A 115,343-nucleotide genomic window follows, 5' to 3' on the forward strand; every position below is an offset into this window, starting at 1 on the left:
GCTGCGGATAGAACTTGGTGTATAACTGGTATGCCGATTTTGATGTTGTGATGAATGCTTTTATGGTTTTAAACATCTCTGATACCTCATCACGCCACCAGTGCACTATGCTTCTTGCCTGTGGTATGTTCAGCTGGCCTATTATGTTACATTGTCCTCCGAGGGTGTTGAACTCATATAACGGCGGACATATTCCTCCACAGTAGTTTTTGTTGTCATCTACCAGGTTGTGTGATGGACATATGTAGTAGTAGTCATGGAATGAGAGTATTACGGGTATTGCCAGCTTTGCCGCTACTTTCGGCAGGTCAAAGGTTGACATTATCAAGTGTCTTATGTGTATTATGTCGACGTTGAGGTATACGAGTATGTTGAAGTATATCTGTTTGAGCTGTTTGTCGGTTGTATTAAGTAGTGTGTAGCTGCCCTTTAGCTTCCATGTTCTTAAATGGTCAAGGTTATTTTTGAATTCCATGTCAGGGTTTGTGTCAATGCTTGTTGACTGCGGGTTATATCTGTAGAGTTCCACCTTGCTTGTTGATGTTACCAGCAGATATGCGTCCATGTGTGGATTTATGTTTTTCATCAGCTCAAGGTTTGTATGCAGTGTTCCACCCACTCCCTCATGCAGTACATATAATATTCGTTTTTTAGTATTTTTATTGGCTAATCTATATTTCAGGTTTCTTTTTAGATTATTTAATTCTATTGACTTATTAAATTCACTGATTGAATCCTTATATTCATAGTATCTTGTAAGAAGTATCTTTTTATCGTGTGCGTATGGATTTATATCCTCATTTGTATGGGCACCGGCAGTTTCAAGGTATTCATATAGATTTTTTGTGTTTGCATCGTTGTATACATATGATGATGAGGCCATCGTATTGTGCCAGCCCTTCTTGTCAAGGCGTAATGAATAGTCAATAAGGCAGTACTCCCAAGTATCATATTCCACGTCAAAGAATCCCACGGCATATATGGCATCCTTTTTGATGTATACACAATCTCTATTGACGACAGGTACAATAAGCATTCCGTCCCTGGCGGATTGTTCAATACATCCGGAGTCAACTATAACAGTATCTTCGCTAAAGTCATGTCCTTCAACATAATGTAATGTGTTATTGGATACTGGACTTACAGTTGCAATCATCTTGTCGGTGTATGCCTTGATTATTAGCTTCTGCAGGTATTTTGGTGATACGAGAGTTTTTTCATCCAGTATCAGTACGTCATTTACGGAGTTGTTGATTGCCATATTTATCTTGGAAGTTGTAGCAGAATCCGGAAGATTTAAGATTTTTACAGCCCCGTTTGATGAGTATTTGTCGTTTAGAATGTGGTAATCCTCATCGTCATCACATACCAAGATTAACTTATAGTCAAGTGTCGTGTATTTAATCACGCTGTCAATGGCTTTTATTGAGCCTTCATCAAAGTCCTCTATCGGCATGATAATGGATACTTCATTAAAGTTGTCCAGTATATCTTCAACATCATCCGTCGTGTATTTAAGGTCATAGTCCATATCATATTCTATGTCAACGTTTCTTAGTACGAATCCCTTGGATAGGTGATCATGAAGCTGCATGTATGAGTTTTTGATGATGAAGAGATTTGCACAGTCATATTCAAAGTCATTCTTGTAGCAAACGTAGTTGAAGCTTAGCTGATCACGGTAGCTTCCCGTAAGCAGTTGGCTAAACCAGTCCTCCATCAGCTTGATTACGTCGGGGTCGTTATGATTTCTAAATAGCACTCCTGAGCTTATCAGTCCATGGTGTTCCGGGTAGGAGTCATTTCTGTAGGCATCAATCTGCTTGTTTATTACTTCAATGTCAGTATCCTTGGCCGATGCTATGCATGTATCTGCCTCATCGTAGATGCAGTCTCGTTCTATATGTCTTATGGCAAGCAGCTTGTTGTTTTTTGAGTACTTGTGGATGTAGTCTATTATGTTGTCTGTTAACTCTATGTTTGTATCTATCCACAGAGAATAATCGTAGTCTGAGAGGTACTTGTGGGCAAGTATCTTATAGCTTCGTACCTTACGTATGTCATCCAGGTCGGATTCGTCCATCAATCGTATTTCCCAGAAGTCTGACTTCAGGTTGTGATTGTCAGTAAAGCATATGTAGTCGAAGTCCTCGTTTACATAGCCCGGTATTACAGGTTCGTCATAGCTGCCTGTTACGGCCGTGTATATGACCATTCTCTTGTCGTTGAAGTTTATCTGATTTAGTTTGTGATTTATGACGTCTTCGTAATCTGCATGTGTATTCAGGAGTTTTTCTGCCTCCAGCATGAATGACTTGTCATAGCAGACTGTTTCATGCAGTTCCTCCACTTCAAAGTGATGCTTGAATTCTAGTATTGAGGTGAACTTCCTATTTGTAGGGTGGAATAGTCTCTTATGCGTCTTGGTGTAGATTAAATCCACATTAAGGTTGAGGAGTATGTTTATATATACACTGTAGAAGAAGTTCGTATCGTATGAGTAGTCGGTTTTTATGTTATCAATCAATGAGAAGTGACCGTTTTTATAGCTAAAGAGGTAGATCTTGTCGTCATCTATTGCAAGTATGTATGTCTGATACCTGTTTGACAATCGTCTGATGTCATCGTCCACATTTGGCCGGTTGTCTTCCATTTGTGTAAAGCAGAGTACCCTTTCATATCTTTTATTGTCAAATGAAATGTCGGATATGATTTTATTTATATCATCAACAGTGATATCATTGTATTTGTTTGTTTCAAATTCGTTTTCATCATTATCCCCTGTGTATATGAATGTTGATGAATCCGTAATTGAAATGTAACCTTTTTCATATAAGTTTCTTGTCAGACTATCGATGTTTTCTGCCTTTTTAATGTCTACAGAACTTAATGCTTCTTTTTTAATGTATATGCAGTGTTTTTCGGGAGTTTGTCTTTCAACATATATTGATTCCAGCTTTTGGCCAAGATGTCTTGACTTATCGTTAAGGTTGTTGATGTTATTTTTTTCCTTGTCATATAGTGAGGTTAGCTTGTCCTTATTGGATTGTGTTAGCAGGTCACTGTTATTTGTAATGGCAGATACCGTTGCCGCTTGTCTGTTTGCATATGCACCCTTAATCAGTTTTACCAGCCAGTGTGGCGTGAGTATCACGTTTTCATCCAAAAGTACAACGTCTGTACTCAAAGAGGATATGCATTCCATTAGGACATTGTCATTATCGCTCAAAGCATCGATTATTTTTATATTTTCTATTTTATCCAATCTTTCCAATTCACTTAACAATCGGCTGGTGTTATTGTCTTGTTCTGATTCGTCAACAGCGTTGAGTATTATGAGTTCATAGTGGTTGTTTGTATTTTCCAGTATGCTTTGTAGTGTTATCTTGAATTCATCATAGTGACCCGTTACCGGCAGTATGATTGTTGTCTTTTCCTTTAGCTTATCAAGTATTGTAATTGATGTGGAAAAGTCATTCTTTTCGAGTATGTTGTTTACATAGTACTCTTCCGGCAGGAACATGAAGCGGTTTTCCTTTTCTCCACGACTTAAGTAGTGGTATAATGGATTGAATCCCGTTCTTTTGATGTCCGGATTGTATTTCAGGTATCGTTGTGTTGAAAAGATTGCTGATGGATTCAAGTTTAAATCCACCCCATATTTCAGGTAGTGAATTATGGAGTCTTCACCAGTGGTCAATAGGCTGGGATTGTGCTTCATGTAATATGATTCGTCAAATAGGTCTGATTCATATATCATGTCATATAATTCATACATCTGTGGATAATCTTTAAATTCATCCACTGAGAGTTTCGGCCTTTTATATCGTCTTGACTCGTTTATTCCACTTTTGATGAAGTGTATAAGGGGATCCACACCTGCTTTTTTCAAGTCCTGGTTGAAGTTGATGTAGCTTTCTATGTCAAAGTACTTGCTTGTCGGTACGGATGTCTTATCCTCATGTGTGAGATAGTATTCTATTGCATCCTGATATTCTTTTATGTCTGGGTTATGCTTTCTGTAGTAGTCCTCGTCAAAGTATATGCTTTTGTTTAAAAGATTGTAGTCATCCGGGTATTGTTTTGAATTCTTATAATCATATTCATCGTCTTTGATTTGTGATTTGATTATGTAATCGACGTAATCGTTGATTGATTCAACACCAGGTAATCTTTCGATGTCCACGTCAACCGTCGGGTTTCTTTTCTGATTGAATCCGTTGGTCATGTATTCCTCGAGCAAATCATCGGCTTCCACTTCGTAGCTATTGGAGTAGTAGCATGCATCAAAGTATTCCGTGTTATCAAGCAATGCATATTCAATAGTATCCTTCATGCTTGTCTTTTCGGCTTCGGTGGCTAACTCCGGCTTATTGTTATATATGTAGTCAACCAGTGGGTTTATCCTGTTTTTTATTTGCGGGTTGATTTTGTAGTAATTGTCGGTATTGAAGTTTTCGCTAGGATTTCTTCCCTCGTTTATTCCAAACTGGAGGTAGTGACTGATTGGATCTGATGCGTTTTTCCATACGTCACCATATTTCTTGAGATAGTATCTCTTATCGAAGAGTTCATCATCCGATAGTATGGTGTATTCTACGCTGTCCTTGATATCCAAGTCCAACTCCCTCGAATAATCATAGCTTGAATCATATTCCCTGGATAGCTTTTCATAGACGTATTGGTATACGTCACTTGTAGGATTGTCCTGGATGTAATCCTTATGAAGTTGTGATATGTAGCGGTTGTTTGATTCGTTCAGAATGTAGTCTTCCATCAAGTCATCCCGGTAGGAGTTGTACTGGGTAAAGTACCATGACAGGTCAAATAAATTGCTTTCATCCAGTATGTGATATAGCTGTGAATCGCTGAGGTCATATTCCTCTTCTTGAGCATAGTTGTTTACGGCCTCTTTTGTTAATCTTGTATTGCTGTTTAACACGTAGTTTAATAGTGGACTTGGCTCGTAGTAGGAGTAGGTTTTTGTATACCATTGGACGTCGAAGTCTTCTCTTGGCTTGTATTTTCTTTGATATCCGACTGTCATGTAATGGGCTAACGGATCCATCCCCTCATCCACATCATATGTATCCATGTAGTAATCGGCGTCAAAGAATCCTGATTCGTCTATTAGATGATATTCCTGCGTATCGGCTATTGACGTGTCGGGACATTGAGAGTAATTTGTTGGCAGGTTATTGTTTTTAATGCCGCAAGTCAGGTATTCAACCAATGGATTGACTTTCATATCATCATTCAGGTATTTTTTTCTGTACCACTTGGTATTAAAGTCTTCACTTGGATTATAATCCAGTGAAGCTCCCGTTTTAATATAGTGAGCTACCTCATCAATACTTTCATCGTTTAGATACCGGTTGTTGTAGTAGTTTCTGTCGAAAAGAGGACAGTTGTCAATGAGCCTGTAGAATGGGCTTGATTCTATCCGGTCTATATTCAATGCATCGGATATGGTGTAGGTATCGTCTTCAAGGGAGTTTATTATCAAGGTTAGTTTTTCCAGTACTCTTTCATAGTATCCTATGTCTTTTTTAAGGTCTGATATCGTATCGTGATAATCAATGTTATCTTCCCTTATCGTGCTTATCTTTTCATCAAGGTCGTTGTTGGAGTCGTTTAATGAGTTATTTATCCTGGTTAACCTCTTGTTATCATCCAGGATTTGATTGTATTTTTCAAGTAGCCTCTGATTTTTATTTAATTTATTGTTTAGGTTGGATTTGAATTCTTTGATGAATAATTCCAGCTTATCATTATCCTGTTTCAGTCCTTTTAATGTTCTTGTGCTATTGTTATTCTTATCATATAATGACAATATGATTTTTGAAAATTCTTCAGCGTTTTCATCATTTGTTAAATCTTTAAAATCATTTAAATATGAAATAAGAATGTTACGTTCTATATTACTAATAAAAATCACCTTGACAACCGTATTGATATATTGAATACCCTATGAAAGTATTATGCATAATCCATTTTAAGTTAGTGGATTATTATTAATGAGATTTATGTTTTTTAAAAGATTTAAAACTAATGAAAAAATAGTATTTTAAAAGAATGTATGACAATTATGATTGGTGAAAATATTGGTGATGACTCGGGTTTTAAGGTCTGTTAAATTAGATTTTCAATATGACTTTCACATCATTATATGCAAGTTATCCCCTAAAAAGAGTACCGAAATAGAGTTCAAATCGTAAAATTAGAAAGAATAAATGATAATGGATGTATTGTTATTTCAAATCCTTTGCATCATATATTCCCTCTTCACTTTCAATCTGAATTATAACATCCTTGACCTCATCATATTCATCAATAAGATTTTTTTTGACAAGACATGCCTTTTGATATGCTTCCTTTACCGTTAAATCTGAACTTACCACCATGTGCATGTCGATATAGACGTTAGATGTTGTGCCTCTTGTCCGAACGTTATGAATATTGTCTATACCATCAATTTTATAGACGATATTGTATATATTGGCCGTTGGCATGACATTGGCATCCAGCAATATGTTGAAATTATTCTTCAATATTTCTATTCCCGTTTTTATTATTATCAATGCTATTATTATCGATATTATCGGATCCATTATTGATAGATTGAAACGAACCAGTATTAATCCAAAGATAACTATGCTTGTAACCAATACATCACTTTTGGTATGGTCACTATCAGCTATCAGCAAATCACTTTTTAGCTGTTTTCCTTTTTTCAGTTCATACCTTGACAATGCTATGTTTATCAGCAGTGTTGTTATCATGATTATAAATCCAACTGTTGATATTTCAAGCGTTTGTGGGTGTAGGAATTTATCAAATGCCTGGCTTATAATTTCATAGCTTACGATTATTAATGAAATTCCAATCAGGATTGATGCAAATGCCTCTATCTTAGCATAGCCGTAGGGATGATTTTTATCTTCGGGCCTACTTGATAGGCTTACGGCAATATATGCTACGATATTTGCCAGAGAATCAAGAAGGGAGTCATAACCATCAGCGGATATGCTTAATATTCCCGAGTAGACCCCATAACCAATCTTTAATGTTGCCATTATTATATTTAAGATTAATACTATCATTATAACTTTCTTTACTTCACCATGATAATCATTCATCTTATCGCCAGCCCATCATAAAAAATCATAACTTTTTTATTATAATTATTATTTTAATATTGAAAAGTTATATAAATAACTATTTTTAAGTATAACTAAATTTAAATCAACCAAAACAAATAACAGTAATTTATGCCTACCTAAACTTAAAAACAATAAAGTATTACAAATTTTTTTAGGTAAACATAAATATATAGTGGCTGTTGAAAATGTAGTTGAAAGTTCAATAATTTAACAATACATATCGGTATTATTAACTGATTATCAATCGATAATGGATATTACTCATGAAAAAATTCCTAGAAAACAAAAACATGGACATATTACCAAACCACACTACCACGAAAACACGAAAAAAACACAGAACACTCAAAAAACCAAAAAAATCAAACCAAAACAAGCAAGATTAACACCCAATAGTAGCAAACATCAACAAAATACACAATACTAAACAAAAATCAATAAAAAACATGAAAACAATTCAATCCATTAAATTTTTTTACGAAAAATAAATCAATCTTCTTTTTAACACGAAATGAATACAATACAGTTATATTTATGGTGTAAATCAATAAATTCAGAATTTTCTCAGAAAAAAAACATAACACTTAAACCATGTTTTCAATAGCCACCTTTTTGCGTTGTTTGTATGTTTTCATGTCCTATGAATTCTTTTACATAGTTTATTTCATTGTTTTTTTAGTGCATGTATTGCAAAGCGGTGTCGTAGGTTGTGTGATTTTAGGTTTTCTGAGTAAATCAGGTTATGTTCTTCCAGATCTATTTTTTTGGCTAGTTTCTGGAATCCATATTGTATGCTTCTTATGAATTTTGTCTTTCGATTATCTCATTCTGACTCAATATATATATTTGATTGTTTTTTGAGTATCTTTGTAGTTGTTTTGAAAGTTTGCCAGATATTACTATTGTTCTTCTTTTACTGTTTTTTCCAATGATTATTATTATGACATTACCGTTTTCATATGTGTTTTATAGTGGAGTTTTTATTTGTTCAATTGTCAAATATTTGGGTTTTCTTATCTCAGTTTTAACTAGTTTAAATTTTTGTATTCAATCGGGTATAATCATTGATAAATGTTTTAAGTATTATTAAGTGTTGGTTTATTGTTGCTGGCTTGCAGTCTTTGTTGTTTAGATATGATTTGTAATTGTGAATTATCGTGCAAATGTTTTCTTGTTTTACATCATTTATTTTATTTATTTCTATATACTGTATGAATTTATTAAGCGATAACTTGTATGCCTTACTAGTATTGGGATTGTTTATTCCCTTACATTTTTTTAATAGTATCCTGATTAATTAACATAAACAATACCCCAATTACATCTTTTGTTTCTAACTAAGAGAAATATTTGTTTAAAAACCATATAAAATACATCGCATAATAATATAATATGCGACAAAACACAAGAAAAGAAGAAGAACAAAATAAACAGATACCTACAAAAAATACTCCTATTTAAACAAACGATTAATAAAAAAAGAAAAATAATAAAAAATATAAAATATATTAATTGGACTTACAAAATGAACAAAAATACAAATAATTATACGCCAGGAAAATTGTATAAAAAAAAGATAATATTCATCCCCTAATTATCATGATTAATCATGCCTATCCATTAAATAATCATAGAAAAAAGATACATCGGATACAATCATTACAGCCCCAAGAAAAATCAGTAATTTCAGAATATAAACTCTTTAATAAGTATATTACTATTTAATTTAACTTCTTTTTTTATAAAAAACTCTAAAAAATATTAAATACCACCACTTCACAAATAGAGTATCATAATAAACTATAACTAATGGAGGATAGTTCAATATGAAAAAAATAAAAGAAGTACTGTTATTTGTCATAGTATTAGTACTCTTAGTGGGAGTTGCAACGGCAAATGAAGTATCCACCGAAGCAGACACACCCACTAGCGATACACCCCTAATACTTGAAAAAGCAGTACAAGAAAAATCAACAGTATCACCAAGTGATACAAATACAGTAGAAAATATAAAACAAAAAACGAATACAAATCAGACAAAAACCAAAAAAAACATACAAAAAAACACAAATAACCTAAAAAAAGATACAACAGTAGACTCATGGACTACACTTAACAGTACAATAACTGATGCAACAGAAGATACAACAATAACACTAACAGGAGAAACATATACAGCTAACGGTACAATTACTTTTAATCAGGCGATAACAATTACCATTGACGGTAACGGACAAACCATAGACGGAAACCAAACACAAATATTTTATATTAATAGTGGCTCTTCAGTAATTCTTAAAAACATCACAATAATAAATGCCAAAAACACTGATGGATATGGTGGAGCAATAGACAACGGTGGAAACTTAACCATAATAAACAGCACACTCAAAAACAACACAGCAAAGTATGGAGGTGCAATAAACAACAACAACGGTAACATAACAATAATAGACTCCAACCTCAACAACAACACAGCAACAGGACAATATGGATATGGAGGTGCAATATACAACAGGGGTAATCTTAACATAACCGACTCCAACTTCACACAAAACAACGCAACAGGACAAGAAAATGGATATGGAGGAGCAATATACAACAATGGTAATCTTAACATAACACAATCCAACCTCACACAAAACAAGGCAACAGGACAAAACTATGGAGTTGGAGGAGCAATATACAACGCATATGGTAATCTTAACATAACACAATCCAACCTCAAACAAAACAACGCAACAGGACAAAACAATGGATATGGAGGAGCAATATACAACAGGGGTAATCTTAACATAACACAATCCAACCTCACACAAAACAACGCAACAGGACAAAACTATGGAGTTGGAGGAGCAATATACAACGCATATGGTAATCTTAACATAACACAATCCAACCTCAACAATAACACTGCAACAGGACAAACAGATGGATATGGAGGTGCAATATATAACGCATATGGTAATTTAAACATTGACAATTCAATACTTGAATACAACAACGCAACACATGGAGGAGCAATAAACAACTATAATGGTAACATAACCATAAACAACACCAATCTAACATATAACAACGCAACACATGGAGGAGCAATAGTTAACAATGGTACAGGTAGTAATTTAACAATAATAAATTCCAACCTCACACAAAACACAGCAACAGGACAAGGACAATATGGATATGGAGGTGCAATATACAACAATGGTACTCTTAACATAACACAATCCAACCTCACACAAAACAACGCAACCGGACAAAAATATGGATATGGAGGTGCAATATACAACAATGGTACTCTTAACATAACACAATCCAACCTCACACAAAACACAGCAACAGGACAAAACAATGGACATGGAGGTGCAATATACAACGGTGGTAGTGGTACTCTTAACATAACACAATCCAACCTCACACACAACAACGCAACAGGACAAAACAATGGACATGGAGGTGCAATATACAACAACGGTGGTAATCTTACCATAACACAATCCAACCTCACACAAAACACAGCAACAGGACAAAACTATGGACATGGAGGTGCAATACACAACTATGCGGGAACTATTAATATAACCAATGCCAATATCACCAATAACACCGCAACAGCACAATATAGTGAGGGAGCTGGAGGTGCAATATACAACAACGGTGGTAATCTTACCATAACAGACTCCAACCTCACACAAAACACTGCAACAGGACAAACATATGGACTTGGAGGTGCAATACTCAACACTGGTCGTGGTAATCTTACCATAACACAATCCAACCTCACACAAAACAAGGCAACAGGACAATATGGAGTTGGAGGTGCAATATACAACAACGCTGGTACTCTTAACATAACACAATCCAACCTCACACAAAACAAGGCAACAGGACAATATGGAGTTGGAGGTGCAATATACAACAGCAGGGGTACTATTAACATAACACAATCCAACCTCAACAACAACACAGCAAGCACTAATGGAGGTGCAATAGAAAACTATGGTTTGCTAACAATCATACACTCCATACTGGAAAACAACAAAGCAGGAAATCCTAACGATGGAACTGGTCGTGGAGGAGCAATATACAACGATTATAGGTCATTAAATATTTCTAACTCCACATTAACAAACAACACTGCAAACAAAGATGGAGCAGCAATATACAACAATCATGGTGATGTGGTTATTGAGGAGAATAATTTCATAGCCAACAACGCACCCAAAAACGGTGCACCAATTAAAGTAGCAGATGATAGTCAAAACGTTAAAATAGATTATAATATAGGTGATGATACCACGCTATACAATAATACAATATACACAAATACAACCGATGATGGTAGTGCTCGTGTTGTGGGTAATGTGTTCTATGATGAGAAGGTTAACACAACACTTAACATATCATCCAATAACACTAATCCATATGTATATAATGTTATTAATTTAACATTCCACTTAACAGACGTGAATAATAAAAACCTATCAAATCAGCAAATAATCATAAAAATTAACAATCAGGAACAGACACTTCAAACAAACCAATATGGAATTGCGTACCTGGAATACATACCAGTAAACAATCAAACAATCACAGTAAACGCGTCACATCCTGAAACAACAAGTTATAATTACTCAACCAGGAGTATATTAATACCTGTTGAAAAAATAAACACAACACTCAATATAAGCAAAAGTGATGAGACGGTATATGTTAATAAAACATTTAACATAACTGTAGAATTACTTGATGTGGATAAAAATGGAGTAAAAGATGCCAACATAACACTAACAATAAAAAACACAACAGATACCCTACTAACATATAATAACCTAACAGGTGAAAACAGTAAGTTAATATATCCTGTAACTGTAAATAGCAATGACACGATAACAGTTGAAGCAAAATATGCAAATGAATCCACAGTATATAAAGATGCTAGTGCTACTCTTGAATTTAATGTAGAATATGAACAGTTAAACACGACAATAGAAGCTACAATAAACAATACACAGCCATACGTAAATGATACAATAAACATAACATACACACTAAAAGACCAACTAGGATACACACTACCCGGACAAAAATACTCGTAACAATAAAAGACCAGACAAATACAATAACAACAAACAACGGAGGGTATTGCCAAGTATCGAATACACGCCAACAAACAACCAAACAACAACCATAACCGCAACATACACTGGCAAACAAGCCATACCAAGAAAACACCACAACAATACAAATCACCGCAAACAAAATAGACACACAACTAACACTAAACGTATCCAACACCACACCAATAAACAACACACCAATCAACATAACCATAACACTAAAAGACAAAAACAATAAAACACTAAACAACCAATCAATAACAATCACAATAGGCGAGGAAACATTCACCCTAAACACAAACGAAAAAGGAACAATAACACAAACATACACTCCTAAAAAAGTTGAAACGCAAACAATCACTGCACATACCAATGGAAACAATATGTACAATGCCAACTCCACAACAACAGACATAAACGTGTATAAAATAGACACAAAACTAACACTAAACATATCCAACACCACACCAATAAACAACACACCATCAACATAACCGTAACACTAACAGATACCGATGGTAACAAACTAGCAAACCAAAACATTATAATAAAGTAAGTGGATAAAACATTCAATGTAAAAACAAACAGCAATGGTGTAGCAACCCAAACATACACACCAACCAACAGTAGGAAAACAAACAATTAACTGCAACCTATAATGGAAATAGCCAATACATACAACAGTACTGCAACAACCTAGCATAACCAGTTAAGAAAATTAACACCAAAACTATCAGTAACAAGTATCCAACAGTACACCAGTAAACAGTACAGCATTACAATTACAGCAACACTAACAGATGCGAATAACAAAGCAATTGCAAAGCAAAATATTACAATTAAATGTCGCAGGTAAAACATTCAACATAAAAACCAATAGCAATGGTATAGCAACACAAAACATACACGCCAACCAACGCTAGGAAAACAGACAATAAGTGCAACCTATAAAGGAGATAGCCAATACATTAACAGTACCAGTACAACCAACATCACAGTCAAAAAATAAACACTAAAGTGGATCTTAAAGTATCCAATACCACGCCAATAAACAACACACCCGATAACAATAACCTGTAACACTAAATGATGCTAGATAACAATAAACTGGCAAATCAGCAAGCTAACATTAAATATCAATGGAAAAACAGTAACGGCAAAAACAAACAATAATGGACAAGTAACACAAACCTACACACCGACTAAAAGTTGAAACACAAAACATAACCGCAACATACACTGGAGACAGCCGATACAACAACAGCACAAAAACCATCAAAATAACAGTCAAAAACAAGATAAAAACACAAACCACAGTTAACCCGAGCTACTGGAGTAATAGGAGAAAAACTCATCATCAAAGCAACAGTAACCGATACAAACGGCAACAATGTAAACGAAGGAAACCTCATATTCAAAGTAAACGGAGTAACAATAAAAGACAACGGAAAACTAACCGGTTCAAATAACCCACTCAAAATAAAAAGTAGTAAACGGAGTAGCAACCAGCCACCATCATACCAGACATCAATATGACCAACGCTAAAAACATCACAGCATACTACGTTGGTACAACAATATACAATGCATCAACCAGCAGTCCCTGGCAAATATAAACATATCCAAACGTAACGCTACAATAGAAGTAACAACAAACAAGAAGATAATCAAACAAGGACAAGTACTCACGATAACCGCTAAAATCTATGACACCACAAACGGCAAAAAAACAAACAACATAACACGATACCAGGACGAATACGTATACTTCAAAGTAAATGGCATAACACTCAAAGGACGCCAACGGAGAAATGCTTAAAGTCAAGATAGTAAACGGCACAGCAACAGTAAACTACACCAATACCACTAGGAATATCCTGTCGTAACGGATATGCAGACACTAACACCAAAAAATCACACCATACAAGTGGGACTCTACAACAAGAACTATCAGAACATCATGACAAAAACACCAACATTCCAGGTGGAAAGATCAAACATCACCAATCAACCTAGCCAAACGCTACAATAAACAACAAGACACACACACTATCCATGAAAATCACAATCAAAGACTACCTCAAAACACATGTAGCAGGACCTAACAAGTGTATTATAAAAGTAAATGGTGTAACTCTCAAAAACGGTACAATGTACAGTACTATTACACAACTGATGGAGTGTTAAATCTTAAAAATATACCTGGTACCTCAATCTAAAAACTACACCAGCATAGAAGTTATTACACAGGATAGACTGGCATACAACTCACAGAGAAACACGACAAAAGTGATAAAAATCACAAACTAAACTCCCTTTTTTTACTCTATTTTTTTATAACACTATCGTTAAATCCATGATATTTAAATTAATCTTCAGAAAACGTTTTAAATTCGTTTTTTAGTTCGTTATAGCCCGTATAATGCGACAAGCAATTTTCTTCTTCTTCAAATCAGTGTAATACAACTTAGTTGTATTATTGACCTAGTTATGTGAGTCATTCTCACCCGAAACTGCATCAACTGGTAACGAATGATGTGGGTTGCATGAAGGATAATGTCTATTCATATTCCTAATATCCAATTACAATTTTTTTATCCTACCTCACCAAAGTGTATGATTTTAATCCTATTTCTCTGAATGTTGCTATGATATAATTATGCATCTATAATAATAATCAATGAAAAAAAATTCCCACAATTTTGACACTACCGAAGTAGTTTTGGAAAAGATATATATATTATTAATAATATATATACTAAATGGCTTAATTATTTGTGTTTGTAATTAAGTCTTTTTAGTTATATGAAATATAACTGAAAACATTTTACATAAAATAATTTATTGTTTTTTGTTTGTGAGGGCAATATGATTATTGTTGTGAGGGCAATATGAGTATTGTTTTGTGTTGGACAATAAATTAGTATCTGTAAAAAAAGATGGGATATTATTATTTGATTTACACTTACGACTGCTAATATATGCCATCAATTATTTTCATTATATTTTTTGATCGTTTTTATTTTCATAATGATTTATCATAAAACGGGAAAAAAAGAGACCTATTTTATTAAAAATAGGATCACTTCACTTTTTTATTTTTTTTTGCTTATTTTTGAGAGCTTATTTTTAATAGTGTGTGACAATTATGGGAGTTACCTGAATAATTGTCTGTTAATCCTGATTTAATTTTAAACTGTTATTCTATTTTTAAGTTAAATTTATCACCGTTAATATTTGTTTGTTGTTTTTGTTCCATGTTGTGTATTTTTGTTATGTTTTGGGCTATGCCCCTGATTGTTTGTTATGTTTTTAGTTTTTCAAGGCTTATTATATGATATTAACGGTAATCTAATGTGTATTTGTTGTATGCAAATCGTGGTTCGACAATTAACATTCTTTGTATATAGGGTTCTTGTCCTTTTGGTGTTTCAAATTGTTTTACCCGTAGTTCTTTGGCATCACTTGCATAATCAGTTATCATTTTTATTGTCATTCTAGATGTTAAGTATATGTCTTTTGATGAACAATTAGAACAATACTGTTATATTATTTATTTGTTTAAATTTTATATTCCTTATAAAATAGGATTTTTATGATTAAAAAAAAAGTAAATGAAGAAAAATGTTATTTGATTGTTATATTTTCAGTATAAGTTTTAGTATCATTATTAACAGTACATTCTGGCAGTGCCCAAAATACAGTCTGACTTCCTATAAATTTAATATTTTTTCAGTGGGTTGTATTACAAAGACTGGTAGGATAAAATCTTTTTTCCTAAACATACCCTATAATTCCATCTGGATCTATTAGCCCTCATTTTTCTATTAACACCCTTATCAGTCTTATAATGTTTTTTTAATTTATTACCACATGTAACATTGAAAAATAATTCGACTAAATTATTTGTACTAGGTATATCATCATTTCCAATATGTTTAGTTAATTAATCAAATTTTTTATCTATTTTGTCAATGGCATCCACTATAGAATCAGGTAGTTTATTTTTATCTTCTTTTAATCTGTTTAATCTATTCTTGGATGTTTTGAGAGTTTTTGATTTGAATATTAATGAGATTCTATCCATATATTTATCTAGTTCTTTATCCTCATTATTTAACGTTCGGATTTCTTGATTTAATGTGGATATCTGTCTGTTTTTGGATTGTATTTTATCATATAATTTACGGCGTTTAGTCTCGTTTTTTCCAAATCTACCACATTTAGGAATATATTTATTATTCAATTCTGTTAAATCTTCATTAATAGTCTTAATCTTCTTTGATTTATTTTTTCTTTTTGTATTATTTCTATTTATTATCTTGTATGGTTTATCACGTACATTATGGATGGCATGAAAAGTACATAATGCTTGTTCTATTTCAAATTCTTTACAAATTGATGGATACATTGTATGACCATCAGTAATCATGCATTCTTTTGGTAAATTTGATAAAGTTGCATTCCAGTATTTTAAAATTGTATCAGAATCAAATTTATCTTGATTAATAATCATAGCAGGATAAGCATATTTTGTGTTAGCATCAAGCAATTGTAATTTTGCTTTTTTATTTTTAGATACTTTCATAAATTGTTCATCATAATTATAGTTTCCAGATGCTTCTATTTCTTGTTTTTCAACTTCTGCATCAATTTCTTTTTCAACGGCAGTTAATATTTCATCACTAGTTTGATCTTGATGATTATACAAGGTAGACTTAGGTATTCTTATTCCAAAAATAGCTTCAAAAATTTCACTCATTTTACGATAGACTATATTTTCAATAAATTGAAGTCTAGAACCCAATTGTTTCATATTACTAGTATAATTAGAGCCATCATCAATAAATTTATCTAATTTAACCCTGTGTTTCTTACCACATTCCTTATCAGGACACCTATAAACAATTCTATAAACATTTTCTAATTTATTGGGATAAAATTCTTCAACTGTACTCTCAACCAATTCCAATCCACAATCAGGACAAATTGGATTTGATTTAAAATACAAAACACCATCAATATCCGGATTTAAGAATCCTAAAAACGGTATAACATCAGGTGAAACAGTATCTGGTAACATGACCAATAGTTTTTCTTCTTCACCGAAAAATTTAACTACTTCAAAATTAATAAATATACTTGTAGGGGTTATTTTCTTAGACATAACATTATATAACTCCCTACACCTATATAAACTTATTTTATAACCCTAAACTCATTATAACAAATTAAATAAACCACTATAAATAAACAACAACATATATATCAACCGTATATTAAAATACTAATACGGATAATTTTATTAATTAAATAACATTTTATGTATAATTTAATTGAATATTAAATAATTGTGTAGTGTTATATAGTATTTTGACACCCGTTTAATCAATGAAAAAATAAAATGATTTATTAAATAATGTTATATGGTTAATAGACATCAAAACTCAGACTGTATTTTGGACACTGCCTAATCTAATCATAATCAACTCCATTGTTTAGTTATTATATAATACTTTTCTAAATGAGTGGATAAAAACTTTTCATCAAAAAATTATACTAAAAAAAAATAGTTGGGGTAGAATTACAGTTCAATGGCATCACTTAATCCCTCCTCACTTTCAAGGTGAATAAGCACTTCCTTAACCTCTTCTATTGAATCTGTTATCCTATCTTCACAGTATTCTGCAATTTTATGGGCTTGCTTCATTGACAAATCAGAATCCACCACCATATGCATATCCACATATACACATGAGGATGTGCCCCGAGTTCTTATGTTGTGAACATCAATTACCCCATCAACGTCACAGATTAAATCTTTGATTCTGTCGGCATCAAGGATATTTGCATCAAGCAATATCCTGAAGTTTGTCCGGAATATGTCGATTGCCGTTTTGAGTATTATCAAGGTTATGATTATGGATATGACCGGATCTATTATGGATAAATCGAAGTACATCAACACCAATGCTATTATCACGATACTTGTTACCATCACGTCACTTTTTGTATGGTTGCTGTCGGCTATTAACAGATCGCTTTTTAGTTGTTCTCCTTTATGTTTTTCATAACGTGAGACGGCTATGTTAACTATCAGGGTGAAAATCATCACAACAAATGCTATGCTTGATATCTCTACAGGCTGTGGATTAAGGATTTTATCGATTGCCTGAGTTACTACCTCATAACCTACAAACAGTAGCAGACCAGCAACAAACAATGATGCGAAGTTTTCTATCTTGTTGTATCCATATGGATGATTCTTGTCTATTGGTCGAGATGACAGGTATACGGCCGCTAGGGCTATGACATTGGCTATTGAATCCAGGAATGAATCATAACCGTCTGCACTTATACTCAGTATTCCGGAGTAATATCCAAATGCTATCTTTACCGAAGCCATCAGGATATTAAATAGCAATACAACCACCAATACCCTTTTTACTTCATCATGATAATTATTCATAATATCACCTGAGCCCTCTATGATGACTATTCATCAATAGATAATTAGTTACTAATTATTATGATATTATAGGATATATATGTAACTGTTTTTAAGTATGACTAAAGAATATTCTTAGTTGAGCCTAATTATTATTTAGGAATGCTTAAAATATTGAAAAAAAATATACTATTTAATTATTGAAAAAAAATCTTATTAAATGAATAAATATCCAATAGACATCGGACAACCAGCACGTCTAACTGCTCAAAACACAATATTTATTATAATAAATTATCCCCATATTCTTATCTACAGTAATCCAATGACTTTCAATGAAAAATTATTCAAATCATCAATCCCCATATCACTACATCATATCCATAATTAAATCGAAGAAAATGAATGACTGAAAATAGAATGAACAAAAATTAATTAACAAAGTCCGACTAAAATAATAATATTACAAAGAATAAAATATTTTAGAGGGTGTTATTATGAAATCAATGTCAAATGTAGATATTCACAGGATTGTTAAAGAGTTAAATGATGAAATATTAAACGTTAAAGTGGAAAAAGCATATCAACCATCATATGACACCATACTAATAAAGCTTAGAAAAGCTGGTGAGGGAAGAAAGGACCTGGTTATCCAGGCGGGTGCCAGGATACACCTGACAGAATATCCGCTGCCAAATCCTACAATACCGCCCCATTTTCCAATGCTGCTTAGAAAACACTTGAGCGGTGGATTCATTACATCAATCAGGCAATATCAGTTCGACAGGATTGTTGAAATTACGGTAGAAAAGCAGGAAAAGTTCACGCTAGTAGTTGAGCTGTTCAATAAGGGAAACGTAATCCTGCTTGATGAGAACATGAACATCATCTCGCCCCTCAAGCATGAAAAATGGCAGGATCGTAAAATAACAAGTCATGAGCAATACAAGTATCCTCCATCCAAGATAGACATCAAAAACACCACGGCAGATGAAATCCGGGAAATCACGTCTGAAAGTGACAGGGACGTAGTAAGAACCCTTGCAACCAATGGTCTCGGTGGATTATACGCCGAGGAAATACTATCATACACAGACATTGATAAAGAGAAGATGGCAAATGACCTATCCGATGATGAAATAACAGAAATAGACAATGCACTAAAGGAATTATTTGACAAGGTGGAAAACAATCCGCAACCTCAGATAATTATCGAAGAGAAGGATGACGAGAAAACAAATAAGGACCTGGTGCCTATAAGCCTAAACAAGTATTCATCCTTCAAATCCCAAACATTTGAATCATTCAACAAGGCGGCGGATGAATTCTACTCCAAGAAGATTGTCAGTGACATAAAACAAAAGGAAGAAAACGTCTGGACTAAGAAGATTAACAAGTACAGAAAACGACTGGATATGCAGGAGGAAAGTCTTGAAGGATTCTATAAGACAATAGAGGACACCCAGCTTAAGGGCAATACAGTCTATGCCCATTATGGTGAAATTCAGGAAATACTTGACGTCATAGCCAAGGCCCGGCAAAACTACTCCTGGAAGGAAATAGGCAAAATCATCAAGAAATCCAAGAAAGAATCGGACATTCCTGCATTGGAGTTGATAGAATCCATTGACAACATGGGTGTTATCACATTGAAGCTTGATGGCCAGATTGTACGTGTCGACAGTAATCTGGGAATAGCAGAAAGCTGTGAGAAGTTCTACTATAATAAGGGCAAGAAGGCAAAACGTAAAATAGAGGGAGTTAAGATTGCAATTGAAAACTCCAAGTCACAAATAAAGAAACTTGAAGACAAGAAGGAAGTTGCCATGAGCGAACTTAAAACCCATACTAAAAGGGAGAAAAAGGAACTTAAATGGTATGAAAAACTCAGATGGTTTATCAGCAGCGATGGATATATGGTTATCGGTGGTCGTGATGCCAACAGTAATGAACAGGTAGTTAAAAGATACTCCAAAAACAATGACGTTTATTTCCACTGTGACATCCATGGTGCACCATCCACAATCGTACAGAACGAGAATAAAGATGAAGCCATACCGGAGTCCACGTTATATGAGGCCGCCTGCTTTGCTTCAAGCTACAGCAGTGCATGGGGTGAGGGTTTCAGCAGTTATGATTCATACTGGGTTAACCTTGACCAGGTATCAAAGACCCCCGAAACAGGTGAATATCTGAAGAAGGGATCATTTGTCATAAGGGGTAGAAAAAACTTCATAAGAAATGTGCCCGTACTTATAGCTGTGGGTGTGGTTGACTATGATAATAACAAACGTATCATGGCGGGCCCCGTTGATGCCGTTAGAAATATGTCCGGCAATTATGTTATCATAAAGCCGGGTTTTACCAAGAAGGAGCGTATGGCCAAAGAGATACTTCATAGAATAGATAATGATAAGCTGTTTGGCGTTGACGATATTGTACGTAATCTTCCTAGCGGTAAGTGTGACTTCATGGACGAGCGTGAATACAACCAGAAATATAGCCGAAAGTACAGGTAAACGTGAAAAGTATAATGTTAAAAATGTTTAATAGCTAAAAATAGTCAAAAAAGAAACTTTAAGTATGAAAAGATAATTAAATTTTTTATTTTAAAGTTTATAGGATATAATGTGTTAAACCTTTCATACTTAATATAGATTATATTTTTATTAATATATATAATTATTCAAATTTTTCTTTTCATATTTCTCAGCGATGATGTAAGCTTCCATGAATTTGATGAATAAATGCTTTCTATGGTATCATTTAGCTTCTGGTTACGTTGTTTCAAGTCTTCATTGTTTTTTACCAATTTATCACGCAAATTCAACAATTTAACCTTTTCTTCTTTTAGACTGTTTAATTCATTTTGCTGTTTTTGATTTTCCACTTTTAGTTCTACCGGATTAAATTCCTTATCCATGAGGTTATCTATTGATTTTTGACTTACGCGTATGTCTTCTTCCAATACCTGTATCCTGTCATTGGCTTCGGACAGCTTATTTTCAAGTTCATCCCTCTGGGATTCGGCTTGTTTTTTTGATTCTAGTTGAGTGTTCAAATCATCTTTTATTATATCCTGTTGTTTTTTTATTTCATTGACGTATTTGTCCTTTTCAACCAATTCAAGTTCATATTCGGTCATCAGAACATGACTATTTAATTTGTCCTTTCGGATTGACTCGTTTAGGTTGGCGTATTCGCTATCTGACAGCAGTCGGTTACGTTCGTCTATTTCGCAGATTTGTCTTGTGTAGTTGGTGTAGTAGTCTTCGACGTAGTGTTTTGGTCCCAGTCCCCATTGGTGATTTTCATCAAGAAGTACGTTTTTATCATATTCCAGTATTTCCACGTCAAATTTCTTTGCTATGTATGAGTCAACCAGTGGCAGGTAATGGTTGTCTGTCCTGTTTTTGAATTCCAGGTTTTCTTCTATGCTGCCGTCGGCCTTCTGTATGCGGTATGCTTCCCTTACCGGATTTAGTATGACAGTTATATCAGGGTATTCATCGGACATCACGTCAAAGAATTGCCTGTAGCTTTTCTTGAATAGCTTCATGTATTCATTGGTGTTATCCTGTATCGTGATGAATCGCTTTTCTGAGAGGTTATTGAAAAACTCGGTCCTGTCATATCGTGGATAGTTGAAGAATATGTAATCATCAAATGATACCAATCCCCATTTGACCTCAAGACCGGCATCAATCAGCAGGTAATCTATATCGGCTCGTGATAATCTGTCAAAGAATAGTTTATCCAAATCTTTTTCTATAAATGATGAGTATGACTCGTTTTCCTTATTTTCCGGGAGTATTTTTATGGATTCTTTATCGTATGGCACTGGAGTTTGCATATTGCTTATGATTGAATTATTTACATAGCTTAAATTTATTGTAAAGTAATCCTTATAGTTTTTATTTATTGAACTGTTAAAGATATCCCTTGTTGGACAACTTCCAAATACTCCGATTTTAATTGTAGACATATATAAATATATTAAATTGTTTAAATAAATAGATTTTGAATTTGGTGGCCTTTCATAGATTAGCAGTCCGTTGAAAAAAAGTGCTGAAAATAATAATATTTTTAAAAGTTTAAAAAAAAGAAATTTGAGAAAAATCTATTCGATTTCTTCTGTGTATTCTTCACCGGGTTTTAGTGGGACTGTGATTGTACCTATGCTTTCATCCTCGACGAGTTTTGCAAATAGGTCAACGTCCTGTTCTATTGCCTCGAAGGTGTTGTAGTGCATTGGTATTACTATTCTTGACTGTAACCATCCTGCTGCTATTGCGGCATCTTCTATTCCCATGGTGAACTTGTCTCCTATAGGAAGTAGTGCAATATCCGGCTTGTAGATGTCTCCTATGACCATTTTCATGTCGCCGAATAGTCCCGTGTCACCTGCGTGGTAGATTTTCTTTCCGCTTTCCAGGGTTATGATAAATCCTGTTGCCACTCCACCAACTTCAAGGTTTTCCATGAAGTCTATTGCGGATGTATGTCTTGCATCAGTCATTGTCACGTTAATCAGGTTGTTAACTGATATTGATCCGCCGATGTTCATTCCTATTGCGTTGAAGCCCTGTTTTTGTACGAATGTTGCAAGTTCATGTGTTGCTATTATTGTTGCCCCTGATTGGTTTGCAATTTCAAGGGCATCTCCGAAGTGGTCGGAGTGTGCGTGGGTAATGAGTATTATGTCAGGGTTTAAAAGTTCCACAGGGGTAGTGCATGAGGGGTTGTTGCTGATGAATGGGTCTATTAATATTTTAAGTCCTTCCTCGGAGGTTATGTTGAATGCTGAATGTCCTAGATATTCTATTTTCATTTTATATCAATTCCTATGTTTTATTATATTTATATTTGTGTTTCTATTTATATAGACTTTCTATTTGTTTTAATGCATTTGTTTTTCCATCATATTTAACAAATTCATTATATTGGTCTTCGTTGATTTTGATTGAGTCGAGCCTACCTAGTGTATCGTTTATTGTTTCAAGCAGTTTTTTGCTGTCGTTTATATCTGTTGTAGAGGTAATCTCGTATTTTTCCATGTTTTCTATGTTTTTTTGTTGTTCTATATGATTTTTTAGGGGTATTAGTATGTTCGGCTTTTTGATGGATATTAATTCCATGCTTGTTGTGTGGCCTGCAAGTGCTATGGTTAAATCAGATATTTGCATCCAGTCAACAAGATATGGTGTGAAGTCCTTGATTATTATCTTGTCGGTGTCATTGATGTTGAAGTCTTCGGTTTTTATCTCCAGTCCTGTGAAGATTATTATCCTGTCGCAGTTTATATCCTTTGATATGTCGCATATGTTTTTTATCAGGACTTCGCCGAATTCGCTTCCGCCAACCGTTAAAAGTATTATCACGTCATCATCATTGAAATTGTATCTTTTTCTCAAAGTGGTTTTCGATTCTATTTCGTCGGGATTTTTATGAAGCAATGGTCCGATGTATTCTGTTTTACCTTCTAGTTTTGACGGTAACTCCACCGTACCTTCTATATCCGGTATCAGTATCTTTTTGCATCCGCGTGTTATCTCTTTTATGAATTTTCTGATGCTTTTTTCGAAGTATTTTATGCTCATTGACTCCGTACTGTCGGAGAAGCCGAATGTCAGGTCATTTGTTATTATGAAGCAGGGGATGTTTAGAAACTTTGCCGTTATCGGGGAGGTGTATGTGGAGTCTGCTATGATTACGTCCGGTTTTATTTGTCTTATTATTCTTGCTTCCTTGTACATTGTCTTAATGAAGACATAGGGTATGTCCTTTGATTCCTTTACCGTGTCCTTTATGTTTATTTCACCTTCATCTGCCTGGAAGTTCATGGTTGGCATGTCATATGTTTCCTGTCTGTTCATTTTCAGGTAGTTGTATCCTGATCCGAAGCTTGCGAATATCACTTCGTGGCCGGCCTGCCGTAATTTTCTTGCCAGTGCCAGATCCCGTGATGCATGACCTATTCCTACGCCGAATGACGTGATTAATATCCTCATAGTAATTCCCCGTTTATTAATTATATTATATAGGTTTTAATTATTAAATTTAAAATATGTAATACATATGATTAAAAATAGTAATACTTATAAGGTATGTAATACTAATATGTTATTATAGTAATACGGGAGGTGATTGCATAAACATCATAAAAGACACCCATGGCCAAGGTGCAGCTGAATACATCCTGCTGTTTGGAGGAGTAATAGTAATAGCACTAATAGCCCTGCAGATATACCAGGGATACTTCAACCAGTCAAGCTCATTCAGTGCAAAAGATGATGCCGAACAGATAAGAAACAACCTTACAAACAAAACATAAAAAAGAGAGTATGATTTAAATGATAAATGACAATAAAGCACAGACAAGCGTAGAACTGATACTTATACTTGCCTGCATGATGGTAATAGTACTGATATGCGGAAATTTCATAACCGATACCTTGAATGACATAGTCCTGCATTTAAAAATAGTTATAAGAAACCTCAGAAATTCTATGATAAATAATATATGAAAATAAAAGTTTTCATAATATATTACCTTTCTTATCTATTTCACCCTTTCTTATGCGAGTGGATGAAATAGGTACACCATCGGCTGCAAGAACCCATTCAATTACAATAATATCAAGAGGATTCAAGCCATTGTTCACCCGGATATTGTTGATATCCAATGCAGTAGTTTCGGTTTCATGACTGACTACAATTGCATCCAAATCAGGATCGGTATCTGCAGAACCGTAAACATCGTTTATTTCTTTGATTTCATAATTAGTATCATATTTTTCAACAAGTTTTTTTAGTCGCTTGATTCTTATATTACATGGCTCTATGTCATGCTTTTTACTCTTTACAAAATCATCAGAAGTTATGCCGATAAGTACATTATCCGCTACTTCAAAGGCAGTACTTATCAATGTTTCATGACCCTTGTGAAACTTGTCAAAGGTTCCGCCAACTGCTACTTTATTATACTTCTTCATTTTAAATCAATCTTTTATTTTTTTTAAAAAAAAAAGGGTAACCCTATAAAAAAATTTTATCTACTATTAACATATTTGTTTCACATCATATTTATTTTTAATAAGAAAAGCACCCTACTCTTTTTACAGATACATTACCAATTCAGATACAATATCATTAAATAATTCAAAAAAACATTTGAACATTAAAGGAACAATAAAATGTTCCATTTATATTTATAGATTTTTGAATATTCATTGACAAAAAATAGAAAAACATGACCTAATAGCCCATAACTTTGGAAATTAATTTAAATCAAACCACTTACGTAGAGATTAAAGAATTATAAGAATTTAACTAATCAAATGTATTATAATAAATTTTATAAATCAATTATAAACCGAAATTTATATTATTTTTTAATATTAAAGATATATACAATAATGAAATAAATTTTAATAAATTTAAATAATTAAAAACAGTAATCAAGAGTGCAAATTAAATATTTTTTTATAAATCAATTAAAAAAATTATAAAAATTTAGTATGATGATGATTACATCATAAAATTTATTCCATTATTAATTTTCTTTAAAATAAAAAAAAAGCTATAGTTGATAATAATGAATAGAAAACTGAAATATTCTTCGATATTTCTACTGTTTACACTATTGTTAATACTAGCAGGCGGTATAGCAGCCGCCACAGATGTTGATAATAATGACAACACGGACTTATCGGACAATATACAAACCCAGACAGTTGGTGATGATGCCTCCAGCATACCACAACCAACTGATAATAATATGGAAACTAAGACAATAAAAGAAGTAGACGATACTTATACCTATACAACAACTGCTTCAGAGGCTAAAGAATTAGCAAAAGATGAGAAAAACTTGAAAGGAAGAGATTATGCGGGTACACTTACATTAAACCCTACTTCAGCACGTGTAGGAGACAATATAACCGCCAGTCTTAATTCACGTTACATTATGTCCCGTATTAGTAGTTCTTATGGAATTACAATAGATGGAAGTACTATTGTTAGTGGTAGCATTACCCCTTCCTCTCAAACTGTAACTATGACCTTTACATTGCCAGAATGTAGTCCAGGTGATCACACAATTAAAATGAATGTGGCATATTCCTCTATTAATGCTGTAGGTTCAGCTACATTAACTGTTCTAAGCAGTGCAGTAGATACAAAAATCACCGAAGTTACAGGAGTAACTGATGAAATCGGCAATACTGTAATTCCAGTTACAGTTACCGATACGAATGGTAATTCCATTAATGGTTCATCTACACTTACAATTAAGGATGCTGACACGGTTCTTTTAGAAAGCTATCCAATAGAAGACGGTGTGGCAAATGTATCCGTACCAACAACAAGAGTTGGTGATTATGACTTAACAATACTGTTTAATGGAAATGTATTTTTTAATCCATCCAACACCACTATCCCAGTTAGTGTATCTAAAGCAGCAACTACATTAACAGTAGATCAATATGATGAAGGCATCTACGAAGTAATAAATGCCCTAAACAATACTGTTCTTACAGGTACATTAATACAAACAAGTAACAGCAAAGTTTTAGGTAACAAAGAAATAATTGTTAGCGTTGATGGAACTGATTACACTGTTACTACTGATAATGAAGGTAAATTTGTATATAAATATGATGTAGTGCAAATAGAGGAGAATATACCGATTTCCATTAAATTTGCGGGTGATGAATTATACCAAGCTAGTCAGGAATATAGCGGTACATTTGACATAGAAGCACTTGAAACGAATATCATATTGGATGAAGACCCATTATCAGAGGTCAATGAAACCACTACCATCTCAGGTAAATTAACCGATAACTACAACAATCCAATACCAAATACTGATGTAAACCTTGAAATAACAGGTGTCAATGATATTGTTACTGTTACAACAGACTCAGAAGGTAAATTCAGTTATGATGTAATCTACAATGACGTCTTGGAAGTAACTGTTGAAGCATCCCTAGCCAATGCAGTATTATATGAAGCAGAACCTGCTACCATGACATTCAATGTAGTAGTCGGCCCAAAAAGAACCAACCTTACAATCGAAACAGGAAGTGGAAGTGGAAACAACATCAATATAGTTGATGTAACCCCATACTTCAATGAAGTAATCACAAACGGTACACTCATAGACATATTCAACGAACCAGTAGCCGGTGCAACAATAAAAATACTAATCAACAATGAAGACTACTCACAAACAACAGACTCAGAAGGTAAATTCACACTGGTATACAACGCAACACAAGGACTAACCACATACAACATAAGCGTAGAATTTGAAGGTAACGATGCATACAAACCAGCAGGCGAAGTATACACCGGAACATTCAAAACCGAAGCATTCGACATAACAGTAACGGTCGATGAAAACTTCCCAGAAGAAATACTCATAGGAGATGAAGTAACAATAACCGGTACTGCCACCCTTCAAAATCAGACCTTGAAAAACAATCCGATTGTACTTACAATAGACGGTACGAAATACACGACAAGTACCGACGAAGAAGGTAAATACTCATACACCTACACTGTTGCAAGAAACGGTACTATACCTATAACAGCAAATGCAACATTTGCCAATGCAGATGTAAAACTTGGTCAGACAAGCTTCTTTGTAGCAAAACCTGCGGTAAACATTGACTTGGATGAAGTTGCCGATACAAAAGTATACTCAGATATTACCTTAAACGGTAGAATCTACATAGCTCAAAATGATACGGCAATCGAAGATAGCTTAATACTTAAAATCAATGGAAATGACATGAACCTGGCAAGTGATGAAGAAGGATTATTCACATATACCTTCACACCAACACAGGCAGGCATATACGACATCTTAATCTCTTATGGCAATATAAAATATGCCGTCAATAATGCTACAGCACAGGTAACTGCAATACAAAGACAAGCACAACTAGTAAATGATAAACAGCCAATATCAGTGAAAGTAAATGACTTCTACACAATATCCGGTTCATTAGTGGATGAAGACAATAATCCAATAGCCAATGCAGAGGTAATCTTCATAATAAATGATGAAACATCCACAAATAACACCGATGCAGATGGTCGTTATGTATACAATTACCAGACAAGCAATGTTGCAGATAACAACTTATATGAGGTAAGCTACTCCGGTGATGACAATTACGCTTCTGCTAAAAACTATGTTGGATCATTCTTTGATGTGGAAGCTACAACAGCCGATATTTCAATATATGCCATGGACACTTCAATAGCCATTCCTATAAGCATAACAGGTACTGTCTCTGACAAAAACAACAACCTATTGAGCAATGTTAATGTAGTAATTATTATAAAAAATAATGAAATCCAAACTACAACAAATGATGTGGGAATGTATGGGGTAGAATACACTCCGACAAAAGTTGGACAAACTACTGTGACGGCAACAATCAAGGACAAAAACTACCTAGAACAGTCAATTTCAACAACAATTAATGTTGAGAAGGTTACAACCACAACTACAATCGAAACCGTCAGAGCAAATGGAGACTATGAATCTAACCTGACAGCTACCGTTATGGACTCGAACAATAACGTAGTGCCAAGCGGTAAAGTAGTCTTCAAAATCAATGGAAAAACAGTAAAAGATGAGAATGGAAAAGTAATTTATACAAAAATATCAAACGGTCAAGCGATACTCCCATATACATTCACACAGGATGACATCGACAACAACGTATCAATATCAGCAGCATTCAGCGGTTCAAGCAACTATGACTCATCATCAAGTCAAAAGGCAAATATCCTTCTTGATAACCAACATGAATCCACGGTAACAACAAGTGATATAACTGCAAAAGCAGGAGATTTGGTTACATTCACCGCTAAAGTCACAGATTATGGTGAAAACATAAACACTGGTAAAGTAGTATTTAAAATTAACGGTAAGACAATAAAGGATGAAAACAACAAAGTAATCTACTCACCGGTTGAAAACGGAATAGCATCATGCGAATACACAATACCAGAAACAATGAAGGCAAAAACATACAACATAACAGCAGTATTTACTGCAAGCCAGTACAACAGAACAGAAGCAAACGCTCAATTAACTGTTGAAGCTACAGAAAATAACGGTACAAACCCTACCGGTACGGTACATATCATTACAAATGACAATGTTGACAGTTATATGACTAAAAATGGATTAAGCGATTTGGTATCCGCCGGTGATACACTTGATATACAAGGAACAATTGATAAAACACATTCACTTGTAATCAACAAGCCGATTAATGTAATCTCATCTACACGGGATGCCGTGATAAACCTTCACACCAAGGCCGGTAGTCTGATGGGTGAAGATCCAGGAAACTGCTTTACAGTAAACAAGGCAGGTGCTGGTTCAAACATCAGCAGTCTATATCTAACCAATACCGAATGCTGGATATTTAACACGCATGATGTTACCTTACACAACATGACCATGCATGTTAAAGATGCACAGGTAGGAAGTGGAGTAGGACAAACAGCCGTAAGATATTCTGAAAGAATAATCATCGATTCATGTTTCATATACACAGAAAACAATGGTGGAAGTACTTCCATGGCATTAACGGCATGTAAGGATATTCTAATCAAAAATACAACCATTCAAGGTGTTTACGGATCAGGCCAAGTAGGAAACATTCTATACATAGGAAACAGATATAATATGGGTGATAAACCATCAGATTTCACCGTTGGTGTTGATACCAACATTACCCTTATGGATTCTACAATAATGGGTGAATGTATAGGAGCAATAACAGTTGCAGTATACAATAACCTTACAGCATCAAGCAACTGTAACTTCATTAACAATACATTTGACACTACCGGTAGCTATGGAACCCTTATAAGCGGACCAAATGCATATATTGAAGGAAACAAAATGTATGGTACTTCCGGAATATCCGTTGGAGCAAATTCCATCGCATGTGGTAACGTATTCTATGGATCAGGTAAAATTACACTAGCCGGTAATACTACTATCTATGATAACACATTAGGTACATTGAATCTTTCTGCAAAAGCAAATCTTTACAATAACACTATTGCTTCTGTAATCATGAATTCAAATATGGAACTGTCAAATAACATCGTTACTGGAGATGTAACTCTCACCAGAGCAGCCATATCAAACGTAATAATATCCAACAACACCATATATGGTAATATAGTAAGTACCGGAACCAATACTGTCAGAAAAAATACGAATAACCTCATAGCAAACAACACCATAGGCGGAGGCATATCATTATCAGTGACAGACACGCATAGAATTGAAGGTAACACGATTAACGGTACTGTAACCATTGCAAATACGGCAACAAATACCGTGGTCAACAACAATACAATCATAACCGCTAATCAATATGCGGTAACAACTGCAATTGCCTCAACAACAATAACAAATAATTTCCTAACATCAAACAATAACCAGTTATTCGGAAATGCCGCAGTATCAGATTCAAGTAGAAAAGCAACCATCGCCAATAACACCCCAAATGATGCTTACTACACACACGTCACATTTGATGAAGCAGGTGGTATGATTGGAGAGACTGCAAATATCGTAATTAGTGTAACTAACAATCAAGGTGCAAATACTGATGGACAGATATACTTGAAAGTTAATGACGAGGTATTGACAGATGAAAATGGAAATACCCTAATTTACGAAGTTACCAATAATCAAGCCGTGATTACTGATATTATAATACCTGTTGAATGGTTGAAGTCTGATACGATACTTACAGCCGTCTATACAAACAACAATAATTATATTGTTACAGAAAGTACCACTATGAATATCGATAAATATGAAGCAACTGTAGAGATAACCACTGAAGAGTTGACTGTAAACACTGGTAGTTCAATCACATTAACAGCAAAAGTAACAGACAATAATGGTGAACTAATAAACGGTCAACTGGCATTCAAACTTGACGGCAACACACTCGAAAATAATGATGAAACACTCATATTCGTAGATGTAATCGATGGAATCGCAACACTAGATTACACAATCCCAAGTGACATGACAGCAGGTTCATACACCTTAACGGCAGTATTTGAAAATACATACTATCAACGCTGCGATGACGTTAAAACATTGATAATAGAATAGAAATATTCTATTTAACCTTTTTTCTTTTTTTATTGAGTATATGACAAAACTTTTTATTCTTTTATTTTCTGCTTAATCGTTTTATATTTTCTTGTTTTCTTGTTTTAACCTATTTTTGAATATTATTATTTTATCAATGTTGATATTTTATTGGAGTTTTTTCATCATTTTTTCCTTATTTTTTGTGTTTATTTAGATTTTTTATTAAAATAATTAACATTGTTATATTTTTATTTGTTTTATTAGGTGTTTGTAAAAAAAGAGGGTGTGTTTTTTGAGGAGGTTAGTAAATGTTCTATTTTTTTTATAATTGATATTCTTTTATTTTTTCTTTTTTAAATGTTTGATATTCTTTATTTACATCTAATTCTAGTTCTATCATGTTTATTATTCGTTTTATATTGTATGTTATGCTGTATAGGTTTATGTTGTTTTCTATGTTTTGTGTTTTGATAAATGGTAGTTTGTTGATGTGGTATTGTTGTTTGAATGTTCCGAATGGTGCTTCTACTGTTTTGGATCTTTTTTTGTATTCTTCTTTTCCTTCGATGGTTTCGAGTTTGTATTTCATCTGTTGTGTGTATTCTGATCCATATTCTGTTACTTGTCTGTGTGTATGTGAGTCAGTGAAGCATAATTTTTTGTATGGGCAGATGTAACATGCTTCGGGATTGTTGAATATTCTTTTTATTTCATATGGGTCTTCTTGTTTCTTTTTATTTTTGTTATTAACTACGTATTGGTATTTGAATGTTAGTAGTTCATTATTAAAGCATAAAAATGCATTAGTTCCTTCAATTTCTATCATATTATCTTTATGGAATGGGTTGGAATTGTATTGTTTTTTGTGGTCTTTGGTTTGTTTTCTGTTAACTATATATCCATCTAGTTCGTATTTTTGTAGTATGCTGCTGCTTACTTCGTTATGGTATCCTGTATCGGCACTTATTTTATTTAATGGTACTGGACTATTTTGTATGGCTTTGGTTAGTGTTGGTGGTAGTTGATAATGGTCAGTAGGGTGATTGGAAACATGAATAGCTAATATTAGTTTGCTTGTGTAGTCTACTGCTGTTTGAAGATTGTATGATATTTCTTTTTTTCCTTTTTTGTTTAACATCCAACGAGCTTCACTATCATACAATGCCACAGTTTTTTGCCCACTACTTTTTAATTCTTCTTTCAAATGATATAAAAAGTCAAGTTTTTCTTTTAACTTCATATCACTATTTAACAAATTATAAGCAGGTTTTCTTAACTTATTTATAATCTCTTCATCATGATTATCATTTTCTAGTATTTTAATTAAACGATTAACATCTACTTTACGAATAACATTAAAACTACTGTTATATGCTTTAATAATTGTACCATCAATTGCTACATGATCAAAATCTGTTAAACCCAAATCAACAGCCAACTGCAATGTTCTAGAAAGAATAGACTTATAATAACAACCTAAAACAAAACGATAACGACTAATACTACGACTAGATGGTGTTAACCCATCCATCAACACCATATAAGGAATATTAGTACGTGAATTGCTCTCTATGTCCTTCGGAGAAAATACTTTATTACAATAAGCATATAAAAGCAATCCAAGCATGTTTTCAATTGGATAACGAGGACGTCCAGTTCCTTTTTGCTCAAAATAACCACAAATTTCCTGACAATAATTCTCAACAAAAAACTTGATAAAAAACAACAAATCATCATCCAAAACAAAACTAATCAAACCACGCTCACGTAACAAACGTTTCTTTTCATCAAAAACTTCAGAATACATAACATAAACACCCAACCATATAATATTTAATAAATCTAACAAAATATAATCAAAATATAAAAATACAATTAAATAAACATTAATACTTAGTTTAAAGACTAACTAACTACTTATATTAAATATTAAATAATTATAATTATTTATATAAAAAATAATATATAAAACTAACTGTAACTATCAAAAACAAGCAAAATACACGCAGAAAAAAATTAATAAAAAAATAAAAATAATTAAAAAAATAATAAAACTAAAATAAAAAAAGAACAATACACCATTAAAAAACTAAAATAAGAATAAATATGGAAAATTAAGATAAAATAAGTAATTTAAGAGTTTTGTCCAATACTCTTATTTATCCCCATCAGAAGATAACCTTAAAATCATAATTCCAAAAGATTTATTCTTTTAAGATTTGTTTAATAATTCTCCTAATCACTTAGTTATAAACTCCTGATGAATAAATTACTACTATCATACCAGTTGCTTTCTATAACTTATTCCATTTAATCATGAAGGATAATTTAATCAGTAATTATAGAATCCAATCCATTATAATAAACTTTGGAAATGTCCCCATGGGAAAAAAAATTAATACTATTTTGTCACATAACTATATATCATAATGAATTAAATTTTAACATGATTCAATAAAAATAAATGATAATCATCAAAGCTAAGAAAATATTTTTTTATACATCCATTAAAAAAATTATAAAAAATTAGTTATGTAGTGATTGAATGTTAAAATCTTATTTTTCATTATTAATTTGATTTAAATCAAAAGAAAAACTATGGTTGATATAAATGAATAAGAAACTAAAATATTCTTCGATATTACTAGTGTTTGCACTATTGTTAATACTTGCAAGCGGTTTAACTGCCGCAGCCGATATCGACAATGACAACACAGACATATCTGATAATAGCATAACAGACACGGTTGGTGAGAGTGTTTCAAGCACGCCACAACCAACTGATAATAGCATGGAGACGAAAAGCATAAAAGAAGCAGATAATGACGATACATATACTACAACTGCTTCAGAGGCTAAAGAATTAGCAAAAGATGAGAAAAACTTGAAAACAAAGATGAACACCGGAACATTAACCGCAACACCAGATAACGGTTATGTTGGTGATAATGTTACTTTATATTTAAAAGCTGGAACTAGTGATTTGATTCAAAGCCTATCATATAGTATCACAGTTAAATTTAATGATAAGCAAGTCTATTCCGGCAGCGGAAAACCTTCTTCAAGGGGTAATGCATACCTGACTATCCCAGTACCAAACCTTGAACCGGGTGAATATACCGTTACCATGAAATGGGGTTATTCAAACGATTTCATCGGAGCAACAGGAAGTACTCCATTCACAATTCTAAACGGTGCTGTTGACACAAAAATAACCGCAGTTGGAACCATAAATGGAGAAATAGATAATACAATACTTCCTATTAACATTACAGACAGCAACGGCAATGCACTTGAGGGTTCACCTATGATAAATATTAAAGACGGAGATACAGCACTAGTAGAAAATTACACCGTCACAAATGGTGTGGCAAACGTATCCGTCCCAACAACAAGAACAGGTGACTATGACCTTACAGTGGAAGTAATTGAAACACCATTCTTCAACAGCTGCAACGCCACAATACCAGTTAGTATATCCAAAGCACAAACCACATTAACGGTAGATCAATATGATGAAGGCATCTACGAAGTAATAAATGCCCTAAACAATACTCTTCTTACAGGTACATTAGTACAGACAAGTAACAGCAAAGCTTTAGGCAACAAAGAAATAACTGTTACCGTTGAAGGCAGTGATTATACTGTTACTACTGATAATGAAGGTAAATTCATATACAAATATGATGTTACTCAACTGGCTGAAGGTTTATCAATATCCATTAAATATAATGGTGATGAATTATACCAAGCTAGTCAGGAATATAGCGGTACCTTTGACATAGAAGCACTTGACACAACCATCATATTGGATGAAGACCCATTATCAGAGGTCAATGAAACAACTACAATCTCAGGTAAATTAACCGATAACTACAACAACCCAATACCAAATACTGACGTAAAACTAGAAATAACAGGCGTAAATGATATCGTTACAGTTACAACAGACTCAGAAGGAAAATTCAGTTATGATGTAATCTACAATGACGTACTGGAAGTAACAGTTGAAGCATCACTAGCCAATGCAGTATTATATGAAGCAGAACCTGCTACCATGACATTCAATGTAGTGGTCGGTCCAAAAAGAACCAACCTTACAATTGAAACAGGAAGTGGAAGTGGAAACAACATCAATATCGTTGATGTAACCCCATACTTCAATGAAGTAATCACAAACGGTACACTCATAGACATATTCAAAGAACCAGTAGCCGATGCAACAATAAAAATACTAATCAACAATGAAGACTACTCACAAACAACAGACTCAGAAGGAAAATTCACACTGGTATACAACGCAACACAAGGACTAACCACATACAACATAAGCGTAGAATTTGAAGGAAATGATGCATATAAACCAGCAGGAGAAGTATACACCGGAACATTCAAAACAGAAGCATTCGACATAACAGTAACAGTCGATGAAAACTTCCCAGAAGAAATACTCATAGGAGATGAAATAACAATAACAGGTACTGCAACATTACAAAACCAGACCTTGAAAAACAATGAAATAGTTCTAACTATTGGTGGTACAAAATTCACAACCGCAACAGATGAGGAAGGTAAATACTCATACACCTACACAGTAGTAAAAAATGGTAACATTCCAGTTATAGCTAATGCAACATTTAGTAATGCTGACATTAAAGTAGGACAGACAAGCTTCTTTGTAGCAAAACCTGATGTAAATATCGACTTAGATGAAATTGCCGATACAAAAGTATACTCTGATGTTACATTAAACGGTAGAATCTACATAGCACAGAACGATACTCCTATAGAAGATAGTTTAATACTTAAAATCAACGGTAATTCATATGATTTATCCAGTGATGAGGATGGAAACTTTAACTATGTATTTACTCCATCACAAGCAGGCACATATGAGATATCAATATCATATGCTAATGTAAGGTATAATGCCCATAACATTTCATTCCAAGTAACTGCAATACAAAGACAGGCACAACTTGTTAATGACAAATTAGCTGTAGCAGTTAAAGTAAATGACTTGTTTAGCATTACTGGTTTATTAACAGATGAGACAAACACTCCAGTATCCAATGCTGAGGTAATATTCATAATCAATAATGAAGAATATAGCAATGTTACCGATGAAAATGGTCGTTATGAATATAACTATCAAGCAACAAAAACTGGTGTTAATAATCAATATGAAGTAAAATATTCTGGTGATAATAATTACGTCTATGCTAAAAATTATGTCGGATCATTCTTTGACGTTGAAGCAGCAAAAGCAGATCTTACATTATATGTAACGGATACATCAGTAAACAAGAAGACCATCATAAGCGGTACTGTTTCAGACAAAAATGAAAACTTCCTAAGTAATGTCAATCTAATAATTGACGTGAAAAATTCACAACTTCAAACAAAAACTGATGATACGGGAATGTTTAATGTAGAATACACTCCTACAAAAACAGGTCAGACTACCGTAACAGTAACTGTTAAAGATGACAATTACCTTGAAGAAAGTGAAACCACGACATTCAATGTTGATAAAGAAACAACAATTACCACGATAAGTCCTGTAAAAGTAAATGAAAACCTTGAAGCAGACTTAACTGCAATTGTTACAGACTCTGACAATAACCCATTAACTAGTGGTAAAACAGTATTCAAAATAAACGGTAAAACAGTCAAAGACGAAAACGGTAAGGTAATCTATAGCAAGATATCAAACGGTCAAGCATCCCTGGCATACACATTCACACAGGATGACATCAACAACAACGTATCAATATCAGCGGTATTCAGTGGTTCAAGCAACTATGTCTCATCATCAAGTCAAAAAGTAACTATTATAACAGCAGAGGACCATGACATTACAATTACTCTTGATGACATAACCGCAACACAAGGTGAGTCAATCACAATCACGGCAGTAGTGAAAGACTATGATGAAAATGTAAACACGGGTAAAATAGTGTTCAAAATAAACGGTAAGACAATAAAGGATGAAAACAACAAGGTTATCTACTCACCGGTTGAAAATGGAATAGCATCCTGTGAATACCCAATACCGGAAACTATGAAAACAAGGACATACAACCTAACAGCAGTATTCACTGCAAGCCAGTACAACAGAACAGAAGCAAACGCTCAATTAACTGTTGAAGCTGCAGAAAACAACGGCACAAACCCAACTGGCACAGTACATATCATTACAAATGATAATATTGACCAATATATTACTAAAAATGGATTAACAAGCCTGGTATCTGCCGGTGATACTCTTGATATACAAGGTACTATCGACAAACAAAATTCACTTGTAATAAACAAGCCAGTAAATGTTATTTCATCCACCAAGGATGCCGTTATTAGCTTACATACTAATGCTGGTTCCTATTTAGGTGAAGATCCGGGTAACTGTTTTGTTGTAAACAAAGCTGGTTCAGGTTCAAATGTAAGTAACTTATACTTATATAATACCGAATGTTGGATGTATAACAACTATGATGTAACCTTATACAACATGACGATGTATGTTCAAGATGCACGTGTCGGTAGTGGAGTAGGACAGACTGCCATAAGATATTGTGAAAGATTCACAATGGATTCATGTGTAGTTTACACAGAAAACAATGGTGGAAGTACTTCCATAGCATTAACCGGTACTAGTGATGCTCTTATTAAGAATACTACAATTCAAGGAGTAGGTAATGTAGGAAATATATTATACCTAGCTAATTCATATAACATGAATGATCAGCCATCAGGTTTCACTATTAGAAATACCAATATTACTGTTGATGGCTGTATGTTAATAGGCGAATGTAATGCAGCCATTAATTATGCAATGATGAACAATGCTAAAGACTGTAAACTAATAAACACAACAGTTCATACTGCAGGCCAGTATGGTTATCTTGATACGGGAACCAATGGTATTGCTATTGGAAACAAAATGTATGGTGCTAGTGGTTTAGTTGTCAGAGCTGGTTGTGATGCATATGATAACGTATTCTATGGAACTGGTAAATTAACCGCATATGAAAGATCAAGAATCTACAACAATACAATCAAAACAATAGCTGTCAGCGGATTAAATGTACTTGTAGAAAACAACACAATAGATAGTGTTGAACTTAAATCCACTAGTGCAACATATATGGTAAATAATTCAGTAATATCCAACAACAACATTACAGGTAACATAAAAAGTGAAGGTCTTTCAAGTAAAAGAGCCAATTCAAACGTTACTATAAAAGGTAATATCATCGGTGGAAGCATAACTCTTTCACAAACGATTACACACACTATTGAAAACAATACAATATCTGGTTCAATCAGCATCCCAAGTAGTGCTGCTGATACCCTTGTCAGATATAATACAATTATTACAAGCAATCAATATGCAATAACAAATGCCATAGCATCAAGTGTGATTATAAACAACTACCTAGTATCAAATAACAACGGATTGTTGGGAAATGCCGCAGTATCAGATACAAGTAGAAAAGCAACAATTGCAAACAACACACCAAATGATGCATTCTATACCCATGTCACATTTGAGGACGTCACCGGTACTGTTGGTGAAAACATAAATATCGCAATAATTGTATCTAATGAAAATGGTGAAAACACTGACGGAGAAATATACCTGAAAGTCAATGATGAAATATTAACAAATGAGGATGGAAACACCATCACATTAGAAGTATCTAATGGTATGGCAATGCTTGATAACTACATCATACCAACCGAATGGTTAAAATCAGATACAATTCTAACAGCCGTATACACGAATGGTGCATACACAATAACAGAAAGCACATCAATGAACATCGAGAAAATGGATGCATTTGTGGAAATTACCACAGAAGACCTGACAGCGACAGCAGGCAGTCAAATCACCTTAACAGCAAGAGTAACAGACAATAATGGTGAACTGATTAACGGTCAGCTGGCATTCAAACTCGACGGCAACACACTTGAAGACAATGATGAAAAACTCATATTCGTAAATGTAATCGATGGAATCGCAACTTATGAATACACAATCCCAGGTGACATGCAAACAGGTTCATACACCTTAACGGCAGTATTTGAAAATACATACTATCAACGCTGCGATGACGTTAAAACATTGATAATAGAATAGAAATATTCTATTTAACATTTTTTTTTCTTTTATGCTGTCACTTTGACCATGACTTTCAAATAACTATATTTTGAATAATCATATCCAATAGTTAACTTAAACTGACATTAATATACTCTTTAGTATTTATTAAATACCAACCTAATCATTAACCATCCATCCAATAATATTCAATTCTAGCTTTAATTCATTTATGGCAATATTATATTCATTATTCATAATATACCCTAGAGCATATCTATCTTTTTTAATCATATTGAAAAAAAGAAGATTTAATACTGTTTTATTACATAATATATATCATAATGAAATTCACTTTAATTTTTATAAAAAATTAAAAAAAGAATAGTTCTGATTTGTAAATAGAAATTTTTTATAATTGAAAATAAAGTTATTATAAAAAATATAATGCAATATTACGAATTAAAAAATGATTTCATTATGTCTTTTGATTTAAATCAAAAAATAAAAACTATAGTTGATAAGAATGAATAAAAAATTAAAACATTCTTCGATATTTCTTTTATTTGCACTATTGTTGATATTGGCAAGTGGTATAACCACTGCAGCTGATGTTGATAATGATAACACAGATATATCGGACAATATAATAACAGAAACGGTTGATGACAGTGCTTCAAGCACACCACAAGCAACCGATAATAATAATAATATAGAGACGAAAACTATAAAAAAAGCAGATAGTTACGATACATATACAACAACTGCTTCTGAAAGTAATGGATTAGTAAAAGAGGATAAGAACCTGAAAACAAGTGTAAGAGAGGGTACTGTAACAGCAAACGCTTCAAGTGGATATGCGGGTGAAAAAGTTAACCTACACATAACTGCCGGTGGAACAGCACTTTCTTCTACAAGTTATACCTTTGTAGTAACTGTTAAATTAAATGATACACTATATTATACGGGAAATCATAAAGTTACTTCAGCAAGAAATGGAGATTTAACATGGACCGTTCCTGATGTAAATCCGGGTACATATACTCTTTACATGGAATGGAACTACAACAATGGTTTCCGTGGAGCTTACGGTACTACTCAATTTACAGTACTAAAGGATGCTCTGGAAACCAAAATATCAGAAGTTCCAACCGTTAGTGGCGAAGCAGGAAATACCATACTACCTATTACAGTAACTACTACAAATGGAGCAGCCATTACAGGTTCATCTACAATAACGGTTAAGGATGCGGATACTACACTTATAGAAGATTATTCAATAGAAAACGGTGTGGCAAATGTATCCGTTCCAACAACAAGAACAGGCGAATACGAGCTAACAGTAACCTTTGCCGGAAACGGGAATTATTCCGAATGTACCGGTACCATACCTGTCAGCGTATCAAAAGCAACTACGACATTAATTGTAGACCAGGACGATGAAGGTATCTATGAAGTAATTAATGTACTCAACAACACCCTTCTTACGGGTAAGTTAATTCAAACAAGCAACAATGCTACATTAAACAATAAGGAATTAACAATCAATATAGACGGCGTTGATTATATTGTTACCACAGATGATGAAGGTAAATTCATATACAAATACCCTGTAACTCAACTGGCCGAAAGCGTACCTGTATCTATCAAATTTGCAGGTGATGATTTATACATAGCCAGTGAAGAAATAAGCGGTACGTTTGACATTGAATCCCTTGATTGTCAAATAATACTTGATGAAGATCCATTATCAGAGGTCAATGAAACCACAACAATTTCAGGTAAAGTAACTGATAACTACAATAATCCAGTAAGCAACGCTGAAGTTAACCTTCAGATAACAGGTGTTGCCGATACCGTTACAGTTACAACGGATGAAGAAGGTAAATTCTCATATGATGTCGAATATAATGATGTACTTGAGGTAACAGTAACGGCATCCATGAAAAATCAGGCATTATATGAAGCAGAAACTGCAACCATGACATTCAATGTCGTTGTCGGTCCAAGAAGAACCAACCTAACAATTGAAACAGGTTTAGGTACTGAAACCACAATTGACATAGTTGATGTAACGCCATACTTCAACGAAGTAATAACCAACGGTACACTCATAGACATATTCAAAGAACCAGTAAGTGACGCCACAATAAAAATATTGATTAACGGCGAAGACTACTCACAAACAACAGATTCAGAAGGTAAATTCACATTAACATACAACGCAACAGAAGGATTAACCCCATACAACATAAGAGTAGAATTCGAGGGTAACGATGCATACAAGCCGGCAGGCGAAGTATACACCGGAACATTCAAAACCGAGGCATTCGACATAACAGTAACAGTCGATGAAAACTTCCCGGAAGAAATACTAATAGCAGATGAAGTAACAATAACGGGTAGTGCCACCCTTCAAAACCAGACACTTAAAAACAATGAAATAGTACTTACAATAGACGGCAAGAAATACACAACCACAACTGATGATGAAGGTAAATACTCATACACATATACCGTATTAAGAAACGGCGACATACCAGTAATAGCTAATGCAACATTTGCCAATGCAGATGTTAAAGTTGGTCAGTCAAGCTTCTTTGTAGCAAAACCGGCAGTAAACATCGACTTGGATACAACAGAGTTTACAACGAAGGTATACACAGGAATTACATTAAACGGTAGAATCTACATAGCTCAAAACGATACGCCAATTGAGGACAACTTAGACTTAAGAATCAACGGCAAATACTACAGCTTGGCAAGTGACGAGCAAGGAAACTTCAACTATGTATTCACGCCGGAACAGGCAGGAACATATGAAATAACCGTTTCATACGGAAATGTTCGATATGACGTTCAAGATGCCACGGCTCAGGTAAATGCAATACAAAGATCTGCCCAAATAGTAAACGATAAACTGCCTATAGCAGTAAAGGTAAATGACATCTATACTATATCAGGATCACTATTAGATGAAGACGACAGTCCAATAGCCAATGCTGAGGTAGTATTCAAGATTAACGATGAGACATTCACCAACACCACCGATGAAAACGGTCGCTATGCATACAACTATCAGACAACAAAAAAAGAGGACAATAACCAGTATGAAGTAAGTTACTCCGGTGACAACAATTACGTCTATGCCAAAAACTACGTCGGATCATTCTTTGACGTTGAAGCAGCATCAGCAGAGATTTCATTATATGCCGAGAATACATCAGTAAATGTAGCCACCACTCTAAGCGGTACGGTATCTGATAAAAACGACAACTACTTAAAGAACATTAATGTAGTAATCATTATTAAAAACAAGCAAATTCAAACAACGACAAACAATGAAGGAATGTTCACAGCAGAATATACTCCTACAAAAATCGGAGAACATGTCGTGAGAGCCACCATAGTCGACGACAACTACCTTGAAGAGTCAGTTGAAACAACGTTCAACTCAGAAAAGGTAGAGACCACAACTGTAATAAATACCGTTAGAGTAAATGAAAACCTTGAAGCTAACCTAACAGCCAGCATCATCGATTCAAACAACAACATAGTGCCAAGCGGTAAGTTAGTCTTCAAAATCAATGGAAAGACTATAAAAGATGAAAACAATAAGGTTTTCTACATAAAAATAGCAGATGGTCAGGCAGTACTTCCATATACATTCACACAGGATGACATCGACAACAATGTATCAATATCAGCAGTATTCAGTGGTTCAAGCAACTACTACTCATCAACAAGCCAGAAAACATACATCCTCTTTGATGATATGCACGAATCAACACTAACCACCAGTGATATAACCGTATATGCAGGAGAAACTGTAACATTCACCGCTAAAGTCACAGACTACGGAGAAAACATAAACGCGGGAAAAGTAGTATTCAAAATCAACGGTAAAACAATTAAGGATGAAAACAACAAGGTAATCTACTCACCGGTTGAAAACGGAATAGCATCATGCGAATACACAATACCAGAAACAATGAAGGCAAAAACATACAACATAACAGCAGTATTTACTGCAAGCCAGTACAACAGAACAGAAGCAAACGCCCAACTGGTAATTGAAAGTCTACCTGTTGATAATCAGACAGAAAGCAACGAAACCGTACCAGACAACTGGCATATCATCACAAACAGTAATGTTAACCAGTATATTACGGCCAGCGGATTATCTAGCTTAGTATCTCCTGGAGATACTCTGGATATTAGAGGTACAATCGATCAACAGCATTCACTCGTAATTAACAAGCCGATAAACATTGTTTCAACAACAAAAGATGCTGTCATAAACCTACACACCGTTGCAGGTAGCCTTATGGGTGAAGACCCTGGTAACTGTTTTGTCGTAAACAAAGCAGGTTCAGGCTCCAACATAAGCAGCCTATACCTATACAATACCGAATGCTGGATATTCAATACACATGATGTAGTACTACACAACATGACAATGTACGTTAAAGACCAGCGTGTAGGTAGCGGTGTAGGACAAACCGCAATCAGATACTCCGACAACATTACCCTAGATTCATGTTTCATCTACACCGAAAACAACGGTGGAAGTACATCCATGGCACTTACAGGAACAAGCAACATACTCATAAAAAACACCACAATACAGGGAGCATACGGTTCAGGTCAAGTCGGTAACATATTATACCTTGGAAACAGGTATAACACGGGTGACAAACCAGGTGACTTCACATTAGGCGTTGATACAAATATTACAATCGTAAACTCCACATTACTAGGTGATTGTAGAGGACCAATAACCGTATTGACATATTACGGTTCAGCAACCAACGTAACATTCATAAACAATACAATCGATGTTAATGGTAGCTATGGACAACTGGATACCGGATCAAACGGTATTGCTACAGGAAATAAATTCTATGGTGAAGGTAGTATGGTTGTAAGAGCAAATGCTCATGCATATGATAATGTATTCTATGGAAGTGGTACGACAACAGTATATGCAAACAGTAACCTCTACAACAATACCCTCAACAAATTAATCGTTGCAGGAACAAACCAGGTTATAGAACATAACACAATTAGTAGTGTTGAACTTGGATCAGGTAGTTATATGCCTGATAATTCAGTACTGGCATACAACAATATTACCGGCAGCATTAGCAGTAAAGGTTCTTCAAGAACAAAACTCAATAATAACATTACAATAAGAAACAACAATATCGGCGGTAGCATAACACTCACATACACAACAGCACACGTCATTGAAAACAACAACATGACCGGTACAATCAGTATAACCTCATACGCTGGAAATACGATAATCAGAAACAACACGATTATTACTACAAGCCAATATGCAGTTACTGTCGCAAATGCTTCAACCCAGGTAATAGACAATTACTTAGTATCCAACAACAACCAGTTATTCGGTAACTCTGCAGTTTCAGATACAACCCACAATGCAATCATTGCCAACAACAGCCCAGCTAGTGAATTCTACACTCATATAGTATTTGAGGAAGTCACAGGTATTGTTGGTGAAAACATAAATGTTGCCATGTACGTTACCAATGATAACGGTGAAAATACCGATGGTGCAATATGCCTGAAAGTCAATGATGAACTGTTGTATGATGAAGATGGAAACATTATCGTATTGGAAGTAGCTGGTGGATTTGCAATGCTTGATAACTACATCATACCTACCCAGTGGCTAAAATCCGATACCATATTAACAGCATTATTCACAAACGGAGTATACAGTATTAGCGAAAGCACTTCAATGAACATTGAGAAAATGGATGCATGCGTTGAAATTACCACCGAAGACCTAACTGTAGCAGCAGGCAGTCAAATCACATTATCAGCAAGAGTAACTGATAGTAACGGTGAAGCAATTAACGGTCAGCTGGCATTCAAACTCAACGGCAACACAATCGAAGACAATGATGAAAAACTCATATTCGTAGATGTGGTCGATGGAATCGCAACGTATGAATACACCTTACCAAGTGATATGACCTCTGGTACATACACTTTAACGGCTGTATTTGAAAACGCATACTATCTACGCAGTGATGACAGTAGAACTTTGACAATAGAATAGAGATATTCTATTTTCTTCTTATTTTTTTTCACTTTTATGACCTCCAATTAGGATACTATTTTTATATTACTTTAATACATCTGCCAACACAATCAAAATTTTAAAATATGTCAAGACATAAATATACTATCATATAATTAAATACTTTGAGTCTAATTACATGATTGAAGAATACAATACCGTTATAAAAAATCCGCGTAAGGTCATTACCCGTTATGCCTCATGTTATCCCAATATCTACAGGGTTGCCATGAGTTCACTGGGTTACCATATTATATATGATTACCTGAATGAACGTGAGGACATCTACTGCGAACGTGTTATCTACCCACAGACTAAGAGTATTGAAACCCGCACTTCCCTTTCAGAATTTGACATTGTCGGCTTTACCCTTCAGTTTGAACAGGATTACCTTAACATGATAGACATGTTAAAGCGTAGCGGCATACCCCTCTTATCAAAAGACCGAAAACCACATCATCCATTGGTCATTGCAGGCGGTCCATGTGCGGCTTCAAATCCGCTTCCCATATCCAATTTTGTAGATTTCTTCGCAGTCGGTGACGGTGAATTGATGCTTGATGAGATTGTTAATATAAGACAGGACACCAATAATCCAAGGGCTGACATATTTGACTTTCTGGAAGTGCCCGGCGTTTACATTCCAGGTCAGAAGGTAAAGCTTCAGCAGGTAAGAAATATGCAGAAGGCACATCGTCCAATCTATCAGATTGTTACAAAGACCGATAATCCAAAGTTTATGCCCGCTTTTGGTGATAATGCATTCCTACTTGAGGTTTCACGTGGATGCAGTCGTGGATGCAGGTTCTGTATGAGCGGTTGCATGTACCGTCCAAGACGTGAGGTAAAACTGGAGACACTGGTGGATACCGCCATTAAGACAAGACATGTAACGGGCCATGACAAGGTAGCGTTAATTGGTGAGGCCGTAAGTGACTACAGCAGAATTGAAGACTTATGCAGCATACTGTCCGAGGAGGGATTTCAGATAGCCACACCTTCCCTGAGGGTGGAAAGCGTGAGTGATGAACTGCTTGAAATCTTAAAGGATAGTGGTTTGAAGACAATTACCATAGCACCGGAGACCACACAGAATCAGAGATGGAAACTTAACAAGCCGATGAGTGATCATCAGATACATCATACGATTGACCGTGCCATTAACCTGAAGTTAAAGGTTAAGATGTACCTGTTGTTGGGTACACCCGGCGAGACAAAGGAGGACGTTCTGGAATTGGTTAACTTCATAAGGGGCATTACCAGTCGTGGCGTCAGGTACAATACCGTCAAGACCAGCGTTAATCCACTTATTCCAAAGCCGCATACGCCTTTGCAGTGGATGAAATTTGACTATGATGACCTCTTTGACAAGTTCAAGAAGTACAGTACCCGGCTTAAGTATTCACATAAGCAGGAAAATCTAAAGAAAGCCACCATGCAGTATGTATTGACCAATTCGGGCGGTGAATTAAATAAGTTGCTCATGATTGGTGACAGGATACAGTTTAAGGACTGGTATAAGCTGGCCGTTAACATAAACAATATCAAGCAAAACAGCGAGTATGCACTTCCATGGCACGAAATTGACGTGGGGGTAAGCAACAAGTTTCTAAGGGCCGAATATGACAGGGTTCAATCCGGCCAGATTACTCCATGGTGTGAGGAGGATGGCTGTCACGGATGTGGAGCCTGTATGTAATAAGATTAATCCATCAAACAACATCCCCCCCCCCTCCCTTTTAAATATGAAATTACTATTTTTAATCATCAATTCCATTTTATAATTTTTTTTAGATAATCATAAGCGATTGTTATAACAATGAATATACGGCAATCCTGGAAGTATTGAAATTAAAAGACATGTCCATTAACTCAATGCGTTCTAATTACAATTTTCAGTAGAATTATTAATATCAAAGAACAAAAATATTATTATAAAAATATATGGATGGTGAACTATGAATAATAAAAAAGTTATTTCCTTGTTCATATTTTGTTTAATCCTCATTGTAGGTGTTAGTGCAGTTTCAGCAAGTGACGCTAATCAAACAGATGATAATATGCAAGATACACTAACACAATCACATGAGGTTAATGAGGATATCAAGGATGTACAGGCAAGTAATTTAAATGATAATAAAGAAAAGAACATTAAAACGGCAACAAAAACTGTTTCAACATATAATCAACTTAAAACAGCCATGACTGCTGTTGATGACAATAAGATAATAAACATGCAGAAAGGTACATATGCCATTACAAGTCCCATTTCACTTACGGGTAAAATAGACAATATAACAATCAATGGTAACGGTGCAGTAATTGACGGTCAGAACAAGTATCAATTCCTGACGTTTAACGGTAAGAGAAACATTACGATAAATGACCTTACAATTAGAAATACCAAAGCTACCGATCAGGCTGCTGGTATTGCGATGACAGGAGTATCCAGTTTAAAGTTGAATAACGTTAACTTTACCCATAACGTTGCAGCAGGCAGAGGTGGAGCAATAACCAATAGGGGAGAATTAACCATCAACAACTGTGTATTCACACAAAATACCGCCCAGCAGGGTGGTGCCATATGGAGTACCGGTGAGTATGGTGGAAGCATGACCATTACAAACAGTAAATTCATAGCCAACAGTGACAGTACCAAAGCAGACTTTGATCGTACAGGCGTAATTTACATGTTAAATGGTGGAAGCATAACCATTACAAATAACGTATTTGAAAACAATGACGGCAGAGCAATCCACAACTTCCTAAAAACCAAGGCGACCATTACAAACAACATCTTTAAAAACTCAAGGATGAACGTTCCATCAGGTACCATTCGTGGATCTGTTATCGATAACTTTGAAGCTGACATGACCTTAAGCAACAATATATTTGACAATATTAACGCCACTGCCCAACAAGTTAACGGTGGATTAATATATTGTGAGATAGGTAATGTGAAAATTGAAAACAACATTTTCAAAAATGTCAACTCACAGTCAACAGGCCAAACCAATGGTGGAATCTTATTCAACAGGAATACGACAACACTTGTTAACAACAACACATTCAACAACAAGGATACATCAAATAAGGTAAACGGTGCAACTTTATACAACAACATCGGTACCATAACTGTTACAAACAACACATTCAATACAAACATTGCATCCAAAGGTGAAGTAAGGGGCAGCGTGTACAATGATATCAGTTCTGAAGGAAAAACCGTGATGAATGCCGGCGGTAATGACTTTGACAACGTTAAAGCTACAGGTTCCAAAATATACACCAAGGAGATATATAACCTTGGAACATTAAACAACATAACATATCCTACAAGATATCAGATTATAGTCAATGCTCCTAAGACAATAGCAACAGGTCAGACCGCCAAGATTAATATTACAGTTTTAAATAACCGCAACAAACCTGTAAATACTAATGTAATTCTTAAGGTTAACGGACTTACACAAAAAGATAAGACCGGAAATCCGATTATTGCCGTTAAAGATGGTAAGGCTACATATGATTTACCGCTTGCAGGTTACTCCGGTAAAACTTATAATATCAGCGTTCTCTGTACGGATACTAAAATCCTGAGAAGTGAAAATTCTACCAACATGACAGTTCTCAGAGGTCAATGTGTCCTTGATCCTATCACGGTTAACACAACAAGTGAAGGCATAATTACAATCAACAGGGTAATTAAGGATACCTATGGAAATGTCATCTCAGGAAATACCCAAGTGGCTATTAAGTTAGGTGACAGGACAGTTCTTACTACAAGAATATCCAATGGAGTACTCAACGTAAAAGTTAAGGTTCCATACCTTCCACCGGGTGAAAACAAGTTTAGAATCATTCTAGGTGAAAACTACAGGTATGAATCAAAAATCATAAACAATACGTTAAATATTCATAAACAAAATGTAACAGCAACAATAGCTCCTATTAAGGCTAAAGCTGGGGATAAAATTACGATTAAAACCACATTGCTAAATAGTGAAACAAAAACCAATGTCATTAGTGGTAAATTCTCATATAAATTGGATGCTAAGACCATCGTATCCAACACCACATTGGAAGTTAAGAATGGCATAGCTTTGATGGATTATACCTTACCAAATGACATAACGGCAGGTCTTCATTATATTACAATAGTATATGCTGGTAACACTCAATCAAATACATTAAGGTATGATGCTAAGGCATTGACCATAGAATAATCCCTCCCATTAATCTTTTTTTTTCAATCGATAATTTATTTAAACAACATCTTCCATCATTGCCGATATCTTAAGTTACAGGTCAATCTCATTTTTTAAAAAGTGTGTTCCTTATTCATTCATATTCCCTTTAAATTTAATAATCTATAAAAAGATAAATATATAATAATTATCAATTAATTAAAGAGGTTATTCATATGGATTATCAAGCAGACAGAGTAAAAAATATTAATCTTTCACAGGTACGTAAAATGTTTGAAATGGCAAGTCCCACGGCAATAAATCTGGCTCTTGGAGAGCCTGACTTTGATACGCCACCGCATATCATAGATGCTCTTAAGGATGCCCTGGACAATAATTACACCCATTACTCCCAGAATAAGGGAGAACCTGTTTTACGTGAATCAATCGCCAAGAAACTAAAAAAGGACAACAACATAAATGTTGACGGTGATGACGTTATAGTAACAGTTGGAGCAAGCGAAGCATTATATTCAAGCATCCAGGCATTGATTAATCCAAAAGATGATGTTTTAATACAGGATCCGGCATTCTTATCATACAGGGAGTGCATCACACTGGCCGGTGCCAATGCAATACCAGTCAAGTCAACATACGAGAATGAGTTTAAGACAAAGGTTGAGGATATAGAGGAGGCCATTACACCCAACACAAAGGCCATGATAATCAATTCCCCTTCAAATCCTACCGGGGCAGTTCTTGAAAAGGAGGATGTTAAATCAATAAGTGACTTTGCAACGGATAATGATATCATTATCTTCTCTGATGAGATATATGAAAAGATTATCTATGGCAGGAATCATTACAGCTTCCAATCATACTGTGACAATACTGTCACAATCAATGGTTTCAGTAAGGCTTATGCCATGACCGGTCTTCGTATCGGCTACTGTACATCACGGCCTGAAATAATGGAGGAGATTCTTAAGGTTCATCAGTATAACATTGCATGTGTTGATACGGCAACACAGATTGCCGCCAATGTAGCTCTTACATCCAGCCAGAAATGTGTAAGTGATATGACGGCTGAGTTTAGAAAAAGAAGGGATTTGGTTGTTAATTCATTGAATGATATGGGCCTTGACTGTCATATGCCTGATGGGGCTTTCTACGTATTCTTCCACCATGACAATCCTGAGGAGTTTGTAGAGAAGGCCGTCGGTGAAGATGTTATCATGGTCCCGGGTAGGGCTTTCGGTTCACAGGGTGAGAAATTCATAAGAATATCCTATGCTCAAAGTTATGAAAACCTCAAATTGGCTATGGAAAGATTGGAGAAAATTGTATAACTATCTAAAAAAGGGTATGGGTGGTTATAGTTTAGGATTACTTCCAATCCTTTAATTTTTTTAGTATTTCCTTTAATTTTTCTATTATCAGTAGGGAATTCTTTTCATTGTTTTCATATATGCTTATTTTTTCCTCGTATATTTCTACCAGTGGCAGGCACTCCTCGAAGAAGTCACTGTCCATGTACTGTGACCTGTAGAATTTAAGTGTTCTTTGGGTATTGTTTAAGTCACGTTTGTTCTTGATGATGTATTTTTCCAACACCTGTATTTCATCTAATGCATCCTGTTTGATTTGTACATAGTTTCGATAGACTTCATTTATATTGCTTTTGAAATATCGTGGCAGATCTTCAATTTCTATGTTGAAGTCATTACTGCTTTCCTGCAGGAACTTTACCAGATCATCATAAAATTTAGAGTATCCTTCTATTGCATCGGTTAATTCTTTTTCTTCTACATGTAATGTTTCTAACTCTTTATTTTCCTTTTTAATACGTTGCTGTACTTCTTTTTGAGCTTTGGATAAGAATTCTTTTTCTGCATTAGATGTCATAAATAATCCCACATTTATATCTGTTATTTAATAATTTATTTTAAATAGTATAAATGTTTTTTAGAGAAAAAACTGGAATGATAAACAGGATTAAAAAATTAGTTTGTAAAGTAAAAAGCGCCGAGACCGGGATTCGAACCCGGGTGGAGATCTCTCCAGTGGCTTAGCAGGCCACCGCCGTACCAGGCTGGGCCATCTCGACAATTGTAAAAATAAGTTAAATTCAAGTCTATATAATAATATCTATTTTATTACATTTAAATATTTCTATTTATAGCGGCATGTAATTGGATGGACATACCTCATAGAAATAGGTGATCTATAACCGTAACTCCACCCCGCTGATCCATAAACATCAGTTGTCCGAAACAGAGCTGCTTCTTTCCAGACCTGACCCATTCAGTCGATTAAAATAGTTTAACCCAACCCTCCAGTTGGATTCCCATTACCACTAATCCTATGGGGCGAAACTTCGACATTACAACTATAGGCCTATTAATATTTAATATGCCTCTCCAAAAACTTCGGTCGCTCCATATAGAGGATTTGAGCTTACAAGAGACCACTAACCTCCCAACCTAGCCTAATGTAATATATATTTTTTATCATTATTAAATGTTTTGTCTAAAATCACAATAACCCACATTTACCAAAGTGTCTTATTTAATAATCAAAAAGCAAATGACACCCTAAATTAAAAAATGGACAATATACACGAATATGAAATTTTAACATATGCATTAAAAAAGAAGCCTATTTTAATTATAAAAAACATAAATATATATTGTTTTAATATTGTGGAGTAATGTTTATATGAATAAAAAAGCAGTTATTGTACTTATAATATTACTACTGTTAGTAATTGCAGGCTTACTTTATATAACAAACATATATAAAATCGACTCGGAGATTCCTTATATAAATTCAAACCTTAACAAGGGAAATGAAGAATACAATAAGGCGGTTCTATCATTAAACAATAGACAATATCTTGATGCTCAAAAGAAATTCAACGATAGCCTATCATACTACTCCAATGCTAGGGAAAAAACGGATACTGCACTGCAAATAGCAGACAATAAGGAAGACACGGTACTTGTCGAATATTTAAATGCAACACTTATGGAACTGGACCTTAAAATCAGTGCCGTGAATGAAAATCTTGAGGGAATAAAGGTCAAAGACAACAGTTCATCAACAGCATACACGCATTATACAAATGCAAACAAAAACCTGCAAAACATAACCCAATATTCAGATAAACGAAGCCAATTAGAACAACAACACCCTGACAAATTTATATCAGGATAAGATAAATAACAACATTATTTATCTAAATAATAGGAGATTCATATATGAAAAATGATAAAAATACATATCACAGGCCAAACAATACAAAGCCAATAGTATATGTATTAAATCCTTCATGTCAAATAGAAGACCTTGAAATAGGAAGCAGTTATGAAGGAGTTATTACCAGAGTAGAAAAATATGGATTCTTTGTAAGCTTAAGCAAGAGTGTATATGGACTACTGAGAACAAGAAATCCTAAAGAAAAAGTAGGAGACAAAATCGTCGTAAGAGTAGCTGAAATCAAACCACACAAAGGCAAGATGGATGTAGACCTAACATACTCCAAGACAAGATACGGTGATAACTATGAAACAGTAAAAGTAAGACGCAACGTTAAACGTACACCAATCGGTGACTTATCAGAAAACAACATAGGACGTAACGTTGCCATTCAAGGTGAAATAATACAGATTCAACAGACCAGCGGACCTACAATATTTACCATACGTGACGAAAGTGACGTGACATGGGTAGCCGCATTCAATGAACCGGGTGTTAGAATGTATCCGGAACTGGAAGTGGACGATCTTGTAGAGGTACTGGGAGAAGTATCATTACACAGCGGTAAGATACAGATTGAATCAGAATTAATCGAAAAACTTGACAGTGATGAAGAAGAAAAACTAAGAAACATCATAGCAGAGGCAATCGATAAAAAAGCTCAACCGGAACATGTTGAATTTTTAGTTGAAAGTGAAATCCTTGATAAGCTAAGACCTAAAATGGAACTGGCAGCAAAAACAATTAGAAAAGCAATATTTGACGGTCGTTCAATACTTGTCAGACACCACTGGGATGCAGATGGAATATGTGCAGGACTGGCCGTAGAACACGCAGTACTACCACTGTTACGTGAAGAAAGCAACGACGCTGACGCCGAATGGCACTTCTTTAAACGTTCACCAAGTAAGGCACCATTCTATGAATTGGAAGATGTGGTAAAAGACCTGTCATTTGCACTTGAAGACCAGGAAAGACACGGACAAAAACTGCCACTATTAGTACTACTGGATAACGGTTCAACCGAAGAGGATGCAGCAGCACTGAGTCATTCCAAGGTATTTGGAATAGAATCCATCGTAGTGGACCATCACTACCCTGGAGAGGTAGAAGACGGACGAGCACTAATCGATGACTACGTGGACGTACACGTAAATCCATACCTCGTAGATGGAGACAGCCAACTGACAGCAGGGGCACTGGCCGTAGAGTTAGCCATAATGATAAACCCTGAAGTACGTGAAAAAATCAAACACATGCCCGCAATAGCAGCAATAGGAGATCATGCAGAATGTCATGAAGTAGACCAATACCTTGAAATTGCAGCTAAGGAAGGCTATGACCGTGATGATTTGGATAAAGTGGCAACATGTGTAGACTTCGAGTCATACTTCCTAAGATTCATGAACGGAAGAGGAATAATGAACGTATTATTCGGACTTGAAGATAAAGAACGTCAAAACAACCTATTGGATGTACTTATGAAAGAATCCGATAAACGGGTTGAAACACAGCTTAAAGCTGCAATGCCAAACGTTGAAACAATCAACTTTGACAATGGTATCCAGCTAAACCGTCTTGATGTTGAAAAATACGCACATAAATTCACATATCCTGCACCTGGTAAAACAACAGGTTACGTACACGACAAGATTGTACAAGAAAAAGGTGAAGACCAGCCAATAATGACACTGGCAAACGGACCTGACTTTGCAGTAATAAGGGCAACAGAGGTTATCAAGAATGACTTCGAGTTTAACCTAAACAATGTGATTGCAAAGATTCAGGAAGAGATTCCACAAGCCGGTGCTGACGGTGGAGGTCATGAAGTTGCAGGTTCCCTGAAATTCGTTGAAGGATTACAGGAAGAAGTACTTGCAATGTTTATAGAAGAGGTTAAAAACCTTAAAAGATAGTTTTTAATCCCCAATCAAATTTCTCTTTTTTAGGGAAAGATTGATAACTAAACCCTTTTTTTATTTCCACTTATTTTATAAATAATATTATAAAAGAATGATGTAATCCTTTTTTTTAAAAAATAATTTATTAACTTCTTTAAATAGTCATTTTTGTTAAAAAAAATAATCATGTGCTCTTTGATGATTTGAATATAATTGATATATGTTATAATGAATATTTTAACAAACAAACTGTTAAAATAATAAAAAGAGAAAAAAATATTTAAATAAAGAGATATTTTAAGTAAATTTGTTTAGTTATTGTTATTCCAATCCTTCAAGATATGTCTGACACATGTCTGTGAATGGACATTCTTCGTGCTGTGGATTAATCGGTTTGCATATATTTTGTCCAAACTGTACCATCAAGTCATTTAATGGCAGCCATAACTCCTGTGGAAGTATTTCACGCAGGACCTCCTCTGTCTCTTCAGGCTCTTTTGTATGTACCAGCCCCAACCTGTTTGAGATTCTGTGTACATGCACGTCCACCGGTATTGCATCCTTCTGAAAGCCGAATACCAGTACACAGTTAGCCGTTTTTCGTCCCACACCAGGAAGTTTAATGAGTTCTTCTACAGTATCTGGTACAACCCCCCCATATTCATCAAGGAGTATGTTGGATACCTCCTTTATACGTGCAGCCTTTACATTGTAGAAACCTGCCTGTCTTACAAGCTCTGCAATTTCATCCACTGGTGCATCGGCAACCTCCTCCATTGTAGGATATACGCTAAACAGGCTTTCTGTTGCCTTGTCAGTATTTTCATCCCGTGTTCGCTGGGACAATATTGTTCTTACAAGTACCTCATATGGTGTTGATTCCTCAAATGTACGTCTTGTGAATATTTCATTCAACTCATCTTCAATATACTTCATTTCATCCTCTGTAAAATCGCCAACCTGTTTATCATCTACCATAATTATCACACCATTATTTTGTTATTTCATCCATGACCTCTAGGAAGTTAGGAAATGAGACGTCATAGCATGATGCATCCTTGATTTTTACATCACCTATCTTAAGGCCAAGTACATAAAATGCCATCACCATACGGTGATCCATGTGGCTGTCCACAAAGCCACCTTTCGGAGTGCCTTTTATTATCAGTCCGTCACGCAATTCCTCAACATCCAATCCAACGTTTTTAAGTTCAATCGCACAGTTGTGTACACGGTCGGTTTCCTTAAAACGTGCATGCTCCACACCGGTAATCTTTGACGTACCAGCGGCTGCTGCCATGAGTACCGCCACAGTTGGCAAAAGATCCGGTGCATCAGATAAATCAACGTCAAATGCCTTTAAACATCCATCACTTTCTATTGTAACGGATGAATCGTCCCTTGTGACTTTTGTGCCCATCTTCTCGACAATATCCAATATCAATTTATCGCCCTGCATTGAATTACTGTAAAGATTTCTGATAGTAATCTTCGATGGCAGGATGCTTGCTGCTGCTATCATGTATGAGGCTGATGAGTAGTCACCCTCTATGGTATAATCGGCACATTCATATTTTTGAGGTTCAATATAGTATGAGGAGTACTCAGGTACGTTGGTCGTATCATATTCAAATTCTATGCCGAACTTACTTATAACCGATAATGTCATGTTCACGTATGGCTTTGACACGAAGGTTCCACGCACATTGAGCGTAACTGGCTTCTTGGAATATGGTGCTGCCATTATTATCGATGAGATGAATTGACTGCTTACATCCCCCTTGATATCAGTCTCGCCGCCATCAAAGCCGCCCTTGACAATGATTGGTGGCGTACCGTTGCTCTGTGAGGATACTATTGTTACGCCAAGGTTTTCCAAGGCATCAATCAAGTCCTGCATCGGCCTTTTTCTAAGTGATTCATCCCCGGTAAATATCGTGTAATTTGCCCTTGGTGCAATAGCGGCTATACTGCTTAGGATACGTACACTTGTACCGCTGTTTTTAACATCCACAATATTTTCAGGTGTTCTGATGTAGCCTGCCGTTCCCTGAACTATACATTTATCAGGGTATCTTTGAAAGAGTGCCCCCAGTGCCTCACATGCCTCCAACGTAGCAAGCGTATCCTCACTGTAGAGTGGATCTCTTAACACTGACTCGCCCTCCGCCAGTGCCGCTGCTATGAATGCCCTGTGTGAATAACTCTTTGATGCCGGTGCCTTAATGCAACCTGATATTCTATCTACCTTTTCTACTTTTAAATCCATACTTTTACAACCTCAAAAATAATAATTGATTAAATATTTGTTATATTATAATTTATTCTAAGAAATTAATAATATTTTCAGATGGTGTGTAGGGGAATTTGAATTTTAATAGTAACAGTACGAAAAAAAATATGGAAAAAAAGTCCTTTTTATGAAAAAAATATTTATTTAAGAAAAATCATAAAGTCATTACTAATAGTTTTTAAAAACCCAAAACACCTCAATTTCCATAAATCATAAAAAGTATATATTTTTTTTTACATAGATATTATTAATTCTTGTTTGTTATAATCAGAAATTAGTGGATTTTTTCATTTTTTAAATTGCCATTAATTATTTTGGAGTAATCTATACCCATATCTCACTTGATTATGGTCATTCAAGATTTATATTTAATAATAAATTATAAAGAGATGAAAAAATTGGATTTAATTGATACGTTCTACGATAATAGGGATACTGTTGGTTATATATTATTTATAGCAAGCATACTCTTTTTATTGTATTTGTTTGTTAATCCGGCCAATGATTTGGTAATTCACATTGATGAACACTATACTCTTGGTTTGATTCAGCTTCCATTCGAGAATGCATGGAAGTTACTTGTTAGTGATGTTCATCCACCATTGTACTATCTTATACTGATGGCCGGCTGTGGAGTTTTAAATGTTCTTCATATCCCGTATGATGTTGTCTTTGTAACCAAGATGCTGTCCTTACTTCCATTGATATTAATATTGATTGTTGCCGTTACAAAGATTAGGCGTGACTATAATATTCTCACAATGGGAATATTTACATTTGCCATTACTACCATGAGTTCCTGTATGATTGAGTTTCTGACTGTTCGTATGTATGGTTGGGCTATGCTGTTTCTGTTGATGGCATTTATCTATTATGCGGAGATATTGAAGGATTCAAATAGAAAATCATGGATTTTATTTACAGTATTTACTGTCTTGTGTGCATATACACATTATTACCTGTTGTTTTCACTTGCAGTATTATATGTGTTATATCCGATCTATCTTTACTTCAATAAGGATATGGACTTGAAGGAAAACTTGAAAAAATGGGCGTTATCCATTGTAGCAGCATTCATACTATATCTTCCATGGTTTTTCACATTCATTAATCAGACACTCGTGACTAAAGATACTTATACTACCATGAAGTCAGTTACCATCGGTACTCAGATTAACTACTTTACATTCTTTATCTTAAAGCAGACATCCAAATTGACCGATGTGATAATCTTTAAAATACTCATTGCAGTATTCTTCATATTACTAGTATATCTATTGTTTATTCACCTGTTGGATTTCAAGAAGGATGAAAGCTTCTTTATATTCAGTGGTTTTGCAGTTTATGTCCTTTCAATATTAATTGGGGTTTTAATATTGACTTATACATTCAGACCACTTGATATCAGGTACATTTTACCTGCCATTGTGGTATTCTGGTTTGCCATAGCGGTTCTGTTGGGTAAGGTTAATACGAAGCTTTTACTTATAATTATGGTTCTTGCCATTGTTATGTTTGGTACGGTCGGTATTCTTATGACAAATGACAATTTTAATGCACATAACAAGGAAGCAAGTCAGGAAAAGAATGTCCTTTCCCAGATAAATAATGCAAATAGCGTTGTGATATATAACAGTTCATTCCATTATGACTGTTATCATTATACGTTGAACAATACCAAGGAGTACACGTTGAAGAAGTTAAACCTCCCATATGAAGAGAAGACATGTACATACGAGAATAACCTGACGAAGATACTTGAGGACAATCCTGATAAGGATGTCTATGTATGGCGTTTGGTAAACAATGAGAAGGACAAACAAGTACCTGATGGCATTGTAGCTGAAAAAGTTGTTAATAGGGGTAAGAATTGGCTGGTAAAGTTGGATTTCGACAATAATGAGGAAGAGCAAGTAACAGAGTAATATATGTTATACTCTTTCTTAAATCAATTTTTTAATTTGGGGTGTGTGAGTTGAATTTTGATATTCTTGAGGATTACAGGAATCATATCGGAAAGATATTATTTGCTATTAGCATTATCATTTTAGCGTATTTATTCCTTAATCCTGCGATGGGTTGCTATTTTAATATTGATGAACAGTTTACTTTGGCCATACTTAATCTTCCGTTTAATCAGGCATGGAAGCTGATAATCAATGATGTGCATCCACCATTATATTATCTGATTTTAATGGCTTTTAAGGGATTATTTAACACGTTACATGTATCTATTGACATGCTGTATCTTACAAAGCTATTGTCACTTTTACCGTTGGTTCTTTTGATGTTGATATCATGTACCAAAATCAGAAGGGAATATGGATGGCTGGCCTGCGGTGTTTTCATGTTTGGAATTACCGCCATGAACAATATTGGTGAAATATTTATCATCGGCAGGATGTACAGCTGGTCTGTGCTGTTTATGGTGATTGCATTTATTGCATATATGGGTGTTCTCAAGTCATCCAGCGTTAAGTCCTGGGTTCTGTTGACGGTATTTACAATATTGTGCATGTATACCCATTATATACTGGTATTTCCGCTTTTTATAATGTATTTGGCATACTTTATGTACATCAGCTATAATGATAAGTTAGATAAAAAGTCAGAAAAAAGAAAGGTAATCGCATCAATGGTAGTGTCCATACTTTGTTATATTCCATGGATTTTCACGTTGATTCGTCAGGTATCTGCCATTAACAGAACTTATATCCATACGGCAAAGTTAAGTGGAGACGTGCTTGTTAACTATTTGACCTGTTTTGTATTGCAGGATACAAGACAGCTGTTGGATCTGGTCTTCTGGAAGTTTCTGGTATTCGTACTTTTAATTCTGATTATCGTGGCATTTATCACTGAGATTAAAAACTTTAAAAATCATGAGGCATTTGCCATTTTCAGTGGAATTAATATATACATTTTCACGATACTTCTTGCATCATTCTTTGTAACGTTCATGTTCAAGGGAATTACGGTAAGATACTTTGTAGCTGTTATAGCAGTACTCTGGCTAGCCATAGCGATACTTTTAAGCAAAATCAAAAACTATAAAATACTGCTGGTGGCATTGATACTTATATTAGCTTTGGGTGTTCATGGAATCAATACAACAGTAAAGGATATAAATTATCATAATCAATTAGGCATAGAACAAAAGGATGTAATCGTTGACATCAACAAGCCGGACAATATCGTCATTTACAATGGTACATATAATACGTATCATTTCCTGTTAAACAATACAGAGGAGTATTCATTAAGGGATTATACGGGAGATAATGGCCCATCGTATATTGTTGAAGAGGATTTGGATGCAATCATGGATGACCATCCCGATATGAATGTTTATCTGGTAAGCGTACTTTATAATGTCAAGGATAATGATGTTAAAATCAATGACAACATTACAGCCACTAAGTTATCACAGCAGGGTAGAACGTACATCATGAAGTTAAACAAGAAAGCCCCAGCTGATGAAAACTCTACTGAGAATACTGGTGAAAACGAAACGATTTAAATGAAAAAAATAAACATTTTAACCTCCCTTAAACTTTTTTTATAGAATACTTTTAGAATTAAATGTAATTTATAATATATAGTATTTAGTAATTGATATGTTAGCTTTATAGCATCAGAGTGTATTACACATATTACAAATAAGTATTAATAGTATTACTTATTATATATAAAAGTATGAATAAAGAAGAGATAATGCAAAAATATAGAATAGAGAAATTAAAACCACACCATTATTTGGATGACTTTGACTGTGAAAAAAAGGGCTTGAATAAGTTTTTAAAAGAGGATGCACTGGAACAACAAGAAAACAATTTCAATGTAACATATCTTGCAATATATAATGACATTATCCTTGGATATTATAGTTTACTTGCCGATTATATCCACCTAAAAGAAGTTGATTTTTCATTAAATAAAGAATTTAAAAATGCTCCTGCCATAAAAATAGGAAGATTAGCCCGAGACATAGATTTCAAAGGATATGGACTTGGTGAGGAATTACTAGATAACATTTATAATCAAATATTAAAGTGTAAAAATGTATTTGGAATTAAATACATTACCGTGGATTCTTACGTTACAGCTCGTCATTTTTATAACAATAATCGTTTTTTATACATCAATAATGTAAATATAACCAAATTAAAGAAGGCAGAAAAAAGAAATCCAAACAGTACTGTGGTGATGTATAAAGATGTGAAGAAAATTTAATAAATAATTTCAACTTTTCTTCTGTTTTTTCTTCTTTGAATTAATTTAAGATCTTCTTCAGTAATCGGATCATCCATATGTTCAATAAATCGTTTTGCATCCTCCCCCTCCAGGATAGGCGTAGGTGCTATTTTATTGAATACCTGTTTTTTCATCATAATCACCCATTGCTTTGTTTATTATTAGTAATTAATATAATATTTATAAGTAATACTATTTATATGTACTATTATTAAGAACATGTATAAAAACCCAAATAGGAAAAACGAACATAACTAATCAAAAAGTAAATAATTACAAAACACATATACATTCTATAAATGTATTTTCCAATAGTAATTAGTTACTACATAAAATATTAAAAACAGAACAAAAATAACCGAATATTTTCCATATGAATTTGTTTTAATTAATCATAAAAATAAGGATTCAAATAGCAATTGCTAGAAGAAATTATCGATGAAAAAATGACACACATCAAATAGCACAAACTGACATACCTTCATATAAAAAAAATTTTAAAAAAAAATATTATTGAAGAACATCTTTAATAAGAGTATTCTTCATCTACTTTCGCATGTTTTTGATTTGAAATAGGTTCTGGATCCGGGGTAGGTTCTGGATTTGAAGTAGGTCCAGGTTCAGAATATGGTTCTGAATTGGAAGTATTTGATATATCGACAGTATCATTTGTATCGTTTTCCGGAACTTTAGGATTACTAATACTAAAGTCAATTACTGACAAGTTATTAGCATTTATCTTAATACTTCCAAGTACTTGTTTATCAGTACCATTTTCATATATGATACTGTAAGTGTAATTTGTTGAACCGTTTTCAGTTTGCTCCTGAGCTTCTCCTAAAGATAAATACTGTGAGTAATTATAGTTCTTACCGTCCAAGGTCTGTTGGGCTAACTGTCTGCATTCTGATTCTGAGTGCAGTGTGGTTTCTTCCTCCTGAACAAACAAGTCCAGCAACTCACCGGTATTACCATCATATGTAGCTTCCATAACTCCACTGTTTACATTAACGCCATATATCGTTTGATTGCCGGAGCTAAATCTGTTAATATCATACGTATCATTACCTGCCGGTGTTCTATGTTTGGCATACTCTGCCTTAGCCAGTTTCAGTATATCATCTTCTGATAGTTTAGCTTTAGCATCGGTCTTCTTATCCATATGACAATACCATACAGCATAAATTGTGTCAACACCCTTGCTAGGTAAGATATTACCATCAACTACCATATATAACTTATCAATAAATTTGTCATTCTCTATGATTGCTTCTACACCATAAACTGCTTTACCATTATCGAATTTGTATGGACCGTATACATTGACTTTTATATCCACATTTCCATATAAGTCCTTAAGTATCTTGGTGTAAGCTTCTTTTATTTGTGTTGGTGGTATAGTTGCATTTGTATCCTGATCTTTTTTAACTTTCTTATGATAATCTGCTATACTTACCTGCTGTATATCTGCAGAGGTGTTTAATGAGAGTATTGTAGTATCTCCATGTGCCCTAGGCTGAACATAGGACATATAACCATAAACAGATACAGATAAAATAGCTACAACGATTAAACCTATTATAATTTGTTTTCGCATTTATGTCACCTTAATTAACCCGTTAAATAAAATGATTGTAATTAAAAATATTTATTTAACTGTTAAATAAAGATATGTTTAAAGTAATATAAAAACATTTTATTCCCATATTTAAGAGATATACAATTATTTTAATAAAATCAAAGCGATTAAATTAGAGTTATTATTAAATACCCATTAGGTCTTAAAATAAAAAATAAACATCAGTTAATCTATAAAAACACATAATTGAGTAAAATCAGAATAAAGAGATTATGTTATATTATTAAAAATAAAAAATAGGTGAAATTAACTTATTAAAAGTTAATTATGTTAAAAAGAGTTTAATACTTGTTTACCTGTTCCTTAAGGTATGCTATGACATCATCTTTTACATCATCATGGGTTAAAGCCATGTCGATTGAGCTTTTAAGCCACTCTAATGTGTTACCTATGTCATATATTTTACCCTCAAATGTACATGCATACACATCATCCTGAGCATTTATTGCATCGGTTAATTGTATTTCTCCACCAACACCCTCAACAGTATTATCCAACTTGTCAAAGATATCCGCAGTTAATATGTAACGACCCGTTATTCCAAGATTGGATGGTGCATCCTCCAGTTTAGGCTTTTCAACCAGATTATTTACCTTGTAGGTATTTTCCTCTAATTGTGTTCCATCAACTATACCATATCTTTCGATTTTATATTCAGGCAGTTCTTCTATTGCTATAACAGAGCCACCATATTTATCATGAACATTCATCAATTGTTTTGTACATGGAACATCAGAGTAGGTAAATGTATCCCCTAAAAGTACTGCAAATGGCTCATTTCCAATATGCTTTTTAGCACATCTAACAGCATCCCCCAGACCTTTTTGTTTTTTCTGTCTGATATAATGGATATCTGCCATGTTTGTAATGTCCTGTACTTGTTTAAGGTAGTCTGTTTTACCTTTCTGTTCAAGATTATATTCTAGTTCGAATGACTTGTCAAAATGATCTTCTATTGTACGTTTTCCCTTACCTGTGATTATAAGTATGTCATCTATTCCAGAGTTAACTGCCTCTTCTACAACATATTGTATTGTAGGTTTACTATACACTGGTAACATTTCTTTAGGTTGTGCCTTAGTAGCAGGCAAAAATCTAGTACCAAATCCTGCTGCCGGTATAACCGCTTTCATGATTTAATTTCCCCCTATCATTATATAATTACTTAAATTATCATTATGTTTATTTTTATTTTCGTAGTTAATATACATTACTTAATATGTCCCTTACTTCATCCTCGTTAAATACTATAGGATTGTTGTCCATTCTACCACCAGTAAATGTTAATTTTATTATAACCGCAATTTCTTCTTCTTTAACATCAAAGGAGGATAACTTAAGTGTTTGAATATCCTTTGACACATTGTTTATCCAACAATCAATATCGGCTATTGAGTCAGCATTCCATGCATCCATGAATAAATCATAATCTTCAATGTAATCTTTATTTCTTTTTAATACTTCTGCAAGTGTGAGTGCTACCGCATATCCATGAGGAATACCATATAATAATGTTAATGGATAGCTTATGGAGTGACATGCAGTTGTACGTGTATTAGAGAATGCGAGTCCAGCGAAGAATGAACCCATATATACCTTTTTACGATATTCCAAGTTATTCATATCAGATAATACCTTCGGTAAATATTCAACGATTAATCTTATGGCATCACGAGATAGTACCTGGACTATTTTATTGGTAGATACAGACCAGTATGCTTCACATGCATGGCTTAATGCATCAAGAGCCGTGGATAATGTTAAGCTTTTGGGAAGGGTGAGTGTCAGTTCGGGTATTAACCAGGACTGTGTTGGATATAGGTAATCAGCGTCAATGGAATATTTTTTGGTATTGTCATAATCCCATATTGTAGCCCACTTGGTACAGTCAGAACCTGTACCTGCCGTTGTTGAGGATGCTATTATTGGTATGTAATTAGTGTTTTCCAAGTATTTTTTACTTGTTATTATATCCACTACTTCATCAACTGTTATGTTTCCATTGCCAGTGTATTCATATAACGCAGATATTGCCTTTGCAAAGTCAATGGATGTTCCTCCACCAATAGCTATAATAAGTTCTGGTTTTTGTTTGATTTGTTTGAAATAATCACATATTAAATGGGTATCAAGACTTTTCATACTCTCATCAAAGAGTGTGAATGTATCATTAACATTAGATAAAACATCCGTTAAATCATTATCCCTGATTAGTCTTTTACTGGCTATCAATACCACGTTATCCTTTGATAAATATTCTGTTAATGTATCTTTTAAGTCAGTAATACCATATTCATAGAATTTTATTGGAACATTATAAACCCAATCCATAACTCTTCCCCCTAGTTTTCTTGTAGTTTCTTCATGAATGCTTGCTTGTTTTCTATAGGTGTTGTTGTTGGTCTTCCAAGATTAGACCTTGAACCTATACTCACATCAACAATTAACAGTACCGGTCCTGTACTTGATAAGAACTCAGCTAAAACATCAGTTAATGATTCTTCACTGCAAGCATGGAATACCTTGTTATATCCGCAACTGATTGCAATACTTTCCACATCAACATTTCCCATTACTGTTGGAAGTCCACCCACTGTTTCATGTGCCTCGTTATTAAACAGTACATGATAATAATTTGCAGGTTTATTTGCTCCAACTAATGCCATTGAACCCATATGCATAAGCAGTGCTCCATCACCGTCAAAACATAATATTCGTCTATCTTTATGATTTAATGCTATGGATAAGGCTATACTTGATGAATGACCCATAGATCCGACAGTTAGAAAATCATTTGAATGTCCCTGGTTTAATTCTTCCCTGTATTCGAATAATTCACGGGATGCCTTACCCGTAGTTGATACTACCATATCATCAAGTGTTAAATTGTCAACTATTATCTTGATAGCATCTTCCCTTGATAAAGTATAGTCATTTGATTTGGTGGTTTTAAAGCTTTCAAATGCTCCTTTTGATACCACGTAAGCTATGCTGTCACCCTGTGCCAGTTTTTCTTTAAAGTTTTCTTCAAAGTATTTTCTAACATCATCCATTGTTGTATCCTTGGTTAAAATTTGACAGTTTACATCAAGCATTTCAAGTAAATCAGTTGTGATAGCTCCCTGCTTTACATGTTGTGGCTCGTCTTTAACTCCGGGCTCTCCACGCCATCCTACTACATAAACAACCGGTACATCATATACTTCCGGATGGGTTAAAGAGGTAATTGGATTAACGGCGTTTCCCAAACCGGAGTTTTGCATATATACAAGCCCATATTTACCTGTTGATAAGTGATAACCTGTTGCCAGTGCTACTGCATTTCCTTCATTTGCCGCGATTATATGTTTTTCACCAATGGAATATTTATCCTCAAGGTAATCACAGAATGCCTTTAACTGTGAATCCGGTACTCCCGTATAGAAACCCACACCACTTTCCTGTAGAAATTCTTCAAATTCTTTTACATTAATCATAGTTAATACATCCTTTTACTGCTTATTCATCAGGTATTAATGTCAATATTTTCTTAATTGATAGACATTTTTCATCCACTTCATGACAGCGGTTATTTTCAAGTATTGTCTCGGCTGTCTCCATCATGGCAGGATATGCACTTCTTATCAGGTGATTTGCATAAATTACAATATTTACTCCACGACGTGCAAATTCATCCTCATAAACCGTGTTGAATGAGGTAGGTACAACAACTAGTGGTAAATCCGGTGCAAATTCACGGAATTTCTCACAAAACTCAAATATCTCATCAGGTTCCTTTTCACGACTGTGTATCATGATTCCATCAGCACCTGCTTCAACATATGCCTTAGCACGAGTTATTGCATCATCCATTCCCTGTTTTAATATTAATGATTCGATTCTTGCAATTATCATGAATTCATCTGTAGTAAGTGCCTTTTTGGCGGATGATATTTTAAGTGCAAAGTGTTCTATTGTATCCTGGGTTTGTTCTACTTCCGTACCGAACAATGAGTTTTTCTTAAGTCCTATTTTGTCTTCGATTATGACAGCAGATACTCCTATACGTTCTAATGTTTTGACGTTGAAAACGAAGTGTTCTATTTCTCCACCAGTATCTCCATCAAGTATTATTGGTTTTGTTGTAACTTCCATTATCTCATCAATAGTGTTAAGACGGCTTGTCATGTCAACCAGTTCTATGTCAGGTTTTCCTTTTGCCGTACTATCGGTTAGACTGGATAGCCACATTGCATCAAATGTTTCTATCTTATCATCCTTAACTACCTTGGCGTTTTCTACTACAAGGGCACTTAGTCCGTTATGTGCTTCCATTACCTTAACGATTGGTTTGAGCTTGAGTAATTTTTTAAGTTTTACTCTCCTAACTTCTGGCATTGAAGATGTTTCATTAACTGCTTCGTTAAGTTTATCAACACTTACACCTTGAGTGTATGGTATTTCTATTAACTCCCCACCCCACTCTTTAAGTGTTTCTATTACTTTAGAACGAATGGAACTTTGATCATTACTTTGCCAGTCATCACCATGAACTACATAGTCCGGTTTTAATTTAAGTAAATTTTCAGTATAGTCCAGAGTGTTTTGAGCTATTACTTCATCAACTCCTTCTATGTTACTGATGATAAACTTACGTTCTTCAAAATCAAGTACTGGTAATCTTTTATATGTAGCAATTGCTTCATCTGTAAGTACTCCAACAGTTAAACTACCATATTCGCTTGCCTTTTTAATTAAATTAATATGTCCATGATGTAAAATATCAGCACTAATTGCTACATATACTTTTTTAGTCATTTGCATCACCTATCAATTCTTTATAATTATTCAAATCTTCAACTGTGTCTATTTCAGAACAATAATATCCTTTAACATCCATTGCATTAAGTCTTATTCTATCTGTTAATAATTCATTTAATGCTTCTTCAGCATATACATTGGTATTTCCTTCTTGACAATAATCGTGAATTTTATTTTTCCAAATCTTCCAATCATGTGCAGTTAATTTATATAAAGGCTGACAACTTAGAGCATCCTCCCCAAAGTATTTGACGCTGATTTTTTCTACTGCATTCTCAACTACTTTTGCTTTGAAATCCTTTTCAGGTATATTAACGCTACTATCTACAACTACACTTGATACACTTGAAGAAACAATCATTTCAAGAACCTCCTCATCAAATACTAAATCCCCATGTAACAGTAACGTATCCTCATCAAAATCATTAATATAATCTATTGATTTAATATAGTTGGTTGAAGAGTATTCAGGATTGTGAACAAAAGTAAAATTTAAATCCGAAAAGTTTTCCATAATATATTCTTCAAGTACTTCATTTAAGTAGCCTGTAGTGATTATAAATTCATCAATATCATATTTTCTTAATAACTTCATTGCTTTTGAAAAAATTGTATCCTTATTGGTTATTTGTACCATTGATTTTGGATTGTTAGCAGTATATTCTTTTAATCTTGAACCTACTCCTGAATTTAAAATAATTGCCTTCATAATATTACATCCTTTAGTATATTGCAAAAATAGAAAAAATATTCGAAAAAAAAGAGATTTGAATAAAGTACATTTATTGTTGTACTTCAAGTAATACTTGATATTCTTCTGTTTTAAGAATATCCACTACTTCACCAGTTTTACTAACCAGTTCTGATTCTGTGGTGATGTGTTCATCAGTAAATGCTACATTGTCTACCTGTACTTCGCCATTTTCTGCAAGTATTTTTGCTATTTCTTCAGGATTTGTGTTTGCTATATAGTCAATAATTTTTTTAGCATCCTGTTTAAATACCGGTCCGACTTTACTCATTACCGGTTCTACTTTGGTTACTTTTTCATGTAAATCAGGACTTCCTGATTGAACCAGGATATTCTCCACCTTGTTAGTATTTTTAATATCATCCACTGATTTTTCTATTACATCCACATCATCGGTGTAGATGTTTACAGTATTTAATAATTGATTTAATGGTATTCCGTGTGATGATTTGTATCTTCTGAGTTCATCGATAATATCTATTGCATAGTCTCCTATTTGTTCTGCTTCATCACTAATTAAGTCTTCATCAATTTCAGGCCATCCACCAATATGTAATTCCAGGGATTCATTTCCAAGATATCCATTTACCATATCTGCAAAGAATGGTGTTATTGGAGCCATTAGTTTAAGTACAGTTTCTATTACATTTTTAAGTACATATTTAGCATCGGCTGTTGAGTCCACTTCATCATATAGACGGTATTTTACCGCTTCAATGTATTCATCACAGAAGTCATGCCATACGAAGTTGTATATTGCTTGTTCTGCTTTGGCAAAGTTATATTCTTCATAGGCCTCTGTGACTATCTTGTTTAGTCTGTTGAGTTTTGACAATATCCATTTATCGATGATGTTATCTCCACTTAATGAATCGGCTACATCACCACCGAGGTTCATGTTGATGAATCTGAATGCATTCCAGAATTTTCTGAGGAACTTATATGCATGTTTTATGTCTTTCCATGCAAATGGTACGTCTGAACCTGGTACACTGTTAGCACTCCATAGTCTTAGTGCATCTGCACCGTACTCTGTAATTACTTCCTCAGGTGCTATTACATTTCCAAGGGACTTACTCATTTTATGTCCGTCTTCACCGAATACCATACCGTTTATTACTAATTCATCGAATGGTTTTTCGCCTGTTAATGCATAACATCTTAAAATGGTATAGAATGCCCACGTACGTATAATGTCGTGTCCTTGTGGTCTGAGTGTTGACGGATATACATTTTCCCATCCAGGCTTTGGCCAGTCTGCCACGGTTAGTGGTGTGATTGAACTGTCCATCCATGTATCCAGCACATCCTCCTCTGCTGTAAACGATGCACATCCACAGCTGCATGCATGGTCCGGCTGGTCTATTGTTGGATCGACCGGTAGTTGTTCTTTGCTTGGAAGTACTACTTCATGACATTCATCACAGTACCATACTGGTATAGGCGTTGCGAATATTCTTTGTCTTGATATACACCAGTCCCAGTCCATGGAGTTAGCCCAATTTTCAAGTCTTATGTACATATGATCAGGAATCCATCTCATGCTGGATGCCTGTTTTATGATGTCATCAGTCATCTGCTTTACCGCTACAAACCATTGTTTTTTGGTCATGATTTCTATTGGTGTTTTACATCTCCAACATAATCCCACATTCTGGTCTACATCTTCCTGTTTTGTTAGATATCCTTCAGATTTTAAGTCATCAATAATTGCTTTACGGCATTCTTTGATTTCCATCCCAGAATATTTGCCGGCAACATCAAGCATGTGTCCATCTTCACTTATTGCATCAATTACATCCAAATCATATCGGGTAACCCATTCAACGTCGGTTTTATCCCCGAATGTACAGATCATTACTACCCCTGTACCATATTCAGGGTCTACTGAGTCGTCGGTGATGATTTTTACTTCACGTTCATATATTGGAAGTGTAACTGTTTTTCCATGAAGATTAGTATAACGTTCATCATCGGGATGCACAACTACTGCTACACATGCACATAAAAGTTCAGGCCTTGTTGTAGCTATTGTAGCATACCCGTCACCTTCGGTAGCTGGGAAGTTAACATAGTTTAGCTTTGTAGTGTTATCCTTATATTCTACTTCTGCAAATGCTATGGCAGTTTCACAACGTGGACACCAGTTGATTGGGTGGATGTCCTGATAGATCATGTCCTTATCATATAATTCCAGGAAGGACAATTGGGTTCTGTACTTGTTTTCCGGTAGCATTGTAATGTATTCGTGACTCCAGTCCTGTGAGTAACCCATACTTAGCATCTGTTTTCTCATTTTTTCTATGTTGTCATGGGTTAGGTCAATACAGTATTCCCTGAATTTTTCTCTTGATACGTCATTTTTCTTGATGCCATGAATTTCCTCCACTTTTACCTCTGTTGGAAGTCCATGACAGTCCCATCCCTGCGGAAACAGCACATCGAAATTGTTCATACGTTTGAAACGTGCAATAATATCCATGTATACCCAGTTTAGAACATGTCCCATGTGTAGTTTTCCTGTTGGGTATGGTGGTGGGGTATCTATGATATAGGTAGGTTTTGTCCCATCACCAATAAAACGATATGTGTTGTCTTTTTGCCATAAATCCTGTAATTCTTCTTCCATTGATTGATCATAATCCTTTGGAATTTCTTTATTGGTCATATGATATCTAACTCCATTAACTCTTTTAATAAATACTGATAATCATTATTTCTATAATATTTTTAGAATAACATCATAGCTTATGTTATTATATTTATATAAACATGAATATAATTTTATGTAAGAGGTGATTGAAAATACAATAAACAACAATGTTAATAGATGAATTAAAAAAAATTTTATGTATTGTAAAAAAAATCAATGCTGTCAAGTTAAGATTTTTACTTATTTTTATACCTTAGTTTACTTATTCTAACCAATATTTACTTTAATTTTACTTAATTCCATAGCATATTTAATTATATTAAATATTATAAGTGTTTATTTTATTTAAGCTTATTTTAAGAATAAATTATAGTTTAATTTATATATTACTTATTATATATTATTATTTAGTAAATTCACATTGTGTTTATATTTGTTTTTTATTATTGTTTTGTGTGGATTTGAGTAATAGTATTTTGATGGTAATTATGTTTTTATGTAATCATTTGTTGGATAATTTAGGAAATTTTAATAATTATGTTTGTGAAAAATATATATTAGGAGAAAATAATTTTGTTCGTAATCGTAAGTTGCCTCAGGAATGTATTATGAAATATGTTCCATGGAATCGTGGACGTACAACTGCATTAGAGGCCTTGTATTTTATGGAAGAATTTTGGGGTGAAATGGATATGGATGTGTCTAAACAGGCTATTTCTGAAAGAAGGATGATTATTGACCCACAGGCATATATTGATATGAATGGTGATTTATTAAAAAGAATATATACGGAACCCGAATTAAAAACATTTAAAGGTTATTATTTAGCAGCTCATGATGGTTCTATATTTGATTTGCCGAATTATCCTACTATCCGTGAAGATTTTGGTATTGAAGATAATATTGATCATTCCAAACATACGGCTACTGCCAGAGTATCTACAATGGTTGATGTACTAAATGAATTTATTTTAAGTTCTACCATTACCAGCAGAAAGTCTGGTGAACCTGATCTTGCCATTGACCATTTAGAAGATGTTAAAGATAAGATTAACATTCAAAAAACAATATCAATATGTGATAGAGGTTATGGTTCAAAAAAACTAATGTTAAAAATAATGCAACTAAATTCATATTTCGTAATACGACTAAAAAAAGACACATTCATAGATCAAAGATATAAAATGACTACTGATGATGAAATAATTGAAGTACCACTAACTAAATCATTCATAAAAACAATACAAGACGAAAAATTAAGAAACTATGCAAACAAAGAACAAAAACTCAAAATAAGAATAATAAACATAAAATTACCAACCGGAGAAATAGAAACACTAGCAACCAATGTATTCGATAAAACAATGACAATACAAGATTTTAAAGAAATATACAACAAAAGATGGACAATAGAAACCAACTACGACAAACTAAAAAACAAATTAGAAACAGAAAACTTCTCCGGCCGCAGAAAAATAATCATAGAACAAGACTTCTACTCAGACGTATATGTATTTAACATAGCAACAGTAATCAAACATGATGCAAATCAACAAATAACACGACAACCCCGAAAAAACAACAAACACCAATACAAAGAATACTCATCAAACTTCAACATAGCAGTAGGACTAGTAAAAAAAGAATTACTTAACTTACTAAATCCTGATGAAGAAAAACAACAACAAGCAATACAAAAAATATTCAAAATACTACAAAAAAACCTAATACCCATAAAAGAAGAAACCAAAACAACAACCCGAGAACCAGTAGACTACGGACACAAATTCAACGACAACAACAAAAGATCATTCTAAAAAAAAAACACAATACAAAAAAATTTCACATAAAAACTATCTTAACTTGACAGCATTGAAAAAAAATAACAAAAACGGAAATTTTTAGATATAAATAAAAAATATATATTATAACTAAATTTCAGATAAAAAAATAAATACAATCACATAAATATAAATTCAAAAAACATACTTTTCTTATTTTAGAAAATTTCTAATAAATACCATTATCTTATCAAGTTCTTTATTGGAATTTCGAACCTTACGTAGTTTACAATTGAAATGCATATATTCCTTTGGTATATCCTTTTTAGAAAATATTTTATTATTCATTTCAAAATAGTATTTATCAGAATTTCCATTAACAATTTTTTGCATAACATTGAAAAAATTGTGATAATACTCATGATTATAATGAACTAAGCTTTTTCCCCAAATATGATTTTCATCACCAGTAACATCACTAGTTAAATCAACAAATATAACATCAAAATTTGATAAAATATACTGTTCAATCATGTCAATCATTGGGTTGAACTTAAGCAATCGTTTAGTGTATAATGGTTCAACATAATAATCGCCATTTTTATCTTTGATTACATCAATTATCTTGACCTTATTTAGAATTACCTTCAAATTAGGATAATTTTCTTGTAAATAAGTAAAAAATTTATCACAACAATTTGTCCATAAAACATAATATTCATAAGGATTTACATTAAAAGATACTTCTTTTTTTTCTTTAAGATTTTTGAAAAAGTTAGTATTCAGATAATCCCAGTTATTATTAGAAATAATACCTTTATCAGTAAATAAAACACCAAAAATAAGATCAAAATATAAATCAAGAATTAAATAATCAATATCCTCATTTAATTCACTTAGGAAATTCTTTCTTAAATCATTTCGTAAAACATTTGTACTGAATCTATGTTGAGGTGTATCTGGTACTATTCTTATTTCATCTTCCGAAAAATCAATAGCATCTTGCATAATACTTATTAATGATAATCTAAGTTGTACAGGATATAATTCAAAATAATCTTTATAATCTTCATTATATGCCGATCTAAAAATATCCATAGATACACATGAACCAAATATTGCTAATTTAGATTTCATTAAAATTCACCATGAACTGAATTAAATAATTATATCATCTATTATATTTTATATTATTATATCTGTAAATTATTATTAATAATTATTTGAGAATTATAAATTCAAATATTAACGATATTGGAATATTTTTAAACCCGTTAGTTATTTATCATTTAAAAATAATCATATATTAACTATAAGTAAATCAGGTTATGCATGGATAATATTTTATAGTTAAACATCATTAGAGAATGCGAGATTCTTAGGTTCTTGAAATTTTATATTTCAAAGTACCTTCTATCCTCTTAGTTCCTAATCTTCATGAATTAATTTTTTTAATATTTATTAATAGTTATTCTTTAGGAATAAATATGTATAGTATAAACATATTAATAATAAAAATCACAAATAAATTATTAGAATATAAATGGGTGTGATATTATAAATAAAAAATATTTTGGAATTATATTAATAGTTTTAATATTATTAATTTTAGGTGCATTTATTTTAACCAATAATTCACAAGAAAAAATTAAGATTAGAACTTCATCCATTACATTACCTGATGGATTTATTGTTAGTAACTCTTCAGAATATGGTGTTACTATAAAAAATAACAGTACTGAAATTGGAATTTATGAACATTCTAAAAATAAAAAACTTAATGAACTTGAAAATAATATTAAAGATATAAATAAAGGCTATGAAATTAAAAACAATACTACAACCATTAATAATTATCCCGTGAAAACTTTTAAAATAATCAAAGGTAATAAAACTTTTAAAACCCATTATCTTTTTGAAAAAAATAGTAAAAATTATGAGATTATTGTTAAGGGAGCGGGAAATAATTCTGTTTTAGAGAATATTATATCTCAATTATAAAAAAAATTCAATTACATTTTTTTATTTTTTTGAAACGTGACAATTTAATTATTTGAGATTAATACTTTAAAGTCACAGATTTTAATTTTAATTTTTTATCTTTTTTATTAAAAATTAATATTTATTGCTATTTTATTATGAATTATATTTTTATCATTTTTCTACCCATAATAATTTTATTTTGATGATTTTTTTTAAAGTGTTATTTCTTATTTATAATTATTAACTCCTTTACAAACAACAATAATAATTATGTACCGATTATATGTTAAAATGTTGTTTTACTATTACGAACCAATATTTTTATTTCCATTCATACCCATACTATCTAAATGAGTTAAATCCTCGTTATGTCCAAGTTAATTATTTCATGAAAAAATTTCTTCAAATTAAATAGTTACATTCCACATTTGAATACAAGGATGTGTGAAAACTTGTGCTGAAAACTAGTTAAAAAGATAAAGACAATATTTTCAAGAGCAATAGCTTCAAACTTCTTCTAATGCAAATGGAATTTACAATTTAACATATAAAAACATAATCATCACAGCAGGATATACCTTTTGATGTGGTTTATCACTATAGAAATCAATTTCACTAAGTTATACAATTAATATATATTTGACAAAAAACTAATAGAATAATTGCAATCCATTTATTATATCAATTGGTTATAAAAAAAAACTTTATCCAATAGAGACTTTAAAAAACAAGAAAAATTGTAATAAAAATATTTAAATAGAGATTAATCTAATCTATTAATCAAAATCATAAATACGCAATATACGAGTACCTGTAATTTTTTCAAATGAATAGTCCCTATCACTAGCCCAAAAGTCAATTACCCTTTCATCAATCATATGATGATCCCTATTTTGAGGCCTGAACCATTTATAAGGTAATGTGATAATAGCTCGTTTAGACATTCTTTCAAATTCATTGAATATTTTTACTTGTTGTCCCCTTAATCCAAAATGTTCCAATACCTGACATGCAATAATCAAATCATATTCCTTATCTTTAACAGGATAAGGTACTTTTGAACAATCATGTGCAATAAACTTACCTATTTCATATGGATAATATTTCGTGAACTTGTCTGATATATCCATGACATCTTCTCCACGTACTAACGGAGATTTGTATGGTCCTAATTCTAATATCTTTTCAACATCATCCATTTGAATAACATGTTCAATCACTTCATTAAAATATTCCCATCTATTTTTATAATAAGAATCATTTTTCAACAATTTTTCATTGAAAATTCTTTGATTCATCACCCTTGATTCTATTGATTTTGCTGGGAAAATTTCCCTGTTCTCTTTTTTTCCAAATAAAACATAATGAATCAAAGGATTAATACCTGTTAATTTAACATCATGATAATTTTCAAGATATGCATATGTACTGAATTTTTTTGATGGATTTTTTCCTTCAAGATATCCTATTTGAAGGTAATGATTCAATGGTTTGAGTTCAGAATTAAAATCAGAAAACTGTTGAACATAATACTCTTCATCAAATAATTCATTTATCATAATTTTTGAATATATTTCTTCGTTAAAATTCATATTATCACCCTAATAATTATTAATAAAATTCTTGATTATGTACCTATATCCCAGCTGTTCAAGTAATCTTTTTGTTCGGCGGTCAATTCATCTATTTCTATATTCATGGATTTAAGTTTAAGTTTTGCTACTTCCACGTCTACTTCATCTCTTGTTTTATATACTCCAGGTTGCATGTCTTCTTCAAGTATACGTTTTGCTGACAGTGCCTGCATTGCAAAGCTTAAATCCATTATTTCAGCCGGATGTCCCTGGCCGTGTTCTCCTGCAAGGTTAACAAGTCTTCCGCCTGCAAGCAGGTACACGTTTCTTCCGTCTTTTAGCGTGTAGGATTCGATGTCCGGTTTTATTGTTTCCTTTTCCCGGGTATATTTAAGTAGGTCTTCTTCGTTTATTTCCACATTGAAGTGTCCTGCATTTGCCAGCATACATCCGTCTTTGACGTATTCAAAGTCGTCGCCGGAGATTATGTCTCGGTTTCCGGTGGCGGTTACGACAATATCGGCCTCTTTGAGGGCTTGTTTTACCGTCATTACACGGTATCCATCCATCCTTGCCTCTAGGGCTCTGATTGGATCTACTTCCGTGACTATCACATTTGCTCCAAGTCCGTCTGCCCGCATTGCGATTCCTCTTCCGCACCATCCGTATCCGCATACTACTACTGTTTGACCGGCGATTACTGAGTTGGTCGTACCCATTATTGAATCGAATGTTGATTGGCCTGTTCCATATCTGTTGTCAAATAGGTATTTCATGTATGAATCGTTTACTGCCATGACTGGTATTTTAAGTGCTTTGTCCTGGTGCATTGCTTTAAGTCTGTGTATACCTGTGGTTGTTTCTTCACATCCTCCCCGTAGTTTTTCGAGTAGTTCAGGTCTTTCTTTGTGTATTAGGAATATTAGGTCTGCACCGTCATCTATGACAATGTCCGGTTCATAGTCCAATACCTTGTTCAGGTGTTCATAGTATTCCTCGTTTGTTTGGCCGGTCCAGCCGTACATGTTCAGTCCGAGTTTTGCACCCGCCGCGGTTGCATCATCTTGTGTTGAAAGTGGATTACATCCTGTCATCACGACTTCTGCTCCACCTGCCTGTAGAGTCAGACCGAGATTTATCGTTTTTGGTTCCAGGTGTAGACATGATCCTATTGTTATTCCCTCAAATGGTTTAGTTTCTTCAAAGTCTTTTTTGATACTTTCAAGTATGGGCATGTGTCTTTGTACCCATTTAATCTTTTTTTCTCCCAATGGAGCTAAATTAATATCTTTAATATCATAGGCCATAATTATGTCTCCCTCAAAATGTTCTTAGTTTTCCTTCAAGCATGAAATCTTTGATATCTGTGATGTTTTTTAACCATTTGTCAATGATTATTGCTACATCTTCTTCCACATCTTCGATTTCATATCCTTCTTTTGTTTGTATGTGTGCTGTTGCGGTTCTTGGTTGGTCGATTGGTTTTCCTATTTGACTTAAGATTATCATGTCAATGTCCTGTACACCTTCTATCTCACTTACTACTTCTTTTGTTATTTCGTTTGATAATAGGTTGTATATTTTTCCTACGTGGTTGATTGGATTTTTACCACTGGTTGCTTCCATAGACATTGGTCTATTTGGTGTTATTAATCCATTTGCACGATTTCCACGACCTACTGATCCATCATCCCCCATTTCTGCACTTGTACCTGTTACTGTTAAGTAGTAACCTGATTCATCTTTCTTACTTTCATCATCAGCTGTGTTGATGAGTGTGTCTACAGAGTAATTTGTTGTTTTTGCTGCTAAATCCTTAATTATTTCATTTAATTCCGCTTTCATGTTTAGGTATGCATCTACGTCATCAACATATTTTGAAACGAATGCTGCCGCAATTGTAAGTGTTATGTTATCTTTTTCACGTAAACCCATTACCTTGATATCTTCTCCTATATGAGGATATTGCTTTTTAAAGTCCCTACTGTTGAGTAATTCCTCTGTTTTAAGAACAAGATTTTCTGTCTGTGATAATGGTGCAAATCCTACACCAAATGATGTATCATTTGATGATGGTATTTGGTTCGTTCTTTGGAATACATCACGTAAGTCAGCGGATCCCTGTCCTATTTTACATTCCACTACTGTTCCATGTTCAACATCCAAGTTTATTATTGTATCTTTTAAAAAACCCTTCGCGGCTTCTATTGCTATGGTATCTACACCTACTTTGTGTGTTTCCCCATCTGGTAGTGTAAATTCTTTTGCTGCCCTACCTGTAAGTAATATTTCAATAGGTTTTATAATCTGGCCACCACCAAATTTTGGATCCGATTCACCCGCCGTAATCTGTACTTCATCAGTGTTATGGTGTAACACATGCCCGGCCTTTTTTTTGTATGTTTGTGATAGTATGCGGCTAACTGACTCTGCTATACCATCACTAATACTATCAGGATGTCCTATTCCTTTTCTTTCAACAATTTCAATTTCATTTTGTTCAATTGGTTTTTGAATTGCTTTTTCTATTTTAATATTACGCATTAATACAGCCCCATTTTTTGAAAAAAAAAGTTATATTAATATTTCTTGAATTAAAAAAAAATATTATAATATGTTATAATTATCTTTAAATAAAAAAATATTTAAATTCTTTGGAAAACATATCGACAAAATTATTTTAGTAAGATATTCTTCTTTTTTTCAAAATCAAATATAATAGTTATTTCTTGAAAATATCCATATTAGATTAAAAAATTAATTTATACATCTGAAAAAAAATTCCCTAAGAAAGATTATCTTAAATAAATAAGATTTTGTATAATTATATTTAATAATAAATTTAACTAATAAGTCAATGTATTTATTTTATAACAGACAAAAATAATAATAGATAAGTTCTTTGAAACAAATACGATAAACAGATGATTTTATGGTCAACGTGAATATTTCAATAATAATTTATGTACTGAATAATAAAGAAAAACTATTAGAATGCTTAAATAGTATTTTAATCCAAGAGTATAATAATTTAGAAGTTATTTGTGTAGTTAAAGATTTAAATTTAGTATCTCCAGAAATAAAAAATTTTTTATCAAACAATGAATCATTTAAGTTAGTTTATAATCCTTCTTGTGACAGCAAAGATTCTTTGAAAAAAGAAGGTTTTAAATATTCTAAAGGTGAATATGTGATGTTTATAGAACCTAATGAATGGTTAAGTAAAAATTCATTAGATACTTTTCATAACATATCCAAGGACAATCATGTTGATTTAATATTATGTGATTGTTTTTTTTATAATGAAAATCATGGATTATTTGATTCAAATACACAGAAAATTCCATACAATAAACTTTTTAATTATTCAGAAGTTAATCATAAATTCATTTTTGAAAACATATCTTACTGTGGAAAATTTATTAAAAAAAGCATTATCACCAAATTTCTTAAAATGGGAACTGCCACATTTTCAGAGGTATTTTTAACTTTAGTTGGTTTTTTTGAATCAGAAAACATGTATTATCTGGATAATTCCTATTATAATAAACATTTGAATTTAATCAATGAAAATGATATGAGTATATCTTGTGAAAATATTAAAACTGTTCAATATTTAATTGAATACTTTTTGGATAATACCACAATATTAAAAAGTTATGCGAAAAATATCTTTCAATTAATATTTGAAATAATTAAAAATAGTTTTTTGAAAACTAACGATAGAAAAAAAACTTTTGAAGAAATAAAGAATTTATTTGACTATATGCTATCAGTAAACTTAATGGATACATTTAAAGTAAACATCAACAGTGAAAATTTAAAATTCATATCTTTTATTGAACACTCATCTAATTATGATAATTACAAAGAAAACATAACTAAACAGGAACATCTCTTAGGTAAAAACTATTTGTTTTCCATAATTGTTACAGCACATAATTCTGAAAAAGAAAACATAATCCGATTGTTTAACTCAATTAAAAATCAAAACATCAATTTTGAGAATATTGAATTGATTTTCATAGATGATTGTTCTGATTATAAAGAGGGAATATATTTAATTGAATATTTATCAGATATCTATCCAAATGTTAAATATGTTCATTTAGAAAAAAATGGTGGAGTAGGAAATGCAAGAAACATCGGAATACGCAAATCAACATCACCTTACATAATGTTTTTAGATGATGATGACTATTATTATAATGATAAATCATGTTCTTTATTATATAATATGATTATTAAAGAAGATGTAGATATCGTTGGAGGAAATTATTATGATTTGAATAATAACTCCGACAGAAAAAATAAATGGAAAGCAATTGGTTTAGAAGATAAAGTAAATAAAATTAATTCGATAAAAGAGAATATGGCTTTTTTTAAAGTAGGTCCTTCCATATGGAGTAGAATATATAAAAAGAACTTTTTGTTAAAAAATAATCTGAACTTTACAAAATTTGCAGTAGGTGAAGATTATTTATTTTTCCATAAAAGTTTAATTAAAGCAGATGGAATAATATTCATCAATGAACCCATAATCTATTATGAAATAAATAATAATAAGAATAGTTTATTCAAATCTATTTCTTTGAATAATTCATATAAAAATTTAAAAGAGTTAATCGAAGTTTATTCCATATCTTACAACATTTTCAAAGATAATTATCCAGATTATATTCATATTCCTATTTCAAGTATTGGTTACTGGAGTAATAGATTATTTTCATCAATGTTGACAGAAGAAGAACTGAAATCATTATGTGAATGTTCAAGAGAATTAGTGAAACTTTTCCTAAATAATAAAAATATCCGACCAAGAAAAGATTATCTTCCATTTTACAGGTATATTACAAAGAATAAATACAATAAAGCATATGAAGAATATCTTAAATATAACAAGAACAAACCATTGGCTGATTATATCGAAGATGAACTATTAAAAAAATCCGACATATTTGACGAAAATAAAGGAACATTCTTATTTTCAATCATAATTCCATTTTTCAATTCAGAAAATTATATCAAAACATCAATAATGTCTATAATTAACCAATCATTAAACTTTAAAGAAAATACTGAAATAATTTTAATAAATGATGGCAGTACAGACTTATCTAAAAAAATAGTTGAAACATTTGTAATCAAATTCCCAAACAATATTAAACTGTTGGAACAGAATCATTCTGGACAGTCCATAGCAAGAAATTATGGGCTTAAATATGCACATGGCAAATACATAACATTCTTAGATAGTGATGATTATCTATCAAACAATACATTAAAGGAAGTCGATAAATTCTTTAATGAACATGAAACGAATATTATATCGATACCTATACATTATTTCGGGAATAAAACTGGAGAACACGAATTAAATTATAAATTTAAAGAAAATAAAGTAATCGATTTAAAAAATAGTTATGATTACCCTCAATTATCAATACCTTCAACATTTATTCGAAAAGAAGCTTTAAAAGGACATGAATTTTCGGAAAAATTAATGGTTTCTGAAGATTCATTATTCATTAATCAAATGTTGATAAACAATCAAAATATTGGATTATTAAATATTCCTACTTATTACTTTAGAATTAAAGAAAATGAGGAAAACAAAGAAATTTCCAATAATTTCCCATTAGACAAATACTACTTTACTGATAGATTAAATAATTTCCACATATATTTAATTAAGTCTATTCTGGAGAAAGAAAATACTATCCCCTTATTTATTCAAAATTCATTGTTGATAGATTTACTAACAATCCTTAAGAAGGAAAAAATAGAATATTTCGAAACTACGAATGACTTGAATTTATTTGAAGAAAAAATAAGATATATCTTAAATTACATTGACAGCAACATTATAAAAAACAATAAATTAATAAAAGCAACTAGTTTAAAAAAGTTTTTATTGAAGTTGAAATTCGGTTCAACATACAACTTTACTAATGATTATTTGATACATGAAACAAATGAAGAAAACATACTGTTAGATAAAATTACTTATCATAAAATCTGGATTGATAACCTAGAAACAAACTCTGATAATATCATAATTTCATGTTTTTTAAATTCTTCATTTGAAAAAGATTTAATAACATTAGATGCTATTTATATAGACGAAAATGAATCTATTAAAACTGTTAAAGGAATTAAATCATATTCCAAATATCCAAATAACAAATATATTTACAAAACATTTGAATACATAAATAGTTTTATTATCACTATACCAATAAAAAATATCAAAGATAAGAAGGTTTCAATAGTTGCAAATTATCATAAAGATCGAAATACTGATAATTATGATGAAAACAATACCGTTTCTTATAATTTAGAATGCTGTTTACATAAAGATGCAAATATATCTAATGAAAATAACATTTATATAAATAATTCATTGAAAATCAAGTTTGAAGATAATTGTTTTAAAATTTCAAATGGCTATCTGTTCTCGATAATTATGACTGTTTACAATACAGAAAAATACTTGGAAAAATCCATCGAATCTGTAATAAATCAATCGTTAGACTTTGAAAAAAATGTTCAATTAATTTTAGTAAATGATGGAAGTATCGATAACAGTTTAGATATCTTGAAAAGATATAAAGAAGAATATCCTGAGAACATCATCGTTTTAGATTTAAGTCATTCAGGACAATCTTTAGCAAGAAATTATGGTCTTAAATTTGCAAAAGGAAAATATATAAACTTTTTAGATAGTGATGATTATTTATCAGAGGATACATTAAAAGAAGTTAATAAATTCTTTGATGAACATGAACGTGAAACGGATATCGTCTCTATACCAATCGAATATTTTGAAGCTAAAACCGGTTCCCATGAATTAAATTATAAATTCAAAGAAAACAAAATAGTTAATTTACTAGAAAATCCCAATTATATACAAAATTCAGTGTCTTCAATATTTATTAATATAAATTCATTGAAAAACTTAAAATTTAATGAAAAACTAAAATCATCAGAGGATATAAGTTTAATTTATAATATCTTATTAAATAAAAAACAATATGGATTACTGAATACTGTTACTTATTATTATAGAAAACGAAATGATAAAAGTGCCATAACCGATAAGTTGATATTTGATAAAAATTATTATTTGGAACATGTGAATAATCTACATTTGAAAATGATTAATCAATGCTTAGAAAAATATAATAGAGTACCTGCATTCATCCAATATGTTATTTTAGATGATATGAAAAATCTCATTCGTAACTATGACATGAAAATATTTGATACTGAAAAAAACTATGAAGATTATATAAAAAGTATTAAAACAGTTATGAAAAACATTAATGATAAAATTATCAATTATGATGAGGACAATGAAGATCACCTGCTAAGAACTTTTTTACTATTCTTGAAATATGATGAAAAAGTTATTAACACCACTCCTACCACAAACAATATTTATTTAAAATGTGGAAATCATACAATTGACAATATTAAAAGACATAAAATATGGATTACTGAGTTAAAATCCATGGAGGATACCCTATTAATATCAGGATTTTTCAATAGCATATTCGATCCAGAGTTTTTCACTGTAGATATTAAAAAAACAAATAAAATAGATGACAGTTGTACTGACATCCACAGTAATGGTTATGAAAATAACTTTATTGTTCAAGATACTCATTATTTATCTATTGCATGGCAAAAAATGATTAATTTCAAATATGAAATACCGATTGAAACAAATGAGAATTCAGAAATAAAGATAAATGTTAACTATCATAAAAATGGTGATTTAAAAGATTATTCACATTCAAATATTATTTCTAACAATATTCAATTGAAAATTAAAAATAAACAATATGAAAAATTAATTTATGGTGATTCTTTATATGATAACAATAAAGAAATCAAACTAAACAACAATATAATTTCCATAACACGCAGTTATAAATTTTCAATAATTATAGCCGTTTATAATACTGAAAAATATCTAGAAGATACCATCTTATCAATTATAAATCAGACAATGGACTTTGAAAAGAATATTCAATTAATTTTAGTCAATGATGGCAGTACTGATGATTCTGAAAAAATTCTATTAGAATACCAGAAAAAATATCCTGATAACATAATCGTCATTAGCCAAGAAAATCAAGGTCAAGCAAATGCACGTAATAATGGACTAAACCATGCAAAAGGAATTTTTATAAACTTCCTAGACAGTGATGATATTTTATCTGAAAATACCTTGAGTGATGTGTATAAATTTTTCATTGAAAATTATTCAAAAACAGATATCGTATCTATCCCAATATATTACTTTGAACGTTTTAGCGGTTCACATGCATTAAACGATAAATTTGAAAAAACTCGAGTAATAAATTTAAATAAAGAACCGAATGTTTTACAACTTAGTATGTCTTCATCTTTTGTCAAAAAAGAAAGCATGCTTTCATTCAAATTTCCAACCAATATTGCCGGTTCAGAAGATACTAATGTGTTAAATAAAATATTGCAAAACAAAAAAACATTAGGTGTAGTAAATTCAGCAGAATATCAATATAGAAAACGTTTTGATGAAAGTTCATCTTTAGATAACAATAAGTTTAAAAAAGAGTATTATACCCCTCGTTTAAAATATCATTTCATGGATTTAATAGATTTTTATCTTACAAAAGAGGATAAAATACCAATTTTTATACAATATATGTTAGCATATAATATACAATGGCTATTAAAAGAACCTGATTTATATCCCTACGAAACTCAAAGTGAAATAAATGAATTTTGGTTCTACCTGAAAAACGTTATTAGATACATTTCACCAAATGCAATAATACACAATAAACATATTAAATCCAAAGAGGTAAAATCTTTCTTCTTACATCTTAAGAACAATAAAATTACTCCAATTATTAAAGAGGATAATGTAATCTTAAAAATCAACAAGCTTATCATGGATAACTTTGAAAAACATAAAATGTGGATAGATATTGTAGAAATAAGAAATAATTATTTAAACATTTCTGGTTCATTTACCAGCTTATTCAATTATGATTACATTACAATCACTGGTTTAAAAGAATACGACAACGATTATACGGAACTGATTAAAACTAAAAAGGTCAAATATACTGCACGTCCAGGAATTAGATATTTATCAAATCAATGGCAGTACAGTAACAATTTTGATATGAAAATTCCTTTAAAGCAAAAAGAATCATTTAAACTTAATATATTTGTAAATTATCATATTGACGGTAATCCTGAAAACTATGATGAATCCAACTTAATTTCTATTAAACATAAAATAGACTTCAGAAAACATACAAAATTATCAAAAATAAGTAATTATAGAATAAATGAAAACTATATAATATATTTTAATGACGATATCTTTTATGTAACCCCATATTCCTATATTGATATGATTAAAAAAGAATTCAATGTTATTAAAAGACTGAACAAAAATAAATATGAAGGATGTGGCACTGCAACAATTATTAGATTAATCCATTTAATCATGTATCCTATGATGAAACGTTCAAAACCAATTTATTTATTCATGGACAGAAAAAACCATGCTGATGATAACGCAGAACATTTATTTAAATATGCATTAAAACAAAAAGACAATATTAAAAAATATTATATCATAGATAAAAAATCAAATGAAGGAAAAAGAATTTCCAAAATAGGTAAGACTATTCAAATTAATTCTTTTAAGCATAAACTGATATATACATTTGCAGACAAAATTATCTCTTCACAACCGGATCACATAAGTATTAATCCATTCTTTATTAAAAAGAATGAAATTGAATTATACGCTGGTTTAGATCAAACGAACACTTATTATATCAGACATGGAGTGACAAAAGATAATTTATCCCTTTGGATTAAAAAATTTTCATTAAATTTATCATTAGTGTTAACATCATCCGACTTAGAAAGAAATTCATTCCTTGAAGAAGGTTATAACTTCGACGAACATAACGTTCAAGCATTAGGACTTCCTAGGTTTGATAATTTGACAAACAGTACTCCGAAAAAACAGATATTATTCGCACCTACATGGAGATCAAAATTAAACAATGATGAAAAACTTTTTGTTCATTCAGAGTATTATAATGATTTAAACAATATATTAAATGATGATAAATTCCACAAATACCTAAAAGATAACGGATTTAAGTTTATATTTAGACCACATCCTGAATTGATTAAATATATAGAATTAATGAAAATTAATGAGAACATATATGTTTCTACAGAAGAATCATATCAACAGTTATTCAAAGAAGCTTCCATACTAATAACTGATTATTCTTCGGTATTCTTTGATTTTGCATATCTCAAGAAACCAGTAATATATTACCAACCTACTGAAGATTATCATTTTAAAAAAGGATATTTTGATTATGTAACCATGGGTTTTGGACTTGTTACCAGAAATAAAGAAAAACTATTTGATAAAGTGAAGTTTTATATAAATCATGATTGCAATATGGAATTGGAATATAAGGAAAATGTAGATAAGTTCTTCAAATACAATGATTCAAATAACTGTCAAAGGGTATATGATTGGATAAAAAATAATAAATAAAGAGAACATGCAACAATTCCATTTAATTGTTCTTTAGTATGATTTTATTAATACTATGTTCATAGTATTATAACTTATATTGTTCTTTTGTTTAGAATATGTAGTTATACTATGTATAATTAACATGCAAAATAATTCTTGCACGCCCTCATAAATCATTAAAAAAATAATAATGTAGACTATTTAGTTAACATTTCACAAATTTTATTGGCTACTTTAAACATACCATAATCAGTATAATGAGCTGAATCAACCGCCACTAAATCATATTCATCATCATCAAACAATTCCCTTTGATTTAATAATTTAGTATTATCCCCATTTTCAATGGCCTTGTTAAATGTATTTAAAACAATTTTATCAAATTCATCACACATTGGCCAATAGTTATAACAAGAAGAAGTCATTAAAATAATTAATTTATTTGGATGATATTTTCTCAATAATTTATAAAATCTTTCATATGACTTATCAAACATTTCTTTATCTGTAGCATTTCGGGTATAATCTATGATAATTGCTTCACAATTCAGTTTTCCAATCATTCTTGCCATACCAAGTAACCCTTTACAACAATTAGTTACTGATAGATTAATTATGTCTTTATTTAGAGTTCTACTAACTATATTCGGAAAACAATTACCTGAACGTGAAGCAGCAGACCCCTGAGTAACACTATTACCATAAAAAATTATGGGCAATTGAGGTTCCGGATATTCTAATGGCTGTATCTGTGAATTATTTTCAAAACCTAAAAATATCTGTTCGACAGTATTGTAACTTGGTAAAAAAATACATATTTTTCCATTTGAAGGAACATGTATTTTTTCAGCAAAAGTAGAATAACCATCTTTTGGTCCAAAAACGGTTTTATGAACATATTTTCCATCTTCAGTAACATGATAAATATCAAAGCCTAAACCGTTCCAATTTAATATCTTTATAAAACCCCATTTTCTTCTGAGTTTAATTTTTAAGATTACTATTTTTGAATTTGTCTCAAATCTTAAACGATTTCCCATAGATGCATGATGAAAATCATTCATTGACTTGGTAACATTTTTTCCATATATTGTTATATCTTCTCGAGTTTTTTTGGGTACTTTACTAAAATTTACAAGAGTATCAGAAAAATTAACATTACCATAAAAGAATTCAGGATGTTCCATCAAATTGATATAAGTTACATTTTCTTCATTAATCTTTTTTAATTTATCATTAATATTTTTAAGATATTCCATTTAATACTCCCCAATTATCTTAATTAATTTTTTATAAATCATGATATTTCCAGTATCATTTATGAAATAGTCATTCAAGGTACACATATCTTTATAAGGTTCTTCGTATAAAAAAGACATGTCAATCAAAACTATTTCTTTGTTATCAATTTCATTTTTAAGAATCTCATATATTTGATGTTTTTTGTAAATGCTTTTTTCAGGAATCGAAAACCAACAAATTATATGTTCAAACTTAGATTTCATTAATTTTACCGTTTCATATAAATATTTCTGAACAATTTCATCATCTTGATAATGATAATCTACTTCAATTATCCCAATAAAACCTCTGACATCAGAATTAAATAACTTAAAAAACACATCTTTTAAATAATTTTTATTGTTAAATGAAATATGATTAACTTTAGCATTTATCCTTCTGGAAATAATATTTGAAAACATTAATCCTACTGTTGTGCAACCAATACCAAATGAATGTAATCCACCAATTACAGAGATTTCCATGGAATAATCTGATTTATATTCTACTAGTTTATCTGCATCAGAACAGCGGACAGTAAGTGTTTTTAATGAACTAAGTATAGGACCATAAATCATCAAATCATATTCCTCATTTTTTTCAATGTAATTAAACATAGGGACATGAACATTCGAATGTCGTGCATATTGTTCAACATTTAACCAATTAGAATGTTTTTTTGTTTTATACATTACATGAATACCTTCTCGGACACTAATACCCAAATGAGGAAAATTACCATTAATTTTCTCGGAAATTACATATTCAATCGATAATTTTGGTGAATTTGAATGTAAAAAATATACTGCATTTTTCTTATTTTCTTCATCTTCCTTTAAAAAATCTATTTTCATAATTGAACTCCTAATTTAATATATTTTTAGCTTTTGTTTATATAACTTATTTTTATTTTTAGATATTAAAAACATATTTTTTTCAAATGTAATTGAAATACCTTGATTGTTATATTTTGTTATAAAATGATTCAGACAATCATCCTTAAATTTTATTTCAGGATAGAACTTTTTCAAGTTATATCTATTCATATCCCCATTGTCTTTATTAATATGATAATTAACATTTAATCCTATTGAAACAACCTTCTTTAAATCCAAATCAAATCGCACTGTTTTAATATATTGCCATGGTATATTTAATAATTTCTTATCCTGAAGTTCACTATCTTCATAATCAAATCCTGTAACTTCATCATGATACTTATTGGAATAATGTTTTATCGCTTGTATAGATAAGTATGAAGAATCAAACAACGTATTGATAAAACATTCCAATTTAAGATTATTACCCTCAATATCCATATGTTTTATCCATAAGGTATGCTGTTTTAGATTATCCAATATACTATTTTTTGACTTTAATAAAACATTATTCTCTTCCATCTTATACTCCATACTATCATTTCTTAAGTATAATAAAAACATTTTATTTATTTTAGATTTAATATTGAAATTGTTCATTATCACATCTTCATCAATAAAACTCAAAATATATTTTAGATAAATCCAAAATTCTTTTAATTCATAATCATTCAATGGAATGAAAGTTTTTGAAGTCATCCATTGTAAATCATATATTATTACATATTGAATGAATAAGGGTACCTTATTATTATTCATAGAAAATTCTATCAGATATATATAATAATTCTTTAAATTTTTAAGGTAGAATGATTTATTTTCATGAATCAAATCAATTGTAGAGGTATTATCCATACGTTTTCTGTAATAATAACTACAATTAGATAATACACCATACTTTTCTCTCTTTAATAAAATTTTATTTATCAAAATAGAATCTTCTGCAGATACTACGTCCGTTGAGAAAAACAAATTATTAAAGAGATTACTTTTTATAAAACAACTGGATGCTGATAATTGTGGATTGTTAGGTTCCTTATTTAAATCAATTATTTTATTCGAATCATATTTATAGTTTAAATGATGCGTCCTTGTATCCCTTTCAACAAGAACCAACGGTATTGACAATAAATCAACTTCGTCACGGTGTTTTTCAAAGAAATTGTATGCCATTTCAAGTGCATTTTCTGATAGGTAGTCATCACTATCCAAGAAGTTTACGTATCTTCCCATTACATAGTTTAATCCGATATTTCTGGCAAATGCCTGACCATGATTCTCTTCTAAAGGGACATATACAATGTTTTTGGGATATGATTTTTTATAGTTATTAATTATTTTCTCGGAATTATCTGTACTACCATCATTTACAATGATTAATTGTACATTTTCAGTGAAATTAATTGTCTGTTGAATTAAAGAATCAATAGATTCTTCCAAATACTTTTCAGTATTGTAAACAGCCATAACTATAGAAAATTTAAAAATTCGTGAAACCGTAAATGTATTTTGATTAAATGTTATATCATAAGAATCTAGAATTAGATTATTCTTACCTCTAAAATAATTATTTTTAAATCTAATATTTAAAAATGAAAAAATAGTTTTACTATTTTCCGTAGAATATTTAGATCTGATTTTTATTGAAGATTTACTTGAACTTAAAGGAATATTCAAAATGAATGAATTTATTTTTTGCCATTTATTTGACAAATAATAAATATCACTATATTTACTTTGTGAATAAAAAGTACTGTTTATAACAGTGGTATTATTTAATATTGCATCGAAAGTTATATGTTCCGATCCAAATAAACTATTTAAAAAGCCTTTGATTATTAAATGGTTATCATTTACATATATATCTTCAATCCACAATTTATGATTTTTTAAATTATCAATTGTCCGATTGTCAGTTTTTAACAATAGATTATCTTCTTTATAATCGAAGTACATGTCCCCATCCTTGAGATATAATAAGAATTTTTTAAAAGTGTTATTTAATAATTGATCTCTTAAGATAACCTTTTCATCAATACCTTGAAGAATATATCTAATTTTTTCTTCAATTAAATCAGTAGAAGCCCACCAATAATTATTTTTAGTATTTTCATCAATAATCTCTTTGATTGAATAAACAATTAAATGTTGAATTAAAATAGAACTTTTTTCATCATCTTGTTCTGTAACAAAAAATTTAATCTCATCCAATAGTTGTAGAGAAAAATCTTGATTAAATGAGTTATGATTAATTAATTGATTATTTAATGTACAATTATGGAAATAGGTTGAATCAATCACAATACCCATGTCAAGAGTATTATTTATCATGTTAGCAATATAACCTAAGTCAGAAATTACATTTTCATCAAAATTTTTTACATGCCCCGATTTAATAAAATAGGAAAACAAATCTTTTTGTAATATATACTCTTTATTTAAATTAATTAATTGATTTTTATTAAATTGACTTTTCAATAAATTATTATCTCCATTTTTTTCAATATAATGTACTGGAATAGACAATACATCTACTTCCCTTTCTTGCTCTTCTATAAAATTTAACATGGATTCAAACGTTTTTTCAGAAAAATAATCACCACATTCCATAAAATTTACATATCTTCCAGAAACAGATTTTAGACCTTCATTTCTAGCCATATTTATAGTGTATCCTGATTTATTTAAATATTTGATATTATATGGATATCTTTCAAGATACTTCTCAATCATGACATTAGTTGTTCTTTTTTGTAAATCAACAAGTATTAACTCAGCATAATCTTCAAAGGATACTGATTGATTAATTAATGATTCCAGAGTTTTATCAAGGAAATTTACATTATTTGTCAATGGAATAATGATTGAAAAATCATATGGAATATAAGGACAATTTAATTTATCAAGTAATTGTTTAAATACGTCAACATAATATGGTTTTATATAATGTACTGGCGATTTGCCCCAAATATGATTAGAATCACCTAATATATTTTCAGTAGAATCAATGACATCAACTTTATGATTTTCAATTATATAATTCTCTAATTCCTCTAAAAAATCATTATAGATTTGAGCTTTTTCTGTTAAATCATTATCTACAATAACAGAATCATTCATAAAAAATTTATCTGTCAATCGAACTCTATTTAATATTATTTTAAGATTAGGTTTTTTTTCATACAGATACTCAAAAAATTTATCACAATTATCTTTCCATAAAGATAAAAACTCTTCACGATTGTTTTTCATATTGATAAATTCTTTATTTTTTATATTAGGATAAAATTTTCCATGAGGGTAATCCCATGTGTTATTTGTCAAGTAAATATCATTAAACTTGAAAACACCAAATAATGCTTCAAAATATAAATCAATAACGAAAATATCAATATCAGTATCTAATTCATCCAATAAAGATTTTGTTAAATCATTTTTCATGTTTCTTTTTCTATATCTGTTATCTGCATTATCAGGTAAAACAGTTATATCAAAATCATTATATGGAACAGGTTTTTGCATTAAACTTATTAATGATAAACGAACTTGTGAAAATTTTACTTCAAAAAAATTTTTGTATGGATTATGTACACTTCTAAAAACATCTCTAGAAACACAAGACCCTAAAATACCTATTTTATATTTCATTTAATCACCAAAATTTGAAAAATATTATTATGGAACTCGTAAAAAATTATAATATAATAAAGAAAGCTTAATAAAAATATTCATCTATGTCTTTATTTATAAATTTAATATGGTATAAATTTTATTATTATTTAAGCCTGTGATATCCATAATAGGGTACTATCTAAATGGAATTTGTAGATAGTATAAAACATATCTTTAATTATTGTTTCTTTTTTTGTAATCATCTTAGTTTACTCTTTAAATTCCGATTGTTTCCATTTTACTATGCTATAATGTAATTCTACTTATTTTATTATTTGCATGATTGTGGACGGAATATTATTCATCATTTTACATCTGCATATTACTGTTTATGTATTGTTTTTGATGAATTTAGAGTAATCACATTGTTCATTTTACTATTCTCTTATTTGATTGGTTTTGTATCATATGAATATTCTTCCAACGAGATTTTTGGTTTACACTATTTATTACTCTTATAACAGATATTACTAAGTTTGTTCATATTTGATTTTTTTATAACTTAATGTATTCTATTAAGATGAATTCTCAAGATAACTGTTATATGTTTTTTCAATATGTTTTCAATGCTGTCAAGTTAAGATTTTTACTTATTTTTATACCTTAGTTTACTTATTCTAACCAATATTTACTTTAATTTTACTTAATTCCATAGCATATTTAATTATATTAAATATTATAAGTGTTTATTTTATTTGAGCTTATTTTAAGAATAAATTATAGTTTAATTTATATATTACTTATTATATATTATTATTTAGTAAATTCACATTGTGTTTATATTTGTTTTTTATTATTGTTTTGTGTGGATTTGAGTAATAGTATTTTGGTGGTAATTATGTTTTTATGTAATCATTTGTTGGATAATTTAGGAAATTTTAATAATTATGTTTGTGAAAAATATATATTAGGAGAAAATAATTTTGTTCGTAATCGTAAGTTGCCTCAGGAATGTATTATGAAATATGTTCCATGGAATCGTGGACGTACAACTGCATTAGAGGCCTTGTATTTTATGGAAGAATTTTGGGGTGAAATGGATATGGATGTGTCTAAACAGGCTATTTCTGAAAGAAGGATGATTATTGACCCACAGGCATATATTGATATGAATGGTGATTTATTAAAAAGAATATATACGGAACCCGAATTAAAAACATTTAAAGGTTATTATTTAGCAGCTCATGATGGTTCTATATTTGATTTGCCGAATTATCCTACTATCCGTGAAGATTTTGGTATTGAAGATAATATTGATCATTCCAAACATACGGCTACTGCCAGAGTATCTACAATGGTTGATGTACTAAATGAATTTATTTTAAGTTCTACCATTACCAGCAGAAAGTCCAGTGAACCTGATCTTGCCATTGACCATTTAGAAGATGTTAAAAATAAGATTAACCTTCAAAAAACAATATCAATATGTGATAGAGGTTATGGTTCAAAAAAACTAATGTTAAAAATAATGCAACTAAATTCATATTTCGTAATACGGCTAAAAAAAGACACATTCATAGATCAAAGATATAAAATGACTACTGATGATGAAATAATTGAAGTACCACTAACTAAATCATTCATAAAAACAATACAAGACGAAAAATTAAGAAACTATGCAAACAAAGAACAAAAACTCAAAATAAGAATAATAAACATAAAATTACCAACCGGAGAAATAGAAACACTAGCAACCAATGTATTCGATAAAACAATGACAATACAAGATTTTAAAGAAATATACAACAAAAGATGGACAATAGAAACCAACTACGACAAACTAAAAAACAAATTAGAAACAGAAAACTTCTCGGGCCGCAGAAAAATAATCATAGAACAAGACTTCTACTCAGACGTATACGTATTTAACATAGCAACAGTAATCAAACACGACGCAAACCAACAAATAACACGACAACCCCAAAAAAACAACAAACACCAATACAAAGAATACTCAACAAACTTCAACATAGCAGTAGGACTAGTAAAAAAAGAATTACTCAACTTACTAACTCCTGATGAAGAAAAACAACAACAAGCAATACAAAAAATATTCAAAATACTACAAAAAAACCTAATACCCATAAAAGAAGAAACAAAAACAACAACCCGAGAACCAGTAGACTACGGACACAAATTCAACGACAACAACAAAAGATCATTCTAAAAAAAACACACTACAAAAAAATTTCACATAAAAACTATCTTAACTTGACAGCATTGATATGTTTTTAATCAAATTTATTAAATTTATATGAAAATAAGAATTTAATGTAAAAATTTTTACAAAATAGAATAAAAATATATGATTTCTACAGAAATCATTAAATTAAACAATAATTATAATTATAAAAAAAATTGAATTGCATCATTTAAAAAAATTATTTTTAATCAAAGATATTTTAGAGATTAAATACTTTCTATATAGTATATAATCTAATTTGAACAGATATTTCAAATATTTACTATAATAAACTATATATAATTTCAAGTAGAAACAATTAATATATATTTATATATAGCTACATATTTAAATCAAAAAATGAATAATACAAATTTTCATTTTTAAATGTTACAATGATATATTCCATTATATATCCAATGTCAATTTAAATTAGTTATCATTGGGGAGAGATACAGTTGTATAAAAAGTTTAAGTTTTCAATCATAATTATTTTTAACAATAATGAACAACATTTAAAAAAGGCAATTACTTCCATACTAAATCAATCAATGAATTTCAAGAGAAACATTCAATTAATTTTATTTAATAACAACAGTACAGATAATTCTAAGATTATAGCTCTAGATTTTTATGAAAAATATCCGAATAATATTCAATATATTGAACAAAATGAATTTGACGAAAAAAAAGCCAAAATATCTGCTTTAAGTTATGTAGACGGTGAATATATAAATTTCTTAAACGCAGATGATTTTATCTCCAGAAATTCCCTAGAAAATATATACAATTTATTTAAACAAAATGAAAAAGTGGATATCATATCATTACCTATTACATGTATAGGAATAAAAATGGATTTCTCATTATTAAACTATTTTAAAGGAAATTTTATAGACTTAACAGAAACACCCAATATCCCATATTTACATTTTAATTCTTTATTTATCAAATCAAATATTATTGAAAAAAGAAATTTACGCAGTGATTTAAATAGTTTCCAAGAGGAGATAATTATTTCAAATTTATTTTTAAATAAACCATTAATTGGTTTTGGAAATGGAATTTATTATTTAAGAATTAATTATGACTTAATTAGCAATTGTAAAATGAAATACTTAAATAAATCTTTTTATTATGAAAAATTAAATCAATACGAGTCAATTATTAATCATTGCTTATTTACAAAAAATGAGATTCCTCCATTCCTTCAATATATGGTATTATACCACTTACAATACTTAATAAAGAAATATAACAATAATCTTTTTGATTCTGAAGATGGATTAAATCAATTCACGAATAAAATAACGTCAATATTAACAAATTTCTCTCAAAAATTAATATCAGAAGATGAATACTTAGAGAATAATATCAAAAACTTTTTAATATATCTGAAAAATGATAAAAAATTGGAATATCAACCAATTCAAAACAATGTTTTAATCAAATCCAACGAATATATCATTGATAAATTGAATAACCACAGAATATGCTTAAATGACTTACAAATTAACAAAGAAGAATTGATTATTAACGGATTTTTCACTTCAAATTTTCCAAACAATGATATAAACATTTATACAATTATTGATAATGAACGTTATATGATTAAAAAAATAGGTAATTATATCTATAATAATAATTCATTAAACGGCAATATTAATTATCTATCTCAAGAATGGAGTTATACCTATGATTTTCAAGCAAATATTCCCATAAAAAAAATTCGTGAATCAGAAGTATTTTTCGAACTAGTCTACGATAACCACATTGAATCAGCTGTAATTCCAGAAATAAGTGCTGATAATCAGATTATCAAATCTTTAAATGAAAATACTAAGGATAAATTAGATTTATATATGTATCTTGATAAAAAGAAACTCTTAGTTTTACCATATACATCAGTTTTAAATAAGAATAAATCATTTAAATTTTCTATTGTTATGGCCATCAATACAGAAAAATATATTAAAGAAGCATTAAATTCAGTTATTAATCAAAATATTGGCTTTGAAGAAAATGTCCAACTTATTTTGGTAAATGATTGCAAAAATAGACTACTTGATTCAATTTTATCCAGTTATAAAAATCAATATCCTGAAAACATTATAACTCTTTCAACTGACAACAAAGGGGTTAGTTTTGCACGTAATGCTGGATTAATATATGCTGAGGGAGAATACATTAATTTCCTAGATAGTGATGATTATTTATCTGAAAATTGTTTGAATGATGTATACAAATTTTTTGAAAATAAAAAAACAGAAATAGATGTTATTAGTATCCCCATGGAATATTTTGATCGAGAAGAAAAACCACATGAATTAAATTACAAATATTCTAAAACAAGAGTTATTAATCTAGATAAAACTCCTAACAATATACAACAATCCATAGCGTCATCATTTATAAAAAAAGAGGTATTAAAAAAGTATTCCTTTGATGATGAACTCGTTACCTCTGAAGATGCATTAATGATTAACCTGATTCTATTAGAAAAAAGGAAATATGGTGTTGTGGATAATGCAACCTATTATTTTAGAAGAAGGTTTAGTGAAGATGCAATTACTGATATTGTTAAAGATGATAAAAGATTCTATACTCCTCGACTGGAACATTTCCATAAATATCTGATTGATTATTGTACACAGAAATACAAAAAAGTACCCGAGTTCATACAGTTTATGTTGGTTAGTGATTTGGAAGGCATATTCAGCATACCTGAATTTGACATATTTGATGATGAAACTGAAAAAGAGGAATTCTGGAGTTATTTTGATTCTCAAGGGTATAACCTTTTCAATTACATATCCGATAAAGCAATTTCAAAAAACAGAAATATCAACAGGAATATCAAATCATATTTCAGATACTTAAAACAAGGATCATATGAAATAATAAAAAATAAAAATGACATCGTTGTCATGAAAACAGGAAAGTATACCATCGATACACTTAACAAACATAAGATATGGTTTGATATAATTGACTTTAGGAAGGAAAAACTGATAATGTCCGGCCATATGGTTTCAAATTTTGCAAGTGATTCAATTAAAATCCGATTAGTTAAAGATGGGGTGGATTATCAATATTATGATTGTGAATTTATTGAGTATTCCCAGCCGGATCGTATGAATGTCAAATATTTAGGTATTGATTGGGTTTATGACTATAATTTTAATGTAACCGTACCTTTAAAAGATATTTATAACGTGAATTTACATTATGAAGTAATATATGATGAAAATGATGTTGAAACGATATTCACGCCGGGAATTGGTTTCAGAGTGCCTTCTGGTTTAACGGAATTTAACACGTATTTTGTTAAAGGTTCTAGAATTATATTTTATCGATATAAAACAATATTCATTAGACCATATTCCTATAGTAGCATGTTGAAACATGAAAAATATGATATGCGTTTAATTAAGGAAAGTAAACTGGATGGATATTTATATATCTTGTTCATCCGTATGTTATATATGGTTTTATATCCATTCATGAAGAATAAACGCATATGGACGGTTAACGATCGTATAGATAATGTGGATGAAAATGGAATGCACCTGTTTAGATATTTGAATAAACAGGATGACGGTATTAAAAAATATTACATTATCAGCAAAGATTGTGAACAGTACGATGAACTAAGTAAGGAATTTGACAATCTGTTAATTCACAGATCATTCAAACACAAAATAGTATATCTATTTTCAGAAAAAACAATATCTGCCTTCTTAAATGAATCATTCTTTAATCCATTTTGGATTGATGATAATTATGATTACAGAAAACTATATTGTAACCTGATTACTACAGACAGATATTTCTTACAACACGGCGTAATTTCATGTGACTTGACAAACCATATAAAAAGGTATAAATATAATTTGGCATTGATTGTAACTTCTGCCGATGCCGAACGTCAATCATTCTTTGATTTGAAATATAATTATCCTGAAACGGTAGTGCAAGCACTTGGTTTACCTAGATATGATAATTTAACCAGTGATGAAACAAAAAAACAATTAGTCTTTTTACCAACTTGGAGATCATATCTAGATAAGGATGAATCATTATTTATTCACTCTGACTATTATCATACAATAAACAGTCTGATTAACAATGATAAGTTACATGAAATACTGGAAAAATATGATTACGAATTCATATTTAAACCACACCCAGAGCTTATCAAGCACATGGACAAATTTGACAATAAAGGATATTATAAAGATGCATCCGAAGTCTCTTTCCAGGACATATTCCGTGAATCATCATTATTAATCAGTGATTTTTCATCGGTAGTATTTGATTTTGTATACTTGAAAAAACCAATAATATACTATCAACCTAATGATGATTATCATTTCGATGAAGCCTACTTCGATTATGAAAGCATGGGATTTGGTGAAGTAATTAAAGATGAAAATGAGTTAATTGAATTAATAGAACGTTACTTTAAGAAAAACTGTGAAATGGACGTTAAATATAAAGAAAGAGTAGATACCTTCTTCAAATATAACGATAAAAATAATTGTAAAAGAGTATATGAATGGATTAGGGACAATTAACAGGTGTTAATATGGATAATGATAATTATAATGTAATGAATGATTTTAAATTTACGGTTTTCTTACAGATTAAAACAAATGCAAATTTAAAATATTCCCTTGAATCCATCTTAAATCAAACATTGCCCTTTGAAAAAAATATCCAGATTATAATATTAAATCAGTCAAACGATAAGAATACTGACAAAACAATATTAGAATATTATAATAGATATCCTTCAAATATTTTATTATATTCGGATACAACATCCCCCATATATGACCTTTACAAAAAAACTTCAAACTTATCGAAGGAAAATATTGTGTTTTTATTAATTCAAACGATTACATAGATAAATCAACATTAGAAAATGTATATGATTTTTATAAAAAAAATGGAAAATCAATCAATATCGTTACAATCCCATATGTTTACTTTGGTAAATTTAACAAAGATCATGAATTAAATTATAAATTTACAGAAAATACAGTATTGGATTTAAAAGAATCACCTAATAATCCCTTATTTTCATTGAATTCCACAATTATACTATCGGAAATATTTAAAAAATTCATTGATTCAAAAAGTATTGACAACGATTTTATATTGTTAAATTCAATCTTATCCATTGATGAACGATACGGCCTTGTTTCATGTGATAATTATTATAAAAGAAAATCGTATGATGATGAAAAAACAATAGACGCTAATAACATTATCAAAGAACTAAATAATATTCAAGAATTTACTACTAAAGAGGATAATAAATCATACAGCTTCTTAAAATATTCATTAATTTATTATATAATGGATTTGATTAGAAATGAAGAGTTAAATAATCTGAAAATAAATGAAACAAATAAAATTTCCAGTGAAATTCAGAATATTTTACAAAACATTGACGAGGATTACATTGCAACAAATCCAAATGTTAATTTCCGTTATAAAAGTTTTATCATGTACCTGAAAAATTCTAATCGACAATTAGAATTATCTGATTCGGAGAATAAATTATATTTAAAAACCGGAACTTTCCAGATAGATGAACTTTCAAATCATAGAATCTGGTTAGACATAGTTGAAATTAACAATGATACTCTAAATATTTCCGGCTTATTTAATACCCATTATGATTCAAAATTTATTGAAATACGAGCTATTATTGAGAGTCATGACAAAAAAACCGTTAATACTTGCAGACAAATATTCTATCCTCAAAATGAACGAAAAGATGTGCACTATTTATCCATCCCTTGGATGTATAGATATAATTTTAACGTAGATATTCCTATTGAAAATTTACATAAAACAAGAATATCCTTCGAAATTCTTTATTCGGATAATGAAGTTGAATATTCCTTTAACCCATTAATCGAGTTTAGATTAACTACTTATTTATCTGAATTAGGTATTTATTATGTAAAAGAACCTTACATATTGTTGCATGATAGTAAATCCATTTCAATAATAAAATATTCTTTCTTTAAGATGTTCAAATTAGAACTTAGAAATATTCTTAGAATATTTAGGTCTAATGAAAAACATAAAATTAACGCTTGTTTAATGAGAACATTTTATTTGATGATATATCCCTTTATGAAAAAGAAAGAAATATGGCTAATAAATGATCGTATTGATAACGCTGATGATAATGCAAAACACTTATTCAAATACGCTTGTAAACAAAAAGATGCTATCGATAAATATTTTATAATCGATAAAGATACTGATGATTATAATGAACTAAAAAAAATAAGTCCAAATATCCTTAAATACAGATCTTTCAAACATAAAATATTATATCTGTTTTCATCAAAAAGAATTTCTTCATTTTTAAATGAAGCCTTTTTCAATCCTTACTATAATCAAAAGGAATATGATGATAGAAAATTATATAATAACTTAGTCGTCTCACCACGTTATTTCTTACAACATGGCGTGATTTCATGTGATTTAACAAAGCATGTTAAACGATATAATCATAATTTACGATTGATAGTTACATCTGCAGACCCTGAAAGACAATCATTTTATGATTTGGATTATAACTATCCTCCAGGTGTTGTTCAAGCGTTGGGTCTTCCTCGGTATGATAATTTGAAGCTCTTGGATAAGAAGAGAATAGTGTTGTTTATTCCTTCTTGGAGGTCTTATTTGGATAAGAATGAGGAGTTATTGATTAACTCGGATTATTTTAAATCTATTGTTTCTTTAATAGAAAATAAAGAATTCCGGGAATTATTGGATAAAACGGGGTATAAATTTGTTTTCAAGCCCCATCCTGAATTGGTTAAACACGTCAGTTTGTTTGAAAATGAATCGGTAATAATAGATGTGGACTCTTCGTTCCAACAGTTATTCGGTGAATCAAGCATTTTAATCAGTGATTTTTCATCAGTAATATTTGATTTTGCGTATCTGAAAAAGCCAGTGATTTATTATCAACCTAATGATGATTATCATTATGAAAAAGGTTACTTTGATTATGAGACTATGGGATTTGGTAAAGTAGTAACAGACGAAAATAAATTAATAGAATTAATAAGCAATTATATTGACAATGACTGTGAAATGGAAACTGAATATCAAAATAGAGTAGATAAATTTTTCAAGTACCATGATCAAGATAATTCAAAAAGAGTCTACAAATGGATTAAAGATAATTGAAGATAGATATTATAAATAAATTAACATAAAATGGTTTAATCATTATCAAAAAAAGAATATAATATAAAGTAATATCATTTTTTTCTGTCCAAATAAATAGTATAAATGAAATAATATAAATAGAATATTGTTGAAAAATATATTATAATGGGAGGAATTGATTTGAATAAAAAAATATTAGCTATTATAGCTGCAATAGTTATTATTGCATTATTGATATTTGGATATACAACATATAATAACTTAGAAAAGACCAAATTTGCTTCTTCATCAGTCACAGTACCAAATGGTTATAAAGTAGCAAATACTACTGATAATTCAATCATCTTAAAAAATAATAAAACAAAAATTGTTATTGAAGAAACTAAAGATAGTGCGAATGGATTAACAGAAAAATATAAAGCCCAACATGAAAATCAGACTGTCGAAATTAAAGACATAAAAATTAATAATACACCAGTGAAAGCAGTATATTTAAAAAATTCCGAAAATAAAACAGTGAAAAAGATATGTTACTATACAAATAAGGATAAAACATATATAATACAATTTAATAATTATGATAGACCAGCTATTTACACAATACTAAGAACACTGGGATAACACATAAAATAATTAATTATCCCTTAATTTACTTTTTTTATTAATTTTGGTTTATTAAAACTTTTTTTGTTTTTTGGATGAATAAAATAATCATTAATATTATTCCCTTGAAATTTTGTTATGTCTAATGTGTGAAATACATTCATTAAAACAGTTAATATAAACATGATTCCACCCCTTAGATTACTAAAAAAAACTAAAACTGACTTTTTTTCTACTTATCCATTAATAAACATTTCGAATACTGATAATTATATTAATTATGAAGAATAAACATCTGCTATATAATACTTTTATGTAGAGGTTTTTCTCATGGATATAGTAAAAAAAGATAATGATAACAACTTAATAATAGGTGAAGAACCAGAATTGATAAAAAGTTCAATCACATTCAACGGTAAAAATAATCGTTTAATCTGTGAAGAAGGAGTTGCTTTAAAAAATTCCAAAATAAAATTTTCAGGTGATAATTCCATAATTTATTTAGGTAAACCTAGAGGTAATTTACAATTACACGTCCCCATATATAGTAATTCCGTTTTATTTATTGATAAATTTACAAAAACTAATGGATTATTACATTTACTTTTATCTGAAGGAAAAAATATCATAATGGGAAAACATTGTTTGTTCTCATTTGACATATGGTTTAGATTAGCAGATCCTCATTTAATCTACAGTTCCAATAACAAAAAGAGAATAAACTTTAGTAAGAGTATATACTTTGGAGATCATATATGGGTAGGTCAGGATGTATTAATTATGAAAGGAACAAAAGTAGGTTCAGGAAGTATTATTGGAGCTAAATCTCTCATATCAAACAAAGAAATTAAATCAAATAGTATTTGGGCAGGAAATCCAGCTAAAGAAATTAACAGCGATATTTTTTGGGACATAGAACATGTACATAACTATAAAAAGGAAGATACGGAAAAATCATTATATTTTGATGATGACCATTGGATTTATGAAGAAGATGGTTTTACCTTAAATATGGATGATATTGAAAACAATTTACAAAATATGAATGTTGATGAAAAAGTAGATTACTTAATTAAACTAAGTAACATTAATATTAAAAATCGTTTTTATATATAAATAAGTATTTTAAATTATCTCCTTAAATTATTTTAAAATATTAATATTTTTTGTAAAGCTCTTTCAAATGTTTGAAGACATTTGTTTGCTAAATAACATCAAATCCATAGAAAAAAATTATTGGATAGTTCTTGATAACAACAGTACATTTTTAAAAGTATTCCCTCCATTATTCCTATTTTTTGTTTAAGATGCTGATTAAATACCAAATAACTAATTTTTTCCCTGCACAAAATAAATTATGAGTTAAATCTGCTAACAAGAAATATAGAACATAAAACAAGATAACGAAAAAAAATTAATAAATCTATTAAATACAATGAAAATATTTAATAATGTATAAATTATTGGAAATTAGCTATCATTTAATATCCACTCATATACTCTTTTACAATTGTTTTTATCAGTATATTTAAAAAATATATCTACCCTTTTTATATACTTTTCATCCATTTGACAGTTTCTATCGATTATTTCCTGAATTTCAACAATCAATTTATCTTCACTCTTTATGACTGAACCAAATCCATGTACCTCATATTTAAAGTATCCTTCCTTATAATGGTAGTCATCATCTTTTTGATAGTATATTACTGGTTTTTTAAGATATGCGAAATCAAAGTATACTGATGAGTAATCGGTAATTAAAATTGATGAATCTCTGAACAATTCTTGATAAGATTCGTTTTTAGATATTTTAACATTTTCAGGTACTTCAAGTAAGTTGATATAATCATTCAGTTCAGGATGTGGCTTAAACACTAAATTATATCCACTTGATTCAAGTAAGTTACCTAATTTTTCACTATTTAAGAAGCTTTTAAGTGTTTGATAATACTGTGACTGCAAGAATTTTTCCTCGTTAGTTAGTTCAAGTCTCCATGTGGGTGCAAATAGAATTTGTTTTTTTGTATCATTAGAAGTTAGATTATCAAATCGACAGAACCCTAATGCTTGGATTACATGACTGTCAAAATTATATCCCTCAGCTAAAAATGATTCTCTCTCCATATCAGATACACAATCAATTAATGATAAATTCTTATCGTATTTTTTTATAAACTCCGATACATCATCCTTTGTTACTCCATGTTGTAAGAAGTATCTGTATGAAGTTATAAGTCCACTGTAAAGTGATGGTGTGAAGTAATGGAATGGATTTATGAAGTTTTCATTTACATAAGATGATATGACCTTTTCAGCAAACAGGTAAAGTATTTCATGTTTAAATGATCCGAATGCCACTATATTTTTATTTATTTTTTTCATCTGATTATAACTTGGACTATCCTTATTTACAATGAAATATTTCTTTACTCCATCATCAATATCACAGGAGTATTCAAAGAGTGCCTTTGCATTGTCATCAGCAAAATCAGGCCTATCTGAGTATAGCCATATTCTTTTATTTTTCATGAATAGGTAAAGTAAAAAATAAATTATGTGAGTAAATATTGCAATACGATAATATGGTTCCTTGTCGTAGTTTATTCGTTTAATGTTACTTATTTCGTAGCGTAACATTGATTTAAATGAATATGGTAATACATTAAATTGATTGTTTTTAAATAGTATGATTTTCGAATCTTTTACAAAATATGCACTTGATGTAGATAAGCCACAACTTTCTCTAAAACTTATATGAGGTATTGATGTAAATTGATTTTGTCCATCATCATATTCAATTTTAAATGATAACTTATCATTTAATGAAACGGAAATATTGATATCGAAGTTGTAGTTGTACTTCCAGTTTATTCCTAGGTATTTTAGTGTCTGACGTTTAGGATTATTGTACTCAACATACTTTGCATCATACTCCTTAACTTCACCATTGGATTCACAAATCACCTTTACTTTCATATTCTTGTTTTCAAAAGATAAATCTATATTACCACTGAAATTTATACACCCTTTTCTATATTCGACTATATCTAACCATAAAACAACTTCAGAGAAGTCTTCAATATTATAATTCCCAGATTTAACTATTAATGAATTTTCAGATTTGACTGTTGTAATATCACGATTATTTTTTAGATATACAAAAAATGGCAGAACATGTTCGTCGATGTATTTGTTATCTGTGATACAATCCATGTTTATATAAGTAAGTACTTTATTTAGTACATTCCAGAATTCATCTAACTCTTCATCATTATCAAAGACTTCAAGAGTGTCCAATTTTAATAACCATTGTAAATCATAAGCAAATAGGTATTGGATAAACTTCGGAATATTTCCTTCTTTTTTATTGCAGTAATCAGCCAATTCAATGTAGAAATTCTTTAAACGATTCGTGAAATACTTTTTGTTTTCCTTCATCATGTCAACCGTACTGCTACCATTTAATCTCTGCCGGTAAAAGTATTCTGCATCATTTACGACACCATACCTCTTTTTATCCAAAAATATTTTATTGATAACTAAAGCATCTTCTAGATTAACCAGTTTAGTACTGAATTCATAGTCTTTAATCGAATCATATTTAATAAATGCTGAAGAAGAAGATAATTGAGGCATATTAGGTTCAATTTCTAAATCTATAACTCTTGTAGTTTTAAATTTATCATTTAATCTGTGTGGTAGGTTAACCCTTTCAAATAAGGTCATTGGAATAGCAACCACATCCACTTCATTGAAATGATTTTCAAAAAAGTCATATACTACTTCCAAAGTATTGGTCGATATGTAATCATCACTATCCAAGAAATTTACATATTTTCCCTTAGCATACTTGAGTCCATAGTTTCGTGCTGTAGATTGTCCCTGATTTGATTGTGATAGTAATATAATATTTTCAGGATATTTTTCTTGATAATCTTTTGCAATATTTAATGAATTATCATTACTTCCATCATCAACAAGTATTAACTGAACATTCTCCTTAAAATTTAATGATTGATTTAAGACTGAGTCTATGCATTCTGAAAGATAATCTTCAACATTATATACCGCTATTATTATAGAAAATTTATACTGATACTCCATTCATTACACACCTGAAAATATTTTAACAATAATTATTTATCTATTTTTTCAAAGATATTAAATTTTAAGTATAACAAAAATAATATCATAATGAAATTAATTAAGTGTAAACATGAATGAATGTAAAATATCAATTATCATACCCATTTATAACAAAGAAAAATACTTGGATAAATGCTTGCAATCCATTTTATCACAATCATTTAAGGATTACGAAGTAATATGTGTAGATGATGGATCAACAGATTTATCCTTAACCATATTAAATGAATATGCTGATGAAAACAGCAAATTCAAAGTTTTCTCCAAAACCAACGAAGGACCAGGATCTACTAGAAATTATGGATTAAAAAAGGCTAATGGTGAATATGTATTATTTTTAGATGCTGATGATTATATTAACAATGATACCCTTGATAGTTTGTATAATACAGCACATAACAATAATTCAGATTTAGTGTTATTCAACGCAACCGAACATTATAAAAATAAAACCAATGATAGGATTTATCATATACACGTGGATGAAAATACTGACTTAGAAAACTTCACATTTGACTATAATAATAACATTAACCTTGTGATGAACGGATATCATATTGTATGTACAAAACTTCATCGATTAGACTTTATTAAAGAACATAAGCTAAAATTTTCAAATAGTGGGGAGTTTGAGGATGTGCTCTTCCATATTAAGAGCATGATTTATGCTAAGCGAGTTTCATATAATCCTAAAAAATTTTACCAATACAACAGAAAAAATGAGGACAGCCGCCAGAACAACTCTATAAAAACAGACAAAAGCTTTGTATTATTTGACATCTATGAAGAAGTATATAAATTCCTACAAAAAGAGAACTTATTCAACAAATTAGAAATAAATTATTATAAATTTGTTATAAATGAATCACTCAACATTTACAATAGCATTAAAGAGGAATATAAAGAGGAGTTATTTAATAAAATTAAAAATAAATTCACACAGATGAACTTGGATGATAACAGGATTAATAGACTTCCTATAACTCAACAAACATTCTATACAAGCATACTCAAATCAGAAAATACTGATTTTATGAAAAGAAATATTTTATTCGAGAAAACAAAAAGAAATTCTAAACTATTTCTACTTAAACTTAAAAATAAAATAATATAAAGTTAAAACTTAACTGTTGAAGCCTGATCAATTCTAAAGGAGAAAATTACTAGTTTAGTTAAATTGATTAGATTAACAAATAAAAAGATAACTATTAATTATTAATTAAACAAAGATATTATTATAAAAATAATGTGTGAAATTACTTCTTTAAAAAGATGGATGTTAGAAAAAAATGTCTTCAAATGAAAATAAACCAAAAATGGGTATTAAAAAGAAAATATTCGATATTAGATATTATCTTTATACGAATAGAGAATATCGTAGAATATTGAAGGATATTATATTTGAAAATAAGGATATCAATACATTCAAAAGAGACACTATCATAACCATTGAAGACAATCCAAAATTAAATCTTGACTTAAGTGAGGATTACATTGAAGAAGCAATACTTCCCAAACACTTCCAACATAACACAACACATCTTCCTTCAGGACTAAAGAAATTATCATTTGAAAACAACTTATACAAAGAGATTATCATAGATTTATTCAGCAATAAAATATACTTTGATGCATACAAAAAAATTACTGAATTAAACCTTTTTGACACTGTGTACTACGAAAAAGAATACAAATATAATTTAAGTGTACCTGCAATCTTCCACTACCTTTACAGGGGCCATGATGAGGGTAAAAATCCTAGTTCTTACTTTGACGGGAATTTTTATGAAGACTTCAATCCTAACTGTCGAAAGTCCAATTTAAATCCATTAGTCTATTTTGTATTAAAAGGTATGGAGGAAGGACTTATTAAGATAAATAAAGAATTTTACCAACCAAAATCCATCAACAGATTGAAACTTAATGATAATATCAAAACTTTTGACAAATATGGATTAAATAAAGAAGAACGTAACAGAAAAATAATAATCTCATTAACATCATACCCCCTACGTATGGATGAAATAGCCTATACCATTTATTCACTTTTAAATCAAAAATTAAAACCGGATAAAATCATATTATGGCTTGCCAAAGAGGAATTTCCTAACTTAGAAGAGGATATTCCTGAAACAATATTGAAATTCAAAAAGAATGGCCTTTCGATTCATTGGTATCATAATGTTTACTCATATAAAAAGTTGATTCCTACTTTAAAAAAGTATCCCAATGATTTGATTGTAACTGTCGATGATGACATATATTATCCACAGAATTGGCTTGAAAAACTTTACAACACACATTTATCAAACCCTAATGACATTATAATTCATAGAGCCCGCCATATGATTATGAAAAATAATAAGGAATTTACAGATTATACAACATGGAAACTTATTAAAGAAGAAACAGAAGCATCCTACTTAAACTTTATGACTGGTGCCGGTGGAATATTATATCCACCCCATACATTATATCAAGATGTATTTAATGAGGAAAGATTCTTGGAGTTATGTAAATATGGTGATGATATATGGTTTTGGGCAATGGCAGTACTTAAACATACCAAGTTTAAGGTAGTTGACAATTGTTTCTATGATTTAATATATGTTAATCCAGCTCGTGAAGTAAACTTACTAAATGAAGAGACACTATGGTTAAATAATCGAAAAGGCAGTAATGACCGCCAAATAAAAGCTGTTGTAAAGTATTACCCAGAAATAACTGACATAATCCAGGATAACATTTAATTAAAATATTTATTTAAGTAAATATTATCGTTTCTTGAGCGTAATCAATTATTATCATAAACCAATAATAAACTAAATGATTTAATTACAAATATGATTATATATATTAATAAACAAACAATATAATGAGGAAGGTTATAATTGAATTTATTATTAATTTAATATATATTGCTATTTACACATTCTATATTTATAATACTTCCTCAATTTAAAAAAAATAACAAAATTATATATCTTTTTTTATAAAAAATAGTTATTACCCTTAAACATTTTTAATAAAAAAAATCATTTTCTTAGTTTAAATATTTATTCAAAAACCTTTTACAAACATATATTTTGAAGAAAAGTTTACATAAATAATATATTAGAGATGAACTCACCAACCACTAGGATACCCTCACATTATTCCATCCCAAAAAATTTTATTAAAATTATATCCCCAACGTTTACATAAAATACATTTAATACTTCTACCACCATAATCTAAATTCAATATATCACAAATTATTTCAATAGACGAATTACATAAATTATATTAATATATACAAAAATTGGATGTGTATTTTTTTGGATTTTGAGATTAAATATAAAGATGCTATGGCACGTATTGGAAAGTTTAAAACACCACATGGAAGTGTTACAACACCAAACCTTATGCCTGTGGTTCATCCGGGCAAGCAGACTCTTGATGTTAAGCAGTTTGGTGCGGAGATTGTTATTACTAATTCATATATCATTTATAAAAATGAGAAGCTTAAACAAAAGGCACTCACTGATGGTGTTCATAGTCTTATAGATTTCCCTGGTACTATTGAAACCGATAGTGGATCGTTCCAGTTATCTGTCTATGGTGATATTGACATTACAAACGAGGAAGTCATTAAGTTTCAGGAGGATATTGGTACTGATATTGGTACTTCATTGGATATTCCGACGGCTCCTTATGTTAAGCGTGAAGAGGCCGAGGCCGACTTGGAGGTTACGTTGGAAAGGGCTGAGGAGGCAATTAACGTACGTGACAAGTTGCTCTTAAATAGTGTTGTGCAGGGTTCTACTTTCTGTGATTTAAGAGAGTACTGTGCTAGGGAAATCAGCAAGTTTGATGCGGATATTTATCCTATCGGTGCGGTTGTTCCTCTTATGGAGATGTATCGTTATAGTGACCTGGTTGATGTTGTCATGTACTCGATGAGGGGTCTTCCTGAGGATACTCCACGTCACTTGATGGGTGCCGGTCATCCGATGGTGTTTGCTCTTACCGTTGCTATGGGCTGTGACCTCTTTGACAGTGCCGCTTATATATTGTATGCAAATAAGGATAGGTTTATGATGCCTGATGGTACTTTGAAGCTGGAGGATATGGTTGAAATGCCTTGTAGTTGTCGTGTGTGCTGTGAATATACTGTTGATGATTTACGTCAAATGAAGCAGGAAGATCGTGCCAAGTTAATTGCAGAGCATAATCTTCATATTAGTTTTGCCGAGATTAGACGTATCAGGCAGGCTATTGTTGATGGAGAGCTTATGAAGTTAGTAGAATTACGTTGCAGATCTCATCCATTCTTACTTGACGGGCTTAGAAGACTTAAGGAATACACTGAGGATATGGAGCACTTGAATCCTAGCAGTAAACGTTCAGCATTCTTTTACACCGGTTATGAATCATTATATAGACCTGAAGTTAAAAGACATCTTGAGAAGTTAGCTAATCTCACCCCTAATAGCAAAAATCTGATTGTAATGCCACATACCAATAAGCCATACACGAGATATGTCTTTAAGGAACATATAAAGAAATACACTGATAAGCTGGTGCAGTACTATACGAATAGTCAAAACTTGGATACTGACTTTTCTGATAGTGATGTTGTCGTGTGTGACGTGCCTTTTGGTATCATACCTCTTGGATTGGATGAGTTTTATCCGCTTGCACAGAATGAATCACCATCTATTATGGATGATGATGCCAAAAAGTTCATCAAACAACAACTGGAAGAATACATCAAAGGATATGATAATGTAATTATTCATAAAAATCTGGTTGAAAAGCTTGACTTGACCGGATTATATGAGGTTAACGATACGCTCAGTCTACCTGACAAGTCAATATCCGACTTTGACAGATTAAAGGATATAGCCGATTATCAATTTGGAAGTGGTGCAGGTGAAGCACTGTTTGGAAATAATCAAAACAACATTAAGATAGAAAAAAGCAGAAAGACAGGTAAAATCAGACATGTGTATGAGGATGGAAAGATTATCGTCAATATGCGTGCTAATGACGGATTTTTGATATTGAGTGATCTTGGTGCCATAAGATTACATGAAAAGTTCAACTATCCTATGCATCGGGTTGTCGTATCGGAGGATGTTGAGGAATTTGCCGTTGCGGGCAAGAGTGTGTTTAACAAGTTTGTAGTTGAATGTGATGAATCAATACGACGTAATGATGAAGTGTTGATTGTTAACAGGAATGATGAATTGCTGGCATATGGTAAGGCATTACTGTCAAGCTATGAGATTAATGACTTTGACAATGGCCAGGCGATAAAAACTAGAAAGATGAAGAACAGGTGATTAAAGTGACAGAGAAAAAACATTTGAAAGTTAAATCTATTAAAAATGGTACTGTTATAGATCATATAACTGCCAATCGTGCATTAAGTGTACTTAACATATTAAACCTGCCTGATGAGGATACTTCCCTTACTGTGGCTATGAATGTGGAAAGTCCTGATATGTCACGTAAGGATATTGTTAAAATTGAAAATAGGGAATTATCACAGGATGAAGTTGATAAATTGGTACTTATCGCACCTAATGCTACTATCAACATTATCCGTGACTATGAGATTACCCGTAAGGCAAGACTTGAGCTTAAGGATGAAATCAGTGATGTCATTACCTGCAGTAATCCTAACTGTATCTCCAACTCAAATGAGCCTATCAAGACCAAGTTTTACGTTCAAAGCAAAAAGCCTGTGATTTTAAGATGTCATTTTTGTGAACGTACCATGGACTTGGATGATATTGAAGAACAATTCTAACTGATTAGATATGATAATCGAATCAATAACCATTGATAGTGCCGAAAAATGTGAATTGATTAATATTACATCGAATATCAATGAGATTATCGGTAAAAACAACGTTGAAAGTGGACTTGTAAACATTTCAACCAGGCATACGACAAGTGGCATTATCATTAATGAGGATGAAAGTGGATTGAAGGAGGATATTGTTAATGTTCTTGAGGAAATTATCCCCTATAAGAACTATCTTCATGACAGAATAGACAACAATGCCCGTAGTCACTTGATGGCGACAATTACAACGCCGACACAGACTTTGCCGATTGTCGATGGCCGATTGTCATTAGGTACTTGGCAGAGTATATTCTTTTTGGAGTTGGATGGACCCCGGTTAAATAGAAAAGTTACAATATCTATTTTAAGGGACTGATCCCACATCTTTTTTTAAAACCAATCGCTGGATTATGAGTTATACTCCCTAAACCCAAATAAATATTATAGCATTTTTAAACCTTTTTGAATAATATTTTGAAAATCAAATATGCTTTTGCACATATCCATCCAAACAGACGAAATATATACAAAAAAGTTAAATCATATTTTTCTTTTTTTAATAATAAAACTATTTTTATCCAACAATCAAACTAGAATAATTCTTCAAAAGAGCGTGGTTTAAATTGGTAGTTCAAATAAATATTGGTTGAAATATTAATCACAACTATATTTTACTTAGATGTTAAATTGTTTTTTCAATTTATTAAATCCATCATGTATATGAATCGATTGAATATGTTTAATTTCTCCCACGATTGTATAGCATAGTCAGAGCTTGCATGCTTGCATACAAAAAAAACTCTTTAATAGGTTTGTGAAGCAATCATAATAAGTTTGCCTGATTATATAAAAAGACCAAAATACGTTTTAATTAGAAGCAATTTAATCGTTTCTATGCATACACAATCAATACACATTCCATTAACTACAAATTTTAAAAAAAAAGAAAAAATGAAGGTTATTTTATTGTAATATTTTCAGCATAATTTTTGGTATCATTATCAACCGTATATTCTACTTTTAGTTCATGATTGCCGAGTAGGCCATCGATAATTTCGAAGATAATAGTGAATATATCATCGCCGACTGTAGCATTGAATACCACTTTACCATCTAAATATACTATTAAATGTCCAATTGTAAAATTTTGGCCAAATATCTCATTCAATGACTGGATGGTAAAGTATCTTCCCTTAAATACAACGTTATCCTTAACCATTACCTTATAGGTTTTGTTTAATAGAATTAGAAATTCCTGAATTTTCAAAATTAACATTTGATGTTGTTAAATTGGAACTTTCAACAAAATTGCAGTAGCCCTGGTATTTTTAATGTTTAAGTTACTGATATTCATATTTGAATTTATAACATTAAATAAAAATCCCAAACCATTCATATTAAGGGTAGGATTATTTCCCTCTATGACTATATTTGAATAAGCAATAGGAATTCCATTAATTGTATAATCATAATCATAGTTCATATCAAAAGCATAATCCAGCTTTAAAGTCAAATTAGATTCGCCATCTTCTAAATCTTTCTTGAAATCAATTATGGACCTGTTTTGACTTCATTGTCGTTGTAGTTGTTGTATCATCATCAATTGTGTTTGACAAATCACCAGCAGCATTTTCCGTTGTGGAATTATCTGTGGCTGATACGATGGATGTTGATAATAAACACACAATAATTGGACTTATAAATATATAAACTATTTTATTACTCGTTTTTTCACCTACTTAAAGTATATTATATATTGGAACATGTTAATATT

66 protein-coding genes, 1 tRNA gene, 1 other RNA gene and 1 pseudogene (1 of these 69 running past the window's edge) are annotated in these 115,343 nt (G+C 31.5%); 34 read left to right on the forward strand and 35 right to left on the reverse strand.

Annotated features, from left to right (window positions below):
• Together AW729_RS03710 and AW729_RS03715 are read right to left on the reverse strand one after the other, a co-directional pair.
• On the reverse strand, positions 1 to 5,938 hold the 5' portion of the coding sequence (locus AW729_RS03710; protein ID WP_112123839.1) for a glycosyltransferase domain-containing protein. The gene continues 605 nt to the left of window position 1, outside the view; 5,938 of the gene's 6,543 nt are visible here — the first part of the coding sequence; the start codon lies at positions 5,936 to 5,938; the stop codon falls past the left edge of the window.
• Positions 5,939 to 6,251: 313 nt separating this feature from the next.
• Entirely contained in the window at positions 6,252 to 7,139 is an 888-nt protein-coding gene (locus tag AW729_RS03715; RefSeq protein WP_112123840.1) for a cation diffusion facilitator family transporter, read from the reverse strand.
• 287 nt (positions 7,140 to 7,426) lie between these two features.
• Between AW729_RS03715 and AW729_RS11665 the strand changes: the two genes are divergently transcribed.
• Complete coding sequence (locus AW729_RS11665) at positions 7,427 to 7,549, forward strand: hypothetical protein (RefSeq protein ID WP_257791415.1); 123 nt, start codon at positions 7,427 to 7,429, stop codon at positions 7,547 to 7,549.
• A 647-nt stretch (positions 7,550 to 8,196) separates the two neighbouring features.
• Here the strand turns inward: AW729_RS11665 and AW729_RS11740 are convergent.
• Positions 8,197 to 8,457 carry a phage integrase SAM-like domain-containing protein gene (locus AW729_RS11740; RefSeq protein ID WP_112125224.1) on the reverse strand — a complete coding sequence of 87 codons (261 nt, stop codon included), beginning with the start codon at positions 8,455 to 8,457 and terminating at the stop codon, positions 8,197 to 8,199.
• Between the two features lie 532 nt (positions 8,458 to 8,989).
• Here AW729_RS11740 and AW729_RS03725 point away from each other — a divergent pair.
• The 5 genes from AW729_RS03725 (at position 8,990) to AW729_RS11675 (ending at position 14,473) form a co-directional block, all read left to right on the forward strand.
• A complete protein-coding gene (locus AW729_RS03725) occupies positions 8,990 to 12,265 on the forward strand; it encodes a hypothetical protein (protein ID WP_112123841.1) in 3,276 nt (1,091 codons plus the stop codon).
• Positions 12,266 to 12,311: 46 nt separating this feature from the next.
• On the forward strand, positions 12,312 to 12,524 hold the full coding sequence (locus AW729_RS11205; protein WP_162685775.1) for a hypothetical protein: 213 nt from the start codon (positions 12,312 to 12,314) through the stop codon (positions 12,522 to 12,524).
• A 562-nt stretch (positions 12,525 to 13,086) separates the two neighbouring features.
• Entirely contained in the window at positions 13,087 to 13,209 is a 123-nt protein-coding gene (locus AW729_RS11670; RefSeq protein ID WP_257791416.1) for a hypothetical protein, read from the forward strand.
• Positions 13,210 to 14,177: 968 nt separating this feature from the next.
• Positions 14,178 to 14,318, forward strand: a complete 141-nt coding sequence (locus AW729_RS11210) for a hypothetical protein (RefSeq protein ID WP_162685776.1) — start codon at positions 14,178 to 14,180, stop codon at positions 14,316 to 14,318.
• Positions 14,319 to 14,341: 23 nt separating this feature from the next.
• Positions 14,342 to 14,473, forward strand: a complete 132-nt coding sequence (locus tag AW729_RS11675; protein ID WP_257791417.1) for a hypothetical protein — start codon at positions 14,342 to 14,344, stop codon at positions 14,471 to 14,473.
• 1,153 nt (positions 14,474 to 15,626) lie between these two features.
• On the opposite strand, the gene AW729_RS11215 is transcribed toward AW729_RS11675, so the two are convergent.
• From AW729_RS11215 to AW729_RS03740, 3 genes are all read right to left on the reverse strand, one after another.
• Positions 15,627 to 15,770 carry a hypothetical protein gene (locus tag AW729_RS11215; RefSeq protein WP_162685777.1) on the reverse strand — a complete coding sequence of 48 codons (144 nt, stop codon included), beginning with the start codon at positions 15,768 to 15,770 and terminating at the stop codon, positions 15,627 to 15,629.
• A 462-nt stretch (positions 15,771 to 16,232) separates the two neighbouring features.
• Positions 16,233 to 17,453, reverse strand: coding sequence for a hypothetical protein (locus AW729_RS03735; RefSeq protein ID WP_112123843.1), 1,221 nt, complete (start codon positions 17,451 to 17,453; stop codon positions 16,233 to 16,235).
• 417 nt (positions 17,454 to 17,870) lie between these two features.
• Positions 17,871 to 18,755 carry a cation diffusion facilitator family transporter gene (locus tag AW729_RS03740; protein WP_112123844.1) on the reverse strand — a complete coding sequence of 295 codons (885 nt, stop codon included), beginning with the start codon at positions 18,753 to 18,755 and terminating at the stop codon, positions 17,871 to 17,873.
• 476 nt (positions 18,756 to 19,231) lie between these two features.
• Between AW729_RS03740 and rqcH the strand changes: the two genes are divergently transcribed.
• Positions 19,232 to 21,253, forward strand: a complete 2,022-nt coding sequence (rqcH, locus tag AW729_RS03745; RefSeq protein WP_112123845.1) for a ribosome rescue protein RqcH — start codon at positions 19,232 to 19,234, stop codon at positions 21,251 to 21,253.
• Between the two features lie 167 nt (positions 21,254 to 21,420).
• Here rqcH and AW729_RS03750 read toward each other — a convergent pair whose 3' ends face one another.
• The 3 genes from AW729_RS03750 to AW729_RS03760 all read right to left on the reverse strand — a co-directional run bounded on the left by AW729_RS03750 (position 21,421) and on the right by AW729_RS03760 (position 24,745).
• Positions 21,421 to 22,719 carry a DUF6270 domain-containing protein gene (locus tag AW729_RS03750; RefSeq protein WP_112123846.1) on the reverse strand — a complete coding sequence of 433 codons (1,299 nt, stop codon included), beginning with the start codon at positions 22,717 to 22,719 and terminating at the stop codon, positions 21,421 to 21,423.
• Positions 22,720 to 22,854: 135 nt separating this feature from the next.
• Positions 22,855 to 23,565, reverse strand: coding sequence for a metal-dependent hydrolase (locus tag AW729_RS03755; RefSeq protein ID WP_112123847.1), 711 nt, complete (start codon positions 23,563 to 23,565; stop codon positions 22,855 to 22,857).
• A 43-nt stretch (positions 23,566 to 23,608) separates the two neighbouring features.
• The gene (locus AW729_RS03760) at positions 23,609 to 24,745 is read right to left on the reverse strand and encodes a glycosyltransferase family protein (protein ID WP_112123848.1); all 1,137 of its coding nucleotides are present in this window, start codon (positions 24,743 to 24,745) and stop codon (positions 23,609 to 23,611) included.
• 140 nt (positions 24,746 to 24,885) lie between these two features.
• On the opposite strand from AW729_RS03760, the gene AW729_RS03765 reads away from it, so the two are divergent.
• Entirely contained in the window at positions 24,886 to 25,068 is a 183-nt protein-coding gene (locus AW729_RS03765) for a class III signal peptide-containing protein (RefSeq protein WP_112125225.1), read from the forward strand.
• 19 nt (positions 25,069 to 25,087) lie between these two features.
• Positions 25,088 to 25,261, forward strand: a complete 174-nt coding sequence (locus tag AW729_RS03770; protein ID WP_112123849.1) for a class III signal peptide-containing protein — start codon at positions 25,088 to 25,090, stop codon at positions 25,259 to 25,261.
• A gap of 12 nt (positions 25,262 to 25,273) precedes the next feature.
• On the opposite strand, the gene AW729_RS03775 is transcribed toward AW729_RS03770, so the two are convergent.
• Positions 25,274 to 25,729, reverse strand: coding sequence for a phosphopantetheine adenylyltransferase (locus AW729_RS03775; protein WP_112123850.1), 456 nt, complete (start codon positions 25,727 to 25,729; stop codon positions 25,274 to 25,276).
• A gap of 602 nt (positions 25,730 to 26,331) precedes the next feature.
• Between AW729_RS03775 and AW729_RS03780 the strand changes: the two genes are divergently transcribed.
• Positions 26,332 to 31,911 (forward strand): hypothetical protein, encoded by a 5,580-nt coding sequence (locus AW729_RS03780; RefSeq protein ID WP_112123851.1) that lies wholly within the window; start codon positions 26,332 to 26,334, stop codon positions 31,909 to 31,911.
• Between the two features lie 304 nt (positions 31,912 to 32,215).
• Here the strand turns inward: AW729_RS03780 and AW729_RS03785 are convergent, their stop codons facing one another.
• Positions 32,216 to 33,700 carry a transposase gene (locus tag AW729_RS03785; RefSeq protein WP_112123168.1) on the reverse strand — a complete coding sequence of 495 codons (1,485 nt, stop codon included), beginning with the start codon at positions 33,698 to 33,700 and terminating at the stop codon, positions 32,216 to 32,218.
• A gap of 804 nt (positions 33,701 to 34,504) precedes the next feature.
• Between AW729_RS03785 and AW729_RS03790 the strand changes: the two genes are divergently transcribed.
• From AW729_RS03790 to AW729_RS03810, 5 genes are all read left to right on the forward strand, one after another.
• Positions 34,505 to 40,036 (forward strand): hypothetical protein, encoded by a 5,532-nt coding sequence (locus AW729_RS03790; RefSeq protein WP_112123852.1) that lies wholly within the window; start codon positions 34,505 to 34,507, stop codon positions 40,034 to 40,036.
• Between the two features lie 487 nt (positions 40,037 to 40,523).
• Complete coding sequence (locus AW729_RS03795; RefSeq protein WP_112123853.1) at positions 40,524 to 46,091, forward strand: Ig-like domain-containing protein; 5,568 nt, start codon at positions 40,524 to 40,526, stop codon at positions 46,089 to 46,091.
• A gap of 160 nt (positions 46,092 to 46,251) precedes the next feature.
• Positions 46,252 to 47,811, forward strand: coding sequence for a radical SAM protein (locus tag AW729_RS03800; protein ID WP_112123854.1), 1,560 nt, complete (start codon positions 46,252 to 46,254; stop codon positions 47,809 to 47,811).
• 259 nt (positions 47,812 to 48,070) lie between these two features.
• Entirely contained in the window at positions 48,071 to 50,338 is a 2,268-nt protein-coding gene (locus tag AW729_RS03805) for a right-handed parallel beta-helix repeat-containing protein (protein ID WP_112123855.1), read from the forward strand.
• Positions 50,339 to 50,535: 197 nt separating this feature from the next.
• Positions 50,536 to 51,648, forward strand: coding sequence for a pyridoxal phosphate-dependent aminotransferase (locus tag AW729_RS03810; protein ID WP_112123856.1), 1,113 nt, complete (start codon positions 50,536 to 50,538; stop codon positions 51,646 to 51,648).
• A gap of 37 nt (positions 51,649 to 51,685) precedes the next feature.
• On the opposite strand, the gene AW729_RS03815 is transcribed toward AW729_RS03810, so the two are convergent.
• The 3 genes from AW729_RS03815 to ffs form a co-directional block, all read right to left on the reverse strand.
• The gene (locus AW729_RS03815) at positions 51,686 to 52,204 is read right to left on the reverse strand and encodes a hypothetical protein (protein WP_112123857.1); all 519 of its coding nucleotides are present in this window, start codon (positions 52,202 to 52,204) and stop codon (positions 51,686 to 51,688) included.
• A gap of 118 nt (positions 52,205 to 52,322) precedes the next feature.
• Positions 52,323 to 52,406: transfer RNA gene (locus tag AW729_RS03820), tRNA-Ser, on the reverse strand.
• 75 nt (positions 52,407 to 52,481) lie between these two features.
• Positions 52,482 to 52,793, reverse strand: an RNA gene (gene ffs / locus AW729_RS03825) — signal recognition particle sRNA.
• Between the two features lie 224 nt (positions 52,794 to 53,017).
• Here ffs and AW729_RS03830 point away from each other — a divergent pair.
• Positions 53,018 to 53,515, forward strand: coding sequence for a hypothetical protein (locus AW729_RS03830; RefSeq protein WP_112123858.1), 498 nt, complete (start codon positions 53,018 to 53,020; stop codon positions 53,513 to 53,515).
• Between the two features lie 44 nt (positions 53,516 to 53,559).
• The gene (locus AW729_RS03835) at positions 53,560 to 55,473 is read left to right on the forward strand and encodes a DHH family phosphoesterase (RefSeq protein WP_112123859.1); all 1,914 of its coding nucleotides are present in this window, start codon (positions 53,560 to 53,562) and stop codon (positions 55,471 to 55,473) included.
• A gap of 306 nt (positions 55,474 to 55,779) precedes the next feature.
• On the opposite strand, the gene nth is transcribed toward AW729_RS03835, so the two are convergent.
• Positions 55,780 to 56,436 carry an endonuclease III gene (nth, locus tag AW729_RS03840; protein WP_112123860.1) on the reverse strand — a complete coding sequence of 219 codons (657 nt, stop codon included), beginning with the start codon at positions 56,434 to 56,436 and terminating at the stop codon, positions 55,780 to 55,782.
• A gap of 13 nt (positions 56,437 to 56,449) precedes the next feature.
• Positions 56,450 to 57,727, reverse strand: a complete 1,278-nt coding sequence (gene aroA / locus AW729_RS03845; protein WP_112123861.1) for a 3-phosphoshikimate 1-carboxyvinyltransferase — start codon at positions 57,725 to 57,727, stop codon at positions 56,450 to 56,452.
• Positions 57,728 to 58,149: 422 nt separating this feature from the next.
• On the opposite strand from aroA, the gene AW729_RS03850 reads away from it, so the two are divergent.
• From AW729_RS03850 to AW729_RS03865, 3 genes are all read left to right on the forward strand, one after another.
• Entirely contained in the window at positions 58,150 to 59,676 is a 1,527-nt protein-coding gene (locus AW729_RS03850) for a YfhO family protein (protein WP_162685778.1), read from the forward strand.
• Positions 59,677 to 59,726: 50 nt separating this feature from the next.
• Entirely contained in the window at positions 59,727 to 61,271 is a 1,545-nt protein-coding gene (locus AW729_RS03860; RefSeq protein ID WP_162685779.1) for a hypothetical protein, read from the forward strand.
• A 194-nt stretch (positions 61,272 to 61,465) separates the two neighbouring features.
• Positions 61,466 to 61,984, forward strand: coding sequence for an N-acetyltransferase (locus AW729_RS03865; RefSeq protein ID WP_112123865.1), 519 nt, complete (start codon positions 61,466 to 61,468; stop codon positions 61,982 to 61,984).
• Here AW729_RS03865 and AW729_RS11220 read toward each other — a convergent pair.
• The 8 genes from AW729_RS11220 to AW729_RS03900 all read right to left on the reverse strand — a co-directional run bounded on the left by AW729_RS11220 (position 61,981) and on the right by AW729_RS03900 (position 71,863).
• The gene (locus AW729_RS11220; RefSeq protein WP_162685780.1) at positions 61,981 to 62,139 is read right to left on the reverse strand and encodes a hypothetical protein; all 159 of its coding nucleotides are present in this window, start codon (positions 62,137 to 62,139) and stop codon (positions 61,981 to 61,983) included. The genes AW729_RS03865 and AW729_RS11220 overlap by 4 nt on opposite strands.
• A gap of 392 nt (positions 62,140 to 62,531) precedes the next feature.
• Entirely contained in the window at positions 62,532 to 63,602 is a 1,071-nt protein-coding gene (locus tag AW729_RS03870) for a hypothetical protein (protein WP_112123866.1), read from the reverse strand.
• Positions 63,603 to 63,925: 323 nt separating this feature from the next.
• Positions 63,926 to 64,777, reverse strand: coding sequence for a UTP--glucose-1-phosphate uridylyltransferase GalU (gene galU / locus AW729_RS03875; RefSeq protein WP_112123867.1), 852 nt, complete (start codon positions 64,775 to 64,777; stop codon positions 63,926 to 63,928).
• Positions 64,778 to 64,844: 67 nt separating this feature from the next.
• Entirely contained in the window at positions 64,845 to 65,975 is a 1,131-nt protein-coding gene (locus tag AW729_RS03880; protein WP_112123868.1) for a phosphonoacetaldehyde reductase, read from the reverse strand.
• Positions 65,976 to 65,986: 11 nt separating this feature from the next.
• Positions 65,987 to 67,120 (reverse strand): phosphonopyruvate decarboxylase, encoded by a 1,134-nt coding sequence (gene aepY / locus AW729_RS03885; protein ID WP_112123869.1) that lies wholly within the window; start codon positions 67,118 to 67,120, stop codon positions 65,987 to 65,989.
• A gap of 22 nt (positions 67,121 to 67,142) precedes the next feature.
• Positions 67,143 to 68,441 carry a phosphoenolpyruvate mutase gene (aepX, locus tag AW729_RS03890; RefSeq protein WP_112123870.1) on the reverse strand — a complete coding sequence of 433 codons (1,299 nt, stop codon included), beginning with the start codon at positions 68,439 to 68,441 and terminating at the stop codon, positions 67,143 to 67,145.
• Positions 68,434 to 69,153 carry a sugar phosphate nucleotidyltransferase gene (locus AW729_RS03895; RefSeq protein WP_112123871.1) on the reverse strand — a complete coding sequence of 240 codons (720 nt, stop codon included), beginning with the start codon at positions 69,151 to 69,153 and terminating at the stop codon, positions 68,434 to 68,436. Before AW729_RS03895 ends, aepX begins: the two co-directional genes overlap by 8 nt.
• A 73-nt stretch (positions 69,154 to 69,226) precedes the next feature.
• Positions 69,227 to 71,863, reverse strand: coding sequence for a valine--tRNA ligase (locus AW729_RS03900; RefSeq protein ID WP_112123872.1), 2,637 nt, complete (start codon positions 71,861 to 71,863; stop codon positions 69,227 to 69,229).
• 593 nt (positions 71,864 to 72,456) lie between these two features.
• Between AW729_RS03900 and AW729_RS03905 the strand changes: the two genes are divergently transcribed.
• Positions 72,457 to 73,665: an IS4 family transposase gene (locus AW729_RS03905; RefSeq protein ID WP_162685781.1), complete on the forward strand. Its 1,209-nt coding sequence runs from the start codon at positions 72,457 to 72,459 to the stop codon at positions 73,663 to 73,665.
• A gap of 177 nt (positions 73,666 to 73,842) precedes the next feature.
• Here AW729_RS03905 and AW729_RS03910 read toward each other — a convergent pair whose 3' ends face one another.
• From AW729_RS03910 to AW729_RS03925, 4 genes are all read right to left on the reverse strand, one after another.
• Entirely contained in the window at positions 73,843 to 74,766 is a 924-nt protein-coding gene (locus AW729_RS03910) for a DUF6270 domain-containing protein (RefSeq protein WP_112123874.1), read from the reverse strand.
• 1,622 nt (positions 74,767 to 76,388) lie between these two features.
• Positions 76,389 to 77,204 (reverse strand): hypothetical protein, encoded by an 816-nt coding sequence (locus AW729_RS03915; RefSeq protein ID WP_112123875.1) that lies wholly within the window; start codon positions 77,202 to 77,204, stop codon positions 76,389 to 76,391.
• Positions 77,205 to 77,239: 35 nt separating this feature from the next.
• Positions 77,240 to 78,493 carry an adenosylhomocysteinase gene (locus AW729_RS03920; RefSeq protein WP_112123876.1) on the reverse strand — a complete coding sequence of 418 codons (1,254 nt, stop codon included), beginning with the start codon at positions 78,491 to 78,493 and terminating at the stop codon, positions 77,240 to 77,242.
• A 13-nt stretch (positions 78,494 to 78,506) separates the two neighbouring features.
• Positions 78,507 to 79,730, reverse strand: coding sequence for a methionine adenosyltransferase (locus AW729_RS03925; protein ID WP_112123877.1), 1,224 nt, complete (start codon positions 79,728 to 79,730; stop codon positions 78,507 to 78,509).
• A gap of 388 nt (positions 79,731 to 80,118) precedes the next feature.
• Here AW729_RS03925 and AW729_RS03930 point away from each other — a divergent pair, with 388 nt between their 5' ends.
• Complete coding sequence (locus AW729_RS03930) at positions 80,119 to 87,780, forward strand: glycosyltransferase (protein WP_112123878.1); 7,662 nt, start codon at positions 80,119 to 80,121, stop codon at positions 87,778 to 87,780.
• 179 nt (positions 87,781 to 87,959) lie between these two features.
• Here the strand turns inward: AW729_RS03930 and AW729_RS03935 are convergent, their stop codons facing one another.
• Genes AW729_RS03935 through AW729_RS03945 form a run of 3 tightly spaced genes read right to left on the reverse strand, consistent with a single transcriptional unit; the run spans position 87,960 to position 93,569 of the window.
• Positions 87,960 to 89,021 (reverse strand): SGNH/GDSL hydrolase family protein, encoded by a 1,062-nt coding sequence (locus tag AW729_RS03935; protein WP_112123879.1) that lies wholly within the window; start codon positions 89,019 to 89,021, stop codon positions 87,960 to 87,962.
• Entirely contained in the window at positions 89,022 to 89,897 is an 876-nt protein-coding gene (locus tag AW729_RS03940) for a hypothetical protein (protein ID WP_112123880.1), read from the reverse strand. It abuts the gene before it with no gap.
• A gap of 15 nt (positions 89,898 to 89,912) precedes the next feature.
• Entirely contained in the window at positions 89,913 to 93,569 is a 3,657-nt protein-coding gene (locus tag AW729_RS03945; RefSeq protein ID WP_112123881.1) for a glycosyltransferase, read from the reverse strand.
• 982 nt (positions 93,570 to 94,551) lie between these two features.
• Here AW729_RS03945 and AW729_RS03950 point away from each other — a divergent pair.
• From AW729_RS03950 to AW729_RS03975, 7 genes and pseudogenes are all read left to right on the forward strand, one after another.
• Positions 94,552 to 95,760: an IS4 family transposase gene (locus AW729_RS03950; protein ID WP_162685782.1), complete on the forward strand. Its 1,209-nt coding sequence runs from the start codon at positions 94,552 to 94,554 to the stop codon at positions 95,758 to 95,760.
• A gap of 473 nt (positions 95,761 to 96,233) precedes the next feature.
• Positions 96,234 to 96,590, forward strand: a pseudogene (locus AW729_RS11745) (glycosyltransferase family A protein); the annotation flags it as partial.
• 597 nt (positions 96,591 to 97,187) lie between these two features.
• Entirely contained in the window at positions 97,188 to 100,352 is a 3,165-nt protein-coding gene (locus AW729_RS03955) for a CDP-glycerol glycerophosphotransferase family protein (RefSeq protein WP_236951259.1), read from the forward strand.
• An 11-nt stretch (positions 100,353 to 100,363) separates the two neighbouring features.
• Complete coding sequence (locus tag AW729_RS03960; RefSeq protein WP_112123884.1) at positions 100,364 to 100,684, forward strand: glycosyltransferase family A protein; 321 nt, start codon at positions 100,364 to 100,366, stop codon at positions 100,682 to 100,684.
• Positions 100,685 to 100,824: 140 nt separating this feature from the next.
• Positions 100,825 to 102,999 (forward strand): CDP-glycerol glycerophosphotransferase family protein, encoded by a 2,175-nt coding sequence (locus tag AW729_RS03965; protein ID WP_112123885.1) that lies wholly within the window; start codon positions 100,825 to 100,827, stop codon positions 102,997 to 102,999.
• Between the two features lie 162 nt (positions 103,000 to 103,161).
• A complete protein-coding gene (locus AW729_RS03970; RefSeq protein ID WP_112123886.1) occupies positions 103,162 to 103,602 on the forward strand; it encodes a hypothetical protein in 441 nt (146 codons plus the stop codon).
• Between the two features lie 312 nt (positions 103,603 to 103,914).
• Positions 103,915 to 104,700 carry a hypothetical protein gene (locus tag AW729_RS03975; protein WP_112123887.1) on the forward strand — a complete coding sequence of 262 codons (786 nt, stop codon included), beginning with the start codon at positions 103,915 to 103,917 and terminating at the stop codon, positions 104,698 to 104,700.
• 354 nt (positions 104,701 to 105,054) lie between these two features.
• On the opposite strand, the gene AW729_RS03980 is transcribed toward AW729_RS03975, so the two are convergent.
• Positions 105,055 to 107,691, reverse strand: coding sequence for a CDP-glycerol glycerophosphotransferase family protein (locus tag AW729_RS03980; protein WP_112123888.1), 2,637 nt, complete (start codon positions 107,689 to 107,691; stop codon positions 105,055 to 105,057).
• Positions 107,692 to 107,803: 112 nt separating this feature from the next.
• Here AW729_RS03980 and AW729_RS03985 point away from each other — a divergent pair, with 112 nt between their 5' ends.
• The 5 genes from AW729_RS03985 to AW729_RS04005 all read left to right on the forward strand — a co-directional run bounded on the left by AW729_RS03985 (position 107,804) and on the right by AW729_RS04005 (position 113,945).
• Positions 107,804 to 108,847, forward strand: a complete 1,044-nt coding sequence (locus AW729_RS03985; protein ID WP_112123889.1) for a glycosyltransferase — start codon at positions 107,804 to 107,806, stop codon at positions 108,845 to 108,847.
• 175 nt (positions 108,848 to 109,022) lie between these two features.
• On the forward strand, positions 109,023 to 110,483 hold the full coding sequence (locus AW729_RS03990) for a glycosyltransferase family A protein (protein WP_112123890.1): 1,461 nt from the start codon (positions 109,023 to 109,025) through the stop codon (positions 110,481 to 110,483).
• 555 nt (positions 110,484 to 111,038) lie between these two features.
• Positions 111,039 to 113,060: a tRNA guanosine(15) transglycosylase TgtA gene (tgtA, locus tag AW729_RS03995; RefSeq protein WP_112123891.1), complete on the forward strand. Its 2,022-nt coding sequence runs from the start codon at positions 111,039 to 111,041 to the stop codon at positions 113,058 to 113,060.
• Positions 113,060 to 113,530: an aspartate carbamoyltransferase regulatory subunit gene (pyrI, locus tag AW729_RS04000; RefSeq protein ID WP_204355207.1), complete on the forward strand. Its 471-nt coding sequence runs from the start codon at positions 113,060 to 113,062 to the stop codon at positions 113,528 to 113,530. Before tgtA ends, pyrI begins: the two co-directional genes overlap by 1 nt.
• 10 nt (positions 113,531 to 113,540) lie before the next feature.
• Positions 113,541 to 113,945, forward strand: coding sequence for a secondary thiamine-phosphate synthase enzyme YjbQ (locus AW729_RS04005; protein ID WP_204355195.1), 405 nt, complete (start codon positions 113,541 to 113,543; stop codon positions 113,943 to 113,945).
• Positions 113,946 to 114,527: 582 nt separating this feature from the next.
• Here the strand turns inward: AW729_RS04005 and AW729_RS04010 are convergent.
• The 3 genes from AW729_RS04010 to AW729_RS11225 are packed head-to-tail and all read right to left on the reverse strand — an operon-like array spanning position 114,528 to position 115,254.
• Positions 114,528 to 114,836: a hypothetical protein gene (locus tag AW729_RS04010; RefSeq protein ID WP_162685783.1), complete on the reverse strand. Its 309-nt coding sequence runs from the start codon at positions 114,834 to 114,836 to the stop codon at positions 114,528 to 114,530.
• Between the two features lie 18 nt (positions 114,837 to 114,854).
• Positions 114,855 to 115,082: a hypothetical protein gene (locus AW729_RS04015; protein ID WP_162685784.1), complete on the reverse strand. Its 228-nt coding sequence runs from the start codon at positions 115,080 to 115,082 to the stop codon at positions 114,855 to 114,857.
• A gap of 34 nt (positions 115,083 to 115,116) precedes the next feature.
• Complete coding sequence (locus tag AW729_RS11225) at positions 115,117 to 115,254, reverse strand: hypothetical protein (protein ID WP_162685785.1); 138 nt, start codon at positions 115,252 to 115,254, stop codon at positions 115,117 to 115,119.
• Positions 115,255 to 115,343 lie beyond the last annotated feature (89 nt).

The organism is Methanosphaera sp. BMS (assembly GCF_003268005.1).
Classification (GTDB): domain Archaea; phylum Methanobacteriota; class Methanobacteria; order Methanobacteriales; family Methanobacteriaceae; genus Methanosphaera.

Coding starts and splice junctions, on each gene's coding strand:
- AW729_RS03960 (WP_112123884.1), top strand. CDS start 100,364: ATGGATAATGATAATTATAATGTAATGAATGATTTTAAATTTACGGTT.
- AW729_RS03790 (WP_112123852.1), top strand. CDS start 34,505: ATGAATAAGAAACTAAAATATTCTTCGATATTACTAGTGTTTGCACTA.
- AW729_RS03740 (WP_112123844.1), bottom strand. CDS start 18,755: ATGAATAATTATCATGATGAAGTAAAAAGGGTATTGGTGGTTGTATTG.
- AW729_RS03785 (WP_112123168.1), bottom strand. CDS start 33,700: ATGTATTCTGAAGTTTTTGATGAAAAGAAACGTTTGTTACGTGAGCGT.
- AW729_RS03975 (WP_112123887.1), top strand. CDS start 103,915: ATGGATATAGTAAAAAAAGATAATGATAACAACTTAATAATAGGTGAA.
- AW729_RS03935 (WP_112123879.1), bottom strand. CDS start 89,021: ATGGAATATCTTAAAAATATTAATGATAAATTAAAAAAGATTAATGAA.
- AW729_RS03910 (WP_112123874.1), bottom strand. CDS start 74,766: ATGAAATCTAAATTAGCAATATTTGGTTCATGTGTATCTATGGATATT.
- AW729_RS03895 (WP_112123871.1), bottom strand. CDS start 69,153: ATGAAGGCAATTATTTTAAATTCAGGAGTAGGTTCAAGATTAAAAGAA.
- nth (WP_112123860.1), bottom strand. CDS start 56,436: ATGGTAGATGATAAACAGGTTGGCGATTTTACAGAGGATGAAATGAAG.
- AW729_RS03815 (WP_112123857.1), bottom strand. CDS start 52,204: ATGACATCTAATGCAGAAAAAGAATTCTTATCCAAAGCTCAAAAAGAA.
- AW729_RS03915 (WP_112123875.1), bottom strand. CDS start 77,204: ATGAATTTTAACGAAGAAATATATTCAAAAATTATGATAAATGAATTA.
- AW729_RS03870 (WP_112123866.1), bottom strand. CDS start 63,602: ATGCGAAAACAAATTATAATAGGTTTAATCGTTGTAGCTATTTTATCT.
- AW729_RS03940 (WP_112123880.1), bottom strand. CDS start 89,897: ATGAAAATAGATTTTTTAAAGGAAGATGAAGAAAATAAGAAAAATGCA.
- AW729_RS11670 (WP_257791416.1), top strand. CDS start 13,087: ATGCGAATAACAAAGCAATTGCAAAGCAAAATATTACAATTAAATGTC.
- AW729_RS11210 (WP_162685776.1), top strand. CDS start 14,178: ATGCAGACACTAACACCAAAAAATCACACCATACAAGTGGGACTCTAC.
- AW729_RS03735 (WP_112123843.1), bottom strand. CDS start 17,453: ATGTCTAAGAAAATAACCCCTACAAGTATATTTATTAATTTTGAAGTA.
- AW729_RS03880 (WP_112123868.1), bottom strand. CDS start 65,975: ATGGATTGGGTTTATAATGTTCCAATAAAATTCTATGAATATGGTATT.
- AW729_RS03985 (WP_112123889.1), top strand. CDS start 107,804: ATGAATGAATGTAAAATATCAATTATCATACCCATTTATAACAAAGAA.
- aepX (WP_112123870.1), bottom strand. CDS start 68,441: ATGACTAAAAAAGTATATGTAGCAATTAGTGCTGATATTTTACATCAT.
- aroA (WP_112123861.1), bottom strand. CDS start 57,727: ATGGATTTAAAAGTAGAAAAGGTAGATAGAATATCAGGTTGCATTAAG.
- AW729_RS04005 (WP_204355195.1), top strand. CDS start 113,541: ATGATAATCGAATCAATAACCATTGATAGTGCCGAAAAATGTGAATTG.
- AW729_RS03930 (WP_112123878.1), top strand. CDS start 80,119: ATGGTCAACGTGAATATTTCAATAATAATTTATGTACTGAATAATAAA.
- AW729_RS03865 (WP_112123865.1), top strand. CDS start 61,466: ATGCAAAAATATAGAATAGAGAAATTAAAACCACACCATTATTTGGAT.
- AW729_RS03980 (WP_112123888.1), bottom strand. CDS start 107,691: ATGGAGTATCAGTATAAATTTTCTATAATAATAGCGGTATATAATGTT.
- AW729_RS11665 (WP_257791415.1), top strand. CDS start 7,427: ATGAAAAAATTCCTAGAAAACAAAAACATGGACATATTACCAAACCAC.
- AW729_RS11675 (WP_257791417.1), top strand. CDS start 14,342: ATGAAAATCACAATCAAAGACTACCTCAAAACACATGTAGCAGGACCT.
- AW729_RS03830 (WP_112123858.1), top strand. CDS start 53,018: ATGAATAAAAAAGCAGTTATTGTACTTATAATATTACTACTGTTAGTA.
- AW729_RS11215 (WP_162685777.1), bottom strand. CDS start 15,770: ATGATAACTGATTATGCAAGTGATGCCAAAGAACTACGGGTAAAACAA.
- AW729_RS03755 (WP_112123847.1), bottom strand. CDS start 23,565: ATGAAAATAGAATATCTAGGACATTCAGCATTCAACATAACCTCCGAG.
- AW729_RS03760 (WP_112123848.1), bottom strand. CDS start 24,745: ATGAGGATATTAATCACGTCATTCGGCGTAGGAATAGGTCATGCATCA.
- AW729_RS03795 (WP_112123853.1), top strand. CDS start 40,524: ATGAATAAAAAATTAAAACATTCTTCGATATTTCTTTTATTTGCACTA.
- galU (WP_112123867.1), bottom strand. CDS start 64,777: ATGAAAGCGGTTATACCGGCAGCAGGATTTGGTACTAGATTTTTGCCT.
- AW729_RS03725 (WP_112123841.1), top strand. CDS start 8,990: ATGAAAAAAATAAAAGAAGTACTGTTATTTGTCATAGTATTAGTACTC.
- AW729_RS03775 (WP_112123850.1), bottom strand. CDS start 25,729: ATGAAGAAGTATAATAAAGTAGCAGTTGGCGGAACCTTTGACAAGTTT.
- AW729_RS03810 (WP_112123856.1), top strand. CDS start 50,536: ATGGATTATCAAGCAGACAGAGTAAAAAATATTAATCTTTCACAGGTA.
- AW729_RS03835 (WP_112123859.1), top strand. CDS start 53,560: ATGAAAAATGATAAAAATACATATCACAGGCCAAACAATACAAAGCCA.
- AW729_RS03900 (WP_112123872.1), bottom strand. CDS start 71,863: ATGACCAATAAAGAAATTCCAAAGGATTATGATCAATCAATGGAAGAA.
- AW729_RS03950 (WP_162685782.1), top strand. CDS start 94,552: ATGAAATATGTTCCATGGAATCGTGGACGTACAACTGCATTAGAGGCC.
- AW729_RS03905 (WP_162685781.1), top strand. CDS start 72,457: ATGAAATATGTTCCATGGAATCGTGGACGTACAACTGCATTAGAGGCC.
- tgtA (WP_112123891.1), top strand. CDS start 111,039: ATGTGTATTTTTTTGGATTTTGAGATTAAATATAAAGATGCTATGGCA.
- AW729_RS11220 (WP_162685780.1), bottom strand. CDS start 62,139: ATGAAAAAACAGGTATTCAATAAAATAGCACCTACGCCTATCCTGGAG.
- AW729_RS03770 (WP_112123849.1), top strand. CDS start 25,088: ATGATAAATGACAATAAAGCACAGACAAGCGTAGAACTGATACTTATA.
- AW729_RS03990 (WP_112123890.1), top strand. CDS start 109,023: ATGTCTTCAAATGAAAATAAACCAAAAATGGGTATTAAAAAGAAAATA.
- AW729_RS03920 (WP_112123876.1), bottom strand. CDS start 78,493: ATGGCCTATGATATTAAAGATATTAATTTAGCTCCATTGGGAGAAAAA.
- AW729_RS03805 (WP_112123855.1), top strand. CDS start 48,071: ATGAATAATAAAAAAGTTATTTCCTTGTTCATATTTTGTTTAATCCTC.
- AW729_RS03800 (WP_112123854.1), top strand. CDS start 46,252: ATGATTGAAGAATACAATACCGTTATAAAAAATCCGCGTAAGGTCATT.
- AW729_RS03925 (WP_112123877.1), bottom strand. CDS start 79,730: ATGCGTAATATTAAAATAGAAAAAGCAATTCAAAAACCAATTGAACAA.
- AW729_RS03780 (WP_112123851.1), top strand. CDS start 26,332: ATGAATAGAAAACTGAAATATTCTTCGATATTTCTACTGTTTACACTA.
- AW729_RS03750 (WP_112123846.1), bottom strand. CDS start 22,719: ATGTCTACAATTAAAATCGGAGTATTTGGAAGTTGTCCAACAAGGGAT.
- rqcH (WP_112123845.1), top strand. CDS start 19,232: ATGAAATCAATGTCAAATGTAGATATTCACAGGATTGTTAAAGAGTTA.
- aepY (WP_112123869.1), bottom strand. CDS start 67,120: ATGATTAATGTAAAAGAATTTGAAGAATTTCTACAGGAAAGTGGTGTG.
- AW729_RS03945 (WP_112123881.1), bottom strand. CDS start 93,569: ATGAAATATAAAATAGGTATTTTAGGGTCTTGTGTTTCTAGAGATGTT.
- AW729_RS03715 (WP_112123840.1), bottom strand. CDS start 7,139: ATGAATGATTATCATGGTGAAGTAAAGAAAGTTATAATGATAGTATTA.